The sequence below is a fragment of the Acinetobacter sp. V91_7 genome (assembly GCF_031799075.1).
GTDB lineage: Bacteria > Pseudomonadota > Gammaproteobacteria > Pseudomonadales > Moraxellaceae > Acinetobacter > Acinetobacter calcoaceticus.
This window is the reverse complement of record NZ_JAVQNT010000044.1, coordinates 1-115,343: the sequence shown is the minus strand read 5'-3', so window position 1 is coordinate 115,343 and position 115,343 is coordinate 1. Positions and strand designations below refer to the sequence as shown.

Sequence of the window (115,343 nt, the reverse complement as noted above, 5' to 3'; positions counted from 1 at the left end):
TTTTTAGGCCGAGCATGTTTGTTTGCAGGTTGGTTCCCACCAGCATGGATTTTAGGAACAGGCCTTTTAGGCTTCTCTAAAATTATGGAGAACATGGAATTGGGTCATAATGTCATGCATGGTCAATACGACTGGATGAACGACCCTAAATTTAATGGTCAAACTTATGAATGGGATACCGTTGGTACTTCTGATAACTGGCGTCAAACTCATAACTATAAACATCACACTTATACCAACATTAAAGGTATAGATGATGACATTGGTTATGGTTTGCTTCGCTTATTCCCAGAGCAACGTTGGAAACCAGGTTTCTTGCTTCAACCGGTTTATAGCATTCCATTTTGCTTATTGTTCCAATGGGGTGTAGCCATTCAGAACCTTGAAATTGGTCGTGTTCTCTACAAACGTAAGACCAAAGCAAAGTTTTTAGAAGAGTTAAAACCAGTGAATAAAAAGATTGGTACTCAGCTCTTCAAAGATTACGTTTTTTTCCCATTAATTGCAGGCCCAGCAGCTTTACCTGTATTTACAGGAAATCTGGTTGCGAATGGTCTTCGTAATATTTGGACATTTACGATTATTTTCTGTGGTCATTTTACTAAAGATGCAGAAGTATTTCCAAAGTCTGTTTTACAGGACGAAAGCCGCGGCCACTGGTATATGCGCCAGATTCGTGGTTCTTCAAACTTAAAAGGTTCAGAAGCACTACATATCTTAAGTGGACATTTGAGTCATCAGATTGAGCATCATTTATATCCTGATGTTCCGGCACGCCGTTATCGCCAGATGGCTCCAAAAGTTGAAGCTGTATGTAAAAAATATGGTCTGAACTATAACAACGCTAGTTTGACCAAACAGTTTGGTCAGGTGGTTGGCCGTATCTTGAAATATGCCTTACCATTTAAAAAATAAATAAAAAAAGCCCTGATCTGTTCAGGGCTTTTTTTATTACTTCTTTTTAGAAATCCACATGGTAATCGCAGCTTGGAAGACTTTCTCTTTCTGAGAATCATAGACTTCTACATTCACTAAATATTCTCCAGCTTTATCCCAGTCATAATTTTTTTCTACAGGCGTTGCAACTGCAATTAAGTCTGTTTCTGCCTTTTTTAAATATTCGACAGTCATACCTTTGGGAATCCAGCGATGTGTGGAAGGCACCGTAACTTCTGTCATTGTGCCACCTGCAAGTTCAGCCATATTACACATCGCAATCGCATGAACTGTTCCAATATGGTTGAGAACAGAACGCTTTTTCTTAATCGCTATTTCACAATAATTAGGTTTTAAATCGATAAAGAGCGGTGAAATACTGCCGAAATAAGGTGCTTTTAAACATAGCATGCATGAGAAAGTCCATTTTCCTTTGGGGAAAGTAGACACTTTGTTCCAAAGTTCTAAAGTAGTTGCCATGGTTTAAAGCTCCATTATTAATAAAACAGAATTTTGTTCTGTTAAAGAATATAATTCTGTTTACAAAAGCGAGTCAAGTCATTCAGAATATCTCCGATAACTGGTTAGGGAACAAACAATGCAATCTGCACAAGAGCTATTAGAACGTTTATATCCAGGCAGAAGGGCTGCTTTAAAAAGACAGATTTTATTAGATGCTTTGTCTTGTTTCTTAGAAAATGGAATTGAAACTACAAGCATTGAGATGATTCGTGCGAAGTCTGACAGTAGTGTAGGGGCTATTTATCATCACTTTAAAAATAAAGAAGGGATTGTTGCGACTCTATTCTTTGCAGCTTTAGATGACCAAGCTGCACGAAGAGATGACTATCTGGAGGGCACAGAATCCCTTCAAGAGGTTTTATATGCTTTTATTCATAGTTACATTGATTGGGTAAGTGAACAGCCAGAGTTTGCTAAATTTTTAATATCTGCTCGTTTTAGTGTGATGCAAGGTGAAGACCAAGAACGTCTTGTTCAGAAAAATAAATCAAGAAATCAAAAGATCTTTAGCGAAATTTCAAATTATGCAGATTCTGAGTTTTTAAAATCTATACCTCATGAGCTATTACTTTCATTGGTGATTGGGTCTACAGAAAATTATTGCCGTGCGTGGTTATCACAACGTGTTCCTTCCAACCCTAAAATTTATAAAAATATTTTGGCAAAAGCTGCTTGGGATTCTTTGCAAAATTTGAGTTGAATATCTTGATCAGTAATAAAAAAGCCGCATCTTTCATGCGGCTTTTTTTGATGAAAAGAAATTATTTAAATTGAATTGAACCGTTTGCATTTACAGTAATTTTAGATTCACCAGCCGCCATGTCTTGAGCAGGAGCCGCTTCGGCAGTAGCAAACTTAGCCATGCTTGCACGCATTACAGGCTGTGGGAAATAGTTGTTAGTGTTTAAGTTTAAGTTAACGAGCGTGTATTGGCTTTTATTCCATGCTTGCGTCAACATTTGAGCACGTTGTTGAAAGTTTTTAGAAGCTTCGATCATCAACTCGTTTTCAACTTTTTTACGTTGTTCATCTGAAACTGTAAAATTAATTGATTGAGTTTGGAAGCCTTGCTGTAATTCATTTACTAACTGGCTTGCTGCTTTAAAGTCTTTACTTTCAAGACGAATTTCAGCGCGGCCACGCCATTCTTTTAGCTTGTTACTGTCATTATCGTAAATTGGATAAGTACTTTGTGCACCAGTTTCCACTTTTACTTGCGGATATTTACGAGAAACGGCAAGTGCCTGATTCATGAGTTGATTAATTTGATTTGAAAGTTCGGCTGGTTGTTTATTACTTTTTTCAATATATAAAGTTGCATGCATTTCATCATTAGAAACTTGACGAGAAGCTTCAGCTTGTACATTCACAATATTATAGTTCAAAGCGTTATCATCCTGAGCAAAAACTAAAGGGCTAAGGAGAGAACCTAAAAGAAGGGTTGAGACAGCTAAAGTACGCATAATTTTTTCCTTTAAAAATTAATATAAATTTAATTTTTTTCATTAAGAAATGTTAAACATAAGTTATGCATAACTTTTGCAGATTTTGTGGCGTATTTGTAATATTTAGATCAGGTTTTTTAAATTTTGGTAAATATAAATTCTTCTAAAAATAACCACTTAAAATTAAAGTGTTTCAATGTAACTTAAAAAATCAAAGTAATATAAAAAAAGAATATTTTCTTTAGGTTGTCACATAGTATGATGATAATTCATCTTAACTATTGGGATGATACATTTTTTCAATAAGATTAGATGAGTAAAGTACATAAAAGACGTTTTTTTTCTTGTAAAATTAGGTATCATCGCGCTCCTAGTTACAAGATATAAAATAAGTGTCTTTACTAGTTCTATAAAGCACCGAGTCAAAGGACCCATCGTCACCAGACTTATTTCTTTCTACCCCTATCAGAGATGGTAATCCGATATGAGCGTTACTTCCGTTAACCCTGCCACTAATGCTACTAACGAATATTATTTGACTCGCCAAAGTCAAATGGAATCAAATGTTCGTAGCTATCCACGTAAATTACCGTTAGCGATAGCGAAAGCACAGGGATGCTGGGTTACTGATGTTGAAGGTACACAGTACCTTGATTGTTTAGCTGGGGCAGGTACATTGGCTTTAGGTCATAATCATCCTGCGGTGATTCAAAGTATTCAAGATACATTGGCAAGTGGTTTGCCATTGCATACTTTAGACTTAACCACACCTTTAAAAGATGCATTCACTGAAGCATTGTTAGCATATTTACCTGGTGGTAAAGAAGAATATTGCTTGCAGTTCTGTGGTCCTGCTGGTGCAGACGCAACTGAAGCAGCAATTAAACTTGCTAAGACTTACACTGGCCGTAGTTCAGTGATCAGTTTCTCTGGCGGTTATCATGGTATGACCCATGGTGCACTCGCTATGACTGGTAATTTAAGTGCGAAAAATGCAGTTAACGGTTTAATGCCAGGCGTACAATTCATGCCATATCCGCATGAATACCGCTGCCCACTTGGTTTAGGTGGTGAAGCTGGTGTTGACGCTTTAACTTACTACTTCGAAAACTTTATTGAAGATGTTGAAAGCGGTGTAACAAAACCGGCTGCTGTTATTCTTGAAGCGATTCAAGGTGAAGGCGGCGTAGTTACAGCTCCAGTAAAATGGTTGCAAAAAATCCGTGAAGTGACTGAAAAGCACAACATCGTTTTGATTTTAGACGAAGTTCAAGCTGGCTTTGCACGTTCAGGCAAAATGTTTGCATTTGAACATGCAGGTATTGAACCTGATGTTGTTGTAATGTCTAAAGCAGTAGGTGGTGGTTTACCACTTGCAGTATTAGGTATTAAACGTAAATTTGATGCTTGGCAGCCTGCAGGTCACACGGGTACTTTCCGTGGTAACCAACTTGCTATGGGTACAGGCCTTGTTGTATTAAAAACGATTACTGAACAAAATCTTGCTCAAAATGCGCAAGAACGTGGTGACTATCTACAAGCTGAATTTAAAAAATTGGCTCAAGAATTCCCATGTATTGGTAACGTGCGTGGTCGCGGTTTAATGATCGGTGTTGAGATTGTTGACGAGCGTAAACAAGCTGACCGTATTGGTTCGCTTCCTGCGGATTCACAATTAGCTGCTGCAATTCAAACTGCTTGTTTCAACAATAAACTATTGCTTGAAAAAGGTGGCCGTAACGGTACAGTAATTCGTTTACTTTGCCCGCTTATCATCACTCAAGAAGAGTGTGTTGAAGTAGTTGCTCGCTTTAAGAAAGCAATTGCAGAAGCATTGGTTGCAGTGCGAGGCGCATAAGTATGGTGGATTTTGCAGAACATCGTAAAGCGTTACTCTGCAATGATGCACAATCCATTGCTGACTATGAGTCAGCAATGGGCGAAGCGGTAAAAGCCGTTTCAGCATGGTTGCAAAATGAAAAGATGTACACAGGCGGTAGCATTAAAGAATTGCGTTCAGCGATTTCTTTCCAGCCTTCAAAAGAAGGTATGGGTGTACAAGAATCACTTCAACGTATGATTGAGCTTTTCTTAAATAAAAGCTTAAAAGTACATCATCCGCACTCATTGGCACATTTGCATTGTCCAACGATGGTAATGAGTCAGATTGCGGAAGTACTAATCAATGCAACTAACCAGTCTATGGACTCGTGGGATCAAAGCCCAGCCGGTTCATTAATGGAAGTTCAGCTCATTGATTGGTTACGCCAAAAAGTAGGTTATGGTTCTGGTCAGGCGGGTGTTTTCACCTCTGGCGGTACTCAATCTAACTTAATGGGTGTATTGCTTGCTCGTGACTGGTGCATTTCGAAAAACTGGAAAGACGAAAACGGTAATCCGTGGTCTGTACAGCGTGATGGTATTCCAGCTGATGCAATGAAAAACGTCAAAGTCATTTGTTCTGAAAATGCGCATTTCTCTGTGCAAAAGAACATGGCAATGATGGGTATGGGCTTCCAGTCAGTTGTTACTGTTCCTGTGAATGAAAATGCACAGATGGATGTAGATGCGCTCGAAAAAACGATGGCGCATTTGCAATCAGAAGGCAAAGTAGTTGCTTGTGTCGTTGCGACAGCAGGTACAACTGATGCTGGTGCAATTGATCCATTGAAGAAAATCCGTGAAATTACCAATAAATATGGTTCATGGATGCATATCGATGCGGCATGGGGCGGTGCACTAATTCTGTCAAATGACTATCGTGCAATGCTTGATGGTATTGAATTGTCTGACTCGATTACGCTCGACTTCCATAAGCATTACTTCCAAAGCATTAGCTGTGGCGCGTTCTTGTTAAAAGACGAAGCGAACTATCGTTTCATGCACTACGAAGCTGAATATTTGAACTCTGCTTATGACGAAGAACATGGTGTACCAAACCTTGTTTCTAAGTCATTACAAACGACTCGTCGTTTTGATGCATTGAAATTGTGGATGACAATCGAATCACTTGGTGAAGACCTATATGGTTCAATGATTGACCATGGTGTAAAACTTACTCGTGAAGTTGCAGATTACATCAAGGCAACGACAGGTTTAGAGCTTTTAGTTGAACCACAATTTGCTTCTGTATTGTTCCGTGTTGTACCACAAGGCTATCCAGCTGAGTTGATCGATAGCTTAAACCAAAACGTAGCGGACGAATTGTTTGCTCGTGGTGAAGCAAATATCGGTGTAACAAAAGTTGGTAATGTACAGTCATTGAAAATGACAACATTAAGCCCGGTTGTAACATTCGAAAACGTTAAAAACCTTTTAGGTCAAGTATTGGCTGAAGCTGACCGCATTAAAGATGCGATTGCTTCTGGTAACTATGTACCACCAATCGACTAATTGAGTTGATAACAAAAAAAGCCCGGTTTATTACCGGGCTTTTTTATTACATATTATTTTTATTAAAAGTGTGTATCAGAAGGGTGATATATGCACAAACCATGCATATTTTCAAAAAACAAAAATAATTATGCATGATTTATGGGGAGCAAATTTCTTATTGTATTGGTATGTTCCCGATATTTTTGGTCGCATTGATATATCTATATCGTACTTACTTTAAATAATCCTGCTTTAACTGAAAATAAAGTAAGTGGCTGTAATTACAATTAAGACAAGGAAGAAGAAATGCAACAAGCGAATATGCTCAATGAATTTAAACTCATTATTGGCGGTCAACTTTGTTCAGGTGAACAAGGTGAACTAGAAATTATTAACCCCGCTACTGGCTTAACGGCTGCACATTGTGCAAAAGCATCGGTTGAGCAAGTGAATCAAGCAGTGAGTGCGGCTAAACAGGCATCTAAAGCATGGCAAATGGTGTCGCACGATGAACGTAAATCAATTTTAAACAAGATAGCTGACGGTATTGAAAAGCACGCTGAAATGCTCGCAGAGCTGGTTGTGCTTGAACAGGGTAAGCCATTGGCTCTCGCGCAAATGGAAGTGCAGGGTGCAATTGGCTGGACTCGTTATGCAGCTGCTATGGATTTACCTGTTGAAATTATCGAAGACAGTGAAGCCAAGCGTATTGAACGTCATCGTCAACCATTAGGTGTAGTGGCTTCAATTACCCCTTGGAACTGGCCACTCATGATTGCGGTCTGGCATATCATGCCTGCATTACGTGCCGGTAACGTTGTTATTAGTAAACCTTCTGAATATACGCCACTATCGACTTTGCGTTTATGTGAAATCATTCAGCAAGAAGTTCCGGCTAGTGTTATTTCAATTGTGGTGGGTGCTGGTGAGATTGGCGAAGCATTATCTTCCCATCCAGATGTACAAAAAGTTGTGTTTACGGGTTCAACTCGAACTGGACAGCGCATCATGACGGGTGCAGCTCAACAGCTAAAACATTTAACTTTAGAGCTTGGTGGTAATGATGCGGGTATTGTATTACCTGATGCAAATATAGATGAAATTGCAGCTAAGATTTTCAATACTGCATTTTTAAATGCGGGTCAAACGTGTGCTGCGTTAAAACGTTTATATGTACATGAAAGTCAATACGATGCTTTATCCCAAAAATTAGCTGACATTGCCAATGCTCAGATTGTTGGCGATGGAATGGAGCCTTCTACAACATTTGGTCCAGTACAAAACCAAATGCAATATAACAAGGTGAAAGCTCTTATTGCAGAAGCAATTGAACAAGGTGCAAAAGCACTTTCTGGTCAACAGCAATTGCCAGAGCAGGGCTACTTTATTGCGCCTACTATTTTGACTGAAGTTTCTGAATCTTGCCGTGTGGTCCAAGAAGAGCAATTTGGTCCAGTGTTCCCTATCTTAAAATATACAGATATCAACGATGCGATTGCACGTGCTAATGATAGTGAGTTTGGTTTAGGCGGTTCAATTTGGTCTTCTGATATTCAAGCTGCTCAAACTTATGCGACTCAGCTTCAATGCGGTACTGTTTGGGTCAATACACATGCCGAGGTTCTCCCTCATGCACCTTTTGGTGGCTGGAAAATGTCAGGCTTAGGTGCTGAGTTCGGTTTAGAAGGCTTGCTTGAAAATACGATTGGTCAAACACTACATATTAATAAAGTTTAAATATTAATTTTAAGGCGGATGATAGATCCGCCTTTTTATTCTAAATTATTTTATTAAAAGCCTAACTTGCTTAAGTCGTGTGATGGTAGCCGTGACTTTTAGGTTTGATCAAAAAATGATTCTGTTCTTTGATTTTTTTGAGAACAATGTAAGACTTTATGTGGCCAATAAAATTATAAGAAAGCAATCTTTCAGTCACAAATTGAGAAAGCTGTTCTAAGTTTTCAGCAACGACTTTTAAAATAAAATCAGCATCTCCACTAATTGAAAATGCATCTTGAATGTTATCTTCAGCTTCAATTAACTCTTGAAAAGCCTGCTGCGATTTAGCTTCGTGTGTTCTTAAATTAATATGAATCATCGCTGTGACTTCCAGTCCTAGCGCTTGTTGCTGGATGCGGGCGGTGTAACCTAAAATTATGCCTTTTTGCTCAAGTAGCTGTCTTCTTCTAGAACATTGGGAAGCAGATAAACCGATTAAATCTCCAACTTCCTGATTGGTGAGCCGTCCATTCTTTTGTAATGCCTGAATGATTTGCCAGTCGAACTTATCCATTGCATAAAATCCTTTTATGATACACAAATCATGTATTTTTATTAAAATGCGTTTTCATTATGCACGAAATCTAAAAGGTAGATGAAATATTATTTTTCTATGGAATAAAAATTGGTCTCAAAGGATATAGAGCAATGTTCATAGAAATCGGTGACTTTTTAAATCTTCGTCTAAAACAAATGGGTATCCAACATCTCTTTGGTGTACCTGGTGATTTTAACCTCTCATATCTAGAACAAGTTGAAGCAGATCCAGAACTCAAATTTATTGGAAATTGTAATGAATTAAATGCTGCCTATGCAGCAGATGGTTATGCACGAATTAACGGTTTTTCTGCCTTAGCAACCACATATGGTGTAGGTGACTTAAGTGCCATTAATGGCATTGCAGGTGCATATGCAGAAAATGTACCTCTTATCCATATTTCTGGTATTCCGCCTTTACATGCAGTTCAAAAAGGTACTTTGATTCACCATACATTGGTTGATGGTAACTACGACAATATTATGAACTGCATGAAAGAGTTCACAGTTGCTCAAACACGTTTAACTCCAGCAAATGCAGCCTTTGAAATTGACCGTGTATTACGCCAGTGTTTCCTTGATCGCCGCCCTGTACACATTCAATTACCTGGAGATATTACTCACGTTAAAATTGAAGTGTCTGAGCGTCCGCTCGACCTAAGTTATCCAGCTGTTGAACCTGAATTATTGCAAACTGTGGTGAGCAAACTCTGTGACATTATTGCGAATGCTCAAAGCCCAGCGCTTCTTATTGATAATGAAGCTTCTGTTTTTGGTGTAACTTCACTTTTAAATGATTTATCTCAAAAATGCTCAATCCCATTTGCCGGTATGAATACTGCAAAAAATATTATGGATGAGGGCTCACCGCGTTACATCGGTACTTATGTGGGTGGGGCAAGCCAGCCACATGTTAAAAATATCATTGAACAATCTGACTGCTTAATTGGTATTGGCGCACGTTTTACCGACGTAGGTTCAGCTGTATTTACTCATCAAATTGCGACTAAAAACTATATCGAAATTAAATCTTATGGCCTGAATATTTTTGGTCAGGATTTTCCAGGCATTGAGATTGGACAATTACTTGTTGAGTTAAATAAAAAAGTTGCACCGCGTAAAGCAACTAAACCTGTTCTTGAAAAACAACCTCAGAAAGCCTTTGAAGCCCCAGCACAACAAAAGTTAAGCCAAGATGTACTTTGGAATTATATTGCAGGTTTCTTAAAAGAAGATGATGTGATTATTGGAGAGGTGGGAACATCAAACTCAGCTTTGTCTGGTTTAAAACTTCCTGCTACAGCTAAATATATTGCTCAGCCACTTTGGGGTTCAATCGGTTATACCTTACCGGCTTTACTTGGTAGTTTGCTAGCTGCTCCTGAACGCCGTCAAATTCTATTTATTGGTGATGGTTCATTCCAGCTTACGGTACAAGAGCTCTCTACGATTATCCGTCACGGTTTAAAACCCATTATTTTCTTGCTGAACAATGGCGGTTACACCATTGAGCGATTAATCATGGGCGAAAATGCTGCCTATAACGATGTACAAAACTGGAAATATACTGAAATTCCAGCTGTATTTAACGGTAAAAAAGGCCATACCACCTATGTGGTTGAAACTGCTGGACAGCTAAAGAGTGTTTTAGACAATGTTCATCAGAATGATCAATTAACGTTTATTGAATTAAAACTACCAGCAATGGATGCGCCGGTGAGTTTGAAAAAATTTGCTTCTGTGATTGCTCGTTTTGATTATGGTGATCGCGGTTACGAAATTTTAAAGGAGCGTTCCCAGCCTATTAAATGTAAGGATGCAAGCTCGTTTTAAATAGAAGACAGGACAAGTCTTCTCAAAAATTAAATGGACTCATATTAAAGCAAACTTATGTCCGAAGGTCGGTTTCTGGCCTTCGGATATGGTGCTGAATAAAGGTGTACAGGAAGTGACACCAACATTGGAGATAATGTTATGGATGCAAACAATAAGCACGAGTTAAAACAAGGCTTATCCAATCGGCATATTCAACTCATCGCACTCGGAGGGGCGATCGGAACAGGGTTATTCTTAGGTCTTTCTCAAACGATTAAACTGGCAGGTCCTTCAATTTTATTGGGATATGCAATTGCTGGAATTATCGCTTTCTTAATTATGCGTCATTTAGGTGAAATGGTTGTTGAAGAACCAGTAAGCGGTTCATTCAGTTATTTTGCAAACAAGTACTGGGGCAAAATGGCTGGTTTTATGTCTGGCTGGAACTACTGGGTGTTGTATGTACTGGTAAGCATGGCTGAACTCAGTGCAATTGGAACCTTCATTCAGTTTTGGTGGCCTGAAATTCCCACTTGGCTGACTGCTTTATTTTTCTTTATTTTAATTAACGGCATTAACTTGGTAAATGTCCGCTTTTTTGGGGAATCCGAATTCTTATTTTCCTGCATTAAGATTGTTGCAATTTTAAGCATGATTGGTTTTGGTACTTATCTCTTATTTACAGGTTCTGCTGGTCCGCAAGCAGGTATTGCAAATTTATGGCAACACGGTGGTTTCTTCCCGCACGGGATTCATGGTTTTGTCATGGCTTTGGCGGTCATTATGTTTGCATTTGGTGGCTTAGAATTAATTGGTATTGCTGCGGCTGAAACTAAAAAACCTGAAACGACTATTCCAAAAGCAGTGAACCAGATTGTTTACCGTATTTTAATTTTCTATATCGGTGCGATTGGAATCTTACTGTGCCTTTACCCTTGGAATATGGTTGCAGAAGGCGGTAGCCCATTTGTAATGATTTTCCAGTCATTAAATAGTAATGGTGTTGCGAACGTTTTAAACTTTGTGGTCTTGATTGCTGCCATTTCAGTTTATAACAGCTGTATTTATTGTAATAGCCGCATGTTGCATGGTTTAGCAGAGCAGGGTAATGCCCCAGCTATCTTGAAGAAAGTAAACAGTCGAGGCATTCCAGTTCCAGCAGCAGTAGTATCTGCATCAATCACAGCAATATGTGTGGTTGTGAACTATCTGATTCCAGGTCAAGCTTTTCAGCTCTTTATGATGCTTGTTGTGGCTGCACTTGTCATTAACTGGCTCATGATTTCAGTGACTCATTTGAAATTCACTAAAGCAATGAAATTGCAAAAACGTCAAACCAAATTCCAAAGCATTCTTAGCCCATGGAGTAATTATTTAACCATTAGCTTTGTATGCTTTATTCTTATTATTATGGCAATGACGCCAGATATGAGACTTGCTGTTATTTTAGGTCCAATCTGGTTGGCTGTTTTAGCGCTTACGTATTTCTTAAAATATCGTAAAAAAATGGTTGCAATGCCAGAAGTACAATCGAGTTGATCGTTTAAATTGAGAATGATATTGCGGTTACCTGACTTAGAGTAGGTAACCCTTTATCTTTTGTCATATTATTTTCATGTTACAAAGAAATTATTATTTTTAAAAATATTTTAATAAAAACTTCCTTAATCAAAAAATATTTTAATCATTAAACTAAAGATAACTAAATTATCGTTTTTTAATACATTTATAACATCTTTGTTTTTTATATTTTATAAATACAAAAATCTTATATTTTTAACGAGTGTAATAATACAGACTAATATACAAGGTAAAATACCCACTAGGATTGAATTAAATATTTGATAATAGATAAAAAATAATAATGTGACAATTAACAATATCGAAATCATTAAAGCGTCATCATACTGTAACTTAATTGTCATATTTTCTATTCACAATGCAGCTATCGAAGAGCGTACAAGCACTCAACAAAAAGTGACGTACAACCTATTGCATTAATGAGAGAGAACAGAATGCGCTTAAATCCACGTCAAATCGCAATTGCGTTAGCAGTAACTGGGGCAGCTGTAACAACGACTGCAAATGCAGCTCGTGATACGATTCAAATTGCTGGTTCTTCAACTGTATTACCATTTGCCAGCGTTGTAGCTGAAGAGTTTGGTAATACTTTCCCTCAATTTAAAACTCCTGTAGTTGGTTCTGGCGGTTCTTCTGCTGGTTTAAAACAATTCTGTCAAGGCGTTGGCGATAACACAATCGACGTTGCAAACGCTTCTCGTAAAATTAAAAGCACTGAAATTGAAGCTTGTAACAAAGCTGGTGTAAAACAAATTCAAGAAATCAAAATTGGTTACGACGGTATCGTATTTGCGTCTAACTCACACAAAGCAGCTTATAAATTAAAACCTTACCATGTGTTTGCTGCTTTAGCTGCACAGTTACCTTCAAAAGGTAAATTGGTTCCAAACCCATATACAAACTGGAACCAGATTGATAAATCTCTTCCAAATGAGCCAATTACACTTGTAATTCCTGCATCTAACCACGGTACTCGTGAAGTTTTCCAAGAGAAAATGGTTGATGCTGGTTGCGAATCGTATGAATACTTCAAGAATCTAGATAAAGATGCTCAGAAGAAAGCATGTTCTACTTTCCGTAAAGATGGTCGTGTAATTGAAATTGCTGGTGACTACACAGAAACATTGGCTCGCTTAAAGACTTCTCCAAGTGCAGTAGGTGTGTTTGGTTTAAGTTTCTATGATATGAACCGTGACAAGTTACGTGTAGCAACAGTAAACAATGTTGTTCCTTCTGAGAAAACTGTATTGAACGGTACATACCCTGTATCTCGTCCATTGTTCTTCTACGTGAAAGGCGAACATTTAAAATCAGTTAAAGGCTTACCGCAATACGTAGAATATTTCGTAAGCAAAAAAGCAACAGGTAAAGGTTCTAAAGCTGAGCGTGATGGCTTGATCGCAATGTCTGATGCTGAACGTGCAAAAGTTTTGGCTGACTTTAAAGCAGGTAAAACTGTTAAATAAGTTAGTTTGAATGAGGGCTGGTGATCTTGAGAGTTCATCAGCCTTTTTGTCTAACTTGTTTTTTCCAAATTATGACAATTGAGAAAACAGTGGAGAGTACATGAATCTGCTACTTATCGGTGTGTTGTTAGCCCTTGTGGCAATCGCATATCAACTTGGGCTAAGAAAGAGCCGTAGCCTAGCAGGTAAGGGAAGCAACTCGGCGACGTTACATTCTCGTCCTGGTTATTATGGTGCACTTGTTGGACTTTGGTGCGGTATCCCTGCTTTTTTAATTTTGATCATTTGGAGCTTGGTTGAACCAAGTATTTTAAATCATATTATTTTTAATAATATTCCCGCGTCTATAAGTGCTTCACTTGATGAAGCCGGCAGAAGCGTATTGGTTGATCGTGTTCAAGCCATTGCTTCAGGTTTTGGGGTGAGTGATAAACCGGCAGCCTATGAATTAGCGGCTGCACAACAGTTCGCAAAATTTCAAACCATTGGCTCTTTTGCCAAATTTGCTGTTGTCGTTTGTGCAGCTTTATTGGGTTTAGTCTGGGCAAAGAAAAAAATTAATCAACAATATCGTGCGCGTAACCAAGTTGAGCGCGCCATTAATGTTGCTTTGATTTTATGTTCTGGTGTTGCGATTTTAACAACCATCGGTATTGTGATGTCGATGTTTGGTGAAGCAATGCACTTCTTCCGTTTTGTAAGCCCACTTGATTTCTTTTTTGGGACAGAGTGGAACCCAGGTTTTAGTACCTCGGGTAATGCTGAAGGCAGTTATGGTTTATTGCCATTACTTTGGGGCACATTGATGGTCAGCGGCATTGCTTTATTAGTTGCCGTACCAATTGGATTAATGATTGCCATTTATTTAGCTGAATATGCTTCGCCATGGTTACGCTCATGGGCAAAACCAACAATTGAAGTTTTAGCCGGTATTCCAACAATTGTTTATGGTGTTTTTGCCATGATGATTATTGGACCATTTTTCAAGACAGCTGGTGCTTATGTGGGGCTTGAAATTAACGCGACCAGTGCTTTAACTGCTGGTTTCGTGATGGGGATTATGATTATCCCGTTTGTTTCTTCTTTATCAGACGACATTATTACCCAAGTACCTCGTGCATTACGTGACGGTTCTTTAGGACTTGGAGCAACTAAGTCTGAAACAATTCGTCAAGTCGTTTTACCCGCTGCGTTACCAGGTATTACGGGCGCCTTTTTATTAGCTGTCTCTCGTGCCGTAGGGGAAACCATGATTGTGGTTTTGGCTGCAGGGAACAGTCCACTTTTACATGCAAATCCATTTGAAGCTGTTTCGACAGTGACCGTTACGATCGTAAAACAGTTAACTGGTGATACTGACTTTGCCAGCCCACAAGCTTTGGTTGCATTCGCATTAGGTCTAACACTCTTTGTGATTACCTTATGTCTAAACATTGTTGCACTGTACATTGTGCGTAAATACCGTGAGCAATACGAATGAGTACATCAAATACATCGTCTCCTATGGATCAGAACGTATTTGATCCAAAAGTTGCTGCTGAATTAAGTGAACGACGTAAACAAGTCATCGAAAAATCTTTGGCTAAACGTCATCGTAAAGAAAAAGCTTTTCGTTATGCTGGGTTCTCGGCAGTCGTAATTGGACTTGCATTCGTTGCGCTATTGTTTAGCAGTATTTTGGCAAAAGGTTTACCTGCTTTTTGGCAAACGAGTATGAATGTTCCAATTTACTTTGATCCTAAAGTGATTGATGCAGGTCCGGTACCTGTTCGTGGGCAGGGGGAAACACCTGCACATTATCAAGAGCGTTATATCGACTGGCAAACCAAAATGGGTATGGTGGATTGGGACGGCATTATTGTAAATGGAATGATTGCCAAAGACCCTGCACTTGCTGGCCAACGTGATTACTTAAGCAGTCTTTATGCGAGCTCAGAAGCTTATCGTTTACGTGATATGGTTTTTGCGGACCCATCACTCATTGGTAAGAAAGAAAATCTTAATTTCTTGGGCGATGCCAATGTCGATGTCTGGTTAAAAGGTAATATTGATCGTTCATTGCCAGATGATCAGCAACAGCTTGATCCCGAAGTGCGTAAACTTGCAGATGAGCTAAAAGCAAAAGGTGTTCTTGAAAGTACATTTAATATGAATTTATTTAAGAACCCTGACTCTCGTAGTTCACCAGCAATTAGTGGTCTTGCAGGTGCATTCATGGGTTCATTATTCATGATGCTGATTGTGATCATTATTGCAATTCCGATTGGTGTTGCCAGCGCAATCTATCTCGAAGAATTTGCTCCAAAGAATCTTATTACAGACATTATTGAAGTCAACATCAATAACCTTGCTGCGGTTCCTTCAATTGTGTTTGGTTTACTCGGTGCAGCAATTTTTATTGGCTGGATGCATTTGCCTTTATCTGCTCCGTTAGTTGGTGGTTTAGTTCTAAGTTTGATGACGTTACCAACAGTCATTATTACTACTCGTGCTTCATTAAAAGCAGTACCACCTTCTATTCGACAAGCTGCACTTGGTTTGGGAGCTTCTAAATTTCAGACCATTTTCCACCATGTTCTACCATTAGCTTTGCCAGGCATTATGACCGGCGCAATTATTGGCGTTGCTCACGCACTTGGTGAAACAGCACCTTTACTTTTAATCGGAATGAGTGCATTCGTTGCAAGTATTCCAACAACCCCATTTGATCAAGCAACAGCTTTACCTGTCCAAGTTTATTTATGGCAAGGTAATGAGTTGCGTAACTTCTTCGAAGGCCGTACTGCCGCTGCGATTATCGTACTCCTTGCATTAATGATTGGTTTAAACAGTCTTGCAATTTGGTTACGTAAAAAGTTCGAAGTGCGTTGGTAATAGAGGATAAATCATGAATACTATTGATATTACGAATTCCTTAGAAAAGGATAAGTTAGTGAACACTGAACAATCTCAATTTACAGATAAATCGCAAAATCATGGCACTTCGTATGTTTCGCATTTTGAACCACATACTTCAAAAAAGCAGAACTCAACCGAAATCAAAATTAGTGCACAAGATGCCCATGTTTATTATGGTGATTTTGAAGCGATTAAGGGTATTGACCTCGATATTTACCAAAACGAAGTTATTGCTTTTATTGGACCGTCAGGTTGTGGTAAATCTACCTTTCTTCGTACGATAAACCGTATGAATGACACCATTGATGGTTGTCGTGTAACAGGTAAGATTACACTTGATAACCACAATATTTATGACCCAAACCTTGATGTCGTATTATTGCGTGCTCAAGTTGGTATGGTGTTCCAGAAGCCAAATCCATTCCCTAAAACTATTTTTGATAACGTGGCTTATGGTCCTAAACTTCATGGTCTAGCACGTGATAAATATGATCTTGAAGAAATTGTTGAAAATAGCTTGCGTAAAGCGGGTTTATGGGACGAAGTGAAAGATCGTTTGAATCAACCGGGTACTGGTTTGTCAGGTGGTCAGCAGCAACGTTTATGTATTGCACGTACGATTGCAGTAAGTCCAGAAGTCATTTTAATGGATGAGCCATGTTCTGCGCTTGACCCAATTGCCACAGCAAAAATTGAAGAATTGATTTCTGAATTGTCGAATCAATATACAATTGTAATTGTGACTCACTCTATGCAACAAGCAGCACGTGTTTCAGATCGTACTGCCTATTTCCATTTAGGTGATTTGATTGAAGTCAACTCAACTGAAAAAGTCTTTACTCAACCTGACCATCAGTTGACGGAAGCCTATATTACTGGACGCTTCGGTTAATTAGTAATTGATATAAGAAAAAGAGCCATGCGCTCTTTTTTTTATTTTATAAATGAAAATGACTCTATTTTGCAAAAACGCTATTGAATTTTAATCAAAAGGACCACATCTTAAGGCTATAAAAGATAACTTATGAGCTTAGAATTTTATGTTATTCCATTTGCCTAAACTCCCTGCAGAAATACGTGTTAGTCATTTAAATGCACGTGTAAATGAACAGAGAAAAAAAATTGCACAAACTACTGCAAGCCGTTTAGAACTTTTACAATTGGCTCAACAACTTGCTAAAGAAGCGAAAATCCGCCGTAAAAATAATCAGAAAATCTTTGTGTTGGATTTTAAAGGTGATATTCAAGCTTCAGCAGTTGAAAACATACGAGAAGAAATTACTCTCATTTTAGCAACTGCTAAAGCAGGGCGTGATCGTGTTGTAGTTCGCCTTGAAAGCCCAGGAGGCATGGTACATGGTTATGGTCTAGCAGCAGCTCAATTGGTGCGTTTACGCGATGCAGGGTTCCATCTGACTATCTGTGTAGACAAAGTGGCAGCGAGTGGCGGCTATATGATGGCATGTATCGCAAATGAAATTATTACTGCACCATTTGCTATTGTGGGTTCAATTGGTGTTGTTGCTCAAGTTCCAAACTTTAATCGCCTTTTAAAAGAACATAATGTTGACTTTGAGCTTTATACAGCAGGGCAATATAAGCGTACCGTAACGATGTTTGGCGAAAACACCCCAGAAGGTAAAGCAAAGTTTGAAGAAGAGCTTCAACAAACGCATGTGTTATTTAAGCACTTTGTTGAAAAGTATCGACCACAGCTTAATGTTGATAAAGTCGCTACAGGTGAACATTGGTATGGTGAAGATGCGCTTAATCTCAACCTTGTTGATAAATTACAAACATCTGATGAGTATCTATTAGCTTTATTAGCACAGCATGATGTCTATGTGATTAACACTCGTAGGAAAGCGACCTTAGGTGAAAAGTTGGGTTTACAAGCAGCACAAATGGCAGATAGTTTGATTCCAGCTATAATGAATAAAGTGATGGAAAACCTTGCAAAAGCAAATACAACTCTTGTGCAGATGCGTGATCCAAAACTATAAGTTTTTGTGATTCACATTTTGATAAAAAACCAGCTTAATATGCTGGTTTTTTATTGAATTAATAAATAAATCCAGCTTTTTAAATATCTTTAGCTTTTTAATAAAAAGTCAAAAATAATTATTGATAAATATACTTTTTGAATTGTGATAAACACATGGTTTTGATATTTTAAACAGCAATAAAATAGCTTTTAGATGAATCATTTAAAAAGTTAAACATTTAAAAAATATAACTGAAACTCAGGGTAGGAAATAATGACAAGAATAATTGTGGCATCCAAAGAGGGTTTGGACGTTCTGCAAGATGGTCAGCTCAATAAGGTAGTGTTAAGTAAACCTTCTATTATTCAAATTGGTGTAAGTCAAAAAGATATAGCATCGGTTGAAAAACAGGGGGGAAGTCTCGTCATCCATTTAAAAAATGGAGAGACCATTGTCTTAGAAAATTTCTTTAATGAAGCAACGAATACAACAGACCATTCACTTGTTTTTCCAACTGAACATGGAAAATTTGTTGAAGCACAATTTGATGCTCAAGGTAAGGTTATAGATTATACCGGTCTCAACCATGTCACAGATTTAGCCTATACAAGTTCTAGCCAGCCAGCCTCAACAATGGCAGTTGATGATTCTCCAACTTTTTCGATGGGTAACGTGCTAAAAGCAGGTTTGGCAGTTTTAGCTGCTGAAGGCTTATATCTTTGGGCTTTTGATAACGATGACAAAGATGATTCACCTGTTGATGTCCCAAACACTGCTAAACCAACAGATTTAAAACTTGCAGATGATGCTGTTACTGTCACTGGTAAGGCAGAAGCTAATGCAAAAATCTATATTAAAGATACTGCTGGAAATACGGTAGCCTCTGGTGTTGCAGATGCAAGTGGTAATTTTACTATCAAGTTAGACAAGCCTTTGACAGATGGAAATAAATTAAATGTTTCTGCTCAAAATGGGGGCGGTAAAGAGTCTAGTGGTGCTGCTATTACAGGTACAAAAGATACAATTGCTCCAGATGCTCCCCAAGCTCAGCTTAGTGCAGATGGGTCATTAGTAACAGGTAAAGCTGAAGCCAATGCAAAAATTACTGTATATGATGCCGCTGATAAAGTATTAGGAACTGTAACTGCGAATAAAGATGGGATCTTTTCTTTAAAACTTACTCCTCCATTGACTAATGATGCAGGTGGGAAGGTGATTGCAGAAGATGCAGCTGGCAATAAATCTGAGCCAAGTAAAATAATTGCAGGAAAGGATACCTTTGCTCCAGATGCGCCTTTAGTAGAAGTGAATAAAGAAGGCACAACAGTTGAAGGTAAAACTGAAGCCAATGCAAAGGTTCAAATCAAAGATGCTGATGGTAAAGTGATCGGAACTGGTACGGCAAATGCTCAAGGCGAGTTTCAAATTACACTTTCTCCTGCATTAAAAGATGCACAGAAGGCTACTATTGTTGTTGAAGATGCAGCAGGAAATACTTCTAAACCTTTAGAAATTTCTCCAAATTATGACTCTATTGCACCTGATAAACCCATCGCTCAAATTAATGCGGATGGTACAACAGTAACAGGCACAGCAGAAGCTAATGCAAAAATTGAAGTTAAGGATTTAAGCGGCAAGGTGATTGGTAGTGGAACCGCTGGTGCAGATGGGAAATTTACGATTTCTATTTCGCCAGCCTTAACTGATAATAAACATGCATCTGTATCAGCTATTGATAGTGCCGGAAATAAATCTGATGTTCTTGATATTATAGGCACTAAAGATACTACGCCTCCTATCAAACCTGTCTTAAATAGTGTGGATGATGATGTGGGAGCTTTAAAAGGGGCGATTACAGCTGGTTCTGAAACAGATGATGCAAGACCAAAGCTTACAGGATCAGGTGAGGCAAATGCCACGCTCACTATTTATGATAATGGCGTTGCTATTGGAATTGTGACTGTAAGTAGTGGTAGATCGTGGACGTTTAGTCTTGATAAAGATTTAGCCCTTGGAAAGCATACGATTACTTTGACTCAGACAGATGCAGCAGGACTTACGAGTGAAGTCAGTTCACCCTTTACCTTTTATGTGGTCGCGTCAAAGACCGCCAGTTTAAGTGATGCAGCAGTTGATACTGCTCATGTAGAAACTGTATCTGTTGCTGATAGTGTTGGGTTAAATACATTAAAGTTAGTACAAAATACAACGAATGAAACAGATAGTCAGCAGCAAAAATCTGTGCAATTAGATGAGTTGTTAAAAAGTTCTTCATCTAATGATTCAGACCCGATCGCAAAAATTTTATCTGCAACAGAGTCTAAGCCAGTGGTGAATGAACAGAGTGATATAAATAATACAGTTAGTGAAGTCACGACCAATCTAGATCATCTTCTACCAAATACAACTTCTTCAGTTTTACAAAATCTTTTAGATCAAACTTATCCAGTAGTCTGAAGAACCTTTAAAAAAAGCGCTCATTGAGCGCTTTTTTTTATTTATGAATTATTTATTTTAGGTTTTTTTATAAGAGCAGCAACTCCATAAATTATTGCCCCAATAGTTGCTAACAGCATATCTTTATGGGCATCCCACATGTCGCCTTGTTGACCATTATAATTCTCAGCTTCTTCTGGAGATAAACCAATTGCAATCGCCCATTCAATGAGTTCATAAAAAACGCTAGATGCCATCACGAACTGGATCACAAGTAAAAACAGAGTAAAAGGCCGTGCTGTAGGCAACCAAACTTGAAAAACTCGATAAATAAGAGGGTAGAGTAAAACACCATATGCAAGATGAACTAAACGATCATACATATTACGGGACCACCCCATGTATTGATCTAGATTAAAATGGAACACTTGTTGAATCCAGTCATTGTAAGGAACATATGAATACAAGTAATGTGCACCGATAATGTGAATCAGTAAAAATAGTAAGTAGAGAGTAAAACTTAAAAAATCGAGACCAATCTTTTTAAAAATAATAAATAGTAGAACTAACATAAAAACAGTCCCTACCTGATGAAGTAAATAAGCTTCAAATTCAAGGGGGTGAATGCTTGATAGTAAGATGGCAATAAATATGAGGACTAGAGCAACATAGTGTTTAAGTTTGAATTGTTTTTCGATCATTTTATAAATAGGACTTTATTGTGCTTTATATCAGTGTAATAAAAAAGCGAAGCCGAAGCTTCGCTTTTTTTAACTTTTCAATTAGATTTTGCTAATTAAGTCATTGATCTGTTTTGCTTGTTCAGCAGCATTACCTGTGTAAGTTGCAGGAGTAAGCTCTGCTAAACGTGCACGCTCTTCGCTTGGCACTTGAAGAAGTTCCTCACCATTTACGAAATTAACCATCATGTCACGAGTCATTGCTTGACCACGAGTTAATGCTTTTAACTTTTCATATGGTTTTTCAACGTTATAACGACGCATAACAGTTTGAATTGGCTCTGCTAAAACTTCTTGAGCTTGGTCAAGATCTTCAAGTAAACGAGCTGCATTGAGCTCAAGTTTACCAATGCCTTTTAAGCACGCATCAAAAGCAATTAAGCTTTGTGCAAAACCAACACCCATATTACGAAGTACAGTCGAGTCAGTTAAGTCACGCTGCCAGCGAGAAATTGGTAATTTTTCGCCTAAGTGCGCTAATACTGCATTCGCAATACCTAAGTTACCTTCAGAGTTTTCAAAGTCAATTGGGTTAACTTTGTGTGGCATAGTTGAAGAACCAACTTCACCATCTTTTAATCTTTGTTTGAAGTAACCTAAAGAAATGTAACCCCATACGTCACGGTTAAAGTCGATTAAAATCGTGTTGAAGCGACGTAGGGCATCAAACAACTCTGCCATGTAGTCATGTGGCTCGATTTGTGTCGTGTACGGGTTGAATGCTAAACCTAAAGATTCCACAAAAGCTTGAGCATGCGCAGCCCAGTCAACATCTGGATAAGCAGAAAGGTGAGCATTGTAGTTACCTACAGCGCCGTTGATTTTGCCGAGTAGCTCAACATTTTCAAATTGCTTGATTTGGCGAGCTAAACGGTATGCAACGTTCGCCATTTCTTTACCCAAAGTTGTTGGGCTTGCAGTTTGACCGTGTGTACGTGACAACATTGGTTGTTCAGCGTGAGTCGTTGCTAAAGCAGAGATCGCATTTAAAATTTGCTTCATGCTTGATACTAAAACTTCACGTCCGTTTTTAAGCATAAGCGCATGAGACAAGTTGTTAATGTCTTCTGATGTACAAGCAAAGTGAATGAACTCACCCGCATTTTGTAATTCAGTAATACCTGCAATTTTCTCTTTTAAGAAATACTCAACAGCTTTTACATCATGGTTCGTTGTGCGTTCAATTTCTTTAATGCGGTTAGCATCTTCTTCAGAAAAGTTGCTAACAATGGCATCTAAAGCTGCATTTGTTTCATTTGAAAAAGGAGCAACTTCAACAATTTCTGGACGGTTAGAAAGCGCTTGTAACCAACGCACTTCTACAGTGACACGAGCATGAATTAAACCAAACTCAGAAAGAAAAGGGCGTAGCGCATCACATTTGCTGGCATAACGTCCATCTAATGGTGATAGTGCGGTTAAAGCGTTCATAACGATTCCTTAATGTTGGAATAAACATAAAACCAAAAATAATCTCTTTACAGCCTTAGATGACTTGGTACTGTAAACGAGCAAGTGCATGAATATCCTGTAGCAATTTACGCTTGCTAAAAATCATGTTCCACGAACTACCACCGAGTTGTCGCCATAAATGGGCCATTTGCAAGCCAGTAAACAGACAAGCACGGATGCGGTTAGTATGGTTGGTATCTTTAAATGCTTCTGCATTACCACGAACGAGAATGCGAGGGTTAATCTGCCCAGCAGTATCGACATAAGTTTGAGCCAAATTGGCTAAAATGCTTGGGTGTAAATAGTTATTATCAAAAAAAGAAAGCTGTTTTAAAATCTTTTGCTGAGCTTTTTCAATGATTGCGACGTATTCTGGGTTGCCATAGACCTTCTTTTCTAATTGTAAAAGGGACATAGCGTATGACATCGGAAGCTTGGCAGTGCCCATTTTTGGAAGGCGAGATTTAGGCATATTTGTAAAAGGTTGGGTAATACAATTTTCGAGTGTTTTAAGCCCTAAAGAAATATCTGCCAACTGATTAAAAAAATCTAATGTTTGGACACCATTGTTGGCTGTAGGGCGAATATTTAAACTCGCTTTGATTAACAGCTCAAAATAGAAGTTACCACTTTCACCAATACTCTGCTGACCCGTTAGGGCTGTCATATGCGTGAGCTGGGTGGCCTGAAATACCCCAGCCAAGGCAAGGGCACGGTTTTGGCGAACATTCAAGGCTTGTGATTGTTGAAATGGTAACTCCACCATGCCATTCATTCCCTTAAATAAAATTTGGTGTAGGGGCATTTGTATGGTGAATGACACCCCCGCCTAAGCAAACTTCATCTGAATAAAATACAACGCTTTGACCCGGTGTAACAGCGCGCTGAGGTTCATCAAACTCAACTCGTACACCGTGTTCACTATTTTCATCATTAAAAACTGTACACGCCTGATCAGGTTGGCGATAGCGTGTTTTAGCTGTACAGCGTAAACCTTCAGCTGGAATATTCTGTTCGCCCGCCACCCAGTCAATTGACTCACTCCAAAGCTGTGTGCTTTGCATGAGTGGGTGTTCATGTCCCTGACCAATAACTAGGCGGTTATTGGCAATATCTTTGTGTAGTACGAACCATGCACCTTCAGCTGCACCTTTCAAACCACCTAGACCAATTCCGCCACGTTGACCGAGCGTATAGTACATCAGACCGTGATGTTCACCAACTTCTTTACCTGTATCAAGTACAATTTTTCCAGGTTGAGCGGGCAAATATTGTTTAAGGAAGTCATTAAATCGACGTTCGCCAATAAAACAGATCCCAGTAGAGTCTTTTTTCTTGGCTGTAGCAAGATCAAGTTCTTCAGCAATTCTACGGACTTCTGGTTTTTCGATCTTACCGACTGGAAATAGGGTTTTGTTAATTTCTTTACCATGAACAGCATGCAAGAAATAAGTTTGGTCTTTGTTATTGTCTACACCACGTAATAATGGTGCGTATGCTTCGCCTTTCGAGTTATATGCAGTTTCACCACGACGTGCATAATGACCAGTCGCGATAAAGTCTGCACCTAAAGTCATGGCATGATCTAAAAATGCACGGAATTTAATTTCTTTATTACATAAAATATCTGGGTTTGGCGTGCGTCCAGCTGCATATTCAGCTAAGAAAAGTTCAAACACCCGATCCCAATATTCCATAGCAAAGTTTGCTGTATGGAGTTTAATGCCTATTTTATCGGCTACTGCTTGAGCATCGGCTAAATCTTCCATTGCCGTACAGTATTCCGTGCCGTCGTCTTCCTCCCAGTTCTTCATGAAAAGACCTTCAACTTGATATCCTTGTTGAAGTAAAAGTGCTGCAGAAACAGAAGAGTCTACACCACCAGACATACCGACGATGACACGTTGTTGCATAGGACTAGGCATCCAAATGAGAAGTTAATGAGGGAGAGAAAGGGTGCTCATAAATAAGCGATAGAGGATAATGGTGGCCTTTCATGGCATCTTCAACTGCTTTTAGTACGAGCGGACTACGAGCACGAGCAGATTCTTTGAGCTCATCTGGTGTCATCCACACAGCAGCTACAATATCTGTATCGAGTTGAGGATTACTTTCAACCTGAGTCACATGCGCTAGAAAACAGAAGCGATAATAGGTACGATCCGGAAACATGGGCGGGGTATAAGTATAAATACCGAGCAAGGCATCAATTTCAACATGATGACCCGTTTCTTCAAGTGTTTCACGAATGGCTGCTTGTGTTAATGACTCACCACATTCCACATGACCGGCAGGTTGGTTAAATACGGTGTGTACAAAACCTTCGCTATGTTCTTCTACAAAAAGATAGCGTCCGTCTTTTTCTACGACTGTAGCAACGGTGACATGAGGAGTCCATGCGGCCATAAAAAAGCACCATTATTTAAAAGACGTATAATACGAAATTTAGGGGTTTTTGGCTACGATAAGATTTTTATAAATCTTTTTACTCATCAAGATTTGTTCTTTTCCATGAATTATTAATACAATCTCTTTCAGCAGTTTGGCCGTAATCAAGATCAAAAACTTCATTTAAGCTCGAATCTCTTAATATCATTTGTTCTAAGGCAACGAGACGAATATCCTCCGGTTCCTGATTACCTGTTAGAAATTGCCAATCCCCATCATTATCATGAATAACTCTTAAAATAGGTTGATTTAAATCTAGCCATTGTCGAGTGGTGAAAATACCTAAATTTCTGGCCTCTCTAAATTTAAAATCAGCATTTCGATCTAGTAAGGGTTGATCATAAATCAACTCTTCCGCATATCCCTCTTCCCAAGGAAATTTGTCATTGCGATCAGTCCAGACTAATTGTAAAGCTAAGAAATTATTGTGTTGGTAATAATTCAGCGCTCCACCGAAATAATCCTCAATATTCCTGAAATCTACAGGTAAAAATTGGGCACGACTCTCTTTAAAAATTTTGTCATCATAATCTTGATAGGAGGTAATTTTTTCTCCATTTCTAATTAGATTTGCTACATCATTAATAATGAGATGAGCTAGATCCGTAGGTAATCCAAAACAAATAATTTCAGGATGCTGATAACTCTCATATAAACCCACACTGTAACTAAAAGAAGGTAAATAGTCCGTTGCGCTAATTCCCATAACTTGTAATCCATATTCTTCAATATTGATTTTGATTTGGTTTATTAGCTCATGTTCAGTAGGGCAATTATGGGTGTTATCTAAGCTCATTATTTATTTCTCAAAGGTTTCTTATTCTTGTAAGTGCAATATACATGTCAATTAAACTAAAAATAGCAAAGTTAGACTTCACTATTTTTATGATTATTTTGTACTTTCACATAATGTCTTGCCGAATAGGGAAGAAATGCTAATTCCTTTTCGGTCAGTGGTCGTACTTGCTGTACAGGACTTCCTACATATAGATAACCACTTTTTAAGACTTTACGCGGTGGAACCAAACTGCCCGCACCAATCATCACATCATCTTCAATAATCACGTCATCTAGAACAACGGTATTGATCCCGATTAAAACACGGTTACCGATGATGCAGCCATGCAAGGTGACATGGTGGCCAACAGTCACATCTTCACCAATAATAAGAGGTGAGCCATTAGGTTTTGCATCATTTTTGTGGCTAACGTGCAACATACAATGGTCTTGTACGTTACTATTTTTACCAATTTGAATACTATTTACGTCGCCGCGAATCACTGCAAAAGGCCAGACAGAAACATTTTCAGCTAAGCTCACTTCACCGACTACAACAGCCATTTCATCGATATAGCATGTTGTATCAATTTGAGGGCGGTGTTCAAGATAGGGACGGATGTTCTTTGCCATGAGAGGTATCAACATAAAATTTAGTCGAATTATAAAATAAAAAAGCACTCAGGCTAAATAGCATGAGTGCTTAATTCAACTATTCAAAAATTAGAATAAGTTGCTGAAGAATTGTTTAACATGGTCGATTAAGCGTGCAAAGAATCCTGCTTCTTCAACTGGCTTTAATGCAACTAATGGCTTTTCAGCAATTACTTTGCCGTCTAGGCTTGCAACGAGTTTACCTACGACTTGGCCCTTTTGAAGTGGCGCATTTAAGTTAGGTTGAACCACTAACTGAGTTTTAATGCCGTCAGCTTTACCTTTAGGCATCGTCACACTAAAGTTTTCAGCTAAACCTACTTGAACTTCATCTTCTTTACCAAACCAGACTTTCGCTTTTGCAAGAACTTGATTGGCTGGCTGAACATTTGCTGTTTCAAAGTTTGCAAAGCCCCAAGCCAATAATGTACGAGTTTGGTCTGCACGTTCAGACATGCTTGGAGTACCAAAAATCACCGAAACTAAACGCATTGGACCGCGTTTACTTGAAGTTGTTAAGCAGTAACCAGCTTCATCTGTATGGCCTGTTTTTAAGCCATCTACACTTGGGTCTGTGTAAAGCAAGGCATTACGGTTACCTTGTTTAATACCATTAAAAGTAAATTCTTTTTCAGAGTAGATTGGGTAATATTTTGAGCTGTCTTTAATAATATGTTGTGCTAAAACTGCCATATCTTTTGCAGTTGAATAGTGGCCTTCAGCTGGCATACCAGTCGAGTTAACAAACTGGGTATTTACCATGCCGATACGTTTTGCTTCCTGATTCATCATGTGAGCAAAAGTGCCTTCATTTCCGGCAATATGTTCAGCCATTGCTTTTGATGCATCATTACCTGACTGGATAATAATACCGCGAAGCATTTCTAGAACAGTGGCTGTACCATTTAAAGGAACATACATACATGATTCAGAGCTACTTCCTTTACACCATGCAGACTCGTTCATACGAACCTGCTCATTTTCAGTCAGCTCACCTTTTAATAATTTTTGTTCAATGATGTAACTAGTCATCATTTTAGTCATAGAAGCAGGTGCAAGCTTTTCGTTTTCATTTTTAGAAGCAAGAATTTGTCCTGTCTCGTAATCCATTAATACATAAGACTTATTATTTAATTCTGGCGGAGCTGATAAGACAGTTGCTGCATAAGAAAAGCTTGGCAAGAGGAGTAGTGCAGCAATAGCGCTTTTTCGAGTCATTCTATGTAATTCCAATATCTTGTATGAAGCAGAAGAGCCTAGCATTTTAGGATAAAGCAAAGCCGACTTCTATGGGGGAAGTCGGCTTTTTCAAACAGTATTGTAACTCAAGAGTTTTTTGCTAATTTAGTTTTGCGATTGATATGCTTTCACGTCTTGGCAAACTAAAGTGTTTTGGTCATCGCCTGCGGCTTTCGCATCTTTACGCGCTTCTTTTAAGTATTTTTTGAAGCCTTTGTCTTTGCTACGTTTTTCTAACGCAGAGACAGCATCAGTTTCATTTGGTAGATAGTCTTTAACTAAACGTTCGTAACCTTGAGCAAAATCAGCATCTTTTTTGCCAATAAGGTCTGGGCAAATTTCAGAAAGTACTTGAATTGCAGCTAATTCTTCAGGGGTTATACCTTGTTGTGGAGTCACTTCAACAACATTTTCATTTTCGGTTTTCTTTTCAGTTGTTTTCTTCTTATCAGCAGCAAAACCAACTGTTGCCATGCTCATAAGTAAAACCAAAGAGAGCGATTGAACTAAGCTTTTCTTCATAAACATTGATAACCCGAAATAAAAAATTTAAATATGTCGATAGCTTAACTAATTTGTAGGTTAAGAAAATGGAAAAAATGTATTGTTATGTTGGTTTTCTGCTTAATGGCAAACAGAAAACCAAAAATTAATAAATCTCTATTCTAAAAAGATTAAGATCTATTCCTTATAATTAACCATCTCTTCACAGAGCTCATGTTGTTCATGATGGTCCATTTGTTTTGCAGCCTGACGTGCTTCATTTAATAAAGTTTTAAATTCAGCATCGTTTTGCAGATTTGCTAAGGACATTGATTTATTTGAATAACCTTTCAGATACATCGCAATAATTTTTTGAGTATTTAACTCAAGTTTTTTATTTGTTCCCACGAAAGCTGGGCAGATTTCCTGCAAAACTTGCGTTGCGGCAATATCATCTTTAATTAAGCTATCAGCCTCTTGTGTTGAGATATCCTCATCTGCAAATACAGCTTGCGTACACAATGTGATACTGATCCCCAATACCTGAAAAAAAGGAGCGAAAGTTTTCATTTTTTCACAATTTTATAATGCTATGGAGGCATAAATATATATAATTCAACAGATAATTCAATTGTGAAAACCTTTAGGTTTATTTGTCGAGAAAGATTTTAGTGAATATTTTAATTGCGAACGATGACGGTGTTTTTGCGCCGGGTATACAGGCTTTAGCTGAAGCATTAAGACCACTTGGACGCGTGGTTGTGGTTGCACCAGAAAGTGAAAGAAGTGGTTTTTCAAGTGCATTGACATTGGATCGACCATTACGTCCAATTCAAATTGCTGAAGATGTATGGGCAGTGAATGGTACGCCAGCAGATTGTGTTTATTTATCAATGAATGGTTTGTTCGATTTTGAATTTGATTTGGTCGTGAGTGGAATCAATAGCGGAGCAAACTTAGGTGATGATGTTTTATATTCTGGAACAGTAGGCGCAGCATTTGAAGGCCGTTTGATGAAGCAACCAGCAATTGCTGTGTCTTTAGCTGGCTCTGATGTCCGCGCTTATAACAATAAAGAAGATTATGCTCAGGCTGCTCAGTGGGTTCATGATTTTATTGCAAGTGGACTGCCATCTTTGCCTCCAAGACATATCTTGAATATTAATATTCCAGACGTGCCACAGTTAAAAGGAGCACAAATTACTTATCAGGGACGCCGTGCCCAATCTAAGCCAATTACGAGTCATGTTGACCCACGAGGACGTCAAGTTTACTGGATTGGACTAGCAGGTGAAGCTGTGACAGATCCGCAGCGTGATCTAAGCCAAATTCAGTCTGACTTTTTTGCAGTGGCTAATGGATATGTAAGTGTTACCCCAATTCAGATGGACGCAACAAATTATGCTGTTTTAGAAGACCTACAGCTAAGTTTGAGCCAATAATTTGCCTCGAATGTTATAACTTTGTGAATAAAGAAAAAGAGGAACGTGTTTCCTCTTACTTTTTTGGTACTCTTAGCCGAAATGATTTGTAGCATTTAGTGAGGGAGATCAATGCATTTAATTGGGCAACAAAGCAGAGTGAATATCCAAAAAGACAAAATAATGAAAATTATGCTGTTGTCTGTAGCTGTAGGTTTTACTGTGGCTATGGCTGGATGTGCTTCTAAACCGCAAATTAATAATAGTTCTCGCTATGCAATGGCTCCTAACTATTACACAGTTCGTTCAGGTGATACTTTAAGTGGTATCGCAATGCGTTATGGTCTGGACTATGTCAGCATTGCCGAAATGAATGATATTCCCGCACCATATCGTATTTATGTCAATCAATCGTTGCGTTTGAAGAAAGGTTCTTCGCCAAGAACAGTTTCTACGCAAGTCATGGCACAACCTGAACAAATTAAGCGTCAAACCATTGCTTTACCAACAACACAGCCTGTTACTCCAGTAACTCAGCCAGCAACTAGCGTACCATCAACAAATACGACAGTAGCTTCAGTTGCACCAAATTCGAGCTTACGTTGGATAAAACCGACTAATGGCCCAGTAATTCAAGGGTTTAATTTGGCAAATAATGTCAAGGGAATCCGTTATGGTGGAAATCAGGGTGACCCTATTTATGCCGCAGCCGATGGTCAAGTTGTCTATGCAGCGGATGGCTTAAAAGAATACGGAAATCTGGTTTTAGTTAAGCATATTGACGGTTACATCAGTGCGTATGCCCACAATAGCAAGATGTTGGTGAAAAGCGGTGATAATATAACTGCTGGACAAAAAATTGCCGAAATGGGATCTACTGGAGCGTCTCAGGTCATGCTCGAGTTCCAGATTCGTTTGGATGGAAAACCGATTAATCCTATAAATCTTTTACCAAAATAGCTAATGCAAAAAACTTAGGTTTCCTCGTATAATGTAATTGGTTGCTTTCATTACAACAATAAGCATTTTTTATAAATTTAAAATTAGATTTGAGGAAACCTATGTTAGATCAGCTTCGTGCGATGGGTGTTTTTGCTTGTGTGGTCGAAAAAAGTTCATTCAGTGGTGCGGCACGTGAATTGGGAATTACAACAAGTGCGGTGAGCCAACAGATTCGCTCCCTTGAGAATGAAATGGATGTAATTTTATTACATCGCTCCACTCGTAAACTTAGTTTAACAGAAGCCGGACAGGCTTTTTTTTCAAGCTGTCAAGAGATGTTGGCGGCTGCTGAAAGGGGAAAAATCAGAATTAATGAATTGAGGGATGATTTAATCGGAGATTTGCGTATTGCAACAACTCCTGATTTAGCAGTTCAACACCTCATTCCTGCATTATCTCACTGGATGTCAGCTCATCGCGGTTTATCTGTGCATTTCGAAGTTGGGCATCGCTATATCGATTTAATTGAAGAGCGAATTGATATCGCAGTACGCATGAGTTCCACTCCGGTAGAAGAGAGTAGCTCTATCATTCCGATGGCTTTTGTAGATCAAATTTTGGTAGCTTCTCCCAGTTATCTGAACCAATCTAGTCCAATTGTGCATCCTAATGATTTAAGAGACCATGAATTGTTGTCGATTAATGTCATGAATGACTCGCGCCATTTCAATTTTCAACATGTAAAAACAGGTGAAACGCTTAATATTGAAATGCAAAGCCGTTTGCAGAGCAATAATTTACAAGTTGCAAAAGCGTTATGTCAGCAAGGGCATGGTATTGCACGAATTCTATATTTGGACGCTCAAAAAGAATTAAAAAATGGTTCTTTGATTGAACTCATGCCAGATTGGAAATTACCAGCTTTTACATTGTATGCAGAGGTTGCCAAGCATGATCAACAACCAATGAAAATTCAACGTTGTGTTGAAGCACTTAAACAATATTTTAGCCAGTTAGCAGGAGGGCGAGCGATTCAAATCGTCCGTTAATTTTGCAAGTCTAAAAGTAAAAAGGGCCTGTATTTTACAGGCCCTTTTTTATTACTTCTGTTTTAATGTGGCAACTTCTTCTGCATTTTCTTGTGGCGGATCGTTAGCAGTAAGTTCTTCATGCTTCTTAATTTTTTTCTTATTTTTCTTTTTCTTTTTTGGCTCTTCTTCAATTTCAGCACCATCCTCAATGGCTTGCCAATATTCAAGTTGTTCCATCACTGCTGCATAAATTGAATTTTTGCTGTATTTACCCTTTTTATCGAGTGCACCAACCGGACGAGCCATTAAAATTTCAAGTGCCTGATCAATCGTATCAATCGCATGGATATGGAATTGACCGCTGCGAACAGCATCAATAACATCCTGACGTATCATTAAATGCTGCATGTTTTGCCGAGGAATAATGACACCTTGCTTACCTGTGAAACCTTGTAATTTACATGCATCATAAAAGCCTTCAATTTTTGCATTTACGCCACCAATTGGCTGGACTTGTCCTAATTGGTTCATAGAGCCAGTAATTGCCCATGATTGATCAATTGGTATCTGGCTAATAGCAGAAATCAATGCTGAAAGCTCAGCAACAGTGGCACTATCGCCATCGACTTGACCATAGCTCTGTTCAAATGCAAGCGCAGCAGAGAAATGTAAAATCTGTTCGCGACCAAAGTGAGCTTTCAAGAAGCTAGACATCAGCAACACGCCTTTGGCATGCAGTGAACCACCAAGTTCTACACTACGTTCAATATCAAGAATATCACCGCCACCTTGATAAACAGATGCTGTCAAACGTGAAGGCAAACCAAACTCAACATCTGCATAATGAATAACGGAAAGGGCATTGATCTGACCTAAACGGTATCCCGACGTTTCGATTAATTGTGTACCGCGTGAAAGATCTTGCCAGTAAAGCTCTCTTAAATAGCCCAAACGGTATTGTCGATGTTGTAGAGCTAAATTGATATGCTGTTCAGTGACGATCTTGTCTTCGGCTTTAAACGCATGGTGATGCGCTTCCCGAATGAGGTCACCTAAAGTCGACGCATGTAATGATAACGAGCTTTGATCTTCTGCTTGGCGGCTCGAATCAGTTAATAAAGCTGCTAAAGCGCTACGATCAAATGGTAGTAATTTATCGGCTTGTACATAGTCAGCAATCAACTGCATATAAGCCTGTTCATTCGTTTCATTACGTTGCAGAGTATCGGTAAAATCTGCACGAATTTTAAAGACACTGCCAAGTTCTGGTTCAATCTCTAAAATTTCATAATAAATTTCAGGCTCAGCCATTAAGATCACTTTAATATCGAGCGGAATTGCAGCAGGTTCAATCGAAATGCTGCCAGTTAAAGTCAGCATGTGTTCAAGTGAAGACAATTTAAGCTGCCCAGATTTAAGCGCGCGTTTTAAACCTTGCCAAGCATATGGTTGTTCTAATAACTGCTCAGCTTCAAGCATTAAAAAGCCACCATTGGCTTGATGCAATGAACCCGGACGAATCAAGGTGAAATCTGTGATAATTGTGCCGTTATGGGTGAGCTGTTCAACGTGACCAAGTAAATTATAGTGTGTTGGAAAGTCTTCAAAAATAACAGGAGCACCGCTATTTGGTTTGTTAGCCACAATAACATTAGCTTGATAACGTGCAGGAACACGGTTGAACATTGATGGAGCATAATCATCTTCATCTTGTTCTAAAATCAGTTCTACATTATCAATAATATCTTGTGCATATTGTTTTAAGTAATCTTCGAGTCCTTTAACCTGACCATATTTATTTAAAATAAGGTCCATTCTTGGCATAACGACTTGCGTTGCAATATCTCGATTTAACACTGACACTTTGTCACGTGCATCATCTTCTAAATCACCTAAATGTAAACCAAGGCGATCCAGCTTTTTATCCATATAGCGAATATTGGCCGCAATTTCAGCGCGTTGTTTACTATTTAAAGCATCAATATCGTTTTGGGTAAGTTCTTGAACTTGATCATCTTTGACTTGTACAGGTACAAAACCATGTTTCTCATTACGAGAAATGAGTTTTAAGTCGAGTTCTTCACCTTCTTTGGTCAGTTCAACAAGTGCTTGCTGTTGTACATCACCTGTTTCCTGACGGATGCGCTCAATACGGTTATGATAAGTCTCTGCACTAAAACGGCGTTCAAGTTGTTTTAAAATTATTTGCCAAGTTTGTTCATGTGCTTGTTGAAACTTAGTCCCTTGACCTGCTGGGAAACGTAGGGCAATAGGTTGACGTGCTTGTTTGAAATTATAGACATACACCCAGTCATCAGGTGTTGGCATTGTTTTGGCGTGCTGCTGTAACAAACGTTTGATCATGGTACGTTTGCCTAAACCAGCAGTTCCTACAGCAAAAATGTTATAGCCTGAGTAGGGTAAAGAAATTCCCGCCTCTACAGATGCTTTGGCACGATCTTGACCTAAAAAGTTATTAAGCGGTTTGATGCGTTTAGTTGAAGCTGGAATTTTTTCAAAATCTGGGATATGTGTAAGTTGTTCGGGTTTTAAAACGGTCTTATCTAAGGTCATTTTTATATCAGGTTGCTCAAAAGCTGAAGGAAATGCATTTACTGTGACGTTTGTGGTGTTTGTTTTGGCGAGTGATAAAGTTGAAATAGTCACTTGATCAAGTTTTTGTGTCACTGTTGATATCCAGCAAAAGAAAACGAAGGTTGAAGGCTAAAGGTATACAGGTTTAGCATAAAATATCAAGCAAACTTGCGGTTTTTATCGCCAAACCCAAAATGTTTGCATAAAGAATCTTGAAAGCAATTGTAAGAAGGGTTTGAATAGGCACATTTATAATTTATGGAAAATAAAAAACGAATGACCACACAAGCTTCGGGTTGGGTCTCGGCTTTTAAAGCATTTTTAGATCGCCGTGCATTAATTATGCTGTTTCTTGGTTTTTCTGCCGGAATTCCAATTTTATTAATTTTCTCTAGTCTCTCTTTATGGCTTGGAGAGGCAGGTATTGATAAAAGTGCAGTCACTTTTTTTAGTTGGGCGGCTCTAGGTTACTCTTTTAAGTTTGTTTGGGCTCCTCTCATTGATGAGTTACCTGTACCTGTTTTAACTAAAATGTTAGGCCGAAGACGTGCGTGGTTGTTAATCGCACAGTGTTTGATTGTTCTTGCTATTTGTATTATGGCTTTTTCTGATCCGGCTTTAGGTCAGAGTTATCTGGTTCAAATGGCTGTAGGTGCGGTGTTGCTTGGTTTTTCAGCAGCAACACAAGATATTGTGATTGATGCCTACCGTATTGAATTAGCAGAAACAGAAATGCAAACAGTGTTGGCATCTACCTATAATGCTGGTTATCGAATCGGAATGATTGTGGCTGGAGCGGGGGCATTATTTCTAGCTGCACATTTGGGAACTGCTAAAGGTAATTACATTTACGAAGCTTGGAAAATGACTTACTTAACCATGGCAGCGGTTATGTTAGTCGGCATTGTAACGACTTTGCTCGTTCGTGAACCTCAGGTAAATCGTGTTTATAAAAACTATAAGAGTAGTGATTATTACCGCTTGGTGTTCGTGTTTTTTGTTGCCGTTATTTCATTTGTAGCAACCTATATTTATTCTGGACAGATAACAGATGCAATCTCGCAAGCTGGAAGTATAAAAGACAACGCAGCATTATTTGGTTTAGAAGCTTTAAGATTTTTAACGGCGACAGCCTGTGCCATTTTTGTGGGCTATTTACTGGTTAAATTTGGTGTAGTTAACCAACAAATGGCTAAAGAGACATGGATTGCACCGATCTTAGATTTCTTTAAACGTTATGGTGTCAAACTTGCATTAGTCTTATTGCTCCTCATTGGTTTCTTTCGTATTTCAGACATTATTGCGGGTGTTATTTCCAATGTTTTTTATCAAGACCTTAACTTTAGCAAAGAACAAATTGCTGAAGCAGTCAAAATTTATGGGGTGATATTTAGTTTAATAGGTGGGTTCTTAGGTGGCCTTTTAGCACAGCGTATAAACATTATGAAGCTTATGTTTGTCGGTGCAGTTTTGGCAAGTTCTACCAATTTAATTTTTATTGGACTGGTAAAATCTGGACAGCCATTAGATTTAGTTGATGTAAAAGTTGGTGAGCAAAGCTATAAAGTTCAGCCCGATGAAGTAGGTTTGTGGAAGCTTGAGGTACCAAGTTCTAGCTTTAATGGAGTGAAACAAATTGAGGTGAAAGCTGCTTATGCCACACAAAATGATGTAGCACCTGTGACTCGTACTCAGCCATTACTCACTACTGAATTAGCCAAATCACCTCTACAAATTTTACCGATCATGGGTAATGATCAAATCTATTTGAAAGAGGGAGAAAGGAGTATTGTGATTCGAGGGCAATACTTCGGGCAAGCTTTAACCCCTACACAAAAAATCATAATTAGTCTTGATGGACAAAATTTTGATGCAAAAATGTCAGATGAAAAAGGTATTTTTAGTGCAGCAATTGATGCGAAAAAATTAGCTTCATCGGCAAGTAAAGAACTCAATGTAGCTGTAGTAGACGGTGAACGGAAAATACTTTCTGCATCTCATCCATATGCTGTTAGCTCAAATCTAAAAGCAGCAAGTGAATTAGATGTAAATATTGAACCCTTAGCTTACGTTGACCCGCTTTCAGGTGAATCAGTTGAAATCAGCGGTAAGGTGATTAAACCGTATAGTTCTTCATGGCTTTATTTTGCCATTATTGTCGACAACTTGGCTTCTGGCTTGGCTGGTGCAGCATTTATCGCCTTCCTTTCAAGTTTAACGAGTGTGTCGTTCACAGCTGTTCAATATGCGATCTTTAGTTCACTTATGACGCTTACCCCAAAACTTTTGGGTGGATATTCAGGTACCATAGTTAGTAATATTGGATATCCAAAATTCTTTTTGATGACCACTCTTATTGGTATTCCAATCTTGATTTTAGTGGTTTGGGTTGGAAAACTGCTAAAAGATCATCAAACACATGAATCAGAAAAGGCAGGTGAATAAACATGCGAATGCTTCATACAATGTTGCGAGTAGGCAATTTAGAACAATCTTTAAAGTTCTATACCGAAGTATTAGGAATGAAGTTACTTCGTAAGCGTGATTATGAAGAAGGGCGCTTTACACTGGCATTTGTTGGTTATGGTGATGAAGAAACTAATACTGTGCTTGAACTCACTCATAACTGGGATACTTCAAGTTATGATTTAGGCAATGCATACGGCCATATCGCTATTGGTGTCGATGATGCTTATAAAGCATGTGAAGAAATTAAAGCACGTGGTGGTAAAGTCGTGCGTGAAGCCGGCCCAATGAAAGGCGGCGTAACGGTTATTGCATTTGTTGAAGATCCAGATGGTTATAAAATCGAGTTGATTCAACAAGATGCTGATGCCAGAAACAACTAAATAAATGACTTAGGCGATTTAAGATTTAGGTCTTAAAAGTCTAGCTTTATTTTTAGAGCCCAGTATGATGAATATCCGACCGAATGGTCAATTTATCAACTGGGTTTTTTATTTATCTAAAATAATCATAGGATGTGGCTATGTTGAAGTTATTGGCACTTGATCGATTTACAATTTTGTTGGTTGGAATGGTACTACTAGCAACATTTTTTCCAGTCAGTGGTCAAGCAGCGCAATATTTCAATACACTCACCACGGTCGCGATTGCAATATTATTTTTTTTGCATGGTGCGAAGCTGTCTCGTGAGGCTGTAATTGAAGGCATTTTGCATTGGAAAATGCATTTACTTGTATTCGCATTTACTTTTTTTGTTTTTCCAGTGATTGGTTTGTTGGCTAAGCCGATTCTGTTACCTCTATTAGGTCAGCAGCTGTACTGGGGTTTTCTGTTTATGTGCTTTTTACCCTCTACGGTTCAATCTTCTATTGCATTTACATCAGTTGCAAAAGGGAATGTGGCGGGAGCGGTCTGTAGTGCATCTTTTTCAAATTTGATTGGTATGTTTATTACACCAGTGTTGGTTAGCTTTTTTATTTTAGGCCAAAGCCAACATGGGTTCGATCCGACTGCTTCAATTATACAAATTACATTGTTACTGTTAGTGCCATTTATTTTAGGACAAATATTACGTCCTTATATTTTTCCCTATATGGCAAAAGTTCCAAGTATTGTTAAAGCTTTCGATCAAGGCTCAATTTTGATGGTGGTGTATGGTGCATTTAGTGGGGCAGTGGTCGCAGGGCTCTGGCATCAGGTGAGTTGGAAAACTTTACTTATTCTAACGGTTGCTTGTTCAGTTCTTTTAACCATCATTATGCTATTAGCACTTTATCTACCACGTGCTTTTGGATTTAATCGAGCAGATCAAGTCACGGTTTTCTTTTGTAGCTCAAAAAAGACACTGGCAAGTGGTGTGCCGATGGCGCAAATCTTATTTATTGGTCAGCCTTTAGGCATGATTGTGTTACCTATTATGATCTTTCACCAAATCCAATTAATGGTTTGTGGGGTAATTGCAAATTACTGGGCTAAATCTAAAGATTAATTCGCAAATAAAAATTATTTGACGTATAATCTTGTCCACTTGTTGTGCTTAGCTCTAACCCTAGAGGTTTCGGTGGGCCAAAAGAATGGTCTGTTGTGGTGTTGATCTGCTCATTTGAGCCTGTCCTCAACTTAGTTGAGAGTGATCAATTGCGATGACAGCTTAAGCCTTTCTAAATTAGGAGTAATCGACGATGCGCGCCGATATTCACCCAAAATATGCAACATTAGTAGCAACTTGTTCTTGCGGTAACGTAATCGAAACTCGTTCTGCTTTAGGTAAAGACACTATCTACCTTGACGTATGTTCAGCTTGCCACCCTTTCTACACTGGTAAGCAAAAGAATGTAGACACTGGTGGTCGTATCGACAAATTCAAACAACGTTTTTCTGGTATGTCTCGCTCTATCAAGCGTTAATACTGCAAAACGAAACAAAAAACGGGCTTTATGCCCGTTTTTTGTTTCTGGACGACAAGACCATTATTGGTCTTGTACGTCTGTTAATCGATCAAGTTTTTTCTGGAAATAACGACCTTGTAAGAAACGTGCTTCCACATTCCAAGCGTTAGCAAATAAGTTCATATCATCAAGATCGGCAAGCAAAATCCCTACTGGTTTTACAGTCAAATAGTTCAAAACCTTTTCTTGTAATTGCGCTAAACCAGCGTCTGAGTTTAATAGCTCTGTCTTCTTCGATTGCAATTTTAAATATTGAACATCAAGTTGTTGCAATATCGATTCACTATAAATAGAAGATGTGAAATCCCGAATTGAAATTTCTGCGCCGTGTTGACGTAGGCGAGCTATTTGTTGCTGCACAATTGTAAGATGTGGCTGAATCGCTTGTTCTGAAAATTGTAAAACCAATGGGCTTTCTTGCTTACTACCAATAATGGTGAGTAATTTCGAAATCAGCTCAGGGAATGATTTATCTTTGAGTAAGATATCAATATTCAAGTTAATAATCAGTTTAGCTTTCGGATACTGCGTAATAAAATTATGTAGCTGTTTGCTAGCCTCAACCAAGATCCAACGGTCTAATTGAATAGAAAGTTCGCTATCATCTCTTAATGCAGCTAAATCGTTTAAGTCATGCCACTGTTCATCTGCAATAAAACCGCTAGTAACTTCATAGTTATGGGTTTCTTGATCATGCTTATCATAAATCTGCTGATATTTTAAATGGATTTCACCCCGTGCTAACTGTTGCTTTAATTGTTGCAATAGAGAGGATTGCACAGGAGCATCAACATTCTGAAGGCTTAGATCAAGTGAGATAGAAGAACTCGTAGGCTCAGGAGTGATAATATCGATAGTTGGCACTAACTCAATTTCTGACTTCGCCTTAGGTAGCTCTTGCTGACTTGTTTGATCGAGTAGCTTTGCAAAACTAGCTTCATCTAAAGGTTCAGTAATTTGCGCATAACTCAGCTTAAACTGGATCGAGTAGTTAAGCTCATTAATCGGTAATAAATACTCTTTTTGCAAACTTTGCAGACTAGCCAATTGGGAGTTAAGGACTGTACTGTTTTCGGCTTGCAAAACGCCAAGATATGCCCCAAGTTCAAGATTGAAAATCGGCATTTGTGCTTGTTCTTTCAGAAAACTTTGCAGCCGATTAAAATATTGTCCAGGAGTTTGCCAATCGAGTTGAAATATACGTTCTGGGCACTGACTTAATCTAAATAAAACCAATGCATTTGCTTGAGCAGGGTGAGTTGATAGTTGTCGATTAATCTGTTGCCAAGGCGTAATTAACCCATAACTCTTTTCAGAAAAAACTGTATTTGCGGGTGTTTGTAAATCCAGTTGATAGTCAATGGTTAACTGTACGGCATCTTCTTCCTGACTGGGAATAAATTCAAGTTTTAAAGCATTATTACCTGAAATTGCTGCATGCTGACTCTGGATTTCAAAACGCGCCTGATCAAATTGACCTAATGAAATCTTCTTAAATCTTTGTTTAAAAATATTTAAATCATTGGGTTGTAACACATCTAATATCGGCAGGCCAATAATCTCTTCTTCTTGCTTAAAGCCAAAAAGGTTGAGGTATTCTGTATTTGCCTTAACGTGCATGCCTTCTTGAAAAAGGGCAACTGCTTTATGGCTGTTATTGACCAATGTTTGTGTATGAGAGTGAATAGTCTCTAGTTCACTGGTCAGGCGTTGCTCGGTTTGCAATAAATGGCTATACGACAAGGTTCGAATAAGCGTGATATAAAAATAATCTAATGGTTCTAATGGAACTACATCATAAATACCTTTATGAATATAAGTCTGATATTGCTGAGGTTGATAGTCTTCAGGTTGCAATAACAAAACAGGTAAATGTGGCTGCTCAGATGCTTGAATAAGGGAGAGGGTTTGTTCAATTTTTAGGTCATAAGCACGACCAAAAATAATAGCATCCCAAGGCGTATTTAACTGTTTTTCAAAGCTTTTGAGGTCGTCAAGCAATAATGCCTGAACTTGATAATCATTCCCTAATAATAAATTTAAAATCTGGTTATAACGTAGCTGGTTGTCATCAATAATGAGTAAACGTGTTTCAGTACGTTTTAACTTTTTAGATAATAAAGAGTTTCTCACTTTAGTGCTTCCCATAAATCTTGACTGCTAGAGTTGCTATTCTTTTTCATCATGAACTGATCAAGCAGATTTTGTTGCTGATCATTCAGAAGTTCGAAATGAAATTGAATAAAACTTTGAGTAATGAGTTGTGCTTTGAGTAGATACACTTTGATTTCTTCTGTCCCCAATCGTAAATGAATTGTTTGTTGCTCTCTAAAAATTTGTGACCCCGGTAAAATCAGCGTATTTTGTATTTCTTCTAGGTTTTGTGTTTGTAGTAATAGTGCAGGATGATAATTGCGCGTATGACGCTCAGCTTGAATATGCACTGCGCAAGGGAACATAGCCTGTGACAAAATCTCTAAACCTAACTCTAGGCTTTTTTCTGTCGACTGCTTAATCCAGCGGATTACTCCACCACGCCATTGTCCATGCAAGGTTTCTTTAACTAAAATATATTCACCGGTTCTTAGATTTTTCGGTGCCTCGCCAGACCATTTAATACGATATCCATTGACACTAATATCGAGAACAGTGGTTTGATAAATGGTTTTGCTTTCACGACTTAAGCGTTGATAGGATGTCGTTTGTTGTTCTTTTTTCTCTAAATTGGATAGAACTTTAGATTCACTTTGTAAGTTGTAGTTATTGTTAAGTTGTAGCGTTTCTTCGAAGTTTTTTGCTTTCGAGAGATAGAAATGAGCCGTACTTAAACCGAAACAAATTTGTAGCTCTGCATTATATTCATAACGTTCATGACGACGTTGAGCCGTAGTACCTAAAATAGTTTGAACATGAAACTTTAAAGCTGGGCTTAAATAAAATTTTTCATTCTTGGAAATATATTGCGCATTTTTATGCATGGTTGCAGTGACATGCTCAAGTAAAGCCTGTGTGCCTATAAAAATGTTTGGGCTAAAGTTAGAGCTGCGTTTGGTGTTATAAACCGGCGGATGATCTTTATTTGGATCGACCACATATTTCGTTAATGCTGTGTCTTTCGGCAAAATATGAATCATTCTTGCCCAGTCAAAGCTACATTGAAATAATGCCTGAATTTCTGACTGACGAATTTGGTTCGTATTTAAAATATCGAGCAAAATCAGCTGAGCATAAGCTTGAGTAATATTTGCTAGAGGGTGATGTACACCCTGAATATGGTTAATATTTACCAGATGATATTTATGCTGAACAGCAGTTTCATAAAGTTGATGTGCAATTAACCATTGTCCTTTGACCGGTTCACTATAGAGCATATGCTGCTGATATAAGAGACTGGTTAATTGTTGCAGCGCATGGAAAGTCGATAAAGTACGTGCCGTTTGCAAATTCTTTTTTTGTTTATAGGCAAACAGTGAAAATTTTTGATGTTGTAATTGCTCATGGCTATTTTTAGCAATATTTAAATAAATACTGGCAAAATAGCATCGGAGCAACATCGCTAATTCAATAATGTGTTCATTACGGTCTGTGCTAATAACGCCTTGGTTAAAAAAGTTTTTTTCTAGACTTGCAAGAACGTTATTAATGGTGGGATGAAGCGTTTGTATGAGATCGAAACGTAAGGTCTCGCTACATTTTAATTCATTGAGCTCTAAAATAGCTGTGAATAATGCTTTTGACGTATCGCCGAGTTGCATAATAGAAAGGGTAGTGACCCATTCATTAAGATCTTTAATATTGGCTTCACAAAAGCTTAACCGTTCACGAGTGAGTGCGGTTTGATTGTGAAAAATGTCCGATAGTGCATTATTCATCATCACTTATTATATAACTCAAAATGTTGTTGCCCCAAAAAGCGGTGTTTTATTCTTTTCGCCCGCAATTTCCCTGACGAGTTTAGGAACCAAATACCCCGGTAGGTTCGCTAACACATCACGATATATATCATCTATCTCAGATGGTATTAAATCAAAATGTTGTGCACCTTTTACTTTATCTAAAACATGTAAGTAATAAGGCATAACGCGAGCTTCAAATAAACGATAACTTAAATCAATTAATGTCTGTGCAGAATCATTAACACCTTTAAGCAAAACTGCCTGATTAAGTACAGTAATGTGCTCGGCAGATAACTGCAACAATTTTGAACAGGTAAAGTCATCGAGTTCAGAAGCGTGGTTTGAGTGTACCACCAGAATAATACGCAGCCTACTGTTTTTTAATAAAGAAATAAGCTCTTCGTCGATACGGTTTGGAATAACAATTGGAACCCGTGAATGAATTCTCAGAATCTTAATTTGTTTGAGAGATGATAAGCGTTCTAGCCAAAGTGCTAATTTACGATTAGAAAGCGTAAGGGGGTCGCCACCACTCAAAATGATTTCATTAATGTGCGGATTCGCTTCAATATAGTTTTTTATATTTGGCCAATCGTCATTTTTCGGTAAATTTTCTTGATAGGGGAAATGTCGACGGAAACAATAACGGCAATGTACGGCACAAGCACCCGTCAAAGTCAGTAAAAAACGTGATTGATATTTATGTAATACACCGGGTAATTGATTTGCTGCTTCTTCGCCTAAAGGGTCAGTTACAAATTCAGGATGTTCCTCAAGTTCTAAATGATGAGGTAAAACCTGTAGCAAAAGCGGGTCAAAAGGGTTTTTAACGTTCATTTTTCCGACGAACGCGCGAGGAACCCGTAATTTAAACTGTTCAGAAGCCAGAATCGCACCTGATAATAGCTGATCGGTGGATAACTCGAGTAGGTTTAGCAACTCCAAAGGATCTGTAATAAGGTCACTCAGTTGCGATTGCCAGTTTTGCTCTTGGTATAAATAGTTTATCATTTGACACGATTAAGATAATGCAACAACGCATTATATCGCATAGTTGACTTGTTAAGTTTGGAGTGTGCCAGTCATGGCCAATTATTCTACAAATGATTTCAAGCCGGGCCTTAAGGTCATGCTTGACAGTAACCCATGTTCAATCATGGAAAATGAATACGTAAAACCAGGTAAAGGTCAAGCGTTCAACCGCGTAAAATTACGTAACCTTAGAACTGGTAAAGTTTTAGAAAAAACTTTTAAGTCTGGCGATACTGTAGAAGCGGCTGACATCGTAGAAGTAGAAATGGACTACTTATACAATGATGGCGAGCTTTGGAACTTCATGGATCCTGTAACTTTTGAGCAAATCGCTGCAGACAAAACTGCAATGGGCGATGCAGCTAAATGGTTAAAAGACGATTCAAATGAAAAATGTACTATTATGTTGTTCAACGGTGTGCCTTTAACTGTAAGTGCACCGAACTTCGTAGTATTAAAAATTGTTGAAACTGATCCAGGTGTACGCGGTGATACATCTGGCGGTGGCGGTAAACCAGCTAAGCTTGAAACAGGTGCGGTTGTTCGTGTTCCGTTATTTGTTCAGCAAGAAGATAGCGTTCGTGTAGATACTCGTACTGGCGATTATTTAGAGCGTGCATAATAGTTAAAAAATAAACTATTATCGAAGGGATGATGTAAATCATCCCTTTTTTTATGCGAAAGTATAAGAGGAAAAAAATTAAAGGAGGAGTACAGTCACAAGGATTTGATAGAACAGTACATAACAATATAAAAATGCTGTAGTTATTTATTGAGAGGTTAAGAATGGACACAATGCAAGCGAAATCTACGCTTCCCTCCAAGCTGGTCTGGAGCCTAGTGGCAATTATAGGTGCAATTTCTTTTGGGATGCTGGCACTCAGTCGTGGTGAACATGTCAATGCGGTTTGGCTTGTACTTGCTGCAGCATGTGTATATAGCATCGCATATCGATTTTATAGTCTATTTATTGCAACTAAAGTATTTGAATTAAACCCAAGACGTTTAACCCCAGCACATCGTTTAGCCGATGGTCTGGATTATGTTCCCACCAATAAATACGTACTTTTTGGTCATCACTTTGCGGCAATTGCCGGAGCGGGACCATTAGTCGGGCCAATTTTGGCTGCACAAATGGGTTTTTTACCAGGGACAATCTGGCTACTGGTCGGTGTGGTTGTCGCAGGTGCAGTACAAGACTTCTTAGTTTTATTTATTTCAACGCGTCGAGACGGTCGTTCGCTTGGTGAAATGGCAAAACAGGAACTGGGTTCTTTTGCTGGTATCGTTGTAATGCTTGGCGCGCTTGGGGTAATGATTATTATCCTTGCGGTATTGGCCTTAGTTGTGGTTAAAGCACTTGCCCATAGTCCATGGGGTGTTTTTACTATTGCAGCAACTATTCCAATTGCATTATTTATGGGCGTTTACATGCGATTTATTCGCCCGGGACGTATTGCTGAAGTTTCTATTATTGGCTTCGTCTTAATGATGCTTGCCATTGTTTATGGCGGACATGTTGCAGCAGATCCATACTGGGGTGAGTTTTTCACCTTAACCGGAACACAGCTTACATGGTGCTTAATTATTTATGGATTTATTGCTTCAGTATTACCTGTCTGGTTATTGTTAGCGCCACGTGATTATCTATCAACTTTCCTTAAAATTGGTGTCATTCTCGGTTTAGCAGTCGGTATTATCATTGCATTACCTGAATTAAAAATGCCAGCAGTGACCCATTTTATTGATGGTACTGGTCCTGTTTTCTCAGGTAGTTTATTTCCATTCCTATTTATTACTATTGCCTGTGGTGCCATTTCTGGTTTCCATGCGCTTGTATCAAGTGGTACTACACCAAAACTCATTGATAACGAAGCAGATATTCGCGTGATTGGTTATGGTGGCATGCTCATGGAGTCTTTCGTCGGTATTATGGCGATGATCTGTGCAACTGTCCTAGACCCAGGCGTGTACTTTGCAATTAATGCACCCGCGGCTGTACTTGGTACAACTGTAGAATCAGCGGCAGAAGCGGTTCGTAATTTAGGATTTGTCGTTACCCCTGAAATGTTAACGCTGTTGGCACAGGAAGTCGGAGAAACTTCGATTTTATCGCGTACAGGTGGTGCACCTACCTTTGCAATTGGTATGGCGCACATCATTTCGGAAATTTTCAATAGCCGTTCAATGATGGCATTTTGGTACCACTTTGCGATTTTGTTTGAAGCATTATTCATCTTAACTGCTGTAGATGCCGGAACTCGTGCTTGTCGTTTCATGGTGCAAGACACAGTGGGTATTGTGATTCCTGCGGTTAAATCTTCTGGTTCATTCGTGGGTAACTTAGTGGGTACAGCAGTTGCAGTAGGTGGATGGGGATTCTTCGTCTATCAAGGTGTGATTGACCCATTAGGTGGCGTTAACTCCTTATGGCCTCTGTTTGGTGTTGGTAACCAGATGCTGGCTTCAATGGCACTCATTTTAGGTACAGTCATTTTGTTTAAAATGAAAAAAGAAAAATATGTATGGGTGACGATTATCCCAACAATTTTCTTATTCGTGACCTGTATGACTGCGGGTTGGCAAAAGATTTTCCACGAAAATCCAAAGATTGGTTTCTTAGCGCAAGCAAATAGATTTTCAGATGCAATCGCTCGTGGTGAAATTCTTAAACCAGCTAAAACTATTGCTGAGATGCAAAACATTGTGATGTCTAATCAGATTAATGCTGCGCTTTGTGGCTTCTTTATGATTGTGTCGATTGTCATGATTATTGCTTCAATTGGTATTGTACGCCGTGCTTTAGCAAGCCCAACACCGACTGTAAATGAATCCCCAGCTGTATATGCTGATCCTGAAGTGGTCACCACGCGAGGAGAGTAATGATGAATTTTAAATTTGCAAAGAATGGAACTGTCATTATTGCGAAAATCATCAAAATGACGGTGCTCTCACAAAAAGAGCTGTTGCTCTCTCCAAAGAACTGGTCACGCATTGCAACACTGTGGCAGCGTTTGCAGCAAAGCTTTCGACTCATGGTCGGTGTGCCAGATTATCAAACTTATCTGGAACATATGAAGCTTCATCATTCTGATTTAACGCCAATGGATGCTAAAACTTTCTATCGCTATTGTGTCGATGCGCGTTATCCATCGGCTGGCGGTACTTTAAAGAAATGCCCTTGTTAAGTTGAGAGTTAAATTCAGCTAAACAAAACGGTATGTGGTTAAACCATGTACCGTTTTTCTTTTTTAGAAAATGAAAAAAGTTTGCTTAAAGTCTGCTCATTTGTATTTTTTTCAATTGAAAATCACTTGTTTTGCTTTTGAAAAATGAATATTATGCTTTCCATCTTAGGTGTATAGCTCAGTTGGTTAGAGCGCTACGTTGACATCGTAGAGGTCTCCAGTTCGAGTCTGGATATACCTACCAAGACATTAAAGTCATATAAACTCGAATAGCTTTACATGACTTAAAAAGCCCTAAACTGTAATGGTTTAGGGCTTTTTTTATTACTTTGTATAAACTTATAAAAATACTAAAGGCATATTGCAAGAAAGGTGTTAAAGGCGCCTAGAATAAAAGAGTGTATTTTGAATAGTGAATAGAGATAATACAGTGAACCGATGAGATTGATAGTGTAATTGGAAATGGCTAAAGATTGGATGTTTAATGGCTTTCTAGGTGATGCAACACGTGATGATGAAATACGTGCTTGCATAAATCAAGGCAAATTCATGATAGAAATTGCTGAAAAAATAAAAAATGATAAGCCTTTAACTAAAATGGAAAAGGAGTGGGCATATGGAATTGTAAGAGCTAGGGGTAAAGATCAAATAATAAATCCAACCAAATATATCTCCAAGGAAGAAAATGGAGCTCCAGCAGATCCAAGGAGATATGAAGCAGTTTTGACATATTATTGTTATCTAAGAGTTTTAAACGTAAAAAAGAGAGCAATTGAATTAGTCTGCTATGAATACGAGGAAATTACCTTAGATAATTTGAAAAGTTGGATAAAACAAGAACGAGAAGCAGGGCAGCCAATTAAAAGACAAGCAGATGATATGATTATTAAAAATCCAGAAAGCATAATTAATAGTTATGAAAAAATGAAAGGGAAAAAGTAAAAAAAGTTTTTCTCTATTTTCTAAGGCTACCATGTGAATAATTAAGTACATCCCTGTTAATTTTGAAAGGATGTATCTAGATGTCGAATAAAATTAATCAAACCAGAAAAACCACTTCAGGTTCAGTAAAATCACCCTATAAAACGCTGTTAGATTCACTAAATTTAATTTTGAAAATCATTCGCCTTTTGCTTGAACTCATAAATATTTTATTTCTATGGATTTAAAATTACTGTGCGACACAATTAGACGTATTACTTAGCTTTATATGTTCTTATTTAGATTTTTATCGCTTATATTTACTTTGCTAGGTCTAGGTTTGCTCCCGAAAGTAAGATACCCAATCTTATTGACCTAGCCACTTTATTGGGTTGCTGTGGGAGGCATTATGGGATTGTTTTCTGAAAAAGAGAAAAATGTAGAAGAGAACTACATAAGATTGCTAGATATACTAGAAGTACTTTATCAACTTTCAGATAATGGGTGGGAAGAGGTTGGACATTTCTTATTTCAAAGTGATATAGATTCAATATGTACTTATGAATATTTTGACGATTATACGTCTGAAATAAGAGAGTGTAAAAAATTTATAATTGAGCACGTTTATGAACACGATTCTGGTGTTGGAACTTTAAAACAAGCTTTGATACCTTTTATTTTTAATAATTGTGATTCTCTAGATGGTGAGCATTTAGAGAATAAAATAATTGCTGGAATTGAGCTAGAAAGAAGATTTGGACAATATTATTGGTCAAAAGAGGATGTAAAAAATTTTGATAACTTTAAAAGGCTAAAATTGATAGAAATTTTGGAGTTTGGAAGGCCGCTTAAGAAAAAAAAGAATAAAATAGGTATAACTGAAGCGATAAATCAAGAAAGTAAAAAATATATAGAATTAATATGGTGTATTCAAAGCTTTTGCGAGACATTTAATCAATCAATTCAAAATTTTGTTAAATTTTTGAAAAATACAAAATTTTATAATCACTGTGATGTATATATGAGGATAGGAGAAACAGAGTTTATAAAATTGAATAAAATTAATTCTGATCAGTCGATTTCTTTTGTTCTTGATTTCTTTGACAATGAAAAATTTAATTCAACTGATTTTGGTTACGATGTAGATTATTATCATCTTAATCATATATTGATAGATGAAGATGATCTGCGCTATTTTGAACCATTAAAGGATTTAATTGTTGATGTGAAAATACGTCATGTTTTGTATACTGATATAAGATATGGAGATATAAAGCTCGATCAATTAGATGATATTTCAACATATATTGGTCGAGAAAGTGATAAATTATTTAATGCACATTGGGAAAAAATTCAAAATACAAATATTGAGCAAGAAGATATAGTTTTACTCGATCAAACTACTTTGAAGCCCCATCCTTCGCTTGACCCTAACCATCCAAATCATGCTCCTGAACTATTAATAGCTATTGAAGTTTGGGAAGAAAAGTATTTACGTAATCAGTATCCATATCAAGAGCATACCCCAGCTATAACTAATATTCTAAAGAATCGAAATATTTCCCAAACAAATTTAGTTAAAAGAATTTGTGCAATCACAAATCCAAAAAAGTGATTTATTATAAATACTTACTATAAGGTGACACTTTGAGGTATCACCTTTTTTTATAGAAGTGTCACTTGTATGCCACCTTATTGGATTTGCTTCACTAGCTCCATCAAACACAACCGTATGGAGCTAAATAAATGCAACTAAACCGAGTTATCTACCATCAAGCTGGTGAACTATTAAGTATTAAGCGTAATGCTTTAGATCAGCCTAATTTAAATGATCCAATTTTCTCTGAGGGAGATAAAGTGGTGGTAGATATTTCAAATCCTCATGCTTTACGCCGTGCTCTTTTGGATTATACAGAGCAAGTAATTCATCTTGAAACTCAGAATCAGTTTTTAGAGCGAACGATCGACACCATTACTCAAACACCTACAGGAGTGAAGTTTCAGCAAGCATGCAAAATCTTGAATATTAAAAGACAAATATTAGCTAGCTGGCTGCGGGAACATAATTGGGATCGTCACCTTAACAATGTGCGTACTTCAACTTACTATAGTCAGTCACGTGGTTATTGTGAAACCAAATATGAGAAAGTTGTTCGGGTTCGCCCTAATGGTGATCAGTATAATTTCACTATGATAGAGTTTTTCATCCTTCCTAAGGGGATGAGTATCTTGGTTAAAGCTTTTAGTAAGGAAGTCTAAGATAATGAGTTTTAAAGGTGCTTAATAATCAATATAAGGTACCGTGAATGAGTGGGAAACTCTTAAAAAAGAGTTTCCACCATTTAAAGATACGGAATAGCACTTTTGTCACAGCAATATTATTAATAAGAGTTAATTATTTCATTAAAATCATTAAAACTTTTTAATAGGGAGGTTTTTATCATATTAGCTTTTAAACCTTTTTCTTTATCAAAAATTCCTATAGCGTAATCTTGACCTATATAACCTTCTTCCTCATTGAGCAAAGAAATAATATAGTTTTTTGCTTTTTTAATCTGTTCAAATTGAAATATTTCTTTCATTTCAATAAATATTCTAGTTATTGAATTAATAAGTTCGTTCAATACCGTGAAAACACAAAATGTTTCCTCTTTTAAGGATAACCTTTCTTTAACGGGGCCCCAACTATCATAATTTTTAATTAGATCATCTCTATTGAAATGAAATTTTGAAGAAACAGTGGGTTCATCTGAATTATTCCTTGAATATTCTAAAGAGAATTTTAAGCTGGGTGTGCTGCAATGTTGAATATAGTTTCTTAATTTGTAGCAGAAAGAATATGAAAAATTATTATCGAATTCATCTTTCTGAATTTTTTTAAAGAAATTAATTTCATTTGATTCTTCACCAAACTCTCTTTTTATACTAGTTTCAAGATGTTCCAACATAGTTTTAAATGCCGCTAATATATTTATTAAACCTCTGTTAAATATCCTATTGATTTTTATAAAATTAATACTTGCAATGTGTGATTCCTCAACCTTTATATCTTTTACAAATGAAGAAAGATCATCATTAAAAGAATTATAATTTTCTTGAATGCAATAAAATAAAAAAAATCTTTCATCAAATTTTCTTAAAATATTTTCATAGTTTTCAATTAACTTGATACTTGTTGCATTTAGTTCTTTAATCTCACACATATCTTTATCTTTAAAACTATATAATTTTAAAGTTTTGTTCATGCCTAAACCCTTGTTTTAACGAATTTAAATTTATTATACATGATTTTTTATTGACATTATTCTTGTAATAGAACTTATAAATTTATTTATTTTTTCGAAATTTTTTATTAAAATGATTCCATCAACTCGATATCTTTAGAGAATATTAAAGAAAGTTTTAATATATCACTCAAAGTTTATATTATATTGGATAAAAGCAATTTATAAGACTAAATATCTTCAATCATCCCTTTAAAAAGAGCGAAATTTGTTCACTCATTTTCTTAACATCCAATTAACTAAAAAAGATTAAATTTCCCCTTTATAAACCCTCATTTAACAATCACTTATCCATTATTTATTCTTACTTTTTAATGATCTATTTTAAAATAAATGTCATTTGCTTGACTGCAAAAGGGTAGCACTGTCCTTTGCCTGCCTACATTGAGCACAACTTGCTTATCAACACTTAGAATCCAGAACATCACCTTATTTTATAAATAAAATAAATATATATATTAGAAAACTTGATTAATTTTATTTTTCGTATACAATGAACATAACTAGAAAAAGTCATGTTTGGTAAATCTTCTCTAAGTACCGCAGTATTAGTCATAATCCTTCGTTTTTTTCAGATTTTCAGCTCCATTCTTTATTATTTCGATGTTACTCATAACCAATAAAATGGTTTAAATTTTTAAAAAAACTAGGATGTATTATGTCTAATTCAAATATCATGAAAGGTACTGTTAAGTGGTTTAACGAAGCTAAAGGTTTCGGCTTTATCCAACCAGAATCAGGACCAGACGTTTTCGCTCATTTTAGCGAAATCGCTAACTCAGGTTTCAGAACTCTTGCTGAAGGTCAACGTGTTGAATTCAGTGTTGCACAAGGCCAAAAAGGCCCAAATGCTGTAAATATTGTTGCTCTATAAATAATTATAAGCAGTCAAAAATGAAAAGCACTAATGAGTGCTTTTCACTTTAAATTAATTTTAAAATTATTTTAAGATTATAAGTAAATTTTAATTTAGGATATAAATTGTTAAAAATAAATGATTTAATTGCAAAATCTAAAAATGGTACAGAAATTTTAGTGTCTTTAATTCCTCTAAATAGAATACAAAATACACGTGAAGGTTTTAAAACTGTTGAAGTTGGTAAAAGAGTTCTTCTTTCCTCTGGAATTGAAGTTGATTTAAATTTAGATGGTCGCACCTTTTATGCGTCTATAAATCAACTATTTAAATTAGATTATAGAGTTAGTTAAAACTCAGTTTGCTATTGGATATTTAGGCGGGTCCATTATTTCTGCCATAATTTTATTAGGATATCGTCATGCTTAAACAAAATATCAGTGTTAAAGACCAGTTTGGAATTAAATACGTCATTCAGGCAACAGTAGATAATTATTTCGCTAATACTCAATGTTTTTCTAATTTAAAATACATTACAGTTGAAGGTGAAGATATACGACCGGGTTTTGAAATGTTTTTTCAAAGTACTCTAAGTGGTAAAATTTTTAAAATTGATAAAATAAATTAATTTATCAACGCAGTATATTTATCTTGCAGGATAGCGTTCTTTTAAAAATAGAAAAACCTCATAGCTTTAGGGCATATTGCAAATACTCAATTAAACAATAACTTTGATAATAAAGCGCAGGTGGCGGAAGCCGCACTAGCGCATTTCTAGTTTCCTAAACCGCTATATCTCAAAATTCCGCAACTTTATAAACCCCAATTTAACAATAACTTATTCATTATTTAACATTACTTTTTAATGATCTAGTTTAAAGCAAATGTCATTTTGTGTGCTTGACTGCAACAAATGTGAAGCTTATCCTTTGCCTGCTGGCCACATTGCCAGCCGGCTTTGACAGGCCGTGCTCAAGTACATTGAAAAAATTCGTTTTTTTAATGTAGACCCGTTCGTCTCCCTTTTGTTGCGGTAGGACGGAAGGGGGACGCCTTCGTGCGTGCTGGGTCTTGAGCCAGTCTGTCAACCCTCTTTCGTTCTGCCACCATAAGTCCTAATTCATGCTCTGGCAGAACTCCCAATAAAAAGGAGTTGGCTTTGCACATTCATAATTTCTTGGCAGCCTTTGCCAAAAGCTATAACGACACCACTTAATTTATCTTTAAACAGTTTGAAGGCTCATCGGCTTTTCAGACTTTAAGTCATTACGGCTAAAAACTTATTTCAACAATAAAACTTGAGATGTGCCAAGCACAGTCTTTACGGCTTTGCTATGCCTTTTTTTCTCCCAAAAAGGGCAGCGGCTTTTTGTATCTCATTTATATACAACAAAAATTTAATTTATAACGGTAAAACTATGCCAAAGTTAGTTCTCCCAACGCGTGCTATCCAAGTCATTCATACGTCGATTCATTTATTTCACCATCACGGATTTCATACGGTTGGGGTCGACAGAATTGTGAAAGAGTCTGAAATTCCAAAAGCGACTTTTTATCATTATTTTCACTCTAAAGAGCGGTTTATTGAAATCTGTTTGACCGTGCAAAAAGAACGGCTAAAAGAAAAAGTGATTTCAATTGCTGAGTACGCCAACCACACGAGCGCGATTGATAAACTCAAGGCACTTTATTTCTTACATACCGATTTAGAGGGGTACTACTATTTATTATTTAAAGCAATTTTTGAAACGAAACTGACCTATCCAAAAGCCTACCAAACCGCAGTGAGGTATAGAACTTGGCTAATCAATGAAATCTATAGCCAGCTTAGAACACTCAAAACTGATGTTTCATTTCAAGATGCCAAACTATTTTTATATATGATTGAAGGCGCAATTATTCAGCTTTTAAGCTCAGATGTGGCAAATGAGCGAGAGAAGGTGCTGGATTGTTTTTTGATGGGGTTGAAAAACGCATAGCAGCATGTGATTGAAAAACTAAATTATAAAATTTCAGTGATCGTTAGAAAAATGTTGCTTTAATGAGTCTAAGAAAAGCTCAACCTTTTTTGGAATTTTTGATCCATAAGGGGTGGTTGCATAAAAATGAAGTTTTGATGAAAAGATGTCTTGCGAGCAATTAATAATAACTCCGTCATCTTCATATTTTTTTGCTAAAAAATCAGGTATAAATAAAATACTTTGATTTTTCTTGCATAAATCTAACAGGATTTCGATATTGTTGCAGATCAGTTGAGGGCTTGAATTAATAATTTTATTTTTTAAATCTGACCCTGAATATAATAATATATTATGTTTTCTTAATTCATCTATGCTTTTAGGTTTTCCATGCTTATTTAAAAAAGCAGATGTTGCATAGAAATTTCTTTTATAGGTGTCTAGAATAAAAATATTTTCTTCTTTAATGTCTTCTTCAATTTTTAAAACAATATCAAATTTACTTTCATTGATATCTATTGTTTTTTCTGAAAATAAGAGGTCAATTTCTATGTTCGGATATTGAATTAGAAAATTAGAAATAATATCTGAAAAGCAAGTTTGAATAAAAGCATGAGGAGCGTTGATTTTTAATATACCCTCAGGGTACTTTTGATCATATATAAAGTCATTAGCCGCTAAATCTAATTCTTTAACAATGACTTTACAACGTTGATAGAACTTCTCTCCTGAGCGAGTGAGGTCCATCTTTCTAGTGTTGCGAATAAACAATGATGTACTAAATAGACTTTCTAAATAAAAAATTCTTTTAGAAACCTGATCTCTGCTGATTCCTAAATTTCTAGAGGCATTACTAAAATTTCCACTTTCGACAACGCTGATAAAAGTATTAATACAGTCTAGTTTATCCATTAAATTTTGAAAGGCTAAGTTGGCGTGTCGCTAAACTATATTATGATCTTATGGTTATCAATCATTGTATCTTTTAAGGATACAGTTTGTATTTAAATAAATATCTAGTAGTTTACATTTATTTTTGATTTTATATAGCCTAGTGGTTGGTTTTGTTTTTTGGTGGTAAGTGATATAAATAATATTTTATATATTTAAATTAAAATTAACTATTCTTGAGAATATTAATATGCATTTTAAAAAGTTAATTTTATATTTTTTAATTGATATTTTAAGTGTTTCATAAATTTATTGGGATATTAGAAAATTGAAATATCAATGAGGTAAATAGATGAGTGACTTGATTAATAATAACCCTGTATGGGTGAAAAAGATTTTATCAATTCATGGGTTGCTTCCACTTCTAAGAGTTGCATTAGTTTCGGCTTATTTAGTGGGGGGGATTAATAAATTCATAGGGTTTCATCTGGCAATTGAGGAGCAAGCAAGTTTTGGTTTACAGCCTGCTTGGCTCTGGGCAGCTACGGCAATTGTTATTGAAATTGTTGGTTCGCTCTTGGTTATTTTTAATCGGTTTGTCTGGCTAGGGGCTGGAGCTTTAGGCTGTCTAACCGCAATAGCGATGCTTGTTGCAAACGATTTTTGGAATCATACAGGTCCAGCATTCTTTAGTACGTTTAATAGTTTCTTTGAACACCTTGGTCTCATTGCTGCATTGGTTATGGTCACCATTCTTTCTAATCAAAAAACGAAGTCACAATAAGTTATAGCACCCAAAATAAACAGGAGTCTTTTATGCGTAAATCATTATCAGCCTTGCTTTTAAGCACAATGCTAGTGGGCACAAATGTTGCCTTTGTTCCTCAAGTTTTAGCCAAAACAACAACGAGTGTAAAAAGTGAAGCGCCCGGTGTAGCCCCTCAATACGATACAACGCATGTTTATGTGAACCCCGAAGACTTTGATAAATTTACCGACAGCTTAGTGGCGACTTTTGGAGGCACCAAATCCAAACAGGGCGTTTTTCAGGTGACTCCAACACCAAGCCAGACCATGTCTCAACTTGTCTTGACTCCAGTTGGAACACTGTCTGTATTTGGTTTTAAAACTCCGGTTCCATATCCTTTTGGTTTGGAGAGAACAGGCTATTTAGTCAAAGATATGGATGCAGCCGTACAAGCAGCTAAAGCAAACGGTGCAGATGTGATTGTGGATGCATTTCCAGACCCAATCGGGCGTGATGCGGTCATTCAATGGCCGGGCGGCGTGAATATGCAGCTTTATTGGCACACGACTAAACCTAACTATAGCAAGTTAGAAACTGTTCCAGAAAATCGTATTTATATTTCAAAACAAAGTGCTGACTCTTTTGTTAAAAAGTTCGTCAATTTCTCGCACGGTAAAGTGGTTTCAGATAATCCAAAAGCTGCTGGTGTAGAAATTGGACGACCAAATGAAACGTATAGACGTATTCGTGTTGAATCTGATTTTGGCAAAATGACAGTGTTGGTCACCGATGGTCATCTTCCTTATCCATATGGACATGATATGACGGGTTATGAAGTCAAAAATTTATCTGAGACTTTAGATAAAGCGACAAAAGCTGGTGTGACAGTTCTGGTCAATGCCTATAAATCAGAGGGTCGTGAGGCAGCGATGGTGCAGTTCCCAGGTGGTTATATTGCCGAAATTCATGCACCCATAAAGTAATTTATTGCCTTAAATATTGATAGAAAACAACGTTCATATTGTCCAAGGGCAATGTGAGCGTAAAAGACTAAGTCTCTGCAATGACCTATTTATTACCATGGATAACAAGATGGCCCCGCATATTTCTAACCATAGAAACTGTCGAATTAAGTGCTCAGAAACTTACCTTAAAATAATTAAAATGAGTTTATTGCTAACGGGTAGTTTATTTCTTTATGAATTTGCTCATGCAGAAAATGAAGTTTCAAATACAAATGTATGTCCAACTCGTCCAAAAATCTCAAACAATCGTTGGCAAGAAAATTGGGATGTTTTAAAAAATCCGTGCGTACCAAAGAAAATAGGAGACGACTTCAAATATATACCTTTTGGCAATAATAATTATTTGTCATTGGGTGTAAATATTCGTGAGCGTTTTGAAGTCAATAATAATGCGAGATTTGGCAGCGGAAATAATCAAGCAGATCGCTATTTAATTCAAAGATTACAAGTTCATGCAGATGCACGTATTGGCGATCATTTACAATTATTTACTCAGCTAAGTGATGCGCGAGCGTTTGATAAAAAGAATATTGCAAGTACAGATCAGAATAGACTCGATGTAGAGCAAGCCTTTATTGCGTGGGTGAGTCCTTTAAATAATGGAACTTTTAAATTTAGAGTAGGGCGTCAAGAAATGGCTTTTGACTTACAACGCTTTATTTCGAATCGAGAAGGTCCAAACGTTCGACAAGCCTTTGATGGAATTTGGTCGGGTTATGAATATGGCGATTGGAGAGTTTTAGGCTATCTCACCAGACCCGTTCAGATTGAAAAAGATTCAACTTTTAATGACCATTCGAAAAGAAATTTAAGTTTTAGCGGTTTTCGCGTAGATAAACAAAATGTCTGGGGAGGCGAGTTATCGGGTTATTACTCACGGTATGAGCGTGATAATGCATCTTTTACAAGTGTTAAGGGTAATGAGATTCGAGACTTATATGATGTTCGTCATATGGGTAAACAGAACAATATCGATTGGGATGTGGAGGGGATGCTTCAACATGGAAGGATTGGAGCGCAATCTATTCAGGCATGGGGACTCAGTAGCATTACAGGATACACTTTTGCTGAGCAAGCGTGGTCGCCCCGTTTAGGCGTCCAGTTTGATATTGCCACAGGCGATAAAAGTGCCAACGATAATGAACTCAATACCTTTAACCAGCTGTTTGCAAACGGCTCATACTTTACTTTGGCGGGTTATAGTGGCTACAGCAATATTATTCATATCAAACCGTCTCTGACACTTAAGCCTTCAGATAAACTTACTCTGTTAAGTGCTTTAGGTTTTCAGTGGCGTGAAACCACCAATGATGCGGTTTATTTCCAAGGTAATAACAGTATGGCAAACACAGCAGGCCAAGGCTCAAGTTGGACAGGCGCATATATTCAACTAAGAGCAGATCAAAAAATAAATTCTAATTTGTCTGTGGCTGCCGAAGGGGTTCACTTTGAAGTTGGAGATACCATTAAGAGAGCAGGAGGCAAAGACTCAAATTATCTAGGTCTTGAACTTAAATATGGCTGGTAAAACTAGACGAGAAGAAATATGAGCACAGATTTAAAGCAAACTAAAATTGGACATTATCAAAATCTAGACATTGAAATCGTGACTTGGGATTGCACCACGGCAGAGGTTGATCTTTCCTGTGCTTGTATCTTTGAACATGAAATGAATAACCGTCCTTTTTCGGGCGGTTTGGCACATTTAGATGATGCTCTAAATGGAAGACTAAATGAAATACGGAAAAATAACTGGTTCAGCGCGAATTTGAATGATGCTCTTTTAATAAATCAAACTCCTTCAACTATACAAGCTTCTAAAGTTTTATTGATAGGAATGGGTGCGCCAGAAGATTTTAACGTAGAGAAAATAGGTGCTACGATAAAAACTGCTGTGAAAACAGCCCATCAATTGGAACTCAAAAGTGTGGCATTTGCGCCTAGTATTTTAGATACAGGTCTTAATCCTCCCGCTGGTTTAAATGAACTCATGCTAAGAAGCTTAAAAGAAGAATTATACCGACATAATCAGCTTTATTTGCAACATTTAGTCAAAAAGTCTGAAATTGAAAGGTGGGTATTTGATTCTGGTGTTCAAAATTATGACGTTAAGGCTGAACAATATAGAACGTCTTTTGCCAAAATTTTTACTGAAGATTAATTCTTGTTTTTAAAATGAATTCGGTAAAGAGGTATAAAAGAAACACGTTTTAACTTAACTGCATCAACCTGAATGATGCAGTTAAATGATAAATATTAAGAAATTTCTAAAATTTTTTGGGCGATATATAAATCTTGTATAGATAACCCTGAACTATCATAAATTGTGATTTGTTCCTGAGATTGCCTTCCTTGAGCGTTTGCTAAAAGTACATCACCGATATTGATTAAAGTTGCAGATTCAGACGCATGTTGGAATTCACCAATAACTTTAGACTGGGAATTCAGATCACAAAATAAACCACTCTGTGAAAATAATTCTGGTGGAAGTTCTTGTTTACCTTTTTTATCAGAACCCATAGATGAAATATGAGTACCCGCTTTTACCCATTCCGATTTAAAAAGAGGGGATTGAGATGAAGTTGCTGTCACAATAATATCCGCTTGTTCACAAGCTTCTTTTGCACCAGCAATTTTAATCTCAATCCCTAAGTTTTTTAGGTCTTCTGCCATTTTTTCAGCTTTATTTTGGTCGCATCCTACAATAAAAAACTGATCGAAGTTTCTAATTCTCGCTAATGCCTCGCATTCATATTTGGCCTGATTTCCTGTACCAAATATGGCTAATACTTTTGAATCTTTTCTTGCCAATACATGGGTTGCAACTGCATTAGAAGCTGCTGTACGGAATGCATTCACTTTGCCTGCTTCGATGGCTGCCGCCATTTTTCCATTCGCTTGATTAAATAATAAAATGAGCGCGTTATGGCGTGGTAAACCATTTTTAGGATTATCTTCCCAAAACGAACCGACTTTAAGACCAGCTAAGTGCTGATTAGCAGATGATTTAATACTAAACGTATTTTTTGTATCGGATGCTTGACCATGAACCACAGGAAAACTTTTAGTATCCAATTGAGTAGCAGCAATTAAAGCTTCGTAAATTGCATCATAAGCGAGTTCATGATTGATGAGAGCAGCAGATTCAGACTCAGAAATAAATCTCATCACCATCTCCAAAAGTTGATGTTTAAATTAAGACGTGAACAGTTCGAGAGACGAGTAGCTTGTAATGTCTATCCATGACGCTTTAACTGACATCATAGATAGACACCAACTTTTATTAAGCTGATAAAAACTCTACATATTTAGAAATATCGACATTCCCACCACTAATAATGATGCCTATACGTTTGCCTTTTAACTCATGTTTCAAATTACGCGCAGCAGCAAATCCAAGGCATCCTGTCGGTTCAACCACCATCTTCATTCTTTCAGCAAAGAACTTCATACAGCTAATGAGGTCTTCATCTTCTACTGTCAAAATGTCATCTACATTCTTTTGAATAATAGGAAAAGTTAGTTTGCCTAAATATTGAGTTTGAGCACCGTCGGCAATGGTTTGGGGCGTATCAATATAAACAATTTCTCCTTTTCTAAAGGACATTTGCCCATCATTTCCTAGAGCAGGTTCAACACCATATATTTTACAGTTCGGAGAGAGTTGACGAGCAGATAAGGCAGAGCCAGCCAATAAGCCACCGCCACCTAAACATACAAAGAGGTAATCCAACTCACCAACCTCTTCAAATAGCTCTTTTGCAGCAGTTCCTTGACCTGCAATCACATGCGGATGGTCATAAGATGGAATTAATGTCAGACCATTTTTTTCGGCAATCTCTTTTCCAATTTGTTCTCGATCTTCTGTATAACGATCAAATTCAACAATATTGCCGCCGTATTCTCGTGTCGCTGCCATTTTTGCAGCAGGAGCATCTTTGGGCATGATGATTGTTGCAGGGATGCCAAGGATTTTTGCTGACAGTGCAATCGCTTGAGCATGATTTCCCGAAGAGAAAGCAACCACACCAGCTTTTTTTTGCGCCTCATCGAACTGTGCAAGCGCATTCATTGCACCACGAAATTTGAAAGCACCAACACGCTGAAAATTCTCACATTTAAAGAATACTTCTGCTTCAAATTCATTGTTAACAGTACGTGAAGTTAAAACAGGGGTTTTATTTGCAAAACCTTTAATACGCTCAGCAGCGGCTGCGACATCTTCATAAGTTGGAAGGGTTAAATTTTTCATAATTAAACCTAATTCTATTCAATGTTTTCGGATGCAAGATTTCGTATTGCTCAAGCAATTCACAATATATTGACCTTGTTTAGATAAAATATATATATTTAGATAAAATGTCTAATTTTATTTTCTGATGTTATAACAATGAGATATAAGATTTTGATTTACATTAAGTTTAAAATTAGATAAAAAGTCTAAATTACTATTACATACTTCACGCTAGGGTTTGAAATAGTAAGCAAGTCATTTGGAGGAAATACATTGGGAAATCGTGATAAACATTTACTCACTCAACTAGATACAATCGCGAAGGGGTTAAGTGAAACTCTATTTCCATTTTGCGAAGTTGTTGTCCATGACTTAACAAATCCTGAACATGCCATACTCTCAATACACAATAATTTATCTGGTCGAAAAATTGGAGATCCAGCAACAGAGTTAGGGCTGGCAAGAATTATGTCTCCAGAATTTCCAAATCTTATTTCAAACTATGCAAACCAGTTTGCAGATGGCCGCCCCGCAAAAAGTACTTCGATTGGTATTAAAGATGAAGAGGGCGAATATGTGGCCGCTTTATGTATGAATATTGATTTAACCCTATTTAGGGGCATGCAAAGCGCTTTAGACCAGTTTACTAAAATTGAAACTGACAACATTATTGAAAATTTGGAACCGAATGGGTCTGAAGCAATTCGAAGATATATCGATCAATTTGCATCAAAACATGCCACTACGCCGCGTATGTTAAAACTCAATGAGAGAAAACAATTAATACACGAGTTAAAGAATAATGGTTTATTAGACATTAAAAAGGCTGTGGAGACGGTTGCACAACATTTAGGTATATCAAGAGCGAGTGCCTATTTGTATGTGAAGGAAACTTAAAATAGTTTATTTTAATGTGTGTTTAGCTTGATCAAGGAGGTCGTTATTTGAAGTTATTTATTATTGTATTTATTGCAATTTTTTCCAGTATTGGTGTAATCTGTTTAATTGCACTGCTTAGAAATTTAAAAAATTCTTCGTCATCTGGCGAGCATGATTATTCATCTTCTTCAACACATCATTTTCACGATAATAGCCCTAGTCATCATAGCTCTAGTTATTCAAATGACTGTTCATCATCATCATCATCTTCAGATTCGGGAGGATGTGATGGGGGCGGTGGTGGTGGAGATTAAAAAAGCCCTTTTGTTCAAAGGGCTTTTGATTAATTTAAGGTAAGTCAAACCAAATAAATTGACTATCTTCGTTTGCCTGAATCGTCGCTTTATCCTCAAATACGAAAGCATCGCCTGCTTTAACTTCTTGATCGCCAATGCGGATTACACCTGAAATAACGTGGATATAATTCACTTTTTTAACTGGCTCAACATTTAACTCATGTCCTTTTTCCAATACGGCAGATTTTATCTCTGCATTTTGGCGAATATGCATTGGTGCATTTGCATCAGGTCCTGCAATTAAATGCCATTTATTTGGATCTTTACGTGGGTCAAGACTAATTTGTTGGTAATTGGGCTCTGCATCTCTTACATCTGGAATAATCCAGATCTGTAATAAATGTACAGGCGTATCAGTGTTGTTAACTTCACTGTGGGCAACACCTGTGCCAGCACTCATGAGTTGCCATTCACCTGCTTTAATTTGACCTTCATTTCCCATCGTGTCACGGTGTGAAATTGCACCATCTAGCACACAGGTTAAGATTTCCATATTGTCATGCGAGTGCGTACCGAAACCATTATGCGCATCAATTCTGTCGTCATTAATGACTCGTAAAGCACTGACACCCATATATTTAGGGTTGTACCAGCTACCAAATGAAAAGCTATGATATGACTCTAACCAACCCGCTTTTACATGACCTCGATCTTCACCACGATGTACGTAAGCATTCATGATCTAATCTCCCAAATTTTTATTTATCTCTTGAGAAATATATTAACGCTCTATATGGGGGAGAAAAATAGGATTACTGCAACATGTCGTTTCAAAATTGATATGATATTGGTTTTTTTGTCTGTTTGTTGCAATTTTTCACAATAAAAAAACCTGCCATAAAGACAGGTTTTTTTATGAAAATATTTAATTATTCAAGGAATTTAACAGTTACGCCAGAACGTACTTTACTTCCTAAATCATTTGCATCCCAGTTAGTCAAACGGATACAACCGTGTGATGCTGTTTTAGAAATTAAAGATGGATTTGGTGTTCCGTGAATACCAAAAGATTTTTTACTTAAACCAATCCAGATATTACCTACTGGAGCATTCGGGCCAGGTGGTAAAGAAAGAGGTTTTAAGTTTTTACCTTGTACGAAGTTCGACGGTGAATAGCTGTACCAAGGGTTACGAGCCACACCAACTACCTTGTAAGTACCGGCCGGAGAAGGCGTATCAGTACTGCCAATTGTTGCAGGAAATGAGGCAATCATTTGGTTCCGGCTATTGAAGAGATACAATTGTTTTGCACCTTTATGGGCAATAATCAAATGAATATCTTCTGGTAAGTCATTGCGCACGTTTGGAACAATGATTTTTTCACCAGCTTTTTTGAATGTCGCAGTTGGGTTAATTTTCTTTAAGAATGCTTCATCAATATGAAACTTCTCGCCCAACATTTCGCTAACACGGGTGTAATACAAACCTTTCATTTTGGCTTGTAATGCATAGTCAGAAGGAATCGACTCAGCATATGGGCCTTTTAAATCAGCATCAGAAATGGTGTATTCAATAAATGCTGGCTTGGTTTGTTTAGCAACCAATGCATCCCAAGTTTCTTTGGTCAGGTCACCAGTAGGTGATAAACCATTCATTTGTTGGAATGAAGAAATTGCTTTTAATGTATTTTTACCGCTCATGCCGTCAATTGCACCTGGCGATGCATGTGCATTATTAAGCATCACATGGGTACGTGCATAAACTGGAAGTTGACCTTTACCAATATTTTCAGACCATTCAGCCGAGTTTAAGCTATCTAAAGTCCATGATGCAGCGGTTGTCGCAGGAGCCGTAGATGCAGCAGTGCTTTTAGCAACAGCTGGAGTAGACGCCGCGATGCCTGATTCAGCATTTGGATCTTCAGTTTTCTGTAAATTTTGTAATGTTGTTGACGCTCGATTTAAGTCGTTTTGTTCTTGAGCGGTAATTTGTGTCGAAGCTTGAGCTTTTACAGTTGAAGCTGCATCTACTGCTAAAGGATCAATCGGATCTTCTACAGGAGCTGATACCTTTTTAGGGTTCAGGGGTTGCTCAGTTGTTGAAGCAGCAAAAGCAACATTAGCAATGATACAACTTAAACTCATAGCGAGTAATGAGCGAACAAACATGTAATTCAACCTTAAGAATTTTCATATAAGCAATAGGAGGATTGATGTGATCTTAAAGTGCATAAAATTACCAATAACTCATCTCTATGAGCCCAAGATTGGCAATTTAGTGATTAAAAGAATATCAATAAACCCAATGTAACATGTTGCAAGTATTGCAGAAAACCCCGCAGCTTGCAGTAGACTTTTGTGTAAATATGCATTTTTTAGTAGATTGACGAGTTTTTTGTGTGAAATTGAAATTATAAAAATCCTTATGTTTTTGATATGATGCTGCCACATAAAGAAGATAGAGATTGGTAATGACGACTTTGAAAAATGATCGTTTCCTCCGTGCTTTGTTACGCGAACCTGTAGATACCACTCCGGTATGGATGATGCGTCAAGCAGGGCGTTATTTGCCTGAATATCGTGAAACACGTTCAAAAGCAGGTGATTTCCTATCTTTATGTAAAAATACAGATTTTGCCTGTGAAGTGACTTTACAACCTTTGCGTCGCTATGATTTAGATGCAGCAATTTTATTTTCAGATATTTTAACAATTCCAGATGCACTGGGTTTAGGTCTTTATTTTGAAACAGGTGAAGGACCAAAGTTCCATAAAACAGTGCGTACTGAACAAGATGTGGCTAACTTACCTAAGTTAAATGCAAAATCAGACCTTGATTATGTCATGAACGCTGTAAGCACCATTCGCTCTGCTTTGGGTGGTCAAGTTCCACTGATTGGTTTTTCGGGTAGCCCTTGGACTTTAGCAACTTATATGGTTGAAGGTGGTTCAAGTAAAGAATTCCGTTTTACCAAGCAGATGATGTATGCACAACCAGAAGTCTTGCATACTTTACTTGATCATTTAGCAGACTCTGTAATTGACTATTTAAATGCTCAAATTGATGCAGGTGCTCAAGCGATCCAGATCTTTGATAGCTGGGGCGGGGCATTGGCACATCGTGAATATGTCGAATTTTCTTTAAACTACATGAATAAAATCATTGCTGGTTTGCAACGTGAAAAAGACGGTCGACGTATTCCTATCATTGTGTTCACTAAAGGTGGTGGTCAATGGTTAGAGCCAATGATTAGCACAGGTGCAGATGCCTTAGGTTTAGATTGGACTACGCGATTAGATACAGCTCGAACTACGGTGGCTGGACGTGTCGCTTTGCAAGGAAATCTTGATCCGGCTGTTTTATATGGTTCGGCTGCTTCAATTGAAAAAGCAGTGAAAGCCATGTTGGATGATGCCTACGCAAATGGTGAAAAGACGGGTTACATCGCTAATTTAGGCCATGGGATTACCCAGTGGGTGGACCCTGCACAACCAAAAATCTTTGTAGATACAGTGCATGAGTATAGTGCTAAATATCTAGGATAGTTTTTGTGCAATATCTAACTTTACCGTTTCAATTTATCGGCAAGGCTGTTTCGGCAGCCTTGTTTGGTATTTTGCTTTTAATTGCTTTTGCTTTAACAGCACCGATGGGAAGCCATGAATATATGGGGTTCTATCGTTATGATTATTTACTCATCTATGCTGTGCTGATCCAGATCTGTTTACTCTATTTAAAACTGGAGTCATGGGCAGAGGCTAAAGTCATTGCTTTATTTCACGTTATGGCGATGGTCATGGAAATATTCCTAACGCATCCCGCAATTGCTTCATGGCAATATCCGCAGCCCGCCGTATTTAAAATTTTAACAGTGCCTCTATTTGCAGGCTTCATGTATTCGGCTGTAGGTAGTTTCTTTGCACGGTCAATACGACTGTTTCAGGTTTCTTGTGAAAAGCTTCCAAGTTTTGGAACTATGCTTTTACTGGCATTTTTCTCATATATAAATTTTATGAGTAAATTTTTTGTTCCAGATATTCGCTATATTTTATTTGCGATTAGTATTTTTATTTTCTGGAAAACGAAACTTTATTTTCAAATAAATGAACATAAATTTAAAATCCCGATGTTACCGATATTATTAACGCTCGCGTTTATCATCTGGATTGCTGAAAATATAAGTACATTTTATAAAATTTGGCTCTATCCAAGTCAGGTCGATGCTTGGCATATGGTGGGGTGGGGCAAGCTAGGATCGTGGTATTTATTATTAATTTTAAGTCTAGTGCTTGTGCTTAAAATATTAGGCAATCGAGATAATCAAGGTAACTGGAATTTAAGGTAAATTTTTCTTTAGCACTTTTCATCATATTGTTTATTTTTTAATTGCTAAATCGTAGCCTTCTCGCTATCTTTAATATCGTGTAATAAAAATTACACATAACAATACAAGACATAAGAAACAATCAATAATGATTTTTGGAGATATACATCTATGTTAAAAAAAATAGCTTTAGCTGCATTGTTAGCAGCTGGTTCAAGTGTTGCAATGGCTGACAACGATGTGGGTTGTGGTGCGGGTACACAAATATGGGCTGGCAAAAAAGGAGTAGCGCCTAAGATTCTTGCTGCAACAACAAACGGTATTTTTACTAACCAATTATTAGGGATCACTTTCGGTACTTTAGGCTGCCGTCAAGGCGGGACAGTAACAGCGCAAGTTGTAACATTCACAAATGAAAATGCAGAAGCTTTAGCACGTGATATGGCAGTAGGCCAAGGTGAAAGCCTGAACGTACTTGCTGAGTTAATGCAAATTAAACCTCAAGATAAAGACCGTTTCTTTAAAGTTTCAAAAGCAAACTTTGGTGAAATCTATTCAGCAAATAATCAAAATACCCTTCAAGTTTTAGCATCATTACAAACTGTAATGGCTAAAGACGACGTTTTAAAAGCTTACGTATAAGTTTGAAATTGAAAACCCTGTCGTATGGCAGGGTTTTTCTTATATTTAATGATAAAAATTGATGATTTTAATGAAGTCAGTTGTTTTGGTTTTTGCCTCTTTGGCAGTTAATATTGCGTATTCAGCAGATATAAATCCATCTATTCAAAAATATTGGTCCATTGCAGAACAACAGAATCTAGATCAAGACATTACATGGCAACGCCTCATGTATGCTAATAAAAACCATAAAAGTGACGTCACTTATTCTGGTTATTTCATGTCAGAAAATGGGAAAAATAATTTAAAAGAAGAACTGAAAGCTGACATCTCGGCATTATTTATACCTGCTCAAGATAATCAGTCTATTCGTTGTAAGTTTCCGGCTCGAAGCCAATGGCTCATACAAAAAGTAGGTATTCAAGAAAGTGAATTGCCTAAAGTTAAATGTTCAGAATTTGAAAACTGGATTGGACAGATTAAGCCTTATAAAGCCACATTAATTTATGCGACAGATTTTATGGGCAACCCTAGCTCGATGTTTGGTCATACTTTATTACGTTTAGACCCTAAAGATCAGCAGCAATTAAATTTAGTTTCTTATGCCGTAAATTATGCAGCAACTGTGGCGGGGAATGACAACTGGTCATATGCATGGAAAGGTTTAACAGGGCAATATCCGGGTGAATATTCACTTATGCCTTATTATCGTAAGGTAAAAGAGTACGGTGATTTCGAAAGCCGTGATTTATGGGAATATGAGCTGAAACTTTCCCCTGAAGAAACGCGGTTTTTAGTAAGCCATATTTGGGAAATGCAGCATGTGAGTTTCCCTTATTATTTCGTGAGTGATAACTGCGCCTATAGGTTATTAGGCTTGGTCGATTTAGTAAAACCAGAGTCTAACTTACAAGAAAAGTTTACTTATGCATCTATTCCGATGGAAACAATCAAATCGATGCAACAGCAAGGGTTAACTAAAGCGCCTGTGTATCGGCCTGCTTTAGAAACTCAGCTATTGGCCCAAGCTCATCAGCATGGTGCCTCACTAGCGAAGGTTGCACATCAAATTACGATGATGCCAATTAAGCAGTCTTCTGAGCTTTTAAAATCCTTTAGTGAGCAAGATCAGGCCAAAATTCTAGAGATGGCTTACGATGATTTATATCTTCAATTTACCAGCCGTACAATAGAAGAAAGCATTGCTCAGCCACAGTTACGTCAGCTTTTGGCTTTAAGAAGCCAGATTGATTTGGACAAACAGCGTCATGAACCTAAACGACCAGAAAAAGAGCCAACTCAAGGTCATAATGCACGTAATATTTCAGTGAAAGCTGGTGAAGTCCAAGGTGATAAGTTTATCGAAATTGGTCATCGACAAGCCTATCACGACTTAATAGATCCTCAAGGGGGATACCGTGCGGGGACTCAATTACTATTTTTAAATGGTAATGCACAGTGGCGAGATGATCATTTAAAACTAGAACGTCTTGATCTGTTAGAAGTAAATTCCTATAACCCGATTCAACCTTTTAAAACACCGCTGAGTTGGGGATTTAATTTGGGTTGGCGTCAGGAAGCAATTCATGATGGAAACTTTAGTGAAGAAAAACAGCATGGCGTAGCGAATTTTAACGCTCAAGTTGGTTACAGTTTTGCAGACTATGAGCGCAAACATATTTGCTATGGGCAACTACAAACCTATGTTCAAACAGGCTCAAATCTGGATAAAGGGTGGCGTGTGGGAATGGGCCCGACTTTAGGTTGTATGAACCAATGGTTTGACCGTTTTAACTCTGTGGTACAAATTGAATTGCCCTATTGGGAAGACCAAAATCAATGGAATTTGAGAGTAAATACTCAATGGCAATATGTGATTAATAGTAATAATGCCGTTCGATTAAACTGGGATTATGAACAACAAAATCATCAAGACTGGATGAAATCTAGTTTAGGCTACGTTTGGTTCTTTTAACTTTTATGATGAGTAAAGCAAAGAGAGAAATAACTTATTTCTCTCTTTTTTGTTGTGAAAAAGAATTATTTCTTAATCGCGTTTAGTACAGCATAAGCCGCTTTAATACGTTCTTCATTTGGAATACGTTTATTGGTTAACATGACTAAACCAATATTTTCTTTGGGAATAAACACGACATAAGTTCCAAATCCGTTAGTTGAACCAGTTTTATGGAACATCTTGATTGAAGGTTCTTTTGAAATAGCAGTCACTTTATTAGGTTTCATCACGATTTGTTCAGAATTACTGTCTAATAAAGTTTGTAAAGGTGCTGGATAAGAAAACTCTTCCCAACCAAGCGCCTGATACATCGTACCCATTTGATAAAAACCTTTATGAGTCTCATCAATTGCGCGTCGAATATCTACTGGATATTTTTGTGGATTTAGATTGGCATCAATAAAGCTAAGCATGTCTGGTAATGTAGATTTAACGCCGTAGGCAGGCGCATCTAGTGGGCCTGGGGTCACACGAATCGGCTGATTTTCTTGGTTATAGCCAAATGCATAGTTTTGCATCTGAGTTTTAGGCACATTCACATAGCTATGTTTTAAGTGAAGAGACTGAAAAATTGTCTTTTCTAAAACCTGACTAAAAGGTTGATTCATCGATAAGCCTACAACTTTTCCAAATAGGCCAATACTTGGATTTGAATATTGTCTATATTCACCAATTTGGTTTTTAGGTTTCCAGTCTTTGAAAAAAGTTAAAACTTGTTGGTCTGTTTGTACTTCATCTGGGAATTGTAAGCCAAGGTTGCCACTCGTATACGTAGCCAGTTGAAGTAGGTTCACTCGGTCAATCGGTGTATTTTTTAGCTCTTTCCAATATTTTCCGGGTGTGTCTTCAAAAGAGATTTTTCCTTTCGTTTTGGCATATCCACCTGCCGTCGCAGTAAATAATTTACTGACTGAACCTAGCTCAAAAATCGTATTGCCATTTACTGATTTTTTATCTTGAACAGATTGTAGGCCATAATACATTTCGTACTTTTTATTGTTTTGGATGACACCAACCGCCATACCTGGAACATCATATTTTTCTAATAGTGGTTTAAAGTTTTGATCAACAACTTTCTTGATATCTTGTTCTTTTGATGTGTTACCTGCATAAATTGAGGTATTAAAAATAAAAAGAGAAGGTAGAATTAAGTAAGAAATTTTTTTGAATCGCATTATCAACTCATCAAACATTTTAAAGTGAACGGACGTACTTTTATAACAAAAATCACATAATTTAATTGTTATGTTTTATAGAATAAACGCTGTATTTAGATATAAAAAAACCCAACTAAGTTGGGCTTTTAAATTTATCACTAAAAAGAATTTAGTAACTTTCTGGTACTGCACTCAAGAACTCACGTCGTGATTCTTTATCGGTTTTAAAGTCTCCGATAAATGAAACTGTACGAGTGGTTGACTCTTGTTTGCCCACACCACGCATCATCATGCACATATGTGCTGAATCGATGACGACAGCAACGCCTCGAGCCCCAGTTACTTCAGCCACAGCTTCTGCGATTTGCTGAGTCAAGTTTTCCTGAATTTGCAAACGGCGTGCAAACATTTCAGTAATACGTGCAAATTTAGATAAGCCAAGAACCTTGCCTTCCGGTAGATAGGCAATATGAACACGGCCATAGAACGGGAGGAGATGATGTTCGCAAAGCGAATAGAATTCAATATTCTTCACCAATACCATTTCATGGTTATCTGATGGAAAAACAGCATTATTGGTGACTTCTTCTAAAGTTTTACTATAGCCAGAAGTTAAATATGAAAAAGCTTTAGCCGCACGCACAGGCGTATCTTTAAGGCCGGGACGATTAAGATCTTCACCGACGGCAGTCAGAATATTTGCGTACGATTGCTGCATTGACATAAGACGTATAAATTTACTCTATTAGACAAGCTCGGCATTGTATCAGAAACATAACCAGATGTTCATAACTCGACGCACTATATTTATTTTGGTTTTGCGCGCGTTTAATAAAAGATGAATAAATTTCATGTTTTTTATCGTTAATAGTCAAGAGTTTGAACATGAAATATGCATTTAATGTTGGTAAGTTCTAAATGATCGCCTAGTGGCATCATATTTGCACAGATGCAGTGTTATAGAGCATAAGGATAAAACATGTCAGAACGTCCAATCACCTTTTTTTTCCGTGGTGGTCAGCAGCAAGTGGAAAATGTATTACCTACCATGACGGTTTTACAATTTCTGCGAGAATATACCCAAACTGGTAAGACTAGGCAGACCGGTACAAAAGAGGGCTGTGCTGAGGGCGATTGTGGTGCATGTACAGTCGTGATTGGTGAGTTGGTCAATGACAGCTTGAAATTACGAAGTGTGAATGCCTGTATTCAGTTTTTACCGACTTTAGATGGTAAAGCCCTATTTACAGTAGAAGATCTGCATACGTTATTGCCTACACAGGATGGGACACTTCATCCGGTACAACAGGCGATGGTCGATTTGCATGGTTCACAATGCGGTTTTTGTACACCCGGTTTTATCATGTCGTTATGGTCAATGTATGAAAATGAACAACATTCTCCAAGCAAAGATCAAATCAGCGATTATCTTTCTGGAAACTTGTGTCGTTGTACAGGTTATCGCCCTATTTTAGATGCAGCACAAAAAGCTTATGACTATCCACGTGTTGTATTAGAACGTCAAAAGGTACTTGATGTATTAAAAGAGATCAAAGCATTACCTGCATTGCATTTGAATGATCATGGTCAGCAATTTTTTGCACCAAAGACTTTGCAGGATTTTGCCGCTTTACGTTTGCAATTGCCACAAGCGTGCATTGTCGCTGGTAGCACAGATGTCGGTTTGTGGGTAACCAAGCAGGGCCGTGATTTAGGCGATATGCTTTATATCGGTCAGGTTGAAGAGCTGAAAAAGATTGTAGTTACCGACCACGCTTTAACGATTGGGGCAAATGTAAGTTTGAGTGATGCACTCATAAAAATTTCAGATTTTTATCCTGACTTTCAAGAATTACAGCGCCGTTTTGCTTCTATGCCTATTAAAAATGCGGGAACGCTAGGTGGAAATATTGCCAATGGTTCGCCTATTGGTGACTCAATGCCGGCATTAATTACGCTAGGTACACGATTGATTTTGCGTGTAGGTGAACAGACGCGTGAAATCGCCTTGGAAGACTTTTATCTAGATTATCAAAAAACAGCATTACAGCTTGGTGAGTTTGTTGAGGCGATTATTATTCCACTTCGTGAAGGGCAGACGCGCTTTAAATTTGCCAGCTATAAAATTGCCAAACGTTTTGAGCAAGATATTTCTGCGGTATGTACGGCTATTTCATGCGAGTTAGATACTCATTACGTCGCTCACAATGTAAGAATTGCTTTTGGTGGAATGGCTGCTATTCCCAAACGTGCAAAATATGCAGAAGCCATATTGGAAGGTCAGCAACTTACAACAGAATTGATAGCTAAGGCTCAAGAGGCATTATCGCAAGACTATCAGCCTCTAGATGATGGACGGGCTAGCTCGGCATATCGTTTACAAGTCGCGAAAAACTGTTTACAGCGGTTTTATGTAGAAAAAATCCTGTCTCAAACGATCACTCGTGTGAATGACTTGATTGCTATGGTGGAGATCTAACATGAATCAAACCATTAACTTAAGTGTTTCTAAAAAATCGGCTAAAGCAGGCGACTCCATTCCACACGAAAGTGCACATTTACATGTGACTGGGCAGGCAACCTATATCGACGATTTACCTGAACTTGAAAATACATTGCATCTGGCGGTCGGTTTTTCGAGTTGTGCCAAAGGTAAAATCAGTAAGTTTGATTTGGATGTAGTACGTCAGGCTGATGGTGTCCATGCAGTTTTTTCAGCAAAGGATATTGAGGTTGAAAATAACTGGGGACCAATTGTTAAAGATGACCCGATTTTTGCTGAGGAACAGGTCGAATTTTATGGACAAGCCTTGTTTGTGGTTGTTGCCGAGAGTTATCAGCAAGCCCGTCGGGCAGTTCGCTTGGCAAAAATAGAGTATGTGCCCGAGACTCCGATTTTAACGATTCAAGATGCGATTGAAAAAGAATCGTGGGTGTTACCGCCTGTTGAATTTAGCCATGGTGAAGTTGAACAGGCATTTCAAAATGCAGCACATCAACTTTCTGGCGCTATTGAACTAGGTGGGCAAGAGCATTTTTACCTAGAGGGACAGATTTCCTATGCTATTCCACAAGAAAATGATGGGTTAAAAGTCTATTGCTCGACACAACATCCAACAGAAATGCAGCTGCTGATTTGTCATGCATTAGGCATGAATATGCATCAGGTAAGTGTGGAAAGCCGCCGTATGGGGGGTGGTTTTGGCGGTAAAGAATCTCAATCGGCACAATGGGCATGCATTGCATCTTTGGCAGCACAAAAAACAGGCCGTCCATGTAAATTACGCTTAGACCGTGATGATGACATGAGCGCTACAGGCAAACGTCACGGTTTTGGTTATGAGTGGTCTGTGGCTTTTGATGACACTGGTATTTTGCAAGGCTTAAAGGTGCAATTGGCTTCAAACTGCGGTTTTTCGGCTGATCTTTCTGGGCCAGTGAATGAACGCGCTATTTGTCATATTGGCAATGCCTATTATTTAAATGCGGTTCAGTTGCGTAACTTACGCTGTAAAACCAATACTGTTTCCAATACGGCATATCGTGGTTTTGGCGGACCGCAAGGCATGTTTGTCATTGAAAATATTATTGATGATATTGCTCGTTATTTACGGTGTGATCCGGTTGAAATTCGGCAGCGTAATTTCTTTGCCGAAGAGCCCGGTGCCGGACGTGATCGTATGCATTATGGGGCAGAAGTCCGTGATAATGTTGCTCCTCGACTGGTGGCCGAATTGTTGCAAAGTAGTGATTATGCGAAACGTAAACAGACCATTCATACCTTTAATCAGAATAATGACATCATTAAGCGTGGTATTGCGTTAACACCATTAATGTTCGGTATTTCGTTTAACGCCGTGCATTACAATCAGGCAGGTGCATTGGTCTATGTGTATATGGATGGTACTGTCTCTATTACGCATGGCGGTACAGAAATGGGACAGGGGTTATATACCAAAGTACGGCAGGTTGCTGCGCATGAGTTGGGTTTACCAATCGATAGTGTTCGCTTAATTGCAACCGATACTTCTCGTGTGCCAAATACATCGGCAACCGCAGCATCGAGTGGAGCGGATTTAAATGGTAAAGCTGTGCAAAATGCCTGTATTAAAATTCGTGAGCGTCTGGCAAAACTTGCAGCAGAAATAAGTCAAAGTGATGCTGAGCAAGTCCAGTTTGAAGATAGTATGGTTTCAACAGCGAATGGACATTCATGGACATTTCCTGACTTAGTTCAACGGGCATATATGGCGCGGGTGCAACTATGGGACAGTGGTTTTTATAAAACACCAGAAATTCACTACGATCAGGTCAACCATTTAGGGCGTCCATTTTTCTATTATGCCTATGGTGCAGCAGTCAGTGAAGTCGCAATAGATACCTTAACTGGGGAAATGAAAGTATTACGTGCTGACATTTTGCATGACGTTGGTCGGTCCATTAATCCTGCAATTGATATTGGGCAAATTGAAGGTGGCTTTGTTCAAGGAATGGGGTGGCTCACCACAGAAGAGTTGTATTGGCAGCCCCAAGGACCACATGCGGGACGCTTGTTTACGCATGCACCTTCAACTTATAAAATCCCGACCAGTTTTGATATTCCTCATATTTTTAACGTCAAACTGTTTAATAACCAAAATCAGGCAGACACTATTTATCGCTCCAAAGCGGTAGGTGAACCTCCATTTATGTTGGCATTGTCAGTTTTTTCTGCAATTCGTCAGGCGGTACAGGCGGCTATTCCAGAAAATGCACCGCTCGTACTCAATGCTCCGGCAACTGCCGAAGAAATTTTACGTGCAATTGCTATTGGACGGGGACAAACTTTGGCTGACCGCCCACAAGCTAAAATATAGAAGATTATGCAACATTTACAATGGTGGACTGATTTTGTGGCGTGGCAAGCCGATGCTGTGCCTATGGTATTGGTCACAGTGGTACGCGCTGATGGGTCAACACCACGAGAAGTTGGTGCAACAATGTTATTGCGGCTTAATTTGCAACAACAATGGCAGCAGTCGGATACGATCGGAGGCGGGCATTTAGAGTTTCAGGGTATTGATATTGCGAAAGCAATGTTAAGAGAGACGGAAACTTGTGTGAGGCGTGTTGAGCGATTTAATCTCAGTGCTCGGTTGGGACAGTGTTGTGGCGGAGTAATGTGGTTATTGTTTGAAAAAATATCACCCGCTTTAATTGCCTCAGATTTATCCCATTGTTTGCAAGCATGGCGAGCCGGACAGCGTATATGGCGTACAGTCTCACATCAACATGCATCCATTTGGCAGATTGTGGATATGAACAAGGAACAGCAACCATGTTTCGAGGTTCAGCCTGCCAGCAGTGACCAATGGCAATTTGACCAGCAGATTCAACCTTATGCCATGCAAGTGCTGATTTGTGGCGCGGGGCATGTGGGTGAAGCAATTGTCCGTTGTTTATTGCCTATTGGTGTTAGTGTGAAATGGATTGATCCGCGTGATGATATTTTCCCATTGGACTTACTGGAACAGGTGCAATGTTTAACGACAGATACGCCAGAAGCCGAGATTGAACATTTTGATCGTTCGGGTGCAATTTTAATTTTAACCCATGATCATCAACTAGATCTGCAACTGTGCTTTGCAGCTTTGAAACCTGCGCCAAAGCCATTTGCTTATGTTGGGATGATTGGTTCAAAAAGTAAAAGGGCTATTTTTGAGAAACGTATGTTGACGCGCGGTTATACACCCGAAGCATTACAACGTTTAGTTTGCCCTATAGGGATAGAAGGGATTTCATCGAAACAACCTGCAACGATTGCCGTTGCAGTGGTTGCTCAATTATTGCAGGTGTTTGATGTGAAGAAATGATCTTTTGGGATCATTTCTTTTGTTCGAACTTTGGATTTTTTTCTGCACGTTTAAGCAGTACGAGAACGGCACCTGTGCCGCCTTGTTTTTCAGGTGCACTTACAAAAGCTAAAACATCGCGGTGCTGACGTAGCCATCCGTTGACATAGGTTTTTAAAACAGCTTCAGGGCCTTTACCATGTACAATTTTGACAACATTTTGATTTTCATCTTTTGCCATCTGGATAACTTGTAAAACTGCGTCACGTGCTTGCTCAATCGTACATCCGTGTAAATCTACCGCTTCAAACCAGCGCATTCTTCCAGCTTTTAAGTCTTCGAAAACTTTATGCTGAAGTGTGGCAATGCGATAGCTTAGCGTTGCTTGACTTGCTACAGGGTTTAGAGCGGCTTGAGTGTCTGATAACTCGGCATGTTCAGTTTCACGACCACCTTCGGCAGCTGCACGTTTAGCGAGTGTTTGAGCATCAATTTTTTTTGTGCGAGGCGTTCTTACATCAGCAATATTACTATTGTTGATGGGCTTAACACCTGCTAGAGCACTTTGAAACAGGTTTGCATCTTCCAATTCTTCAGACTCAGCCTGAGGTTTTGGGGCCTCAGACTGACTTGCGATTTTGCTTGAATGAGGATTGGAGATTTGCTTTTTAAATTGCTTCAGTAACTTTTGTTGCTCTTTAGAAAGCGATGAATCTTTATTACTCATATATCTTCTATTAAACCGTTTGGGGTTGTCCAAAAAGGGCGGTAAAGGCTTGATCTGGTCTTGGTTGTTTCATAAAACTTTCGCCAACCAAGAAAGTGTGAATATCATTTTCTTGCATCATACGAACATCATCTGGAGTGGCAATACCACTTTCAGTCACAAGTAAACGTGATGATGGAAGCAAATTTTTCAAACGAATTGAGGTATTTAAATCTACATCAAAGGTTTTTAAATTACGGTTATTCACACCTAATACACATTGCTCAGACAACTTTAAAGCACGTTCCAGTTCTTCTTCGTCGTGAACTTCAACCAATACATCAAGCTGATGTTCAAAAGCAGTTTTAGACATTTCTTCAAGTTGTTGATCTGACAAAGATGCAACAATCAATAAAATACAGTCAGCATGTAATGCACGTGCTTCAACTACATTATATGGATCAATCAGAAAGTCTTTACGTAAAGCAGGTAAAGCACAGTGGCTTCGTGCAATGGCAATATTTTCATCCGCACCCTGAAAAAAATCAACATCAGTTAAAACGGATAAACATGCTGCTCCAGCTTGTTCGTACTGCTCGGCAATTTCAGCAGGATTAAAATCTGCACGAATAATGCCTTTTGACGGAGAAGCTTTTTTAATTTCAGCAATTACGGCAGGGCGTTTGTGTTGTAAAGCTTTTGCAAAGCCTCGTACCGGAGTTGCAGCTTTCGCTAGTTCTTCAACATCTTGCAAATTACGTTGTTTTAAACGTGCAGCAAGTTCCTCATGTTTACGGTCAACAATTTTACCTAAAATGGTATTTTGAATATTAATCATGAGAAGTCCTTAATCTGCCTGACATTGTTTTAATGTTTTGGTAAATTCAGCCAAAACACTCATTTTCTCTAATGCTTGTCCGCCATAGATAATATCTTGAGCGAATGTAACAGCTTGAGCATAGGTTTTGGTAATGCCTGCTACGTAGATACCAGCGCCTGCATTAAGCGCAATCATGTTTGCTGCTTTTTCACCAATATCGGATTTATTTTTGCTTAAAGCATCTTTAATTAACTTTAGACTCGCCGCTGCATCAGCAACAACTAAACCACTTAAGGTTTGTGATTCAATTCCGACATCTTCAGGATTAAGTATCCACTCAGTAACTTCACCATCTTTGAGTTCGGCAACAGCAGTTGGAGCTGCCAGACTAATTTCATCAAGACCATCTTTTGAATGAACCACCATCACATGTTCAGCACCAAGTTGCTTCATTACTTCGGCAATTGGACGGCAAAGCTCATCTGAAAACACACCAATTACAAAGCGTTTTACACCAGCCGGATTAGTCAGTGGGCCAAGTAAATTGAAAATACTACGAATACCAAGTTCACGGCGTGGGCCAGCAGCATATTTCATCGCTTTATGATGGTTTGGTGCAAACAAGAAACCTACACCCATTTCACGGATGCAGCGTTCAGTTTGTTGCATATCTAAATCAAGATGAATACCCGCTTGCTCAAGTAGGTCTGATGAACCTGATTTACTTGAAACGCCACGGTTACCGTGTTTGGCAATAGTTGCTCCTGCTGCTGCAATCACAAAGCTAGATGCTGTAGAGACGTTAAATAAATTTTGTCCATCGCCGCCAGTTCCCACAATATCAACTAAATGTTTGATATCGCTAACATCGATCTTGATCGCAAATTCACGCATGACACGTGCAGCAGCCGTCATTTCGTCAATGCTTTCACCTTTCATGCGTAAGCCCATCATTAAAGCACCAATTTGTGCTTCGGTTGCCTCACCTTGCATGATGCTGCGCATGATGTCTTCCATTTGAGGCTGAGTCAAATGAATGTTTTTGGTAATGTGGTTGAGCGCCTGTTGGATATTCATAGTCATGATTTACAGCATTAATGATTAAAATTTTTAGGTGAAGTTGATCAAGAATGGAAGGTTCGGCTTGTTGCGTTCCATGATTCACTAGCTACGGAGAGCTATGTTAGCAGAAAATAATCAAAGATTTTTGTTGTTCGATCATAGTTTTAAAAAATTTGCTCGTTTCTTACTTTAGTTTGATTAATAAACAGAATTTATTCATTGAAAAAGGTTTTAGTTTATTGTGAGTTTTTATGATAAAGAATTAACCATTTGGTATATCTTAAACATAAATATATCTAGGAAAAATGCGTATAAATCAACCAAATAAAAGTGGATATATTAGGGCGATCTTTATTTTGTCCATTAATAAATATGTATTTAAACAACTTGAAATATCGAGTAGCTTTAAAAAATAAGCACTCATTTGTTTTTGTATTTGTTGCACTATTTCATCCATTAGAAAGTTATGCCAAAGAAGCTGTAGAGCAACCACAAAAGCAAGCTAAAACAGATAAAGTAATACGTGTTGCTGTGACAGGTTCGAGGATTTCAAAAGCACAAAAAGATGGCCCGACCAGTGTAACCGTAATTACCGCAGCCGATATTGAAAAACAAGGTTTTAGTAATGCATTTGATGCGCTTAATAACCTGACGCAGAACACGGGTTTTGTACAAGGTGCCGATTATGGAAATACTTTTACGCCTGCGGCTAATGCTATTAGTTTACGAGGCTTAGGACCAAATCACACCTTGACTTTGATTAATGGACATCGGGTTGCAGATTATCCTGTACCGTACGATGGGTCTGTCAATTTCGTTAATTTAGCCAATATTCCAACTGCCATTATTGATCGTATTGAAATATTAAACGGTGGCGCCTCTGCTATTTATGGTTCAGATGCAATTGCAGGTGTCGTGAATATCATTCTGAAAAAGAAAACTGACGGTACTCAATTTAATATTAAGGCAGGCGGAACTAAAGAAGGTGGTGAGAATTTACGTTTACAACTGAGTGGCAGTAAAACTTTAGACAAGCTCAGTCTTGTTTATGGGGTTGAACTCAGTGGCCGTGAACCGATATGGGCAGCCGATCGAAATTTTATGTCGAGCCGAACTCGTTTGGGAGAGAAACCAGATACTATTGTTGGTCGTAAAGATGCCAATACTGGTAAATATCTTTCAATTGGTGGGTGTCAGGCTTTTAATGGTTTATTTAAGGGATCAGTAAATAATATAGGACAAGCTGGTGCAGACAATTGTGCCAGTGGTTTAGCGCGACCAACCTATTGGACTGTTCAAACCCAAAACCGTAGTCAAAATGGTTATCTCGGTTTGGATTACGAGTTAAATGATAAAACTCAATTGTTTGCAGATATTTTGATTGGTGCTAACCAAATCGAAAATAATACCCGTGGTCCGACATGGACCTCTTTAGGCGCATCGAGTGGTTATTTCCTAAATCAAGATTCGGGAAATTATGAAATTTGGAATCGACGTTTTGCACCTGAAGAATTAGGTGAGGTAGAACGCGTAAATAAAAAGTGGAAAGAACTTTCTTCTAACTTAAATTTTGGAATTCGAGGTGACATTGGAGAAACTAGTTGGCGTTATGAGGCAGCCTATAATGGTTCCATTTACACCAGTCAGCTAAGCCGCCAAGGCTTATTACGTGCGAATGTTGATGAATATTTCTTGGATAAGCAACTTGGTACAGATGCAGATGGTATTCCTATTTATTCACCTCATTTAGATCGTTTAAGTCGACCACTAACAGCAAGTGAATTTGAAAGTATTTCGGGAACCACAAAAGAAAAAGATAAGTCGTGGGCACAAAGTTTAACCTTAAGCGCGAATGGTGACGTATTTAAGTTACCTGCGGGAACTGCCAAACTTGCGGCTGTGGCTGAAATTGGGCGTCAAGGCTTTTCGATTAAGCCAGATCAGGCACTTGAAAATGGTGAGTTTTATAATGCGAGTTCTAGTGGCGAATATGGCGGTACACGTACCCGCCAAGCACTTGGTGCGGAATTATTCTTACCTTTAGCAAAACCATTAAATTTAACGCTGTCTGGACGTTATGACCGTTATGCTTTGTCAGATAACAGTATTGATAAGCTGACTTTCGGTTCAGGTCTAGAGTTTAGACCACATCCGACTTTATTGGTGCGAGGTAACTACGCGACCAGCTTTCGTGCACCAGATATGAATTATCTGTTTTTAAATAAACAAAAAGGTTATTTTCCAAGCACCACAGATTATTTACGTTGTAGCCAAACGGGACAACCTTTAGATAAATGTAGCTTTAAAGATTACTCGCCTGGGGCAAACTACACTTTAACTGGAAACAAAGAATTAAAACCTGAAGAGGGTAAATCTTATGGTGCAGGCTTTGTTTGGTCACCAACCAATAAATTTGATATCAGCGTCGATTACTGGGATATCAAAATTGATAATCTTGTGACGAACTTAAGTGAAGATAAAATTCTACGCTTAGAGGCAGATTGTCGATTAGGCAACCAAGATATTAACTCTGCGGCTTGTATCGATGCATTGGCACGCGTAGAACGTAACCCTGCAAATGCAGTTGTCGATCCAAATGTGATTAAGAATATTAATATTGTGCCGATTAATGCTGCGTCAGACCATACTCGTGGGATTGATTTCACCAGCAGATGGCGCTGGAAAACAGAGAGCTTTGGTAACTTTCTCTGGACGGTAAATTATAGCCGTGTATTAGAACATGAATATCAACAATCAAAAGATAGCGAGAAAGATGACTATTTAAAAGATTTAACCATTCCTGATTGGCGTGACCGTTTTAATACTAGTCTAAGTTGGAGCTTTGGTGATTGGGCATCAACAGTGTTAGTTAATCGTTATGGCAAGATTCCAAACGGCGACCAGACTGTCTATCTAAGCCCAACTTATTTAGTGAACTGGAGTGGTACTTATCAAATCTCTCCAAAAGCTTCTGCTTCAATCATTATTAATAACTTGTTTGACAAGGTGAAACGAGATGACACGGGCGGTTGGCCGTATTATCCAGTAGGATCATATTCACCATTCGGCCGTCAAGGTTGGTTGGAGTTTAACTATAAATTCTAAGAATGATATGTGGATGCAGTGAAGTGGTACAGCATTTGCTGCATCTTTTTATTTAAAACTACAGAGGATAAAACCCCTTATGCTGGTCAAGCCTTCATTTAAAAAAAGATTGCTACTTACAACATTATTATCTTTATCAGCAACACAGATTTTTGCATCGAATAACAGTGAACAAATCCCGATTGGTAAATTACCCGAGTGGGTCGTACCAGAATCTTATGATTTAGATTTTAAAATTGATCCTGCACAGAAAGGCTATACCGGTAAAACCACCATTCATTTAAAGCTGGCTCAAGCCACAGATCATATTTGGATTCATGGTAAATCTTTAACGGTGAAAGATGTGAATATCACATCGGCAGAGGGTACTAAAACCAAGGCAAAATATGAGCAAGCCTCTGAGGTAGATGGAGTGAGTAAAATTAAATTTGCCAAGACTTTGCCCGCAGGTCAGTATCAACTCGTTCTAGATTTTAATGCGGCGTATGACCAGCAGCTCGATGGTATTTATAAAATTGAGTTTGAGGGTAAACCTTATGTCATGACTCAAATGGAAGCAATTAGTGCACGCCAGTCATTTCCGTCATTTGATGAGCCACGTTTTAAAACGCCGTTTAATATTCGTTTGACGATTCCAAGCAAATATTCAGGTTTTGCAAATACCCAACAAACATCTGAGCAAGCAGAGAAGTCGGGTTGGAAAACCCTAAGTTTTGCACAAACCAAACCACTACCAACTTATTTACTTGCTTTGGCTGTTGGACCTTGGCAATTACAAAAAGGGCTAGATATTGGAGCAACTTCATGGCGTAAGCAGCCTATCCAGTTACGTGGTATTGCGCCTGATGCTAAAGCTGAAAAAATGCAGCATGCCTTATCTGAAACACCAGCCATTTTAAAAACTTTAGAAGATTATTTTGCCTTTGGTTATCCATTTGACAAGCTCGATTTACTTGCTGCGCCAGACTTTGCTGCTGGGGCCATGGAAAACCCAGGGCTAATTACTTTCAGAGACTATCTAATGTTGCTCGATAAGGATTCGCCAGTCTCTTTTGTGCAGAATTCATTTAATGTCAATGCACATGAGCTGGCGCATCAATGGTTTGGTGATGTCGTCACGATGCCGTGGTGGGATGATCTGTGGCTCAATGAATCTTTTGCTACATGGATGCAAAGTAAAATTACTCAAAAATTACATCCCGAATTTAATGCTGACCTAGAACGTATTACAGACACTGCAGATGCGATGAAAAGTGATAGTTTGGTGAGTGTACGTCGTATTCGTCAGCCTATTTTAAGCAATGCCGATATTCAAACTGCTTTTGATGGCATCACGTATCAAAAAGGGGCTGCTGTTTTAAATATGTTTGAAAGCTATTTAGGCGAAGAAAAATTCAAACAAGGTGTGCGCAATTATATTAATAAGCACCAATATAGTAATGCGACAGCCAATGATTTAATTAGCGCTTTAGCAGAGCAGTCTGGGCAAGGTGAGCGTTTTACTAGAGCGATGAAAAGTTTTCTTGATCAACCGGGTGTGCCTTTAATCAACACCTCATTACAGCAAGAAGGCAATAAAGTTTTTTTAAATGTGAAGCAAACCCGTTATTTACCTGTGGGCTCAAAAGGAGATGCGAGAAGCCTGTGGGGAGTACCATTATGTGTACGTTATGAAGTTCCAAATGCAGGCAGTAAAGTTCAGTGTGAACTGGTAGACAAAGCAGAAGCCAAGATTGAACTCAAAGGTGCTAGCCTTGGCAGTTGGTATATTCCAAATGCAGATGCGGCAGGATATTACCAATTTAGTTTGCCACAAAAAGAGTTTGCTCGTCTGAATGCCGCTACAGAAAAGCTTTCTAACAGTGAACAGTTGGCCTATGCCTATGCAATCTCAGCTGCTTTTAACCACGGTGATATTAATTTATTGGCTGTAGTAGATGCTGCGAAGAAATTTGCCAATTCAAATAGCCGACAAATTAGTACAGCATTGTTTTCCCAGTTAAGTACCATTCATCGTCATGTATTGAAAACAGAAGTTGAACGTGAACATTTTAGAAAAGTCTTGGCTAATTTATATTTACCTAAATTAAATCAGTTAGGTTATGTAAACAAAACAGGTGAATCAGCCGAAGACAGTTTATGGCGTAGTGAGTTGGTTAAGTTTCTTGCTTTGGATATTCAAGTTCCTGAAGTTCGTACACAACTGTTAAAACAGTCAGATGCTCTATTTGCTCAAAAGCAACTTAACTTTGCGCAAGTAACACCTGAATTATTACCAACCATTTTAGCTGTACGTGTACAAGAAAAAGGCCAGCCTGCTTTTGATCGTTTATCTGGAGAACTACAACGCGTGACTCAACCGACACAACGTCTTGCGATTCTTACAGCCCTAGGTTCGGCAAATCAAGAAGCAACACGCCAACAAGCACGTCAGTTGATTTTAAACCCGCGTGTTAAAGTCGGGGAAGTTCGTACCGTAGTTAACTCAATCAATAATTATGGAGGTGAGCAAGGTGGTTTATGGTCTTGGTTTAAAGTAAATCATGACGCCGTGTTTGATCGTTTAGGTAAATCTTCGGCTGGGCGTTTTCCTGCAATGTTTAGTGGGACAGCCTGTACCCAACAACAGGCAGTACAGTTAAATGACTTTTTTGCACCACGAACTAAAGAATTGGTCGGGGTTGAAAGAGGATTGAAACAGACCAAAGAGCGTATTCAACTCTGCGAATCTTTGGTTGCAAAACAAGATGGATCAATTGTGCAACAGTTAAAGTTGTAATTGATGCAACCATAAAAAAGCCAACTGATCATAGTTGGCTTTTTTATTCAGGTTACTTATCAAATCTAGTCATTTTTAAAATGACTTATTTGAAGCTGAATTATGCATAAATATCTAAAAAGTTTTTAAAGATTTGATGACCATGTTGGCTCAAGATTGATTCTGGATGGAACTGCACACCTTCAACAGGCAATGTCTTATGTTTGACACCCATAATTTCTTCCATTGAGCCATCTGCTTCATTGGTCCAGCACGTTACTTCAAGGCAATCAGGCAGTGTTTGCTGATCGATCACCAATGAGTGATAACGGGTTGCCGAGAATGGGCTAGGGAGATTACTGAAAATACCTTTATTGCTATGGTACATATCAGATAAACGTCCGTGCATCACCGTTTTGGCTCTTACAATGTTTCCGCCAAAAGCTTGCCCAATACTTTGATGCCCTAAACACACGCCAAGCAAAGGAATTTTTCCGGCAAAGTGATTAATTGCCGGAATAGAAATACCTGCTTCACTTGGAGAGCAAGGGCCAGGACCAATAACCAGATATTTAGGTTGCCATCGTTCAATATCCTCTAATGTGACTTGATCATTGCGAACAACTTTTACTTCCTGATCCAACTCGCCAAAGTACTGGACGATGTTGTAGGTAAAAGAGTCGTAATTGTCGATCATTAGAAGCATTTTGAGTCTAACCTCTTGATATATGATATTTATTTAAATAGCTGTTTGATTTTTTCACCTGTTTAATTACCCGTTTTTAGTCTCTCACCAAAAATCTTAGGCAAAAATAAAGCCGCTATCTAAGCGGCTAATGTACCAGAATTTCCTTAGCTTGTAATAACTTCATGCTTTATTGCTAGCAAAAGCATATTAATAATTATAAGTTGATGTATTTCTTAAACTAAAAACAGTGAAGTAAATCGGTAATTTAATTTGAAACTGCCTTTGTATTAGTGGGCAAAAGTTGCCATACAAAATTTTCTTGATTCAGTGGGGTAAAGCCTATTTTTTTATAGAGACCTGAGGCTGTACTCGTAAGTAACATAATTCTGCGGAGTTTAAGAGACTCTAAGTGTTCTACGCAACACTCCATTAACCAGCGTCCTAACCCCATTTTTTGAAACTCATCGATTACAAAAACATCTTTTACATAAGCAAAAGTTGCATAGTCTGTAATGATACGAGCAAGGCCAATTTGTTGGTTGTTCGGATCATATAACCCAAAGCATAAACTATGCTTTATAGCGGTTTGCATTGTTTCTAAATCAATCCCTTTTGCCCATTTTGAATGATATAAAAATGAATGAATAACTTCTATGTTGAGTTTAGAAGGATCTGTAGAAACAGTATAATGATCATCACGTGTGACTGTGAAATTCGATAACTGCATAGGAAAACCCTTTAATTCAAAGAATTATTGAATAAGGTTAAAAATAGCATAGTGCATACAAAGTTTTCTTCAAAGCTACCCCTATTTAGTTACCATTATGTTTCGTAATTACTCATAAAAATTAAAAAATTCTCGAAGAATAATGGCTAATGGTTGATAAAATATCGGTGAAAAAGTTCGATTTACTTTATTAGTTTAATTATCCTGCACGCCAAACTTGAAGGCCCATAACTTTAAAATTGATGCCGTTCTGTTCTGTTACTTTACGATCTCTATATTTTTCATTCAGGCTATGGAGGACCAAATTTCCCCCTTCTTCTTTGAAAACTCTCTTAATCATTCCTTCCCCTTCGAAGTAGACAGCATAAATTTCACCATCAATGATCTCGGTTTGCGATATATCAATACCAACTAGATCATCATGGAAAATATACTCTTCCATGCTGTCCCCTTTAGCTTTTATTAGCTTTAAGTATTTAGGTTCTACAGCTTTCCTATGAAAGAAAGAGGGAGGGAATGGATACTTCCCGTTAATTACATCAAAATGGAACTCAATAGATTCCCCAGTACCACATGAAAAACTAGCTTCCACGACATCTATCCATACATAACCGTTAGCCACTTCATACTCAACAACATCTGCATCCATGATGTCGTCTGTATCAAATGATACATCTTCTTTTTTAGTAAGCCCATGCTTTGCCATGAACTCTTGCATATTGAAGTTATCAATCTTTGCAGACTTTTTCCCATTAAGAAGCCACCCCGCATCAACTTCAAGTAATGCGGCGAGTTTATCTAGGGTTTCTTTACTAATCTGTCCCTTTTTCCACTTTGCTGGAGCCTGAGCAGAAAGACCAATTAAAGTAGCGGCTTTCGACCAAGATAACTTCTTTGCTTTTAGGGCATCCTGAATACGTTCAACCATTGTGCTCATCGTGATCATTACTTGTAACCTTTGGTTGAATTTTAGTTTAAAAGAATCTATTTGTGAAGTACACATGAGTTGAAACCTTTTTTAACTTGTGGTTTAATTTAAGTGTAAGTTGGGTTTAAATAAGGTTTAATTTATGAGTGTTGTTCAACAAGCTATTAACACTATTGGTGGACGAATCAATGCAGTCTCTCTACTTGGGGTCTCTTAAGTGGCCGGAAGAAAAATGGCAGAAAAAGGTGTATTGCTTCGTACAAACTACACAGGCGAAACCCGTTACACACCAATCCTTGGACACGTTTTTCAGCATCTAACTTTGGAGCATCCATATCTATGACCGAATCTGGATTGTTGCCCACTCTCAAAGCATCAGATGTCAAGATAATGGGTTGTCCATCGGAGCGGAACAGAAAAAGTCCTTGTTTGGAATCGATGGTAAATATATGGCCAACACCGAAAGCATTGGATTGGAACAAGAGAAGGAGTGTCAGCCATCATCCGAGAACTGGTTTACCGGATGCAGTTGTGAAGTTTCCAATTCCAATTGCGAGCGATTTAAGCAAGGGGGGCCGTTTGAACCCAAATTGGGTCGAATGGCTTATGGTGTGGCCAATCGAGGGGACCAGCTTAAAACTATTGGAATTGAACAAGTTTCAATCGTGGCTAAAAGCACATTTAAATTTTTAGGGAAAGGTCTATGAGCTTAGATACAACGATTTGGGCGTGGAAATCACGCCAAAAACAAAGAGTCAGTGGTGCTTTGAAGCCATTTAAAAAGTTAGTTCTTCTTTCACTGGCTGACCGTGCTGGTGAAGATCATTGCTGTTATCCAAGCATTGCTCGTCTTGTCCAAGATACAGAAATGGATCGAAAAACAGTTCTTAAGATTATAGATGAATTAATTGAGGATGGATTTATTATTGATACAGGTAAGCGTGAAGGTAAAACTAAGCAAATTAAAGTTTACCATTTAGTTAGTGTTAAAAGCCGAGAAACAGTTCCATCAACACTACACTTTGACAAGGGAAATGATGATTTAAACAGTATCAATAATAGAACAGTTCCGACAACGGAACAGTTCCAACAATTCCAGCAAAGAGTTCCAACAATTCCAGCAAAGAGTCCCAACGTTGGGACACGGAATCTACCAAAGAAACTATTAGAAGAATCTAAAAATAAAAAAATATGGCTGAATTTGAAAAAACTTCGTGAAGAAATTCTTTTGGCAACTGATGAGGAAACTTACGAGCATTTGAACTCTACAACGCTGAAAAGAATCTTTGTGATGAACTCATGCTTTACCACTTTGCAGATTGGTTAATCAACGCATTTTGTAAGTACCAAGTTCGTGAACAAGCAAAAAAAACAACTACTGAATCACAATCACAAGTTCGAACCACCAAAGGAGAATTAAAAATACTCAGTTCTAAACAAATTTACGCATTTGCTCAAAAACTTTCTGTACATCCAGAGTTTGCAAGCAGATATGCGGAAAGTAATGAAAGCTATGAACAACTAGCTGCTCGTATTGCCGTAAAACTTGCTGATCTCGAGCAACAACAAAAATTGATGCCATACCTTAAGCAAGTTGGATTCCAATCAAATCGTAATGGAGAAATAACATGAATAAATTTGAGATTTTAGCGTGGGCAATGCTCATTTCAATTGTAACAGGGGTTATCTGTGGTGTTGTAGTGCTTTGGTGGCATTCAAGTAAGGAGGCTATTGAGGAATGACATCCATGAGCCTTGCTGAATATCACTTAAAGTTAAAGTGTCCAAAGCCTGAAAAATCTAAAATGGGTCCTAATAAATTTAATGCTTCAAAAATTAAATTAGATGGGATGACTTTTGATAGCACAAAGGAATACAAGCGCTATATCCAACTCAAGGCTCAACAACGGGTGGAATTAAAGATTTGCAGCACTATACAAAATTCGAGTTAGCGCCCAAAACAAAAATTGAAGGAGAGAAAAGAACTAAACCTGCACTTAGATACTTTGCTGATTTCACTTACTTTACTGCTACTGGTGTTTCTGTAGTTGAGAATGTGAAGTCAGCAGCAACACGTAAGCTAGCAAGTTATCGAAACAAAAAACACCTTATGAAAACAGTACACAATATTGATGTGAGGGAATTTAAAGATGAATGCAAAAGTAAATAATAAGATAATGGACTGGTCTAAACGTTCCGCTCATCAGTGGCTTGAACAATATGGTTTGTGGGTAAGATCTACGAAATTTAAAGTTTCAGCAAATCCTTTAGCTATATTAATTGACCAAAATGACACAACTAGAATCAGGGCAAGTAAGGTTTCTATCCCTTGCGTTATTGAAGATTTTGAAGCAGTTGAGGTAGGTAAACTATTGGCAAAAATGCATAGTGATAAAAGAGATTTTTTGCAAGAAAGATCTTGGTTTTTAATACTTTATTATGAAAATAATTGGTCTTATCTAACAATTGCCAATGTTCATAAATGCAGTAAAGCAAAAGTCCGTTCAGAAATTGATAAAGGCCTTGCATATTTAGATGGAAAAATAGAGGTGTTGCAATATTGACAATGCAGCACAGTTAGTATAAATTTATGTTAAGGTGGGACGAAGTTATGGTCGAACACCAAAGATATTTTAAAGCTCACTTATTAGTGGGCTTTTTTTATTGATTAAAATTGATTTTATTGCTTTTGAACTGTCAACAGAAAACAGTATTAAGTTTTGATGGCTTGTTAAATTAAAATTTCTTTAATTTTAAAGGCTATTCACATGAAAAAACCATTAGCTATCCTTTGGAAAAAATCTGAATTTCAAAACATTATCGTCACAAACACTGATGGTAAGGAGTATAAGGGGAAGATTTTGTTATCAGGAGTCTTGTACAACAGGCTCGTACTCAATTAATTGGAACAACAAAAATTCATCACTTAATTATTAATGATGAGAAGTTCAATAGATCGGGGGAATGATTCATTTTGCTCTGATAAAGGTGAAGTGATGACATTAATATGATTTGCCTAAATTACCGGACGCATTACGGTGCGAAGCCCTGCTAAATACTAGTTATTGGCGGGGCTTTTTATTTTTCAGTTTCTACCACCCAGCTCTATCACATATAAATGATAGGGCTTTTTTTATGAGGAAACCTTCATGGTTACTACCCCAAAACAAGCAACAATTGAAACTTTAACAAATACAAACTTACCTGCTGGTCATACAGTGCTGGTTAGGATTGACGATTCGACTAGTTATGACCAAGTGTTGAGTAATGTTGAAGCAATTAATGCATTACCAGGTTTTACTGTCATTGGTGTAACTAGTCTTCCAAATCCTCCAGCATCGGCTTGGTATTTGGATAACTGTACATATGAAAATGGTGTTTTAACTCCAGTAGGCGAGCCATTAGATTTTGGTACACCTGAAGCACCAATAATCATGTACGGTTACCATGCAGCTACTAAAGCTAATATTGGCGATACGCTTGAAGTTGTGGCTGAGAACTTTTTAAGTGCTACAGGTAATGTCCATAGTGGTGTTCGTTTACAAACCACTTTTGATAGTTACGATTTAGGCGGTTCTGATATTGGTTATAACAATACTTACGATGAGATGAATGATTTCTTCTCATTGTTAGATACTTTGTTCAATACACAAAACTTACCTGTTAAGTATTCAATGAAATATGTATCTGCAACTGAAATTGAGCATGTGATTACCTCAGTTGATGGTTTAACTGAAATTCATCGTTATAACCAGACTATTACAGCGTTCACTGAAGATGTTTACTTCAACCTCACTCTTGTATGCCAGAATAGCAATGAAGTGACTCCTACGACTATTAAAGTGATTCCTGCTGTTTAATATTCGTTGAAAATTAAGAAATGAATTCTAGCTCCACTTGATTCCTTGATTGAGTGGAGTTTTTATTTCTGGAGAATTTATGACAGGATTTCAAAAAATTACCAATGAAATTAAACAGATCCAAGCAGAACTTAATCATATAGGCAGTTGTTCAACACAAGAACTAACTCAAGAAGAGATCGCTCAATTAGATGAGCGTTTTTTTATGGCTTTAGAAAAACATAATAAATTAATTGCTCGGCTTAATAATAAACCTGAATATTTTTTATCGTAGTGGAGGTGTTGGCATGGACTCGAAGCAATATATTAAGCTCACAGGAAAGACAGAAGTCAAATCCAAACCAAAGAATAGGTAATTATCCAAAGCCAAGCAAAATTATTTAGAAGCTCAAAAGACCCTTAATCAAGAATTAAAAGAAACGGCCATTCGCTTCGAAAGCAATTTTCTACCTATCCTAAACATTGGCGCTTTGATTTTCACATAGTGAAGTTGAGATTGAGGCCGGGCATCCGACTGGTGGACATGGTAACAAATCTACCAATAGGGGCACAAGAAAGTGGAATTACCACGGCATGACTGAAGGTCAGCCGACACGAGGTGGCACAGCAATTGGCGGAGTAGCACCACTAACAACTAAGCTGATCAATGGAGGGAAAATTTTACAAACTGCTTAATCTTATTAGCACCAATAAAGGGTGCTTTTTATTTTCATAGATATTTAAAGGTACATAAAATGGCTACAGTAAATGCAACTGACGTTATTGATGGTTCAGAAAATCAAAAGCAGATTAATGATAAAACAATTCAGGTGGTCAATACACTTAATGATCTTATTAGTGCGGTCCCGAGAGAAGATGGACAGATTGTTCGGGTTTTATCCTATCATACCCCAATATCTGGATTAATAAATCCTAGGACTGGTGGCGGTTTATTCGTATGGAGCGGAACAGAAAGTAAAAGTAAGCATGATGGTGGATATACTATTGATCCATTAATAACTTTACCAGGTTTTGCTAATTTTAATACTTACTATAATGCTACCAATACAGGAAATGGTTGTTGGGTCCGTATTGACAGTACTTCTGAAATTGATGCTGAGAATTATGGTTTGAGTCAAGATTCAACATTTGTATGGTCTTGTGCAGCTATGAATCAGGCGTTGTATTATGCCGCATCATTTAATTTGCCTCGTACTGTTAAAATCGGGACAGGTACTTTTAGAACGACTAATCCTATTATCATTTCTAAAATCCATGCTGCACAAGGAACTTCTGTCTACTATCGAGTACCAAAATTAATAGGCGCAGGACGTGGAGCAACTGAATTCATCAAAACTACGACTAATCATGTAGGTAGTGGCTATCTTACGGATAATATTGATGCGGTTATTTTTGTATGCCCAAAAGATGGTGATCTATATGGTATGTATGATCGTGTCGAAGGTATTTCAGTTTATCGATATGGTTCAGTTGCTGGAACAGGTTATGGTTTCTATTTACGAGCAAATATTTATGGAAGTCGAAATGACCTAAGGGTAGTTGGGTGTGATAAAGGATATTTTCAAACTGATTGCTGGATGTCCCAAGTCAACAATATCTTAACGGATAATACTGTTTCGCTTGGTATTGGGATTACATCTGGTACATCAGTAACGGGTCGCAATCTGTATGTTACGAACTCTCAGGGAGTTGGTATTGATCTATCTGCGCTTACTTACTCTGATTTATCTGTACATGCTGATGGCTGTGGTACCGGATCACCAGATGGTGCTAATGCTATTCAAGGTTCCTTAACTCACTCAACACGGTTATTGGCCTCTGTTGAGAACCACAAAGGAACGGAATTTTATTTTACAAATAGCCGTGGCGTCGTAATTACTGGGCGTAGTTATAATACAGCTGATATTTCAACTACAGTACCAAAAATAAAAATCGACTATGAATCAAATATTAAATTCGTTGGTTTTGATTGGGAAAAAACATTCAGTAATAGAACACAAGTTGAGGCTGAAAAATATACGTTTTTATCTCGGATTAGTTCACCAAATGTAAGCTTTGAAAATTGTACATTTAACGATTATTTTAAGGATTTTCCATATAAGCTATCTGATTCACGATTAGTGTCTGAATATACGTCTACAGGCTATCGTGAGGTAGATCGAACTATTTATTCGAAGGTTATTTTCACGGGTACAACATATAAAAAATCTGCTTATGTTGGTGATTGTGGCCGGTTCTTTATTGAAAAAGCAATTTGTACAAATCCTGCCTATGACCGTTATTTTGAATCTGCAGTTGCTGGTTATAAAAAATCATCTGTATCAACAAATGCCAGTTCGCCTACACAACTATCTACTGCTTATTACGTAGATGGCGTGCTTAATACAATTAATATTTGGGGATACATAGATACCAATGGTTGGATCTGGCTTCGAAATGATGTAACTGGCGGTAATAATTTAGAGTATCAATTTATTATTCGTAAATGATATGTCAATCTGTTTTTTTAATATTTTTAGATATATAAAATGATAAACAGTAATAATATTAATGAAATGTCTATTTGTGAAAAATTTAGGAAGCCCTTTGTGAAGCATTGGGCTTTTTTTATTACCTATAATCTGGAGGGAAATATTTGCAAACATCTTAATTGGAATAATCAAAATGTGTTACTCGAATAAATAACTTGTCTCTATTAATAAAGGAAACTAAAAATGGAAGTATATGAAAGTATTAGTGACTTATTGAATATTCAAAATCCTATAAATAGTCAAACTGTTTATGTGAAGTCCTACCATATTGGTAAAGGAAAAGGAGGTGGGGATTTCAGTTATGATTCAACAAAATCAGCAATAACTGACGGAGGTTTAGTTTTTAATGGGTGGGTTCGTCAAAATATTGTAGTGCCAGATGTATATATGTTTGGCGCTTATGGGAATTGGAATGCTACAAATCAAATAGGTAATGATGATACGGTTTCTTTTCAAAAATGTATTGATTACATCATGTCCAATGAAAATACCATGCGACAAGGTGGTAAGCGATTTATGTATATCCCAAGTGGAAATTTTAGATTATCAAGTTTAACAATATTAGCCCCTAATAGTGGCTTCGGATTTGAAATGTATGGGGATGGCTCTTCAACTAATCTATGGTTTGACCCTACTGGAAATGGAATTGAAGTTCTTTCTGAATATACAAGATATCGTTCAATAAGATTCAATGGCTCACTAAAAGCTGTTTATCCGGATTTAAACAATCCAGCAATTCCATATATATTTCGGTTTAAAATATCTTATAAGTATCTTGATATTGATGCAGTTTTTGATGACTGTGATGTTTCTTGGTACAACTCATTTGCTCGTGTTTCAGGTCGAGGATTTACTTTTAGAAATGGTGGAGCTGGAATGGGTGGAGCAAATGGCTTTCTTGAGATTGCTTGTGATTCTGATTTGATTGTTGCCGGTGATACCCCAGCTATGCACTCTGTAGAGAGTGGAATGCGCCACTTTAAGATTCACAACAATCGCTTTGATGTCACCTCACTTCTTGTAAAAGTAACAGGAACTCATGCTATCAAAGACTATATTAATGGGTTATCGATTTCACATAATGAGATAACTATTGCGGGTCGACTTGTCTATTCAGAAGATTGTACGTTAATTAAGCCAATTTTTTCTAATAATATTGCTATTGCTAGTTTTAAATCAAGTTCATACGAGGGAGTAGTATCAGTACCTAGAGCTATTGATGTTAAGGATATTAATAACACATGGACAAATTTTATTGATAAAAACAATATTGCAAATTCCCGTGATAAAGGTATTTCATTTGTCCATAGATATACAGACGTGGATGGTCTTTTGATTATGGGTACAACTGCAAAAGATCTAGTTTTTGGTGTGGTTAAAACGACTGGAGTTGCTAAAAATATAAAGGTTTTAAATAATATATTTGAAGGTTTTGGTGATCTACAGAATAATGCTTGTGTACTGCAAGCAACACTCCAGCCAGAAAATCTAAAAATCATAGATAACACATTTAGCTCAAAATCGGACTTTTCCAAGAAGTGGATTGATGGACCTATTTCTGGTAATAGCACTATTATCATTCGTGATAATACGACTGATAATAATTTTCCAGATGAAAGACTTCAGTATATTCCAAAGATATTAGTTAATGGCGCTATAAATCCTAATGTAACTATTACAGATTCTGTTGGCTATTACAGTATTGAAGGTAAATATATTACTGTTGAATTCTCAATTCTACTTAACTCAACTCTTACAAGTGGAAATCTATCAATTACATTACCTGTTTCAGGTGTTCCTGAACGTACAGTAATTTCGAACTATATTTCAGGTCATGGTCTAATTACTCAGTCAACTGGTTTCAATATTTCCAATAATATTGCGATTAATGTGACTGCTAATACTGAACAAAGGGCGAATCTTTTAGTATTAAATGCACCTCTAGACTTATCTACTAAGTCTGCATCGAATATGCTTTTAATTGGATCATATAGATATAAATTTAAAGTATAAATTGTATGAATTAATGAGCACCCCCAATGGGTGCTTTTTTATTGCCTATGAACTGGAGAGTGAATTATGTAGATTATTGATTATTAATATAAATTTAAATTTGTTGATGGAAGTTTAATTTTTTTGTAAAGGTGATAAAAATGGAAATATATGAAAGTATTAATGAATTATTAAATATTCAAAATCCGGTAAATGGTCAAACTGTATATGTGAAATCCTATTATTCAGGACAAAAAAGAGGTGGCGGCCATTTCATTTATGATTCAACAAAATCTACCCAGAATGATAGTGGAACTGTTTTTAATGGATGGGTGCGGCAAATAGGTTTTGGTGAGTTGTACCTCAGTTGGTTTGGTGCAAAATTTGATGGCTCAGATGATGCAGCCGCTTATCAAGCAGTAATTAATGCGTCAGATAATGAAACGACAATTTTTGCAGATGGCGACTTTACATTTAGCGCTGTTGATTATGGAACAAAAGCTGTAAGTCTTCGTGGCGTACCCTCAATTTCTGCACAAACATTAAAGACAACTATTCGAATTAGTGGCGCGGGAATCAAGTGTAATACTCAAAAAGTAAAACTTGCATATATTGATTTCCAATCGACTGGTACTAAAACAGATAATTTAAATATCTGTTTACTTACGAATAGTAAAATTAATGGTGCATGGGTTCATGTTTTAAATTGTCGAGCATCAGGTTTTTCAGGCCATCTAATTTTTGCTAAAGATCTTATTGATTCAAAAATCAGTGGATTTATTCCTAACAGCAATAATATTGTATTTAAGTTTGTAAAAGATGAGTGGGAAAATAATACGACTATTCAACTTGAAAAAGTTTATGCCCAAAATAATACATTGTTATTTGATGCTGATTACTGTACTCAATCTTCAATGATTGATTGTATTTTTGAGTTTAATACCTCAATGGGGCATATCAATAATGGTGTTTGGACAATCGTCAATTTATACACAGAGAATAATAGTGCTCCTTTAACTGCAACTAATACACGGTTATTAAGAATGTATCATTTTGCGTTTACTGCAAATGATACGATTAATGTTACGCAGCCTGACCTAGATTATATTGATAAAGGGACTAGCTTATTTACTCCACGTGTAGCTGGAGTTTTCGAATTACAAAAGGAATTTGAGCGTTTCAAACGTATTACCCCTTCATTTTCTGGATCTACGTGGACCAAATTAGGTACTGCGGCTATAGGCGAGGCTGGAATTCTATGTTTAGAGATCCTTGGAACGAATAGCTATACTCAAGGAAATCCTTCTGCTTCTTCTGCGTTAGGGAAAACAATAGTATTTGCACAGTGTAAAAATAACTCAAATGCTGTAAATGCAAATATCCAAGCCACATGGCATCACATAGGAAATGGGGCAGGTATTCAAGAGGTACGTTTCGTACAAACATCTACCAATAGGTATGTTTATGATGTTTATGTCCTTCAGTCTTCAAATGCATATATTTCTTGTGCAGCAGAAATTAGTGGTGGTGATGCATTTGTTTGGGATATACAACGCTTAGTTTCAAAACCTGCAGGTGGAGGTTCAGGAGATGTAAATACACCAACAATGCTAATTGCATATCCTTATATCAAGCTTCAAGCTGGTTCTGGATACATTGGAGTAGACGAATCTGGCAATCCAATGTTGGGTGGTTTTTCAAGCACTTCCGCAACAGCTGGATCAGCCAATGTCTTACCTGCACAACCAGCAGGATATCTATCAATTAATATCAACGGTATTGTTCGGAAAGTTCCATATTATTAATAGTAAACAAAGGCCTTAAGTTGAAATCTTAGGGCCTTTTTATTTCTTATAAAATTTCTTAAAAAATGGTGAGAAAAATGGCTACAGTAAATGCAACTGATGTAATTGATGGCGATAAAAACCAACATGAAATAAATAATGTAAATTTGGCACACGGTTATGCTCATTGGCGCGATCTTCGTGAGTTTGGTACTGTTCTAGCGGATCAAACCACTGATCACACAACCTTAATTTTAAATGCGTTATCTCAATTATCTGAAGGGGAAGCTTTGTATATTCCGCGCAAAGTAAAGTGGAGTGCGACATCAAATCCTAGTGCAGTCTATGCGTCAATGAAAGATAACTGTGTTGTTATTGATGATTCAGGTTATGAGAGCCGTTATATTTACCAAGATGAATCTCAAAGGTGGCAGGCTTCTCAGCAAATCTATTACAAAACTAAAGACTATGGTACAGCAGGGCGTAGAAATGGTAATGGTCTGAATCTCCGAGCTAATTACAATGGTTATTTAAATTTTGAAATGGATGGGGCTTTTGGTACAAAAGATTGTAAAGCTACTATTTTATGGAGAATGAACAACGGTACAGAAGATTCGGTTCAAATTGCTGGGGATGGAGTGAATGCAACTAAAGCACACCTAGCATTTGCAACATATGGTGCCTATGCAGATGGGGCAACAGCATTGAAGATGGGACTTCAAAATTCGATTGCTCCACATTCCTTTAATTTCAATGCTGATATGGTCCAAGATGTATCCTTTATTTTTGGTAAACGAATTAAACGCTTATCACAAGGTACGCCAGAAGATGATCTTATATGGAGAGCTTCGAAACATGTTGTTAGATGGAGTCAGCCATTAGATCATAAAGGTGATTTTGAACAATCATGGGTGGTACGAGAGACTGTTGATAATGGTCCAAGTACTAAGATTGTACAAATTCACAATCAGCTTATTTCATTTTCCAACGGAGATATAACATGGACTTTGAAAGATGGCACAACAATTACTCTTATGTCTCTAATTGACATTAAAAATGGAAAAAATCAAAAGAAAAACATCATTACACCAAGTACTACTTATAGCTTAGTTAATGAAGACTCTGGTTCATATATTTCTAATGTTAATGCAAGTGGTGGTTACATTGTAAATCTACCAAAGGCTGTGAAAGGTCTGCATTTCGAGTTCAGCGTAGATTCTTTAAATAATTTACGTATTCAGCCAAATACAGCCGATAACTTTGTTTCTCTAAACCCAGGCAAGTATAAGCAAAGTAATACTATAGGTTCACGTTTAAGAGTGACGGCTGTAACAGATAATATGTGGAGTGTTGAACAAATCGGTACTTGGACTGATCAAGTTTAACTTTTAGATATAGGCCCTAACTTTATGTAGGGCCTTTTTATTTCTTATAAAATTTCTTAAAAAAATGGTGAGAAAAATGGCAACAATAAATGCAACAGATGTAATTGATGGTGATAAAAATCAAGCAGAAATTAATAGAGACCTAAGCAGAAAGTTTAGTAATATTATTGTGATACATAATAATATTAATGACATCAGTGATATATTAAATAATGCACCTTCAAATACTCTAATCCAAATTAGAGATGGTAATTATACAGCGTCCGGTGTGAAGATTGAAAAGGACAATGTTCTTATACAAGGGCAATCAATTGACGGTGTAAAGATTGCAGTTTCAGCTGATTCATCTGGTATTTTTATGCGATTTGGCAAACGTGGGCCAAGTACTGATTATCATAATGATAACCTCCCACAATATAATGGGACTATTGATTATTGGGATGAACTGGAATATAGCCCAGCAACTACTGATTACCCAAGATATACTGGAATAGGAATTGATAGTGTAACAATTATTCTTAGTAACTCTAATGGGATAGGAGGAAATACAGGTTTAGATTTTTATAGGGTTAATGATCCTATTCTTAACGCTAAAGTTAGATGGACCTCTAAATTTGTATTTGGTAATGGAGTTAGAGTTCATTTCTGTAAGAATATGCGGAGTGAGCTTTTAGAAATTGATGATAATGAAAATTCTACATATACAATGATTTATTATTGGTCCTATGGACTAAATGCAGGTACTTGGAAAATAGGTAAAGGAAATATACTGTCAATAGATTTCAAACATTCGGTAAATGGCTATATAAAATATTTAGAGGCTAGTGCACGCGGTGCAGTTGGAAATAGTGCAATTAACTTTGGTTATGGAAGTATTAATAATATTGTAGACAAAATTCTAGCAACTAATGGTGATGTGACAGTTAAGGCATCTGTTGAGTTTGATGTTAATCGTAGTGTCTATTTCAAAGAACTTTATATTAATAATCCAAATGCTGAAGGACTTACTTTTATCCATGCAACAGATGTAAGGGTAGATAAATATTTTATACGTGCAAAACAGCCGCTTAATTTTACAACTAGTGCATTTTATGTGTCGAGTTCTGCAAGAAATCTACCGATGAGTCAAAGCACTTCAGAATTTTCTTATGATGGTAATTACGTAACAACCTCAGTCGAAGCTGGATTCACTAAGTATTATGAGAAACGTCCTTTACCAGTACTAAAAGATGCTTTGTTCGGTAAAGGTAAACTGGTTGCTGCAATAGGTGCGAAGCAAGTAATAGCCCTAACATTTGCTGGAAGTGTTATTGATTTAATGGACTCTACTGGGAAACTTAGACGCTTTGAAGATGGAAATATATCGGCTAGGGGCTACAAAGAAGATTTTCGTACATCATTTAAATATGAAAACTCTTCTCCCTTTTCCCTTGATAATGTGAATTTTGGGGAAATGACTCTTATTGCAGAAGACGAAGCCTTAAATACCATTGTAGCTATGGCACAATTTTCTGCTGCTTTAGATAAATGTAGTGGAATTTTTCATACATTTGCAAATAAAAAATCTTGGCAACATATCTGGATGTTTGATAGTAACATAACTATAGAGACCAATAAGTTTTTGACCAGTCCTGCAGGATATGTTATCGAAATGGACTCAATGGTGAGGTCTAAAATAAATGGTAAATGGCTTGCGAATGGACGGGTAGTAAATTTTAAAGGTGGTAGTGCTTTATATTATAGAGATGGTTACTCTGATCATTGCTTGAGTGGATCTATCATTAGAGAGACCTCTGCTACCGCATCGCCACCATTAGTTACTAATTACTCCTCAACATTAGATACATGGAAACCTCTTCATTTAGAAAATATGAGAATCTATGCTGAAGATGGGACAGTTTTATTAGCTGATCATGCTGTCTTGAGGCACGTTGGAAGTTTACCAAGCGGCATAGAAGATACTAATGGAGGTGGCTATATTAATAAAAATTGTATTATTGATAGGAATACTCCATTTAGAAGATATTTTACTCATAGTAATCCTGATGAAAAGCCTTCTTTGAAGCCCAATACCATTGGAGAGTATGCACAGAATGGGACAAGTGATACTTGGTGGCATGCAAATAGTTTTACTTCTTGGTCAAAGTTATAAGTTTTATTTTATAAGCCCTGAGTTTTATCAGGGCTTTTTTATTTAGGTAGTTTTTATTAAGTGAGATATTAAAATGGCAACAATAAATGCAAGTGATGTAATTGATGGTCCAGAAAATCAAAAGCAGATCAATGACAAGAATATCCAAGTTATTGAGTCAGTTGAATTACTTCGGAATTATATACCGCGAATTAATGGCCAAATTGTTTTATTAAAGGCCCATACTGCAGGTACAAATAAGGGAGGTGGTAAATTTATATATAAAGAAGAATCCTTCGAAGTGGATAATAATGGAACAATCATTAAATCTTCGGTAGTTAGTGGAACTTTTTCACGTTTGAATGATTCAAAAGAGGGTTACTTTGAGTGGTTTGGTGCTCAATGTGATGGTATCAATGATGACACTAATGCAGTTATCTCGACTCTAAAGGTTTTAAAGAAAGTTCATTTTTCAAATAGAATTAAGTTAACTTCACCAATTGATTTAGATCAATTTAGAACAGGTCAAACTCTCGGTATAACAATAAGAGGAGATGGAACGGAAGCATCTTTTTTAGAATTTGATAATTGTAATAAGGGTTTTTACTCGAAAACGAATACCTTCTTTAGAGATTTTAATTTAGAAAACTTCCAAATAGTAAATAAAAACAATAATCAAACTGGTCTTGGTGTTTATATTGGCTCAGGTGGCGCTGAACAAATTAATTTTAAATCCATTTCTTTTCGTGGTTGGCTGATAGGGCGTTCCTCACATACATGGAATTCTTCATTCAATAATGAAGTCTTTCGTATATGTAAGTATCCATATGTAATGTATGGTACTTCAACAAACGTCAATAACCCTTATGCTATTCAGTGCTCAGGTCCTTACATGATTGGGTATTCTTCAGATGTGGAGGGATTAATTAGTATTCCAGCCATTCCATATGCATATTCATTTTTAAGTGCCCATGCTGCAGATGATTGCGGAGCAGATGGCGCTATTTTTAAATTTGGACGTTGTGCTGGACTTACTGCACAGGCAATGGGTGGGGAAAGACCAAAAGGCCAATATATTTTTGATTTCTCAGAAATGGTTCCTAGTAGTGTCACTAATGTTGTTGTCGAAAATTATGCTATTTATATAACCGCCACTGATTCAAATCTTTTAGGCTTAATTAAAAAACCTGAAGTTCCGTTAGGTAATATTATTTTTAACAATCTTAAAGTAAGTACTGATAAAGAAATTTTTCTAGTTAGTGGAGATGGGAGTGGTATTACTTTAAATAATCCTCAGATGGGAAATCGAAATTTTTCTCGAATTACAGAGCTTTCTAGTAAAGGGATAAAACTTAATAGTCTATCTGTCGGACAGGATAGTCGTGAAAATGGCGAGGTAGGATATTCATTAAGTGCCAATGGAATATCTTACGCTAGAGTAAAAAATAGAAAAGGAAAGGTTTTATTAGACCCTAATGTCGAGAAGCTTGTTTTATTCTGCGGTTCTCTTTCAGAAGGGTTGGCACAAGGTAATATGATGGCTGCGATATTAACCGTCTTGCCATTAAACAAGAGTGGGAACAATATCAATGAGAAAGCAGGTCAAGTGCTGATTAGTTCTGCAATGGACTATAATGCATCGAATATGGATAACCATCTTAAAGTAGTTAAGAATGGTTCATTAACTTCAGCAACAATTGTAAAAAGAAATACTGAAAATTTAACTATTTTACAATTCGATATCTTTTTTGAGGTATCTGCTAGTAGTACTCGTTACTTGGTGGATATCGACTTAACCTTCAATGGAATAGCAAACACGAACGGCTTATCTTGGCAAGTTTTATCAAAACTTTAATAACTTATCTTAAGTATAAAAGCCCTTTGTTTAATTGCTCAGGGCTTTTTTATTATCTATAAATTTCGGAGAAATTAAATGTCATACGTTGAATCTATTAATGATCTTAATAACCTAACCCCACAGAACGGAGATATTGTTTTTGTTAAAGGATATCATGCCCCGAATCAATCACTTGAACAAAACCCATATAAAGGTGGAGGTGAGTTTTATTGGGATGCAACAAGTACTGCTACGCCAAATGGTGGAACAGTCTTTCAAGTACCGGGAGTCAATGTTGGTCGATGGAAACGGGTAGATTGTTCACAAATTACAGTTGAAATGTTCGGTGCGAAAGGCGATGAATCGTATGATGATCGACCTGCATTTCAAAATGCCATCGACTATTTACACAGCAAGGGTGGTGGTGAGTTAGTAGTACCTAAACCGATTCGTGGGTATCGCTGGAAAAGTTATGATCTTGCGAATTCAGCTTGTTTGGTAATCAATAAAGACGATGAAAGTATTTATTTAAATCCTATTTCAATTCGTGGCGAAGCTAACTTAACAGAAATTAAAGTAGATTTAGGTGCTGGAGTTACTATCGATTCTGCAATTTTATTAAAGGGTGGAGGGGCCTACAAAAAATTTGAAAATATCTCAGTCTGGGGAGGGAAAGATGCAAAGACAAAGAGTTGTAATTATGTCTTTAAAGGTACTGATACCGCCTATCCAAATTTAACAATGAGGCAATGTCAATTCTACGTTGCTAATGAAGACTGTTTAAAGCTCCAAACGTTTGTATGTCTACTCGAACAAGTTCAAACTGCGTACTCGAAAAGAGGCATAGTTATGACAGGTAATCCACTAACTTCTATTACTTTAAATAGTTGCTATGCGCTAAATCATACACATAATGGGTATTGGTTTGAAGAAACTACTTACTGTACATTTAATTCCTGTGCATCTGATCATATTATCAATGACAGTGGAGATGGTTATGAAGCTTATCCATACTATATTGATATTGCTCGTGGGGTTGCATTTAATGGATGTGGTGCTGAAGGCTCAACCCGAATTTTAAGAGTACGTTCAGCCCAAGGTTTAGTTATCAATGGAATAATGACATTATCCATTGGAGATAAAGAAAATCCTCCTAATGAATTAATACGTATTGAGGGTGGCAATTCAACTACAATTGCTGGTGTTTGGCTTCAAAACCCACAAGGTTATAAATATAAACTTAATCTCGGCAATACTTTCTCATCAGAGAGCGTGACAATATTAGATCAAAGTATTGCGCCGACAGAATGCACTTGGGTTCCAAACTTCCGCTTTAATAATCCTATCCGATTCTTACTTTGGGATTATTCTCGCAAGGTGCAAGATATTACCTTGAGTAACACAGGGGATCCGACTACAAATACTGCTAATTTCAATAATGCAGTTAAAGTAGCCTACGATACAGAATTGCTTCATGATGTAATTATTCGATTCCCATCTGGTACTTTTGAAATTAACAGTAGTGTTTATCTTACTTCTATTTTAACCAGAGGTAATGGGCGAATCCGCTTAATAGGTCATGCAGATGGAACGAGTAAAATTGTTGTGGCAGGAGTAGGGAATTTACATTTTGGAAATCCTAGTTCATCAACCTTTTTAAATTTCTCAGTTGAAAACCTAGAGCTTTATATGGGTGAAATGACTGGAACAACAAAGGGGTATAACTTTTACAATGGTACAGTCAATTTTATTAATTCAAAACTAACCTCGGATAATGGTTTCAGACAATACTACGGCAGCGGTTCGCCTAAGGTGCGTTTAGACGCTACATCTTATATTGCGACTGCACTGTATGGAAACATAGAGATTGAGTTTACTTATAAATCTAGCACACCTCCTAATGTATCTGGCTCAAAACTGCCAGCGGGGACTGTTTTCAAAGCATCAGATCCGAATGCAACACGTATAAGCTGGATAAACACTTTAGCGAATGGCACTAACTGGTTAGCAGTAAGTCCATCTTAAGATCTACAAAACAAATTTAGATAAGCCCTGACTTTATGTTGGGGCTTTTTTATTACCTAAATTTTCTGGAGAAATAAATGGAACCAGTTTCCACTAGCGGTTTAACAGCACTTTTAAAGTTTTATGGGGCGGCAATCATGGTGACTTTAGCGGTCGGTTTAGTTGCAGCAGTTGTATTAATGACTCGTATGCCACGCTCACCACAAGAGTGGGGAGTAGGTTTGATTTGTACGGTTGTATCAAGTTTGGCTGGTGGCTCATTCATTATTGTGAAGTGGGGACTTCATGAATGGGTTACTGATATATGGGGGATGATTTCACTGGGTGGGTTCTTCTTTGTTTGTGGATTGCCGGGTTGGGCTTTGGTCCGGTGGATCTTTAATTTCATCGACAAACAGGAAGGTAAAACGATCGTTGAAGTGATCAAAGAGTTTAAAAAAGCCAGAAAAGACATTGAAAACAGTTAATACCGCTTTCGGGCGTTTTTTTACATCTTAAGGAAACTGAAATGAACATTGAACAATATCTTAAAGAACTTATTATACGCGAAGGTGGTTATGTAAATAACTCTGCAGACCGTGGCGGTGCAACTAAGTATGGCATTACAGAGGCCGTTGCCAGAACAAATGGATTTAAAGGCAATATGAAAGACTTGCCGCTTGAAACAGCAAAGGCAATTTATAAAAAACAGTACTGGACTGCTCCGAGATTTGATCAAGTAAATGCAGTATCTTCTGCAGTAGCTGAAGAACTTCTAGATACGGGTGTGAACTGTGGTACTGGATTTGCAAAACCACTTTTACAACGTGCTTTGAATTTGCTGAATAACCAAGGCAAAGCAGGTTGGTCAGATCTCGCTGTAGATGGAATTTATGGACCAGCTACATTAAATGCTCTCAAAACTTATCTGTCAAAAAGAGGTAAAGAGGGCGAGAAAGTCTTGGTTCGCGTGCTAAACATCATGCAAGGCCAGCGATATATTGAAATCTGTGAACGTAATTCAACTCAAGAACAGTTTTTTTATGGTTGGATTGCTAATCGGGTTTCATTATGAAGATAATTGAAAAGAATCATTAAGTACATTTAAAAATAGCATAATACGTATAAAATTTTCTTCATCTTCATGTATGAACAATTATCTTGCTAGAACTGCTTTCTAAGCGGCTAATATAACAAAAAATGAAGTGACCAGTTTAACTATTTCATTCGTTAGAAATTTGCTAAAAAAGTCAGCTTTAAATTGATATTAGATCTGTTAAGAAACAGAGATATGTGCAACTAGGGCAGAATCGGCTTTTTCATTAGAACTAAAAAGTATTCTGCCTTAGTTAGAAAAGCAGATTAAATCGCACGAGTGTTGTAAATCAGCCAGTCTAGAACCTCTCCAGATAAATGTTCAGCTAGTCTTTCTTGAACCATTTGGTGATAGGTATTTAGCCAGTCTTTCTCTTCATTGTTAAGCATATCAACAACGATACAGTCCAAATGGATTGGACAAAGCGTAAGTGTTTCAAACTCCAAAAATTCACCATAAGTTTTTTCAAACCCAGAGTGAAGGCGGTTTGCCACCAGATTTTCAATGCGAATACCGTATTGTCCCTCATGGTATAAGCCCGGCTCGTTAGAAAGAATCATTCCTTCACGTAATTTGCTGTAAGCATGAACTGGCGCGTAATAAGAAAGTACTTGTGGCCCTTCATGTACGTTAAGCGCAAAGCCTACACCGTGACCTGTTCCGTGGCGATAATCTAAACCATGTTGCCATAAGGTATGGCGACAAATTGAATCGAGTAGCGGTGCAGCTAAACCTTCTGGATAAATCGTTTTTGCCAAAGCAATATGACACTTTAAAACCAAGGTATAGTCACGTTTTTGTGGTTGCGTTGGCGTCCCTACAGGAACTACACGAGTAATATCTGTTGTTCCATTTACATATTGCCCACCCGAGTCAATCAGCAATAATCCATCGCCTTCAATAAATGAATAGTGCTCCTCAGTTGCACGGTAGTGGGGTAGAGCGCCATTGGCATTAAAGCCAGCGATTGTAGAAAAACTTGGCCCTATAAACCCATCTTGCTGAGCACGGAAAGCTGTAATTTTTTCATCAATGGTTAGTTCTGAAATGTTTTCACGATGATGAAGTGCTTTTTCTAACCAGTGGAAAAAGTGGCAAAGGGCAACACCATCTTTAACCATTGCATGACGGATATGAGCTATTTCACTTTCATGCTTACGCGATTTAAAAAGCGTACTCGGGTTGATGTCGTATACAACCTGAATATCTGTTGCGATGGCTTGTTCATGATAAATCGATACTTTGGCTGGATCTAAAAGTACAGAGGCATCAGAAATATTCGCTAAAAATGTTGCTGTATCTTCGTAGTTACGAATTTCAATACCATCAGCTTTAAAAGCTTGTTGAATGGCTATATCAACTTTGTCCGCATCAATGAAAAGAACAGCTTGTTTTTCACTAATATATAAATGAGACAAGAACACAGGGTTATATTCTACATCTTGCCCACGTGCATTTAATATCCATGCAATATCATCTAAAGATGAAATGAAATGACCCGCAATATTCTTGCTATATAAAGTTTCACGAATAGCCTGAATTTTTTCTTTACGAGAGAGGGCGTTTAACCCTTCAGGCATCAAATGGATTTTTTCTGATGGAAGTGCTGGACGGTCTAACCAAATCTCTCCGACTAAATCTTGTTGAGTTTCGAGTTTATAGTTATTAAGTCTTGCAGTATGTTCGAGTGCCTTATATTGTTGAATGGATAGAGTATGCCCATTTACCACAATGACAGATTCTGCTGTTAAGTTTTGTGCAATCCAAGCTAGATGTGTTGATGATTCATCACTGGTCAATTTTTGAAGTTCAAATCCAGTTCCGACAAGCTGTTGCTCGGCTTGTACCCAATAGCGTCCATCTGCCCATAGTCCTGCAAAGTTTTGAGTGACTACAAGTGTTCCAACAGAACCGCTAAAGCCACTAAGCCATTGTCTTGCTTTCCAGTAATCTGGTAAATATTCTGACATATGTGGATCGGCACTCATGACGACTAACGCATCAACATGCTGGTTAAGCATGAGTTCACGAAGTTTCTCTAGCTTTTCTTGAACAGTTAAATTGGTCATATGGTTTCCAAGTCAGGTTGAACTTTACTAGTACTTTTGTTCATTAATCTATAAATAGGTTTCTTTAATAAAAATAACACGATTGCGCCAATTACTAATGCCAGTACACAGCGCATGAAAAGAGTAGGTAAGTGATTAATGCCATCTGCCGATACATGTCCTCCAATCAACCCTGCTATCAGATTACCTAAAGCCGAGCCAGTAAACCATAGCCCCATAATTTGACCACGTATAACAGCGGGGGCAAGTTTAGTCATGGTAGATAAACCAATTGGGCTTAAGCAAAGTTCGCCTAGGGTAAGCAGAAATATAGTACCAACTAACCAAAATGGCGAAACTAATCCACCAGCAATAGCGAAACGGCTTGCAAATGACATAAGTAGAAAGCCACCTGCTGCTAGTAAAAGTGCAATAATAAATTTACTGATATAGCTCGGGTCTTTATTTGATTTACCCAGTCTAGCCCACACCCATGCTGCAATCGGGGCAAAAATAATAATAAAGAGCGCATTAATTGATTGAAACCATACTGCCGGAATCTCAAATCCAAATACATTACGGTCCGTATAATCTTGAGCAAACAGGTTAAAAGATGTTGGTTTCTGCTCAAAGGCAGACCAAAATAGCGCAGAGGTTAGTAATAGAACAAAACAGATAATAATTTTAAATTTTTCATGTTGTTCTAAATTAAGAAAAAGTAACAAATATGCAAAATAAGCAATAATACCAATACCAATCCCAACTGTTAAGTAAGTTGCTACCGCAACTGGATTGATGTGAATTACACCAAAGAAGGTCAGGGCAATAACGACTGCAACACTTAATAAAAATGAGAAAGCGATTTTTGGCGCATTTTTATTTTCTATTACAGGTTTATTCCAATTATCAGCTTGTTGGCGCAATTGATTGAATGACTGTAGCTGTGGAATAGCGAATACACGAAAAATAAGTAATGCAACCAACATTCCAAGACCGCCAATCCCAAAACCTAGATGCCAGCCATGATCACGAGCCAATATACCTGTAATAAGAGGGGCAATAAACGACCCCATATTAATCCCCATATAAAAAATGGAGAAGCCGGCATCACGTCTATTATCTTGTGCTTTATATAATGTTCCGACAATCACTGAAATACAGGTTTTAAATAACCCCGAACCAATAACAATAAGAACTAAACCGAAATAAAAAAAGAATTGATCAAAGATAGGAGTAAGCGCAATTGATAAATGACCTAATGCAATAATGATGGAGCCATACCAGACAGATCTTGCTTGGCCTAACCAGTTATCGGCAATCCAACCACCTAAAACGGTCATTAAATACATAGAGCCAGCAAATAACCCAACAATTGCAGCTGCGGTAGGACGATCAAGCCCTAAACCACCATCATTGACCATCGCAACCATGTAAAGAACCAATAAGGGACGAATTCCATAGTAAGAAAACCGTTCCCACAGTTCAGTAAAAAATAAAGTTTTTAAGGGTTTTGGATGGCCGAAAAAAGCTGTGTCGCATTGTTCGAGTTCATGCTTCATTTCAAATCCTTTGAACATATTTGTAGTTAAATAAACCAAACTTTTAGTTTGTTTAATTATAAAAAAAAGTTATGTTTTATTTTTTAGTTTTTTTTAAATTGAAAAGCAAGTTGGTCATGTATAAAAAAGGTATATAACAAATGGTAAAAAGTGAAAATTATATCGTGAAAAGCTAAGCTATCAGATTATTACGCACCAAAGCTGATCAAAACTTGCCTTATAGCAGAGAGCTCCATAAGGAAAATAAGAATTAAACTGTTTTAACGAGCCTTAAAAAAATAGCAGTGTTGTAAAAAAGAAAAATAATTTCAGAAAACCTCAGTATTTTAATGGGTGAGTTATAACGCAAAAGAGGACTATTTAAATTTTTTTGAAAATTACTTTTCAAGGCAATATTTACATTAAAACCTTTTTGGCAAAGGCATAAGTAGATGTTGAGTTCTCATCTAAAGGTTAAAATTTCATAAGTCATCGTTTATTATTTTTTTATTCATTGTAATAAGAATGCCAGCTTGCTATATAAGAAAGTATTATGATCATGAATTACTGTTAGATATTGATGCGATGATTCATATTAGCGCAACAATTTTGCACTAAATTAGGGCGATTGCGAGCTATTCTTGTATGCCATAATTTGAAAATGTCTGAATATGGTGCATTTAACTATGCAAACAGTATAATGGGTTCAAGACAAGGGACCTAAATCATGGATAGTTATAAGCAATTCAATGTTTTAGGTAAGTCTTATAAAGTTGGTATGAGATTTGCTTTATAAATACCAGCAATTAACACGCACTTAACAAGTGCAACAAAATTTCATTGGAGCAAAATGAGCATGGCGAACAAGGTCCTTCAACTCATACAAGAAAGTGGCGCAAAATGGGTCGATTTTCGCTTTACTGATACTAAGGGTAAAGAACAGCACGTAACTTACCCAGCTGATTCTATTGATGAAGATACTTTTGAAGACGGTAAAATGTTTGATGGTTCTTCAATCGCTGGTTGGAAAGGCATTGAAGCATCTGACATGATTTTACGTCCAGATGCAGAAACTGGTTTTGTTGACCCGTTCTTTGCTGAACCAACTGTAGTTGTGACTTGTGACGTTATTGAACCTTCAACTGGTCAAGGTTATGAGCGTGACCCACGTTCGATTGCTCGCCGTGCAGAAGAATACTTAAAATCTACAGGTATCGGTGATACTGCATTCTTTGGTCCAGAACCAGAATTCTTTGTATTTGATGAAGTGAAGTGGGACATCGATATGTCTGGCGCTCGTCATACATTGATCGCTGAAGAAGCTGCTTGGTCTACTGGTAAAGATTACGAGTCTGGTAACTCAGGTCACCGTCCACGTGTTAAAGGTGGTTACTTCCCAGTTCCTCCAGTTGATTCTTCACAAGATATGCGTGCAGAAATGTGTGCGAAAATCGAAGACATCATGGGCCCTGGTCGTGTAGAAGTACATCACCACGAAGTTGCTTCTTGCCAATTAGAAATTGGTGTGAGCTTCAATACACTTGTACGTAAAGCTGACGAAGTTCAACAATTCAAATATGCTGTTTGGAACGTTGCGCACCAATATGCAAAAACTGCAACCTTTATGCCTAAACCAATGGTAGGCGATAATGGTTCAGGTATGCATGTTCATATGTCTATCTCTAAAGATGGCAAGAACTTGTTTGCTGGTGATGAATATGCAGGCCTTTCTGAAATGGCATTGTACTTCATCGGTGGTGTTATCAAGCACGCTCGTGCATTGAATGCGATCACAAACCCATCTACAAACTCATACAAGCGTTTGGTTCCTCATTTCGAAGCGCCAATCATGCTTGCTTACTCAGCGCGTAACCGCTCTGCGTCTATCCGTATTCCATACGTTTCTAGCCCTAAAGGTAAGCGTATCGAAGCTCGTTTCCCAGATCCAATGATGAACCCGTACTTAGGTTTCGCTGCATTGTTAATGGCTGGTATCGACGGTATCCAAAACAAGATCCATCCAGGCGAAGCTGCTGATAAGAACTTGTATGATCTTCCTCCAGAAGAAGAAGCAAAAATCCCAACAGTTGCTCATAGCTTAGATATGGCTCTTGAAGCACTTCAAGCAGATCACGAATTCTTGTTAAAAGGCGGCGTGTTCACTAAAGAAATGCTTGATGCATACATCGAACTTAAAACTGAAGATGTACGTCGTCTTAACACGACTACTCACCCAGTTGAGTTTGATATGTACTACAGCTTGTAATACGTATTTTCATAAAAAAGCCTGCTTATGCAGGCTTTTTTATTGCTTGGAATGTTGATTGAATTCTCTACGTTTTTTATCAAAAAATTGGGTTAAACTAAGTGCGAGTTTTCATGTGAGCAGATTATGCGTAAACGGCAACCAGTACTTAAACAGGAAAAGACTTTAAATCCTGAGTTGAAAAAATGGTTGTATGCGTCCGGTTCTCTGACTCAACAATTGACTGATCTTGGTGGTGGTCAGTTCAGTGTAAAACCTTTTAAAGAACACTTTCAGCGTTTAACTTTTGCAGATAGCCAATGGATGAATATGCCTTATACTCACACCTCATGGGTGCGTGAGACTTATTTATATGGCAGTGAGGCAGAACCTTGGGTTAAAGCAAAAAGTATTTTTCCTATTTTAAGCCTACAAAAAAAAGCCCGCATATTTCAGCACATTGGTTCTACACCGATTGGATTTTTTCTATTTCAAAGAACGACACCACTTTGTGACCGCCGTGTCATTCGTTTGCCAGAAGGGTGGACTCGACAAAGTTGCTATACTTGGCATGGGTGTAAATTTATAGTCCAAGAAACATTCTTACCAGCTTTTGAAGCTTTTCTACATCAGCAGAACGACAAGGAACTACTATGACGACTGCAACAGATACCACATGGCGTCAGCGTTTAGAAGCATACTATTATCTATGTCGGTTTGATAAGCCAGTTGGAACAGAACTCGTCTTTTGGCCAACCATGTGGGCACTTTGGGTTGCGGCAGAAGGAACGCCGCCATTGCATATTCTTTTGGCAATGGTCTTAGGCACAATTTTTATGCGTGCTGCTGGTTGTGCTATTAATGACTTTGCGGACCGTAAAGTAGATGCACATGTTGAACGCACTAAAACACGCCCATTAGCAACTGGGGTAATTCGTCCGAGAGAAGCAATTTATGTATTTTTAGTGCTAGTATTTGCTAGCGCTTGTACTTTGTTCTTTTTACCTATAGCGACATTCTATTGTGCACTAGCTGGATTAGTTTTAGCATTTATATATCCCTTCATGAAAAGATATACCCATTTACCACAAGTGGTTTTAGGTATGGCATTTTCTTGGGGAATTCCAATGTCATTTACTGCGATGGGTAAGCCGTTAGATATAACTTGCTGGCTTCTTTATTTTGGTAATTTGGCTTGGACAGTCGCTTATGACACTCAATATGCCATTACTGACCGTGAATATGATTTAAAGATTGGCGTAAAATCTACAGCTATTCTTTTTGGTCGATATGACATCCAGATTATTGCGCTTTTACAAGCAACCAGTCTTGTTTTAATTAGTTCGGCACTGTATTTAGAAAATATTTTATTTCCATGGGCGATCGTTGCTTTGATTGTTGTTGCATTCGATTTTATATATCAAACAATTAAAACCAAAGACCGCAACCCTCAAGTATGTTTTTGGGCATTCCGTCACAATCGCTGGGTTGGATTAATCATTTTTCTGGGAATATTTTTAAATTTCATATAGTAAAAATGACCGTAAGGTTGAAAAGTGTTCTATGCAGAGCACTTTTTTTATGTCTTAATATTTGTGCATAAAAATATGCGGAATAAATAACACATAACATAAAAAGGATATTTTATGAAACGGTCAAAAATTGCTTTAGCTATAACATTATCGGTTTCAGCATTATTTCTTTCAGCATGTAATGACGATGATGATGACTATATTGGTGTGAACCCTGATAAAACTTATATTTCTGAAAGTAATTATGCTATAGATAAAGTTGATAATGCTTCATCGATTAAAGTCATGACTTATAACATGGCAAATGTTCAAGGAAAAACAGCAACTGCCACAGCAATGGTATTGTTTCCCAAAGCAACACCACCTAAAGATGGTTATCGTGTAGTCGTGTGGGAGCATGGAACTGTTGGGGTGGGTGATGGTTGTGCGCCAAGTAAAAATGCAATTAATCCACGATTTAAAATCCTTGCTGAAACTTTATTAGCAGCCGGTTATGTCATTATTGCACCAGATTATGAGGGTTTAGGCACACAAGGGGTACATCCGTACTTAAACTTGTCTAGTGAAGCAAAATCCGCGTTAGCTGCCGTCAAAGCAGCAAAAGAGCATTATGATGATCAGTTAAAAGGTGATTGGATGTCAATTGGCCAGTCACAAGGTGGACATGCGTCATTGGGCACTGCCGAATTTGCCAATACAGATGCAAGTTATAAAGGTGCTGTAGCAGGAGCACCTGCATCAAGCTTAGGGACAATTATTCAAATTTATATTGACCCACAATTTAATCTTGATGCAAATGGAAAACCTAAAGCAGTAAATAAGCTGGACGAGAACCTACTCCAAGTCCGTTATGCAGTAGCTAATAATGTGATTACAACGGCTCAAGGTCAGGCAATGATTGACCAAATTGCAGATGGTTATGCTGAATTATTAGCATATGCAGCATTCGCAAGTGCGGGGATTAAAGCACAGCAACCAAACTATGATTTGAAGCAAATTTTTACCGCAGGAGCTGCTGACATTGCAGAATTGGCTTATGGGCGTACAGGTGATGATGGTGCATGTTTAAGTTATCCTGCACCTGATAGTGCAAATGGCTTACAAGCGAAGTTTAAAGCGGGAATTTTAACTTTCTTGGCTGATCCTACACATCAAATTGCACAGTACGGTATTGATCTGAATAAATTCAAGACGGATCAAGTTGTTCAAAGCTTCTTGACAGCAACTCAACCTGCGACTAATACCACAGCCGATAAAGTTATTAAAACGCCTGTATTTATTATTCAAGGTGAAAAAGATCAAGCAGTATTACCTGTAGTAACACAAGGCTTATTCGCAAATATGAAAGCGAATGCTGTGAAGTACTTCCCACAAGCAGCCTACGATAAAGGCTATAAGCTAACTATTGTACCGAATGCAACTCATACACAAGCAATCATATGTCAAAATGCAAATGCTGTAGATTTTATTCAAACTAATATGACAGCGGGTACAGGTATTGTTCTAACTGATGCACAGAAGGATGCTAGCCAAAGTCCTCACTGCACAGGTAAGTTCTAAGATTTAATTATCTAATTAAAAATTAGCTTAAAAAAGAGCCACTTTATAGCGGCTCTTTTTTGTTATATTGTTACACACCTTAAAATTGATGTCGTTTGAGTTTGAAGCATTTATGAGCCAGCAATCTGTTGAAAAAAAATCTGTTCCTTGGCTATTAATGGGATTAGGTTTACTCATTCCTTTTTTTATTATTGGAATACTTTTCTTGGCTGCAAAAAGTGATGCTAAGACTAAAAAACAATATGAACAGCAACGTCTAGAAATGGCAAAAAGAATAGCTGAGAAAGAAGCAGCAAATTCTGAAAAGAAATAACAGCAGCTTTTTAATGAATATCCTTTTGTAGCTGACGTACCGTCGGAATATTTGTGTAACGTCTTACAATGTAACCTGCTTCTGTGAGCATTTGATCACGAATACGATCTTCTTCCGCTTTTTCAAGATGAGAAGGATCATCTAGTTCAATAATGGCAATTACTTCCATCTTGTCGTTAAGCACAACGAAGTCGGTAACTTTACGGTTGAACTGACTACGAATTTTATAGTCCTTACTGGTAATTAAAGCGCTAAAAGCCACTTGTGCTAAAACATGATAACTTGGAAAACTTTGTTTTAAGCGGATAAACATTTGAGTTTCAAAGTTGGTAATAACAGGACGAGCAAAAAATTTTTGTTTTGGAAATAAATAAGGGCGTAAACAAACAGCAAGAAAGATGCAGGTGCTGATGCAACCTAAAACAATAAAAAATAAGTGACTCGATTCGAACATGTGAAGGCATCATACAAATAAAAACCCACTCATGATGAGTGGGTTTTTAAGAATCTTGGCTCTCCAACCTGGGCTCGAACCAGGGACCTGCGGATTAACAGTCCGTCGCTC

General features: G+C 37.5%; 99 protein-coding genes, 1 tRNA gene and 3 pseudogenes (1 of these 103 running past the window's edge). 69 read left to right on the top strand and 34 right to left on the bottom strand.

Translation table 11 applies throughout. The features are described from left to right. On the top strand, window positions 1-915 hold the 3' portion of the coding sequence (locus RMB03_RS18690; RefSeq protein WP_004643597.1) for an acyl-CoA desaturase. 180 nt of this gene lie to the left of the window's left edge; the window shows 915 of its 1,095 coding nt (coding positions 181-1,095); its start codon lies beyond the left edge, outside the window; it ends in the stop codon at window positions 913-915. 36 nt (window positions 916-951) lie between these two features. Here the strand turns inward: RMB03_RS18690 and RMB03_RS18685 are convergent, their stop codons facing one another. Then, window positions 952-1,416: a hotdog fold domain-containing protein gene (locus RMB03_RS18685; protein ID WP_311077231.1), complete on the bottom strand. Its 465-nt coding sequence runs from the start codon at window positions 1,414-1,416 to the stop codon at window positions 952-954. A gap of 118 nt (window positions 1,417-1,534) precedes the next feature. On the opposite strand from RMB03_RS18685, the gene RMB03_RS18680 reads away from it, so the two are divergent. Then, entirely contained in the window at window positions 1,535-2,158 is a 624-nt protein-coding gene (locus RMB03_RS18680) for a TetR/AcrR family transcriptional regulator (RefSeq protein ID WP_311077230.1), read from the top strand. A 61-nt stretch (window positions 2,159-2,219) separates the two neighbouring features. Here the strand turns inward: RMB03_RS18680 and RMB03_RS18675 are convergent, their stop codons facing one another. Then, window positions 2,220-2,921: an SIMPL domain-containing protein gene (locus tag RMB03_RS18675; RefSeq protein WP_004643594.1), complete on the bottom strand. Its 702-nt coding sequence runs from the start codon at window positions 2,919-2,921 to the stop codon at window positions 2,220-2,222. Between the two features lie 466 nt (window positions 2,922-3,387). Between RMB03_RS18675 and RMB03_RS18670 the strand changes: the two genes are divergently transcribed. The 3 genes from RMB03_RS18670 (at window position 3,388) to RMB03_RS18660 (ending at window position 8,015) form a co-directional block, all read left to right on the top strand. Then, on the top strand, window positions 3,388-4,761 hold the full coding sequence (locus RMB03_RS18670; RefSeq protein WP_004643593.1) for a diaminobutyrate--2-oxoglutarate transaminase: 1,374 nt from the start codon (window positions 3,388-3,390) through the stop codon (window positions 4,759-4,761). 2 nt (window positions 4,762-4,763) lie between these two features. After that, complete coding sequence (locus RMB03_RS18665; protein ID WP_005039003.1) at window positions 4,764-6,296, top strand: aspartate aminotransferase family protein; 1,533 nt, start codon at window positions 4,764-4,766, stop codon at window positions 6,294-6,296. Between the two features lie 288 nt (window positions 6,297-6,584). After that, window positions 6,585-8,015, top strand: a complete 1,431-nt coding sequence (locus tag RMB03_RS18660) for an aldehyde dehydrogenase family protein (RefSeq protein ID WP_311077229.1) — start codon at window positions 6,585-6,587, stop codon at window positions 8,013-8,015. A 70-nt stretch (window positions 8,016-8,085) separates the two neighbouring features. Here the strand turns inward: RMB03_RS18660 and RMB03_RS18655 are convergent, their stop codons facing one another. Further along, window positions 8,086-8,571 carry an Lrp/AsnC family transcriptional regulator gene (locus RMB03_RS18655; RefSeq protein WP_017387914.1) on the bottom strand — a complete coding sequence of 162 codons (486 nt, stop codon included), beginning with the start codon at window positions 8,569-8,571 and terminating at the stop codon, window positions 8,086-8,088. Between the two features lie 134 nt (window positions 8,572-8,705). Here RMB03_RS18655 and RMB03_RS18650 point away from each other — a divergent pair, with 134 nt between their 5' ends. The 8 genes from RMB03_RS18650 to blp2 all read left to right on the top strand — a co-directional run bounded on the left by RMB03_RS18650 (window position 8,706) and on the right by blp2 (window position 20,796). Further along, window positions 8,706-10,427, top strand: coding sequence for a thiamine pyrophosphate-binding protein (locus RMB03_RS18650; protein WP_311077228.1), 1,722 nt, complete (start codon window positions 8,706-8,708; stop codon window positions 10,425-10,427). A gap of 141 nt (window positions 10,428-10,568) precedes the next feature. Further along, entirely contained in the window at window positions 10,569-11,948 is a 1,380-nt protein-coding gene (locus RMB03_RS18645) for an amino acid permease (RefSeq protein ID WP_004643586.1), read from the top strand. A 476-nt stretch (window positions 11,949-12,424) separates the two neighbouring features. Continuing rightward, window positions 12,425-13,456 (top strand): substrate-binding domain-containing protein, encoded by a 1,032-nt coding sequence (locus tag RMB03_RS18640; RefSeq protein ID WP_004790863.1) that lies wholly within the window; start codon window positions 12,425-12,427, stop codon window positions 13,454-13,456. 100 nt (window positions 13,457-13,556) lie between these two features. Then, a complete protein-coding gene (pstC, locus tag RMB03_RS18635) occupies window positions 13,557-14,936 on the top strand; it encodes a phosphate ABC transporter permease subunit PstC (protein ID WP_017391894.1) in 1,380 nt (459 codons plus the stop codon). Next, complete coding sequence (gene pstA, locus RMB03_RS18630; RefSeq protein WP_080027557.1) at window positions 14,933-16,330, top strand: phosphate ABC transporter permease PstA; 1,398 nt, start codon at window positions 14,933-14,935, stop codon at window positions 16,328-16,330. Before pstC ends, pstA begins: the two co-directional genes overlap by 4 nt. 13 nt (window positions 16,331-16,343) lie before the next feature. After that, a complete protein-coding gene (pstB, locus tag RMB03_RS18625) occupies window positions 16,344-17,246 on the top strand; it encodes a phosphate ABC transporter ATP-binding protein PstB (RefSeq protein ID WP_003650451.1) in 903 nt (300 codons plus the stop codon). Between the two features lie 148 nt (window positions 17,247-17,394). Continuing rightward, complete coding sequence (gene sohB, locus RMB03_RS18620; protein ID WP_311077227.1) at window positions 17,395-18,357, top strand: protease SohB; 963 nt, start codon at window positions 17,395-17,397, stop codon at window positions 18,355-18,357. Between the two features lie 255 nt (window positions 18,358-18,612). Next, the gene (blp2, locus tag RMB03_RS18615) at window positions 18,613-20,796 is read left to right on the top strand and encodes an Ig-like repeat protein Blp2 (RefSeq protein WP_311077226.1); all 2,184 of its coding nucleotides are present in this window, start codon (window positions 18,613-18,615) and stop codon (window positions 20,794-20,796) included. Window positions 20,797-20,837: 41 nt separating this feature from the next. Here the strand turns inward: blp2 and RMB03_RS18610 are convergent, their stop codons facing one another. The 10 genes from RMB03_RS18610 to RMB03_RS18565 form a co-directional block, all read right to left on the bottom strand. Further along, window positions 20,838-21,476 carry a DUF2238 domain-containing protein gene (locus RMB03_RS18610; RefSeq protein ID WP_080027556.1) on the bottom strand — a complete coding sequence of 213 codons (639 nt, stop codon included), beginning with the start codon at window positions 21,474-21,476 and terminating at the stop codon, window positions 20,838-20,840. Window positions 21,477-21,557: 81 nt separating this feature from the next. Next, a complete protein-coding gene (gene purB, locus RMB03_RS18605; protein WP_311077225.1) occupies window positions 21,558-22,946 on the bottom strand; it encodes an adenylosuccinate lyase in 1,389 nt (462 codons plus the stop codon). Between the two features lie 55 nt (window positions 22,947-23,001). Beyond that, the gene (gene hflD / locus RMB03_RS18600; protein ID WP_311077224.1) at window positions 23,002-23,733 is read right to left on the bottom strand and encodes a high frequency lysogenization protein HflD; all 732 of its coding nucleotides are present in this window, start codon (window positions 23,731-23,733) and stop codon (window positions 23,002-23,004) included. Window positions 23,734-23,746: 13 nt separating this feature from the next. After that, window positions 23,747-24,880: a tRNA 2-thiouridine(34) synthase MnmA gene (mnmA, locus tag RMB03_RS18595; RefSeq protein ID WP_311077223.1), complete on the bottom strand. Its 1,134-nt coding sequence runs from the start codon at window positions 24,878-24,880 to the stop codon at window positions 23,747-23,749. Between the two features lie 4 nt (window positions 24,881-24,884). Continuing rightward, window positions 24,885-25,373 carry an NUDIX hydrolase gene (locus RMB03_RS18590; RefSeq protein ID WP_003650461.1) on the bottom strand — a complete coding sequence of 163 codons (489 nt, stop codon included), beginning with the start codon at window positions 25,371-25,373 and terminating at the stop codon, window positions 24,885-24,887. A gap of 79 nt (window positions 25,374-25,452) precedes the next feature. Next, a complete protein-coding gene (locus tag RMB03_RS18585; protein WP_311077222.1) occupies window positions 25,453-26,211 on the bottom strand; it encodes a DUF4262 domain-containing protein in 759 nt (252 codons plus the stop codon). A 71-nt stretch (window positions 26,212-26,282) separates the two neighbouring features. Continuing rightward, window positions 26,283-26,825, bottom strand: coding sequence for a gamma carbonic anhydrase family protein (locus RMB03_RS18580; RefSeq protein ID WP_311077221.1), 543 nt, complete (start codon window positions 26,823-26,825; stop codon window positions 26,283-26,285). Window positions 26,826-26,915: 90 nt separating this feature from the next. Next, window positions 26,916-28,064, bottom strand: a complete 1,149-nt coding sequence (gene dacC / locus RMB03_RS18575) for a D-alanyl-D-alanine carboxypeptidase PBP5/6 (protein WP_005039024.1) — start codon at window positions 28,062-28,064, stop codon at window positions 26,916-26,918. Window positions 28,065-28,190: 126 nt separating this feature from the next. Next, window positions 28,191-28,613, bottom strand: coding sequence for an MCR_0457 family protein (locus RMB03_RS18570; protein WP_005039026.1), 423 nt, complete (start codon window positions 28,611-28,613; stop codon window positions 28,191-28,193). Between the two features lie 153 nt (window positions 28,614-28,766). Further along, a complete protein-coding gene (locus RMB03_RS18565; protein ID WP_017391902.1) occupies window positions 28,767-29,138 on the bottom strand; it encodes an MCR_0457 family protein in 372 nt (123 codons plus the stop codon). Between the two features lie 101 nt (window positions 29,139-29,239). On the opposite strand from RMB03_RS18565, the gene surE reads away from it, so the two are divergent. The 3 genes from surE (at window position 29,240) to RMB03_RS18550 (ending at window position 31,980) form a co-directional block, all read left to right on the top strand. Next, window positions 29,240-30,010 carry a 5'/3'-nucleotidase SurE gene (gene surE, locus RMB03_RS18560; RefSeq protein WP_004643567.1) on the top strand — a complete coding sequence of 257 codons (771 nt, stop codon included), beginning with the start codon at window positions 29,240-29,242 and terminating at the stop codon, window positions 30,008-30,010. A gap of 111 nt (window positions 30,011-30,121) precedes the next feature. Further along, on the top strand, window positions 30,122-30,949 hold the full coding sequence (locus RMB03_RS18555; protein WP_003650467.1) for a peptidoglycan DD-metalloendopeptidase family protein: 828 nt from the start codon (window positions 30,122-30,124) through the stop codon (window positions 30,947-30,949). 101 nt (window positions 30,950-31,050) lie between these two features. Continuing rightward, entirely contained in the window at window positions 31,051-31,980 is a 930-nt protein-coding gene (locus RMB03_RS18550; protein WP_003650468.1) for a LysR family transcriptional regulator, read from the top strand. Between the two features lie 51 nt (window positions 31,981-32,031). On the opposite strand, the gene RMB03_RS18545 is transcribed toward RMB03_RS18550, so the two are convergent. Continuing rightward, window positions 32,032-34,650 (bottom strand): ATP-binding protein, encoded by a 2,619-nt coding sequence (locus RMB03_RS18545; RefSeq protein ID WP_311077220.1) that lies wholly within the window; start codon window positions 34,648-34,650, stop codon window positions 32,032-32,034. Between the two features lie 165 nt (window positions 34,651-34,815). Here RMB03_RS18545 and RMB03_RS18540 point away from each other — a divergent pair, with 165 nt between their 5' ends. From RMB03_RS18540 to rpmE, 4 genes are all read left to right on the top strand, one after another. Continuing rightward, window positions 34,816-37,002: an AmpG family muropeptide MFS transporter gene (locus RMB03_RS18540; RefSeq protein WP_311077219.1), complete on the top strand. Its 2,187-nt coding sequence runs from the start codon at window positions 34,816-34,818 to the stop codon at window positions 37,000-37,002. Between the two features lie 2 nt (window positions 37,003-37,004). Beyond that, window positions 37,005-37,406, top strand: coding sequence for a lactoylglutathione lyase (gene gloA / locus RMB03_RS18535; protein WP_003650472.1), 402 nt, complete (start codon window positions 37,005-37,007; stop codon window positions 37,404-37,406). A gap of 134 nt (window positions 37,407-37,540) precedes the next feature. Continuing rightward, window positions 37,541-38,512, top strand: coding sequence for a bile acid:sodium symporter family protein (locus RMB03_RS18530; RefSeq protein WP_170834038.1), 972 nt, complete (start codon window positions 37,541-37,543; stop codon window positions 38,510-38,512). 193 nt (window positions 38,513-38,705) lie between these two features. Continuing rightward, window positions 38,706-38,930 carry a 50S ribosomal protein L31 gene (gene rpmE / locus RMB03_RS18525; RefSeq protein WP_003650476.1) on the top strand — a complete coding sequence of 75 codons (225 nt, stop codon included), beginning with the start codon at window positions 38,706-38,708 and terminating at the stop codon, window positions 38,928-38,930. A 63-nt stretch (window positions 38,931-38,993) separates the two neighbouring features. Here the strand turns inward: rpmE and RMB03_RS18520 are convergent, their stop codons facing one another. From RMB03_RS18520 to epmB, 3 genes are read right to left on the bottom strand one after another with little or no spacing between them, the layout of a single operon-like run. Continuing rightward, entirely contained in the window at window positions 38,994-41,105 is a 2,112-nt protein-coding gene (locus RMB03_RS18520) for an EAL domain-containing protein (RefSeq protein ID WP_311077218.1), read from the bottom strand. After that, window positions 41,102-42,847, bottom strand: coding sequence for a GTPase (locus RMB03_RS18515; RefSeq protein ID WP_311077217.1), 1,746 nt, complete (start codon window positions 42,845-42,847; stop codon window positions 41,102-41,104). The genes RMB03_RS18520 and RMB03_RS18515 overlap by 4 nt, the downstream gene beginning before the upstream one ends. Before the next feature lie 15 nt (window positions 42,848-42,862). Then, on the bottom strand, window positions 42,863-43,879 hold the full coding sequence (gene epmB / locus RMB03_RS18510; RefSeq protein WP_017387929.1) for an EF-P beta-lysylation protein EpmB: 1,017 nt from the start codon (window positions 43,877-43,879) through the stop codon (window positions 42,863-42,865). 73 nt (window positions 43,880-43,952) lie between these two features. On the opposite strand from epmB, the gene efp reads away from it, so the two are divergent. The 7 genes from efp to RMB03_RS18475 all read left to right on the top strand — a co-directional run bounded on the left by efp (window position 43,953) and on the right by RMB03_RS18475 (window position 50,268). Next, a complete protein-coding gene (gene efp / locus RMB03_RS18505) occupies window positions 43,953-44,522 on the top strand; it encodes an elongation factor P (RefSeq protein ID WP_004643557.1) in 570 nt (189 codons plus the stop codon). A gap of 164 nt (window positions 44,523-44,686) precedes the next feature. Next, window positions 44,687-46,783, top strand: a complete 2,097-nt coding sequence (locus tag RMB03_RS18500) for a carbon starvation CstA family protein (protein ID WP_003650483.1) — start codon at window positions 44,687-44,689, stop codon at window positions 46,781-46,783. Continuing rightward, entirely contained in the window at window positions 46,783-47,088 is a 306-nt protein-coding gene (locus tag RMB03_RS18495; protein ID WP_004643555.1) for a YbdD/YjiX family protein, read from the top strand. The genes RMB03_RS18500 and RMB03_RS18495 overlap by 1 nt, the downstream gene beginning before the upstream one ends. 167 nt (window positions 47,089-47,255) lie before the next feature. Beyond that, window positions 47,256-47,332: transfer RNA gene (locus RMB03_RS18490), tRNA-Val, on the top strand. A 218-nt stretch (window positions 47,333-47,550) separates the two neighbouring features. Then, entirely contained in the window at window positions 47,551-48,030 is a 480-nt protein-coding gene (locus tag RMB03_RS18485; protein ID WP_311077216.1) for a hypothetical protein, read from the top strand. A 388-nt stretch (window positions 48,031-48,418) separates the two neighbouring features. Further along, on the top strand, window positions 48,419-49,624 hold the full coding sequence (locus RMB03_RS18480) for a hypothetical protein (RefSeq protein ID WP_311077215.1): 1,206 nt from the start codon (window positions 48,419-48,421) through the stop codon (window positions 49,622-49,624). A 131-nt stretch (window positions 49,625-49,755) separates the two neighbouring features. Then, entirely contained in the window at window positions 49,756-50,268 is a 513-nt protein-coding gene (locus tag RMB03_RS18475; RefSeq protein ID WP_311077214.1) for a phage antirepressor KilAC domain-containing protein, read from the top strand. A gap of 122 nt (window positions 50,269-50,390) precedes the next feature. Here RMB03_RS18475 and RMB03_RS18470 read toward each other — a convergent pair whose 3' ends face one another. Then, a complete protein-coding gene (locus tag RMB03_RS18470) occupies window positions 50,391-51,254 on the bottom strand; it encodes a hypothetical protein (RefSeq protein ID WP_311077213.1) in 864 nt (287 codons plus the stop codon). A gap of 697 nt (window positions 51,255-51,951) precedes the next feature. Here RMB03_RS18470 and RMB03_RS18465 point away from each other — a divergent pair. The 4 genes from RMB03_RS18465 (at window position 51,952) to RMB03_RS18450 (ending at window position 54,128) form a co-directional block, all read left to right on the top strand. Next, window positions 51,952-52,167 carry a cold-shock protein gene (locus tag RMB03_RS18465; protein ID WP_003650532.1) on the top strand — a complete coding sequence of 72 codons (216 nt, stop codon included), beginning with the start codon at window positions 51,952-51,954 and terminating at the stop codon, window positions 52,165-52,167. 107 nt (window positions 52,168-52,274) lie between these two features. Continuing rightward, window positions 52,275-52,502 carry a hypothetical protein gene (locus RMB03_RS18460; RefSeq protein WP_003650533.1) on the top strand — a complete coding sequence of 76 codons (228 nt, stop codon included), beginning with the start codon at window positions 52,275-52,277 and terminating at the stop codon, window positions 52,500-52,502. Window positions 52,503-52,570: 68 nt separating this feature from the next. Beyond that, window positions 52,571-52,777 carry a hypothetical protein gene (locus tag RMB03_RS18455; RefSeq protein ID WP_004643550.1) on the top strand — a complete coding sequence of 69 codons (207 nt, stop codon included), beginning with the start codon at window positions 52,571-52,573 and terminating at the stop codon, window positions 52,775-52,777. Between the two features lie 790 nt (window positions 52,778-53,567). After that, entirely contained in the window at window positions 53,568-54,128 is a 561-nt protein-coding gene (locus RMB03_RS18450) for a TetR/AcrR family transcriptional regulator (protein ID WP_311077212.1), read from the top strand. 33 nt (window positions 54,129-54,161) lie between these two features. Here RMB03_RS18450 and RMB03_RS18445 read toward each other — a convergent pair whose 3' ends face one another. Then, window positions 54,162-55,019: a LysR family transcriptional regulator gene (locus tag RMB03_RS18445; RefSeq protein ID WP_311077211.1), complete on the bottom strand. Its 858-nt coding sequence runs from the start codon at window positions 55,017-55,019 to the stop codon at window positions 54,162-54,164. Window positions 55,020-55,350: 331 nt separating this feature from the next. Here RMB03_RS18445 and RMB03_RS18440 point away from each other — a divergent pair, with 331 nt between their 5' ends. The 4 genes from RMB03_RS18440 to RMB03_RS18425 all read left to right on the top strand — a co-directional run bounded on the left by RMB03_RS18440 (window position 55,351) and on the right by RMB03_RS18425 (window position 58,932). Next, complete coding sequence (locus tag RMB03_RS18440) at window positions 55,351-55,782, top strand: DoxX family protein (RefSeq protein WP_198079677.1); 432 nt, start codon at window positions 55,351-55,353, stop codon at window positions 55,780-55,782. A gap of 32 nt (window positions 55,783-55,814) precedes the next feature. Then, window positions 55,815-56,729: a glyoxalase gene (locus RMB03_RS18435; RefSeq protein ID WP_231764830.1), complete on the top strand. Its 915-nt coding sequence runs from the start codon at window positions 55,815-55,817 to the stop codon at window positions 56,727-56,729. Window positions 56,730-56,838: 109 nt separating this feature from the next. Next, window positions 56,839-58,299, top strand: coding sequence for an alginate export family protein (locus RMB03_RS18430; RefSeq protein WP_311077210.1), 1,461 nt, complete (start codon window positions 56,839-56,841; stop codon window positions 58,297-58,299). 18 nt (window positions 58,300-58,317) lie between these two features. Next, window positions 58,318-58,932 (top strand): M17 family peptidase N-terminal domain-containing protein, encoded by a 615-nt coding sequence (locus tag RMB03_RS18425; RefSeq protein WP_311077209.1) that lies wholly within the window; start codon window positions 58,318-58,320, stop codon window positions 58,930-58,932. Window positions 58,933-59,027: 95 nt separating this feature from the next. Here the strand turns inward: RMB03_RS18425 and RMB03_RS18420 are convergent, their stop codons facing one another. After that, a complete protein-coding gene (locus RMB03_RS18420) occupies window positions 59,028-59,939 on the bottom strand; it encodes an ornithine cyclodeaminase family protein (RefSeq protein WP_311077208.1) in 912 nt (303 codons plus the stop codon). A gap of 115 nt (window positions 59,940-60,054) precedes the next feature. Next, the gene (locus RMB03_RS18415; protein WP_311077207.1) at window positions 60,055-61,023 is read right to left on the bottom strand and encodes a threo-3-hydroxy-L-aspartate ammonia-lyase; all 969 of its coding nucleotides are present in this window, start codon (window positions 61,021-61,023) and stop codon (window positions 60,055-60,057) included. Window positions 61,024-61,278: 255 nt separating this feature from the next. On the opposite strand from RMB03_RS18415, the gene RMB03_RS18410 reads away from it, so the two are divergent. Both RMB03_RS18410 and RMB03_RS18405 read left to right on the top strand, forming a co-directional pair. Continuing rightward, window positions 61,279-61,902, top strand: a complete 624-nt coding sequence (locus tag RMB03_RS18410) for a transcriptional regulator (RefSeq protein WP_004643545.1) — start codon at window positions 61,279-61,281, stop codon at window positions 61,900-61,902. 47 nt (window positions 61,903-61,949) lie between these two features. Then, window positions 61,950-62,198, top strand: coding sequence for a hypothetical protein (locus tag RMB03_RS18405; protein WP_311077206.1), 249 nt, complete (start codon window positions 61,950-61,952; stop codon window positions 62,196-62,198). Between the two features lie 34 nt (window positions 62,199-62,232). On the opposite strand, the gene RMB03_RS18400 is transcribed toward RMB03_RS18405, so the two are convergent. Together RMB03_RS18400 and RMB03_RS18395 are read right to left on the bottom strand one after the other, a co-directional pair. After that, a complete protein-coding gene (locus RMB03_RS18400) occupies window positions 62,233-62,919 on the bottom strand; it encodes a pirin family protein (protein ID WP_311077205.1) in 687 nt (228 codons plus the stop codon). Between the two features lie 190 nt (window positions 62,920-63,109). Continuing rightward, window positions 63,110-64,348, bottom strand: coding sequence for a L,D-transpeptidase (locus RMB03_RS18395; protein ID WP_311077204.1), 1,239 nt, complete (start codon window positions 64,346-64,348; stop codon window positions 63,110-63,112). Between the two features lie 302 nt (window positions 64,349-64,650). Between RMB03_RS18395 and hemE the strand changes: the two genes are divergently transcribed. The 4 genes from hemE (at window position 64,651) to RMB03_RS18375 (ending at window position 69,099) form a co-directional block, all read left to right on the top strand. Continuing rightward, on the top strand, window positions 64,651-65,724 hold the full coding sequence (gene hemE / locus RMB03_RS18390) for a uroporphyrinogen decarboxylase (protein ID WP_311077203.1): 1,074 nt from the start codon (window positions 64,651-64,653) through the stop codon (window positions 65,722-65,724). A gap of 5 nt (window positions 65,725-65,729) precedes the next feature. Continuing rightward, complete coding sequence (locus RMB03_RS18385; protein ID WP_311077202.1) at window positions 65,730-66,524, top strand: DUF817 family protein; 795 nt, start codon at window positions 65,730-65,732, stop codon at window positions 66,522-66,524. 150 nt (window positions 66,525-66,674) lie between these two features. Further along, the gene (locus RMB03_RS18380; protein ID WP_005046013.1) at window positions 66,675-67,145 is read left to right on the top strand and encodes a DUF3015 family protein; all 471 of its coding nucleotides are present in this window, start codon (window positions 66,675-66,677) and stop codon (window positions 67,143-67,145) included. 61 nt (window positions 67,146-67,206) lie between these two features. Beyond that, window positions 67,207-69,099 carry a DUF4105 domain-containing protein gene (locus RMB03_RS18375; protein WP_311077201.1) on the top strand — a complete coding sequence of 631 codons (1,893 nt, stop codon included), beginning with the start codon at window positions 67,207-67,209 and terminating at the stop codon, window positions 69,097-69,099. Window positions 69,100-69,164: 65 nt separating this feature from the next. On the opposite strand, the gene blaADC is transcribed toward RMB03_RS18375, so the two are convergent. Beyond that, the gene (blaADC, locus tag RMB03_RS18370) at window positions 69,165-70,316 is read right to left on the bottom strand and encodes an ADC family extended-spectrum class C beta-lactamase (protein WP_311077200.1); all 1,152 of its coding nucleotides are present in this window, start codon (window positions 70,314-70,316) and stop codon (window positions 69,165-69,167) included. A 151-nt stretch (window positions 70,317-70,467) separates the two neighbouring features. Next, window positions 70,468-71,016, bottom strand: a complete 549-nt coding sequence (folE, locus tag RMB03_RS18365) for a GTP cyclohydrolase I FolE (RefSeq protein ID WP_005039113.1) — start codon at window positions 71,014-71,016, stop codon at window positions 70,468-70,470. Window positions 71,017-71,277: 261 nt separating this feature from the next. Between folE and xdhA the strand changes: the two genes are divergently transcribed. Genes xdhA through xdhC form a run of 3 tightly spaced genes read left to right on the top strand, consistent with a single transcriptional unit; the run spans window position 71,278 to window position 76,150 of the window. Further along, window positions 71,278-72,777, top strand: coding sequence for a xanthine dehydrogenase small subunit (xdhA, locus tag RMB03_RS18360; RefSeq protein ID WP_311077199.1), 1,500 nt, complete (start codon window positions 71,278-71,280; stop codon window positions 72,775-72,777). Between the two features lies 1 nt (window position 72,778). Further along, on the top strand, window positions 72,779-75,154 hold the full coding sequence (gene xdhB, locus RMB03_RS18355) for a xanthine dehydrogenase molybdopterin binding subunit (protein ID WP_311077198.1): 2,376 nt from the start codon (window positions 72,779-72,781) through the stop codon (window positions 75,152-75,154). Window positions 75,155-75,160: 6 nt separating this feature from the next. Beyond that, window positions 75,161-76,150, top strand: coding sequence for a xanthine dehydrogenase accessory protein XdhC (gene xdhC / locus RMB03_RS18350; RefSeq protein ID WP_311077197.1), 990 nt, complete (start codon window positions 75,161-75,163; stop codon window positions 76,148-76,150). Window positions 76,151-76,160: 10 nt separating this feature from the next. On the opposite strand, the gene RMB03_RS18345 is transcribed toward xdhC, so the two are convergent. Genes RMB03_RS18345 through trpD form a run of 3 tightly spaced genes read right to left on the bottom strand, consistent with a single transcriptional unit; the run spans window position 76,161 to window position 78,732 of the window. Beyond that, window positions 76,161-76,856: a Smr/MutS family protein gene (locus RMB03_RS18345; RefSeq protein WP_311077196.1), complete on the bottom strand. Its 696-nt coding sequence runs from the start codon at window positions 76,854-76,856 to the stop codon at window positions 76,161-76,163. A 10-nt stretch (window positions 76,857-76,866) separates the two neighbouring features. Continuing rightward, window positions 76,867-77,673, bottom strand: a complete 807-nt coding sequence (gene trpC, locus RMB03_RS18340) for an indole-3-glycerol phosphate synthase TrpC (RefSeq protein ID WP_017387943.1) — start codon at window positions 77,671-77,673, stop codon at window positions 76,867-76,869. A gap of 9 nt (window positions 77,674-77,682) precedes the next feature. Then, the gene (trpD, locus tag RMB03_RS18335; RefSeq protein WP_311077313.1) at window positions 77,683-78,732 is read right to left on the bottom strand and encodes an anthranilate phosphoribosyltransferase; all 1,050 of its coding nucleotides are present in this window, start codon (window positions 78,730-78,732) and stop codon (window positions 77,683-77,685) included. A 357-nt stretch (window positions 78,733-79,089) separates the two neighbouring features. Here trpD and RMB03_RS18330 point away from each other — a divergent pair, with 357 nt between their 5' ends. After that, a complete protein-coding gene (locus tag RMB03_RS18330) occupies window positions 79,090-81,822 on the top strand; it encodes a TonB-dependent receptor (RefSeq protein WP_311077195.1) in 2,733 nt (910 codons plus the stop codon). A gap of 67 nt (window positions 81,823-81,889) precedes the next feature. Continuing rightward, the gene (locus tag RMB03_RS18325) at window positions 81,890-84,601 is read left to right on the top strand and encodes a M1 family metallopeptidase (RefSeq protein WP_311077312.1); all 2,712 of its coding nucleotides are present in this window, start codon (window positions 81,890-81,892) and stop codon (window positions 84,599-84,601) included. Between the two features lie 100 nt (window positions 84,602-84,701). On the opposite strand, the gene RMB03_RS18320 is transcribed toward RMB03_RS18325, so the two are convergent. From RMB03_RS18320 to RMB03_RS18310, 3 genes are all read right to left on the bottom strand, one after another. Continuing rightward, complete coding sequence (locus RMB03_RS18320) at window positions 84,702-85,286, bottom strand: aminodeoxychorismate/anthranilate synthase component II (RefSeq protein ID WP_003650566.1); 585 nt, start codon at window positions 85,284-85,286, stop codon at window positions 84,702-84,704. Window positions 85,287-85,533: 247 nt separating this feature from the next. Further along, window positions 85,534-85,995, bottom strand: coding sequence for a GNAT family N-acetyltransferase (locus tag RMB03_RS18315; protein WP_311077194.1), 462 nt, complete (start codon window positions 85,993-85,995; stop codon window positions 85,534-85,536). A gap of 199 nt (window positions 85,996-86,194) precedes the next feature. Then, a complete protein-coding gene (locus tag RMB03_RS18310; protein WP_311077311.1) occupies window positions 86,195-86,941 on the bottom strand; it encodes a LexA family transcriptional regulator in 747 nt (248 codons plus the stop codon). A gap of 199 nt (window positions 86,942-87,140) precedes the next feature. Here RMB03_RS18310 and RMB03_RS18305 point away from each other — a divergent pair, with 199 nt between their 5' ends. The 18 genes and pseudogenes from RMB03_RS18305 (at window position 87,141) to RMB03_RS18220 (ending at window position 105,521) form a co-directional block, all read left to right on the top strand. Then, entirely contained in the window at window positions 87,141-87,266 is a 126-nt protein-coding gene (locus RMB03_RS18305; protein ID WP_311077193.1) for a hypothetical protein, read from the top strand. Between the two features lie 95 nt (window positions 87,267-87,361). Beyond that, a complete protein-coding gene (locus RMB03_RS18300; RefSeq protein ID WP_311077192.1) occupies window positions 87,362-87,616 on the top strand; it encodes a hypothetical protein in 255 nt (84 codons plus the stop codon). Between the two features lie 10 nt (window positions 87,617-87,626). After that, window positions 87,627-88,555 (top strand): annotated as a pseudogene (locus tag RMB03_RS18295) (helix-turn-helix domain-containing protein). Beyond that, on the top strand, window positions 88,552-88,665 hold the full coding sequence (locus RMB03_RS18290; RefSeq protein ID WP_311077191.1) for a putative phage replication protein: 114 nt from the start codon (window positions 88,552-88,554) through the stop codon (window positions 88,663-88,665). Before RMB03_RS18295 ends, RMB03_RS18290 begins: the two are co-directional and overlap by 4 nt. After that, window positions 88,662-89,092, top strand: a pseudogene (locus RMB03_RS18285) (DUF1064 domain-containing protein). The gene RMB03_RS18290 and the pseudogene RMB03_RS18285 overlap by 4 nt, the downstream one beginning before the upstream one ends. Next, the gene (locus RMB03_RS18280; RefSeq protein WP_311077190.1) at window positions 89,073-89,486 is read left to right on the top strand and encodes an antiterminator Q family protein; all 414 of its coding nucleotides are present in this window, start codon (window positions 89,073-89,075) and stop codon (window positions 89,484-89,486) included. The pseudogene RMB03_RS18285 and the gene RMB03_RS18280 overlap by 20 nt, the downstream one beginning before the upstream one ends. A 585-nt stretch (window positions 89,487-90,071) precedes the next feature. Then, window positions 90,072-90,782 (top strand): hypothetical protein, encoded by a 711-nt coding sequence (locus RMB03_RS18275; protein WP_311077189.1) that lies wholly within the window; start codon window positions 90,072-90,074, stop codon window positions 90,780-90,782. Window positions 90,783-90,861: 79 nt separating this feature from the next. Then, window positions 90,862-91,056 (top strand): hypothetical protein, encoded by a 195-nt coding sequence (locus tag RMB03_RS18270; protein ID WP_311077188.1) that lies wholly within the window; start codon window positions 90,862-90,864, stop codon window positions 91,054-91,056. Between the two features lie 13 nt (window positions 91,057-91,069). After that, window positions 91,070-91,281, top strand: a pseudogene (locus tag RMB03_RS18265) (hypothetical protein); the annotation flags it as partial. Window positions 91,282-91,516: 235 nt separating this feature from the next. Then, complete coding sequence (locus tag RMB03_RS18260; RefSeq protein WP_311077187.1) at window positions 91,517-93,271, top strand: hypothetical protein; 1,755 nt, start codon at window positions 91,517-91,519, stop codon at window positions 93,269-93,271. A gap of 225 nt (window positions 93,272-93,496) precedes the next feature. Continuing rightward, window positions 93,497-95,326: a hypothetical protein gene (locus RMB03_RS18255; protein ID WP_311077186.1), complete on the top strand. Its 1,830-nt coding sequence runs from the start codon at window positions 93,497-93,499 to the stop codon at window positions 95,324-95,326. Window positions 95,327-95,466: 140 nt separating this feature from the next. Further along, window positions 95,467-97,110, top strand: coding sequence for a hypothetical protein (locus RMB03_RS18250; RefSeq protein ID WP_311077185.1), 1,644 nt, complete (start codon window positions 95,467-95,469; stop codon window positions 97,108-97,110). A 77-nt stretch (window positions 97,111-97,187) separates the two neighbouring features. Then, window positions 97,188-98,474, top strand: a complete 1,287-nt coding sequence (locus RMB03_RS18245; protein WP_311077184.1) for a hypothetical protein — start codon at window positions 97,188-97,190, stop codon at window positions 98,472-98,474. A gap of 76 nt (window positions 98,475-98,550) precedes the next feature. Next, window positions 98,551-100,626 (top strand): hypothetical protein, encoded by a 2,076-nt coding sequence (locus RMB03_RS18240; RefSeq protein ID WP_311077183.1) that lies wholly within the window; start codon window positions 98,551-98,553, stop codon window positions 100,624-100,626. A gap of 73 nt (window positions 100,627-100,699) precedes the next feature. Beyond that, complete coding sequence (locus RMB03_RS18235; RefSeq protein ID WP_311077182.1) at window positions 100,700-102,460, top strand: hypothetical protein; 1,761 nt, start codon at window positions 100,700-100,702, stop codon at window positions 102,458-102,460. A gap of 78 nt (window positions 102,461-102,538) precedes the next feature. Further along, window positions 102,539-104,467 carry a hypothetical protein gene (locus tag RMB03_RS18230; RefSeq protein WP_311077181.1) on the top strand — a complete coding sequence of 643 codons (1,929 nt, stop codon included), beginning with the start codon at window positions 102,539-102,541 and terminating at the stop codon, window positions 104,465-104,467. A 77-nt stretch (window positions 104,468-104,544) separates the two neighbouring features. Next, a complete protein-coding gene (locus RMB03_RS18225) occupies window positions 104,545-104,934 on the top strand; it encodes a hypothetical protein (RefSeq protein ID WP_311077180.1) in 390 nt (129 codons plus the stop codon). A gap of 41 nt (window positions 104,935-104,975) precedes the next feature. After that, the gene (locus RMB03_RS18220) at window positions 104,976-105,521 is read left to right on the top strand and encodes a glycosyl hydrolase 108 family protein (RefSeq protein WP_311077179.1); all 546 of its coding nucleotides are present in this window, start codon (window positions 104,976-104,978) and stop codon (window positions 105,519-105,521) included. Window positions 105,522-105,808: 287 nt separating this feature from the next. Here the strand turns inward: RMB03_RS18220 and RMB03_RS18215 are convergent, their stop codons facing one another. Next, window positions 105,809-107,611 carry an aminopeptidase P family protein gene (locus RMB03_RS18215; RefSeq protein ID WP_311077178.1) on the bottom strand — a complete coding sequence of 601 codons (1,803 nt, stop codon included), beginning with the start codon at window positions 107,609-107,611 and terminating at the stop codon, window positions 105,809-105,811. After that, window positions 107,608-109,167: a peptide MFS transporter gene (locus tag RMB03_RS18210; RefSeq protein WP_311077177.1), complete on the bottom strand. Its 1,560-nt coding sequence runs from the start codon at window positions 109,165-109,167 to the stop codon at window positions 107,608-107,610. Before RMB03_RS18210 ends, RMB03_RS18215 begins: the two co-directional genes overlap by 4 nt. An 811-nt stretch (window positions 109,168-109,978) precedes the next feature. Between RMB03_RS18210 and glnA the strand changes: the two genes are divergently transcribed. From glnA to RMB03_RS18185, 5 genes are all read left to right on the top strand, one after another. Beyond that, a complete protein-coding gene (gene glnA / locus RMB03_RS18205; RefSeq protein ID WP_003650573.1) occupies window positions 109,979-111,394 on the top strand; it encodes a type I glutamate--ammonia ligase in 1,416 nt (471 codons plus the stop codon). 126 nt (window positions 111,395-111,520) lie between these two features. Continuing rightward, a complete protein-coding gene (locus RMB03_RS18200) occupies window positions 111,521-112,030 on the top strand; it encodes a chorismate lyase (RefSeq protein ID WP_311077176.1) in 510 nt (169 codons plus the stop codon). Then, a complete protein-coding gene (gene ubiA / locus RMB03_RS18195; RefSeq protein ID WP_311077175.1) occupies window positions 112,027-112,905 on the top strand; it encodes a 4-hydroxybenzoate octaprenyltransferase in 879 nt (292 codons plus the stop codon). Before RMB03_RS18200 ends, ubiA begins: the two co-directional genes overlap by 4 nt. Before the next feature lie 114 nt (window positions 112,906-113,019). After that, window positions 113,020-114,465 carry a lipase family protein gene (locus RMB03_RS18190; protein WP_311077174.1) on the top strand — a complete coding sequence of 482 codons (1,446 nt, stop codon included), beginning with the start codon at window positions 113,020-113,022 and terminating at the stop codon, window positions 114,463-114,465. Window positions 114,466-114,577: 112 nt separating this feature from the next. Then, entirely contained in the window at window positions 114,578-114,778 is a 201-nt protein-coding gene (locus RMB03_RS18185) for a hypothetical protein (protein WP_311077173.1), read from the top strand. Window positions 114,779-114,788: 10 nt separating this feature from the next. On the opposite strand, the gene RMB03_RS18180 is transcribed toward RMB03_RS18185, so the two are convergent. Further along, window positions 114,789-115,232 (bottom strand): DUF2726 domain-containing protein, encoded by a 444-nt coding sequence (locus tag RMB03_RS18180; RefSeq protein ID WP_017391937.1) that lies wholly within the window; start codon window positions 115,230-115,232, stop codon window positions 114,789-114,791. Window positions 115,233-115,343: the final 111 nt, after the last annotated feature.

Coding starts and splice junctions, on each gene's coding strand:
- RMB03_RS18585 (WP_311077222.1), bottom strand. CDS start 26,211: ATGAGCTTAGATAACACCCATAATTGCCCTACTGAACATGAGCTAATA.
- blp2 (WP_311077226.1), top strand. CDS start 18,613: ATGACAAGAATAATTGTGGCATCCAAAGAGGGTTTGGACGTTCTGCAA.
- RMB03_RS18180 (WP_017391937.1), bottom strand. CDS start 115,232: ATGTTCGAATCGAGTCACTTATTTTTTATTGTTTTAGGTTGCATCAGC.
- pstB (WP_003650451.1), top strand. CDS start 16,344: ATGAATACTATTGATATTACGAATTCCTTAGAAAAGGATAAGTTAGTG.
- RMB03_RS18315 (WP_311077194.1), bottom strand. CDS start 85,995: ATGCAGTTATCGAATTTCACAGTCACACGTGATGATCATTATACTGTT.
- RMB03_RS18435 (WP_231764830.1), top strand. CDS start 55,815: ATGCGTAAATCATTATCAGCCTTGCTTTTAAGCACAATGCTAGTGGGC.
- RMB03_RS18675 (WP_004643594.1), bottom strand. CDS start 2,921: ATGCGTACTTTAGCTGTCTCAACCCTTCTTTTAGGTTCTCTCCTTAGC.
- RMB03_RS18215 (WP_311077178.1), bottom strand. CDS start 107,611: ATGACCAATTTAACTGTTCAAGAAAAGCTAGAGAAACTTCGTGAACTC.
- RMB03_RS18440 (WP_198079677.1), top strand. CDS start 55,351: ATGAGTGACTTGATTAATAATAACCCTGTATGGGTGAAAAAGATTTTA.
- RMB03_RS18230 (WP_311077181.1), top strand. CDS start 102,539: ATGTCATACGTTGAATCTATTAATGATCTTAATAACCTAACCCCACAG.
- hflD (WP_311077224.1), bottom strand. CDS start 23,733: ATGGTGGAGTTACCATTTCAACAATCACAAGCCTTGAATGTTCGCCAA.
- RMB03_RS18570 (WP_005039026.1), bottom strand. CDS start 28,613: ATGTTTATGAAGAAAAGCTTAGTTCAATCGCTCTCTTTGGTTTTACTT.
- efp (WP_004643557.1), top strand. CDS start 43,953: ATGGCCAATTATTCTACAAATGATTTCAAGCCGGGCCTTAAGGTCATG.
- purB (WP_311077225.1), bottom strand. CDS start 22,946: ATGAACGCTTTAACCGCACTATCACCATTAGATGGACGTTATGCCAGC.
- RMB03_RS18555 (WP_003650467.1), top strand. CDS start 30,122: ATGCATTTAATTGGGCAACAAAGCAGAGTGAATATCCAAAAAGACAAA.
- RMB03_RS18280 (WP_311077190.1), top strand. CDS start 89,073: ATGAATGCAAAAGTAAATAATAAGATAATGGACTGGTCTAAACGTTCC.
- RMB03_RS18330 (WP_311077195.1), top strand. CDS start 79,090: ATGTATTTAAACAACTTGAAATATCGAGTAGCTTTAAAAAATAAGCAC.
- folE (WP_005039113.1), bottom strand. CDS start 71,016: ATGCAGCAATCGTACGCAAATATTCTGACTGCCGTCGGTGAAGATCTT.
- RMB03_RS18580 (WP_311077221.1), bottom strand. CDS start 26,825: ATGGCAAAGAACATCCGTCCCTATCTTGAACACCGCCCTCAAATTGAT.
- RMB03_RS18320 (WP_003650566.1), bottom strand. CDS start 85,286: ATGCTTCTAATGATCGACAATTACGACTCTTTTACCTACAACATCGTC.
- RMB03_RS18645 (WP_004643586.1), top strand. CDS start 10,569: ATGGATGCAAACAATAAGCACGAGTTAAAACAAGGCTTATCCAATCGG.
- RMB03_RS18665 (WP_005039003.1), top strand. CDS start 4,764: ATGGTGGATTTTGCAGAACATCGTAAAGCGTTACTCTGCAATGATGCA.
- RMB03_RS18475 (WP_311077214.1), top strand. CDS start 49,756: ATGCAACTAAACCGAGTTATCTACCATCAAGCTGGTGAACTATTAAGT.
- RMB03_RS18240 (WP_311077183.1), top strand. CDS start 98,551: ATGGCAACAATAAATGCAACAGATGTAATTGATGGTGATAAAAATCAA.
- pstC (WP_017391894.1), top strand. CDS start 13,557: ATGAATCTGCTACTTATCGGTGTGTTGTTAGCCCTTGTGGCAATCGCA.
- RMB03_RS18480 (WP_311077215.1), top strand. CDS start 48,419: ATGGGATTGTTTTCTGAAAAAGAGAAAAATGTAGAAGAGAACTACATA.
- RMB03_RS18220 (WP_311077179.1), top strand. CDS start 104,976: ATGAACATTGAACAATATCTTAAAGAACTTATTATACGCGAAGGTGGT.
- RMB03_RS18420 (WP_311077208.1), bottom strand. CDS start 59,939: ATGAGATTTATTTCTGAGTCTGAATCTGCTGCTCTCATCAATCATGAA.
- RMB03_RS18300 (WP_311077192.1), top strand. CDS start 87,362: ATGGTAAATATATGGCCAACACCGAAAGCATTGGATTGGAACAAGAGA.
- rpmE (WP_003650476.1), top strand. CDS start 38,706: ATGCGCGCCGATATTCACCCAAAATATGCAACATTAGTAGCAACTTGT.
- epmB (WP_017387929.1), bottom strand. CDS start 43,879: ATGATAAACTATTTATACCAAGAGCAAAACTGGCAATCGCAACTGAGT.
- RMB03_RS18250 (WP_311077185.1), top strand. CDS start 95,467: ATGGAAATATATGAAAGTATTAATGAATTATTAAATATTCAAAATCCG.
- RMB03_RS18380 (WP_005046013.1), top strand. CDS start 66,675: ATGTTAAAAAAAATAGCTTTAGCTGCATTGTTAGCAGCTGGTTCAAGT.
- RMB03_RS18270 (WP_311077188.1), top strand. CDS start 90,862: ATGACAGGATTTCAAAAAATTACCAATGAAATTAAACAGATCCAAGCA.
- RMB03_RS18590 (WP_003650461.1), bottom strand. CDS start 25,373: ATGGCCGCATGGACTCCTCATGTCACCGTTGCTACAGTCGTAGAAAAA.
- RMB03_RS18200 (WP_311077176.1), top strand. CDS start 111,521: ATGCGTAAACGGCAACCAGTACTTAAACAGGAAAAGACTTTAAATCCT.
- RMB03_RS18660 (WP_311077229.1), top strand. CDS start 6,585: ATGCAACAAGCGAATATGCTCAATGAATTTAAACTCATTATTGGCGGT.
- RMB03_RS18400 (WP_311077205.1), bottom strand. CDS start 62,919: ATGAATGCTTACGTACATCGTGGTGAAGATCGAGGTCATGTAAAAGCG.
- RMB03_RS18550 (WP_003650468.1), top strand. CDS start 31,051: ATGTTAGATCAGCTTCGTGCGATGGGTGTTTTTGCTTGTGTGGTCGAA.
- trpD (WP_311077313.1), bottom strand. CDS start 78,732: ATGAATATCCAACAGGCGCTCAACCACATTACCAAAAACATTCATTTG.
- RMB03_RS18395 (WP_311077204.1), bottom strand. CDS start 64,348: ATGTTTGTTCGCTCATTACTCGCTATGAGTTTAAGTTGTATCATTGCT.
- RMB03_RS18540 (WP_311077219.1), top strand. CDS start 34,816: ATGGAAAATAAAAAACGAATGACCACACAAGCTTCGGGTTGGGTCTCG.
- RMB03_RS18415 (WP_311077207.1), bottom strand. CDS start 61,023: ATGAAAAATTTAACCCTTCCAACTTATGAAGATGTCGCAGCCGCTGCT.
- dacC (WP_005039024.1), bottom strand. CDS start 28,064: ATGACTCGAAAAAGCGCTATTGCTGCACTACTCCTCTTGCCAAGCTTT.
- RMB03_RS18680 (WP_311077230.1), top strand. CDS start 1,535: ATGCAATCTGCACAAGAGCTATTAGAACGTTTATATCCAGGCAGAAGG.
- RMB03_RS18260 (WP_311077187.1), top strand. CDS start 91,517: ATGGCTACAGTAAATGCAACTGACGTTATTGATGGTTCAGAAAATCAA.
- RMB03_RS18685 (WP_311077231.1), bottom strand. CDS start 1,416: ATGGCAACTACTTTAGAACTTTGGAACAAAGTGTCTACTTTCCCCAAA.
- RMB03_RS18190 (WP_311077174.1), top strand. CDS start 113,020: ATGAAACGGTCAAAAATTGCTTTAGCTATAACATTATCGGTTTCAGCA.
- RMB03_RS18650 (WP_311077228.1), top strand. CDS start 8,706: ATGTTCATAGAAATCGGTGACTTTTTAAATCTTCGTCTAAAACAAATG.
- RMB03_RS18225 (WP_311077180.1), top strand. CDS start 104,545: ATGGAACCAGTTTCCACTAGCGGTTTAACAGCACTTTTAAAGTTTTAT.
- RMB03_RS18470 (WP_311077213.1), bottom strand. CDS start 51,254: ATGAACAAAACTTTAAAATTATATAGTTTTAAAGATAAAGATATGTGT.
- RMB03_RS18500 (WP_003650483.1), top strand. CDS start 44,687: ATGGACACAATGCAAGCGAAATCTACGCTTCCCTCCAAGCTGGTCTGG.
- RMB03_RS18485 (WP_311077216.1), top strand. CDS start 47,551: ATGGCTAAAGATTGGATGTTTAATGGCTTTCTAGGTGATGCAACACGT.
- RMB03_RS18655 (WP_017387914.1), bottom strand. CDS start 8,571: ATGGATAAGTTCGACTGGCAAATCATTCAGGCATTACAAAAGAATGGA.
- RMB03_RS18290 (WP_311077191.1), top strand. CDS start 88,552: ATGAATAAATTTGAGATTTTAGCGTGGGCAATGCTCATTTCAATTGTA.
- sohB (WP_311077227.1), top strand. CDS start 17,395: ATGTTATTCCATTTGCCTAAACTCCCTGCAGAAATACGTGTTAGTCAT.
- RMB03_RS18185 (WP_311077173.1), top strand. CDS start 114,578: ATGAGCCAGCAATCTGTTGAAAAAAAATCTGTTCCTTGGCTATTAATG.
- ubiA (WP_311077175.1), top strand. CDS start 112,027: ATGACGACTGCAACAGATACCACATGGCGTCAGCGTTTAGAAGCATAC.
- glnA (WP_003650573.1), top strand. CDS start 109,979: ATGAGCATGGCGAACAAGGTCCTTCAACTCATACAAGAAAGTGGCGCA.
- xdhC (WP_311077197.1), top strand. CDS start 75,161: ATGCAACATTTACAATGGTGGACTGATTTTGTGGCGTGGCAAGCCGAT.
- trpC (WP_017387943.1), bottom strand. CDS start 77,673: ATGATTAATATTCAAAATACCATTTTAGGTAAAATTGTTGACCGTAAA.
- RMB03_RS18455 (WP_004643550.1), top strand. CDS start 52,571: ATGCTTAAACAAAATATCAGTGTTAAAGACCAGTTTGGAATTAAATAC.
- RMB03_RS18640 (WP_004790863.1), top strand. CDS start 12,425: ATGCGCTTAAATCCACGTCAAATCGCAATTGCGTTAGCAGTAACTGGG.
- RMB03_RS18375 (WP_311077201.1), top strand. CDS start 67,207: ATGATTTTAATGAAGTCAGTTGTTTTGGTTTTTGCCTCTTTGGCAGTT.
- RMB03_RS18565 (WP_017391902.1), bottom strand. CDS start 29,138: ATGAAAACTTTCGCTCCTTTTTTTCAGGTATTGGGGATCAGTATCACA.
- RMB03_RS18450 (WP_311077212.1), top strand. CDS start 53,568: ATGCCAAAGTTAGTTCTCCCAACGCGTGCTATCCAAGTCATTCATACG.
- RMB03_RS18425 (WP_311077209.1), top strand. CDS start 58,318: ATGAGCACAGATTTAAAGCAAACTAAAATTGGACATTATCAAAATCTA.
- RMB03_RS18245 (WP_311077184.1), top strand. CDS start 97,188: ATGGCTACAGTAAATGCAACTGATGTAATTGATGGCGATAAAAACCAA.
- RMB03_RS18345 (WP_311077196.1), bottom strand. CDS start 76,856: ATGAGTAATAAAGATTCATCGCTTTCTAAAGAGCAACAAAAGTTACTG.
- hemE (WP_311077203.1), top strand. CDS start 64,651: ATGACGACTTTGAAAAATGATCGTTTCCTCCGTGCTTTGTTACGCGAA.
- xdhA (WP_311077199.1), top strand. CDS start 71,278: ATGTCAGAACGTCCAATCACCTTTTTTTTCCGTGGTGGTCAGCAGCAA.
- gloA (WP_003650472.1), top strand. CDS start 37,005: ATGCGAATGCTTCATACAATGTTGCGAGTAGGCAATTTAGAACAATCT.
- RMB03_RS18430 (WP_311077210.1), top strand. CDS start 56,839: ATGGCCCCGCATATTTCTAACCATAGAAACTGTCGAATTAAGTGCTCA.
- mnmA (WP_311077223.1), bottom strand. CDS start 24,880: ATGCAACAACGTGTCATCGTCGGTATGTCTGGTGGTGTAGACTCTTCT.
- RMB03_RS18465 (WP_003650532.1), top strand. CDS start 51,952: ATGTCTAATTCAAATATCATGAAAGGTACTGTTAAGTGGTTTAACGAA.
- RMB03_RS18210 (WP_311077177.1), bottom strand. CDS start 109,167: ATGTTCAAAGGATTTGAAATGAAGCATGAACTCGAACAATGCGACACA.
- RMB03_RS18670 (WP_004643593.1), top strand. CDS start 3,388: ATGAGCGTTACTTCCGTTAACCCTGCCACTAATGCTACTAACGAATAT.
- RMB03_RS18255 (WP_311077186.1), top strand. CDS start 93,497: ATGGAAGTATATGAAAGTATTAGTGACTTATTGAATATTCAAAATCCT.
- RMB03_RS18275 (WP_311077189.1), top strand. CDS start 90,072: ATGGTTACTACCCCAAAACAAGCAACAATTGAAACTTTAACAAATACA.
- RMB03_RS18235 (WP_311077182.1), top strand. CDS start 100,700: ATGGCAACAATAAATGCAAGTGATGTAATTGATGGTCCAGAAAATCAA.
- RMB03_RS18610 (WP_080027556.1), bottom strand. CDS start 21,476: ATGATCGAAAAACAATTCAAACTTAAACACTATGTTGCTCTAGTCCTC.
- xdhB (WP_311077198.1), top strand. CDS start 72,779: ATGAATCAAACCATTAACTTAAGTGTTTCTAAAAAATCGGCTAAAGCA.
- pstA (WP_080027557.1), top strand. CDS start 14,933: ATGAGTACATCAAATACATCGTCTCCTATGGATCAGAACGTATTTGAT.
- RMB03_RS18495 (WP_004643555.1), top strand. CDS start 46,783: ATGATGAATTTTAAATTTGCAAAGAATGGAACTGTCATTATTGCGAAA.
- blaADC (WP_311077200.1), bottom strand. CDS start 70,316: ATGCGATTCAAAAAAATTTCTTACTTAATTCTACCTTCTCTTTTTATT.
- RMB03_RS18445 (WP_311077211.1), bottom strand. CDS start 55,019: ATGGATAAACTAGACTGTATTAATACTTTTATCAGCGTTGTCGAAAGT.
- RMB03_RS18515 (WP_311077217.1), bottom strand. CDS start 42,847: ATGATGAATAATGCACTATCGGACATTTTTCACAATCAAACCGCACTC.
- RMB03_RS18310 (WP_311077311.1), bottom strand. CDS start 86,941: ATGATCACGATGAGCACAATGGTTGAACGTATTCAGGATGCCCTAAAA.